The organism is Streptomyces poonensis (genome assembly GCF_014650915.1).
Classification (GTDB): Bacteria; Actinomycetota; Actinomycetes; order Streptomycetales; family Streptomycetaceae; genus Streptomyces; species Streptomyces poonensis.
In genome coordinates, this window is the sequence record NZ_BMVW01000012.1 from 57,672 (window position 1) to 173,014 (window position 115,343).

General features: G+C 70.4%; 90 protein-coding genes and 2 pseudogenes (2 of these 92 cut by a window edge). 43 read left to right on the forward strand and 49 right to left on the reverse strand.

The features are described 5' to 3' along the window. The 5 genes from IE242_RS25515 to IE242_RS25535 all read left to right on the forward strand — a co-directional run. A protein-coding gene (locus IE242_RS25515; protein WP_189863147.1) for a non-ribosomal peptide synthetase crosses the window boundary here: on the forward strand, nt 1-9,644 show its 3' portion. 4,627 nt of this gene lie to the left of the window's left edge; the window shows 9,644 of its 14,271 coding nt (coding positions 4,628-14,271); its start codon lies off the left edge, out of view; the stop codon is at nt 9,642-9,644. 5 nt (nt 9,645-9,649) lie between these two features. Further along, a complete protein-coding gene (locus IE242_RS25520; protein WP_229859437.1) occupies nt 9,650-10,273 on the forward strand; it encodes a hypothetical protein in 624 nt (207 codons plus the stop codon). Between the two features lie 55 nt (nt 10,274-10,328). Beyond that, a complete protein-coding gene (locus IE242_RS25525) occupies nt 10,329-11,402 on the forward strand; it encodes a MupA/Atu3671 family FMN-dependent luciferase-like monooxygenase (protein WP_189863149.1) in 1,074 nt (357 codons plus the stop codon). A 10-nt stretch (nt 11,403-11,412) separates the two neighbouring features. Beyond that, a complete protein-coding gene (locus IE242_RS25530) occupies nt 11,413-11,949 on the forward strand; it encodes a flavin reductase family protein (protein ID WP_189863151.1) in 537 nt (178 codons plus the stop codon). A gap of 195 nt (nt 11,950-12,144) precedes the next feature. Then, nucleotides 12,145-13,173 (forward strand): polyprenyl synthetase family protein, encoded by a 1,029-nt coding sequence (locus IE242_RS25535; protein ID WP_189863153.1) that lies wholly within the window; start codon nt 12,145-12,147, stop codon nt 13,171-13,173. Nucleotides 13,174-13,201: 28 nt separating this feature from the next. Here the strand turns inward: IE242_RS25535 and IE242_RS25540 are convergent, their stop codons facing one another. Beyond that, nucleotides 13,202-13,873 (reverse strand): FMN-dependent NADH-azoreductase, encoded by a 672-nt coding sequence (locus IE242_RS25540; RefSeq protein WP_189863155.1) that lies wholly within the window; start codon nt 13,871-13,873, stop codon nt 13,202-13,204. A gap of 129 nt (nt 13,874-14,002) precedes the next feature. Between IE242_RS25540 and IE242_RS25545 the strand changes: the two genes are divergently transcribed. After that, a complete protein-coding gene (locus tag IE242_RS25545) occupies nt 14,003-14,932 on the forward strand; it encodes a LysR family transcriptional regulator (protein WP_229859439.1) in 930 nt (309 codons plus the stop codon). Between the two features lie 25 nt (nt 14,933-14,957). Here the strand turns inward: IE242_RS25545 and IE242_RS25550 are convergent, their stop codons facing one another. Genes IE242_RS25550 through IE242_RS25560 form a run of 3 tightly spaced genes read right to left on the reverse strand, consistent with a single transcriptional unit; the run spans nt 14,958 to nt 19,175 of the window. Then, on the reverse strand, nt 14,958-15,440 hold the full coding sequence (locus tag IE242_RS25550) for a nuclear transport factor 2 family protein (RefSeq protein ID WP_189863157.1): 483 nt from the start codon (nt 15,438-15,440) through the stop codon (nt 14,958-14,960). Between the two features lie 10 nt (nt 15,441-15,450). Continuing rightward, nucleotides 15,451-16,389, reverse strand: a complete 939-nt coding sequence (locus IE242_RS25555; RefSeq protein WP_189863159.1) for an NAD-dependent epimerase/dehydratase family protein — start codon at nt 16,387-16,389, stop codon at nt 15,451-15,453. Then, nucleotides 16,383-19,175 carry an AMP-binding protein gene (locus IE242_RS25560; RefSeq protein WP_229859441.1) on the reverse strand — a complete coding sequence of 931 codons (2,793 nt, stop codon included), beginning with the start codon at nt 19,173-19,175 and terminating at the stop codon, nt 16,383-16,385. The genes IE242_RS25555 and IE242_RS25560 overlap by 7 nt, the downstream gene beginning before the upstream one ends. Nucleotides 19,176-19,829: 654 nt before the next feature. Here IE242_RS25560 and IE242_RS25565 point away from each other — a divergent pair. From IE242_RS25565 to IE242_RS25595, 7 genes are all read left to right on the forward strand, one after another. Further along, entirely contained in the window at nt 19,830-20,681 is an 852-nt protein-coding gene (locus IE242_RS25565; RefSeq protein ID WP_229859442.1) for a helix-turn-helix domain-containing protein, read from the forward strand. A gap of 104 nt (nt 20,682-20,785) precedes the next feature. Then, entirely contained in the window at nt 20,786-21,577 is a 792-nt protein-coding gene (locus IE242_RS25570; RefSeq protein ID WP_189863163.1) for a LuxR family transcriptional regulator, read from the forward strand. 189 nt (nt 21,578-21,766) lie between these two features. Next, nucleotides 21,767-22,711 (forward strand): ACP S-malonyltransferase, encoded by a 945-nt coding sequence (locus IE242_RS25575; protein WP_189863165.1) that lies wholly within the window; start codon nt 21,767-21,769, stop codon nt 22,709-22,711. 5 nt (nt 22,712-22,716) lie between these two features. Further along, entirely contained in the window at nt 22,717-23,475 is a 759-nt protein-coding gene (locus IE242_RS25580; protein ID WP_373299585.1) for an IclR family transcriptional regulator, read from the forward strand. Between the two features lie 73 nt (nt 23,476-23,548). Beyond that, entirely contained in the window at nt 23,549-24,667 is a 1,119-nt protein-coding gene (locus tag IE242_RS25585) for a beta-ketoacyl synthase N-terminal-like domain-containing protein (RefSeq protein ID WP_308436787.1), read from the forward strand. Further along, nucleotides 24,664-25,491: an alpha/beta fold hydrolase gene (locus IE242_RS25590; RefSeq protein ID WP_189863169.1), complete on the forward strand. Its 828-nt coding sequence runs from the start codon at nt 24,664-24,666 to the stop codon at nt 25,489-25,491. The genes IE242_RS25585 and IE242_RS25590 overlap by 4 nt, the downstream gene beginning before the upstream one ends. 107 nt (nt 25,492-25,598) lie before the next feature. Continuing rightward, nucleotides 25,599-25,841 carry a hypothetical protein gene (locus IE242_RS25595; protein ID WP_189863171.1) on the forward strand — a complete coding sequence of 81 codons (243 nt, stop codon included), beginning with the start codon at nt 25,599-25,601 and terminating at the stop codon, nt 25,839-25,841. A 24-nt stretch (nt 25,842-25,865) separates the two neighbouring features. Here the strand turns inward: IE242_RS25595 and IE242_RS25600 are convergent, their stop codons facing one another. Continuing rightward, entirely contained in the window at nt 25,866-26,387 is a 522-nt protein-coding gene (locus tag IE242_RS25600) for a hypothetical protein (protein ID WP_229859443.1), read from the reverse strand. Nucleotides 26,388-26,714: 327 nt separating this feature from the next. On the opposite strand from IE242_RS25600, the gene IE242_RS25605 reads away from it, so the two are divergent. The 4 genes from IE242_RS25605 (at nt 26,715) to IE242_RS25620 (ending at nt 32,620) form a co-directional block, all read left to right on the forward strand. Next, a complete protein-coding gene (locus tag IE242_RS25605) occupies nt 26,715-27,713 on the forward strand; it encodes a polyprenyl synthetase family protein (RefSeq protein ID WP_189863175.1) in 999 nt (332 codons plus the stop codon). Between the two features lie 10 nt (nt 27,714-27,723). After that, the gene (locus IE242_RS25610) at nt 27,724-29,271 is read left to right on the forward strand and encodes an acyl-CoA carboxylase subunit beta (protein WP_189863178.1); all 1,548 of its coding nucleotides are present in this window, start codon (nt 27,724-27,726) and stop codon (nt 29,269-29,271) included. A gap of 11 nt (nt 29,272-29,282) precedes the next feature. Further along, the gene (locus IE242_RS25615; RefSeq protein ID WP_189863180.1) at nt 29,283-29,525 is read left to right on the forward strand and encodes an acyl-CoA carboxylase epsilon subunit; all 243 of its coding nucleotides are present in this window, start codon (nt 29,283-29,285) and stop codon (nt 29,523-29,525) included. A 134-nt stretch (nt 29,526-29,659) separates the two neighbouring features. Continuing rightward, nucleotides 29,660-32,620, forward strand: a complete 2,961-nt coding sequence (locus IE242_RS25620; protein WP_229859444.1) for an AfsR/SARP family transcriptional regulator — start codon at nt 29,660-29,662, stop codon at nt 32,618-32,620. 14 nt (nt 32,621-32,634) lie between these two features. Here IE242_RS25620 and IE242_RS25625 read toward each other — a convergent pair whose 3' ends face one another. Continuing rightward, nucleotides 32,635-32,787 carry a hypothetical protein gene (locus IE242_RS25625; protein WP_189863182.1) on the reverse strand — a complete coding sequence of 51 codons (153 nt, stop codon included), beginning with the start codon at nt 32,785-32,787 and terminating at the stop codon, nt 32,635-32,637. A 218-nt stretch (nt 32,788-33,005) separates the two neighbouring features. On the opposite strand from IE242_RS25625, the gene IE242_RS25630 reads away from it, so the two are divergent. Next, nucleotides 33,006-34,925 carry an AfsR/SARP family transcriptional regulator gene (locus tag IE242_RS25630; protein ID WP_189863184.1) on the forward strand — a complete coding sequence of 640 codons (1,920 nt, stop codon included), beginning with the start codon at nt 33,006-33,008 and terminating at the stop codon, nt 34,923-34,925. Between the two features lie 67 nt (nt 34,926-34,992). Here IE242_RS25630 and IE242_RS25635 read toward each other — a convergent pair whose 3' ends face one another. Next, a complete protein-coding gene (locus IE242_RS25635; RefSeq protein WP_189863186.1) occupies nt 34,993-35,235 on the reverse strand; it encodes a DUF6269 family protein in 243 nt (80 codons plus the stop codon). Nucleotides 35,236-35,809: 574 nt separating this feature from the next. Between IE242_RS25635 and IE242_RS25640 the strand changes: the two genes are divergently transcribed. Then, entirely contained in the window at nt 35,810-37,888 is a 2,079-nt protein-coding gene (locus tag IE242_RS25640) for an ABC1 kinase family protein (protein ID WP_189863188.1), read from the forward strand. A gap of 28 nt (nt 37,889-37,916) precedes the next feature. Here IE242_RS25640 and IE242_RS25645 read toward each other — a convergent pair whose 3' ends face one another. The 18 genes from IE242_RS25645 to IE242_RS25730 form a co-directional block, all read right to left on the reverse strand. Then, nucleotides 37,917-38,699, reverse strand: coding sequence for a thioesterase II family protein (locus IE242_RS25645; protein ID WP_189863190.1), 783 nt, complete (start codon nt 38,697-38,699; stop codon nt 37,917-37,919). Nucleotides 38,700-38,703: 4 nt separating this feature from the next. Then, nucleotides 38,704-39,213, reverse strand: a complete 510-nt coding sequence (locus IE242_RS25650; RefSeq protein WP_189863482.1) for a YbaK/EbsC family protein — start codon at nt 39,211-39,213, stop codon at nt 38,704-38,706. A gap of 140 nt (nt 39,214-39,353) precedes the next feature. Then, on the reverse strand, nt 39,354-40,055 hold the full coding sequence (locus IE242_RS25655) for a 2-hydroxychromene-2-carboxylate isomerase (RefSeq protein WP_189863199.1): 702 nt from the start codon (nt 40,053-40,055) through the stop codon (nt 39,354-39,356). Further along, complete coding sequence (gene fabG, locus IE242_RS25660) at nt 40,052-40,795, reverse strand: 3-oxoacyl-[acyl-carrier-protein] reductase (RefSeq protein WP_189863201.1); 744 nt, start codon at nt 40,793-40,795, stop codon at nt 40,052-40,054. The genes IE242_RS25655 and fabG overlap by 4 nt, the downstream gene beginning before the upstream one ends. After that, entirely contained in the window at nt 40,792-41,310 is a 519-nt protein-coding gene (locus tag IE242_RS25665; protein ID WP_189863203.1) for a 3-hydroxyacyl-ACP dehydratase FabZ family protein, read from the reverse strand. The genes fabG and IE242_RS25665 overlap by 4 nt, the downstream gene beginning before the upstream one ends. Then, nucleotides 41,307-41,711, reverse strand: a complete 405-nt coding sequence (locus tag IE242_RS25670) for a 3-hydroxyacyl-ACP dehydratase FabZ family protein (protein ID WP_189863205.1) — start codon at nt 41,709-41,711, stop codon at nt 41,307-41,309. The genes IE242_RS25665 and IE242_RS25670 overlap by 4 nt, the downstream gene beginning before the upstream one ends. Then, nucleotides 41,708-42,814, reverse strand: a complete 1,107-nt coding sequence (locus tag IE242_RS25675; RefSeq protein WP_189863207.1) for a beta-ketoacyl synthase N-terminal-like domain-containing protein — start codon at nt 42,812-42,814, stop codon at nt 41,708-41,710. Before IE242_RS25675 ends, IE242_RS25670 begins: the two co-directional genes overlap by 4 nt. Further along, nucleotides 42,811-43,818: a hotdog family protein gene (locus IE242_RS25680; protein WP_189863208.1), complete on the reverse strand. Its 1,008-nt coding sequence runs from the start codon at nt 43,816-43,818 to the stop codon at nt 42,811-42,813. Before IE242_RS25680 ends, IE242_RS25675 begins: the two co-directional genes overlap by 4 nt. Before the next feature lie 55 nt (nt 43,819-43,873). Continuing rightward, nucleotides 43,874-44,632: an alpha/beta fold hydrolase gene (locus IE242_RS25685; RefSeq protein WP_189863210.1), complete on the reverse strand. Its 759-nt coding sequence runs from the start codon at nt 44,630-44,632 to the stop codon at nt 43,874-43,876. Further along, entirely contained in the window at nt 44,629-45,534 is a 906-nt protein-coding gene (locus IE242_RS25690; protein ID WP_189863212.1) for a beta-ketoacyl synthase N-terminal-like domain-containing protein, read from the reverse strand. The genes IE242_RS25685 and IE242_RS25690 overlap by 4 nt, the downstream gene beginning before the upstream one ends. After that, the gene (locus IE242_RS25695) at nt 45,531-46,661 is read right to left on the reverse strand and encodes a beta-ketoacyl-[acyl-carrier-protein] synthase family protein (RefSeq protein WP_189863214.1); all 1,131 of its coding nucleotides are present in this window, start codon (nt 46,659-46,661) and stop codon (nt 45,531-45,533) included. Before IE242_RS25695 ends, IE242_RS25690 begins: the two co-directional genes overlap by 4 nt. Further along, the gene (locus IE242_RS25700; protein WP_189863215.1) at nt 46,658-47,914 is read right to left on the reverse strand and encodes a beta-ketoacyl-[acyl-carrier-protein] synthase family protein; all 1,257 of its coding nucleotides are present in this window, start codon (nt 47,912-47,914) and stop codon (nt 46,658-46,660) included. The genes IE242_RS25695 and IE242_RS25700 overlap by 4 nt, the downstream gene beginning before the upstream one ends. Before the next feature lie 62 nt (nt 47,915-47,976). Further along, nucleotides 47,977-48,228 (reverse strand): acyl carrier protein, encoded by a 252-nt coding sequence (locus IE242_RS25705; protein ID WP_189863217.1) that lies wholly within the window; start codon nt 48,226-48,228, stop codon nt 47,977-47,979. Between the two features lie 58 nt (nt 48,229-48,286). Further along, a complete protein-coding gene (locus tag IE242_RS25710; RefSeq protein WP_189863219.1) occupies nt 48,287-48,505 on the reverse strand; it encodes an MbtH family protein in 219 nt (72 codons plus the stop codon). 607 nt (nt 48,506-49,112) lie between these two features. Then, nucleotides 49,113-49,676 carry a hypothetical protein gene (locus tag IE242_RS25715; RefSeq protein ID WP_189863221.1) on the reverse strand — a complete coding sequence of 188 codons (564 nt, stop codon included), beginning with the start codon at nt 49,674-49,676 and terminating at the stop codon, nt 49,113-49,115. A 298-nt stretch (nt 49,677-49,974) separates the two neighbouring features. Beyond that, nucleotides 49,975-50,232, reverse strand: coding sequence for a LysR family transcriptional regulator (locus tag IE242_RS25720; protein WP_189863222.1), 258 nt, complete (start codon nt 50,230-50,232; stop codon nt 49,975-49,977). A 278-nt stretch (nt 50,233-50,510) separates the two neighbouring features. Then, the gene (locus IE242_RS25725; RefSeq protein ID WP_189863224.1) at nt 50,511-53,054 is read right to left on the reverse strand and encodes an ABC transporter permease; all 2,544 of its coding nucleotides are present in this window, start codon (nt 53,052-53,054) and stop codon (nt 50,511-50,513) included. Further along, the gene (locus tag IE242_RS25730) at nt 53,054-53,824 is read right to left on the reverse strand and encodes an ABC transporter ATP-binding protein (RefSeq protein WP_189863226.1); all 771 of its coding nucleotides are present in this window, start codon (nt 53,822-53,824) and stop codon (nt 53,054-53,056) included. The genes IE242_RS25725 and IE242_RS25730 overlap by 1 nt, the downstream gene beginning before the upstream one ends. A gap of 222 nt (nt 53,825-54,046) precedes the next feature. Here IE242_RS25730 and IE242_RS37980 point away from each other — a divergent pair. After that, a pseudogene (locus IE242_RS37980) lies at nt 54,047-54,166 on the forward strand (muramidase); the annotation flags it as partial. A gap of 40 nt (nt 54,167-54,206) precedes the next feature. On the opposite strand, the pseudogene IE242_RS38930 reads toward IE242_RS37980, so the two are convergent. The 10 genes and pseudogenes from IE242_RS38930 to IE242_RS25785 form a co-directional block, all read right to left on the reverse strand. Next, nucleotides 54,207-54,602: pseudogene (locus IE242_RS38930) on the reverse strand (transposase); the annotation flags it as partial. Beyond that, nucleotides 54,502-54,885, reverse strand: a complete 384-nt coding sequence (locus tag IE242_RS25740; RefSeq protein WP_189863230.1) for a hypothetical protein — start codon at nt 54,883-54,885, stop codon at nt 54,502-54,504. The gene IE242_RS25740 and the pseudogene IE242_RS38930, both read right to left, overlap by 101 nt. A 123-nt stretch (nt 54,886-55,008) precedes the next feature. Further along, complete coding sequence (locus IE242_RS25745; protein ID WP_189863232.1) at nt 55,009-56,538, reverse strand: helix-turn-helix domain-containing protein; 1,530 nt, start codon at nt 56,536-56,538, stop codon at nt 55,009-55,011. Between the two features lie 99 nt (nt 56,539-56,637). Beyond that, entirely contained in the window at nt 56,638-56,835 is a 198-nt protein-coding gene (locus IE242_RS25750; protein WP_189863234.1) for a DUF4236 domain-containing protein, read from the reverse strand. A gap of 39 nt (nt 56,836-56,874) precedes the next feature. Next, entirely contained in the window at nt 56,875-57,498 is a 624-nt protein-coding gene (locus IE242_RS25755; RefSeq protein ID WP_189863236.1) for a hypothetical protein, read from the reverse strand. 121 nt (nt 57,499-57,619) lie between these two features. After that, the gene (locus tag IE242_RS25760; RefSeq protein ID WP_189863238.1) at nt 57,620-58,213 is read right to left on the reverse strand and encodes a hypothetical protein; all 594 of its coding nucleotides are present in this window, start codon (nt 58,211-58,213) and stop codon (nt 57,620-57,622) included. 912 nt (nt 58,214-59,125) lie between these two features. Continuing rightward, nucleotides 59,126-59,743: a hypothetical protein gene (locus IE242_RS25770; protein ID WP_189863242.1), complete on the reverse strand. Its 618-nt coding sequence runs from the start codon at nt 59,741-59,743 to the stop codon at nt 59,126-59,128. Then, the gene (locus tag IE242_RS25775; RefSeq protein ID WP_229859445.1) at nt 59,740-60,867 is read right to left on the reverse strand and encodes an ATP-binding protein; all 1,128 of its coding nucleotides are present in this window, start codon (nt 60,865-60,867) and stop codon (nt 59,740-59,742) included. Before IE242_RS25775 ends, IE242_RS25770 begins: the two co-directional genes overlap by 4 nt. A gap of 76 nt (nt 60,868-60,943) precedes the next feature. Then, on the reverse strand, nt 60,944-62,161 hold the full coding sequence (locus tag IE242_RS25780; protein WP_229859446.1) for an integrase: 1,218 nt from the start codon (nt 62,159-62,161) through the stop codon (nt 60,944-60,946). A 427-nt stretch (nt 62,162-62,588) separates the two neighbouring features. Further along, nucleotides 62,589-63,341: a TnsA-like heteromeric transposase endonuclease subunit gene (locus tag IE242_RS25785; RefSeq protein ID WP_189863243.1), complete on the reverse strand. Its 753-nt coding sequence runs from the start codon at nt 63,339-63,341 to the stop codon at nt 62,589-62,591. A 299-nt stretch (nt 63,342-63,640) separates the two neighbouring features. Between IE242_RS25785 and acnA the strand changes: the two genes are divergently transcribed. Further along, nucleotides 63,641-66,364, forward strand: coding sequence for an aconitate hydratase AcnA (gene acnA, locus IE242_RS25790; protein WP_189863245.1), 2,724 nt, complete (start codon nt 63,641-63,643; stop codon nt 66,362-66,364). A gap of 73 nt (nt 66,365-66,437) precedes the next feature. Here acnA and IE242_RS25795 read toward each other — a convergent pair whose 3' ends face one another. From IE242_RS25795 to IE242_RS25805, 3 genes are all read right to left on the reverse strand, one after another. Beyond that, nucleotides 66,438-66,629, reverse strand: coding sequence for a hypothetical protein (locus IE242_RS25795; RefSeq protein WP_189863246.1), 192 nt, complete (start codon nt 66,627-66,629; stop codon nt 66,438-66,440). Between the two features lie 76 nt (nt 66,630-66,705). Continuing rightward, on the reverse strand, nt 66,706-67,101 hold the full coding sequence (locus IE242_RS25800; protein WP_189863248.1) for a VOC family protein: 396 nt from the start codon (nt 67,099-67,101) through the stop codon (nt 66,706-66,708). A gap of 201 nt (nt 67,102-67,302) precedes the next feature. Next, the gene (locus IE242_RS25805; protein WP_189863250.1) at nt 67,303-71,103 is read right to left on the reverse strand and encodes a GH92 family glycosyl hydrolase; all 3,801 of its coding nucleotides are present in this window, start codon (nt 71,101-71,103) and stop codon (nt 67,303-67,305) included. A gap of 527 nt (nt 71,104-71,630) precedes the next feature. Between IE242_RS25805 and ngcE the strand changes: the two genes are divergently transcribed. The 9 genes from ngcE to IE242_RS25850 all read left to right on the forward strand — a co-directional run bounded on the left by ngcE (nt 71,631) and on the right by IE242_RS25850 (nt 84,090). Then, nucleotides 71,631-73,100, forward strand: a complete 1,470-nt coding sequence (gene ngcE, locus IE242_RS25810) for an N-acetylglucosamine/diacetylchitobiose ABC transporter substrate-binding protein (protein ID WP_189863252.1) — start codon at nt 71,631-71,633, stop codon at nt 73,098-73,100. 166 nt (nt 73,101-73,266) lie between these two features. After that, nucleotides 73,267-74,193, forward strand: coding sequence for a carbohydrate ABC transporter permease (locus IE242_RS25815; RefSeq protein ID WP_189863254.1), 927 nt, complete (start codon nt 73,267-73,269; stop codon nt 74,191-74,193). Nucleotides 74,194-74,196: 3 nt separating this feature from the next. Then, on the forward strand, nt 74,197-75,120 hold the full coding sequence (locus IE242_RS25820; RefSeq protein ID WP_189863256.1) for a carbohydrate ABC transporter permease: 924 nt from the start codon (nt 74,197-74,199) through the stop codon (nt 75,118-75,120). Between the two features lie 233 nt (nt 75,121-75,353). After that, nucleotides 75,354-76,553: an ROK family transcriptional regulator gene (locus tag IE242_RS25825; protein WP_189863258.1), complete on the forward strand. Its 1,200-nt coding sequence runs from the start codon at nt 75,354-75,356 to the stop codon at nt 76,551-76,553. 133 nt (nt 76,554-76,686) lie between these two features. Continuing rightward, nucleotides 76,687-77,790, forward strand: coding sequence for a substrate-binding domain-containing protein (locus tag IE242_RS25830; protein WP_189863486.1), 1,104 nt, complete (start codon nt 76,687-76,689; stop codon nt 77,788-77,790). A 266-nt stretch (nt 77,791-78,056) separates the two neighbouring features. Beyond that, nucleotides 78,057-78,848 (forward strand): ATP-binding cassette domain-containing protein, encoded by a 792-nt coding sequence (locus tag IE242_RS25835; RefSeq protein WP_189863260.1) that lies wholly within the window; start codon nt 78,057-78,059, stop codon nt 78,846-78,848. A gap of 38 nt (nt 78,849-78,886) precedes the next feature. Continuing rightward, on the forward strand, nt 78,887-80,176 hold the full coding sequence (locus IE242_RS25840) for a sugar ABC transporter permease (RefSeq protein WP_189863488.1): 1,290 nt from the start codon (nt 78,887-78,889) through the stop codon (nt 80,174-80,176). A 263-nt stretch (nt 80,177-80,439) separates the two neighbouring features. Next, nucleotides 80,440-82,404 (forward strand): 1-deoxy-D-xylulose-5-phosphate synthase, encoded by a 1,965-nt coding sequence (dxs, locus tag IE242_RS25845; protein WP_189863262.1) that lies wholly within the window; start codon nt 80,440-80,442, stop codon nt 82,402-82,404. A 165-nt stretch (nt 82,405-82,569) separates the two neighbouring features. Next, nucleotides 82,570-84,090 carry an amino acid permease gene (locus IE242_RS25850; RefSeq protein ID WP_189863264.1) on the forward strand — a complete coding sequence of 507 codons (1,521 nt, stop codon included), beginning with the start codon at nt 82,570-82,572 and terminating at the stop codon, nt 84,088-84,090. A gap of 15 nt (nt 84,091-84,105) precedes the next feature. Here IE242_RS25850 and IE242_RS25855 read toward each other — a convergent pair whose 3' ends face one another. Both IE242_RS25855 and IE242_RS25860 read right to left on the reverse strand, forming a co-directional pair. Further along, nucleotides 84,106-84,471 (reverse strand): PIN domain-containing protein, encoded by a 366-nt coding sequence (locus tag IE242_RS25855; protein ID WP_189863265.1) that lies wholly within the window; start codon nt 84,469-84,471, stop codon nt 84,106-84,108. Between the two features lie 29 nt (nt 84,472-84,500). Beyond that, on the reverse strand, nt 84,501-85,610 hold the full coding sequence (locus IE242_RS25860) for an LCP family protein (RefSeq protein ID WP_189863267.1): 1,110 nt from the start codon (nt 85,608-85,610) through the stop codon (nt 84,501-84,503). A gap of 185 nt (nt 85,611-85,795) precedes the next feature. On the opposite strand from IE242_RS25860, the gene galE reads away from it, so the two are divergent. From galE to IE242_RS25900, 8 genes are all read left to right on the forward strand, one after another. Next, entirely contained in the window at nt 85,796-86,782 is a 987-nt protein-coding gene (gene galE, locus IE242_RS25865; protein ID WP_189863269.1) for a UDP-glucose 4-epimerase GalE, read from the forward strand. Nucleotides 86,783-86,862: 80 nt separating this feature from the next. Next, the gene (locus IE242_RS25870; RefSeq protein ID WP_189863271.1) at nt 86,863-87,978 is read left to right on the forward strand and encodes a hypothetical protein; all 1,116 of its coding nucleotides are present in this window, start codon (nt 86,863-86,865) and stop codon (nt 87,976-87,978) included. Between the two features lie 40 nt (nt 87,979-88,018). Next, nucleotides 88,019-89,611, forward strand: coding sequence for a PLL family lectin (locus IE242_RS25875; RefSeq protein ID WP_189863273.1), 1,593 nt, complete (start codon nt 88,019-88,021; stop codon nt 89,609-89,611). 235 nt (nt 89,612-89,846) lie between these two features. Next, a complete protein-coding gene (locus tag IE242_RS25880) occupies nt 89,847-91,070 on the forward strand; it encodes a CDP-alcohol phosphatidyltransferase family protein (RefSeq protein ID WP_189863274.1) in 1,224 nt (407 codons plus the stop codon). After that, a complete protein-coding gene (locus IE242_RS25885) occupies nt 91,067-95,563 on the forward strand; it encodes a bifunctional glycosyltransferase/CDP-glycerol:glycerophosphate glycerophosphotransferase (protein WP_189863276.1) in 4,497 nt (1,498 codons plus the stop codon). The genes IE242_RS25880 and IE242_RS25885 overlap by 4 nt, the downstream gene beginning before the upstream one ends. Beyond that, the gene (locus IE242_RS25890; protein WP_189863278.1) at nt 95,553-96,353 is read left to right on the forward strand and encodes a rhamnogalacturonan acetylesterase; all 801 of its coding nucleotides are present in this window, start codon (nt 95,553-95,555) and stop codon (nt 96,351-96,353) included. Before IE242_RS25885 ends, IE242_RS25890 begins: the two co-directional genes overlap by 11 nt. Next, complete coding sequence (locus IE242_RS25895) at nt 96,350-97,096, forward strand: hypothetical protein (RefSeq protein ID WP_189863280.1); 747 nt, start codon at nt 96,350-96,352, stop codon at nt 97,094-97,096. Before IE242_RS25890 ends, IE242_RS25895 begins: the two co-directional genes overlap by 4 nt. Further along, entirely contained in the window at nt 97,089-98,393 is a 1,305-nt protein-coding gene (locus IE242_RS25900; protein ID WP_229859449.1) for a phosphodiester glycosidase family protein, read from the forward strand. Before IE242_RS25895 ends, IE242_RS25900 begins: the two co-directional genes overlap by 8 nt. Before the next feature lie 141 nt (nt 98,394-98,534). Here IE242_RS25900 and IE242_RS25905 read toward each other — a convergent pair whose 3' ends face one another. The 4 genes from IE242_RS25905 to IE242_RS25920 form a co-directional block, all read right to left on the reverse strand. Beyond that, a complete protein-coding gene (locus IE242_RS25905; RefSeq protein ID WP_189863282.1) occupies nt 98,535-100,664 on the reverse strand; it encodes a 3-hydroxyacyl-CoA dehydrogenase NAD-binding domain-containing protein in 2,130 nt (709 codons plus the stop codon). After that, nucleotides 100,661-101,878 carry a thiolase family protein gene (locus IE242_RS25910; RefSeq protein ID WP_189863284.1) on the reverse strand — a complete coding sequence of 406 codons (1,218 nt, stop codon included), beginning with the start codon at nt 101,876-101,878 and terminating at the stop codon, nt 100,661-100,663. Before IE242_RS25910 ends, IE242_RS25905 begins: the two co-directional genes overlap by 4 nt. Before the next feature lie 151 nt (nt 101,879-102,029). Continuing rightward, a complete protein-coding gene (locus tag IE242_RS25915) occupies nt 102,030-103,082 on the reverse strand; it encodes a LacI family DNA-binding transcriptional regulator (RefSeq protein WP_189863286.1) in 1,053 nt (350 codons plus the stop codon). After that, nucleotides 103,079-105,466 carry a glycoside hydrolase family 2 protein gene (locus IE242_RS25920; protein ID WP_189863288.1) on the reverse strand — a complete coding sequence of 796 codons (2,388 nt, stop codon included), beginning with the start codon at nt 105,464-105,466 and terminating at the stop codon, nt 103,079-103,081. The genes IE242_RS25915 and IE242_RS25920 overlap by 4 nt, the downstream gene beginning before the upstream one ends. A gap of 163 nt (nt 105,467-105,629) precedes the next feature. Here IE242_RS25920 and IE242_RS25925 point away from each other — a divergent pair, with 163 nt between their 5' ends. The 3 genes from IE242_RS25925 to IE242_RS25935 are packed head-to-tail and all read left to right on the forward strand — an operon-like array spanning nt 105,630 to nt 108,822. Next, nucleotides 105,630-106,955 carry an ABC transporter substrate-binding protein gene (locus IE242_RS25925; protein ID WP_189863290.1) on the forward strand — a complete coding sequence of 442 codons (1,326 nt, stop codon included), beginning with the start codon at nt 105,630-105,632 and terminating at the stop codon, nt 106,953-106,955. After that, nucleotides 106,955-107,917, forward strand: coding sequence for a carbohydrate ABC transporter permease (locus IE242_RS25930; protein ID WP_189863292.1), 963 nt, complete (start codon nt 106,955-106,957; stop codon nt 107,915-107,917). Before IE242_RS25925 ends, IE242_RS25930 begins: the two co-directional genes overlap by 1 nt. Before the next feature lie 23 nt (nt 107,918-107,940). After that, complete coding sequence (locus IE242_RS25935; RefSeq protein ID WP_229859462.1) at nt 107,941-108,822, forward strand: carbohydrate ABC transporter permease; 882 nt, start codon at nt 107,941-107,943, stop codon at nt 108,820-108,822. 49 nt (nt 108,823-108,871) lie between these two features. Here the strand turns inward: IE242_RS25935 and IE242_RS25940 are convergent, their stop codons facing one another. From IE242_RS25940 to IE242_RS25950, 3 genes are all read right to left on the reverse strand, one after another. Beyond that, nucleotides 108,872-110,152: a ribonuclease D gene (locus tag IE242_RS25940; protein ID WP_189863296.1), complete on the reverse strand. Its 1,281-nt coding sequence runs from the start codon at nt 110,150-110,152 to the stop codon at nt 108,872-108,874. Nucleotides 110,153-110,424: 272 nt separating this feature from the next. Beyond that, a complete protein-coding gene (locus tag IE242_RS25945; RefSeq protein WP_189863298.1) occupies nt 110,425-111,087 on the reverse strand; it encodes a response regulator transcription factor in 663 nt (220 codons plus the stop codon). 460 nt (nt 111,088-111,547) lie between these two features. Then, nucleotides 111,548-112,174, reverse strand: coding sequence for a DUF3000 domain-containing protein (locus IE242_RS25950; protein ID WP_189863300.1), 627 nt, complete (start codon nt 112,172-112,174; stop codon nt 111,548-111,550). A 212-nt stretch (nt 112,175-112,386) separates the two neighbouring features. Between IE242_RS25950 and hemE the strand changes: the two genes are divergently transcribed. Then, the gene (gene hemE / locus IE242_RS25955) at nt 112,387-113,454 is read left to right on the forward strand and encodes a uroporphyrinogen decarboxylase (protein ID WP_189863302.1); all 1,068 of its coding nucleotides are present in this window, start codon (nt 112,387-112,389) and stop codon (nt 113,452-113,454) included. Between the two features lie 16 nt (nt 113,455-113,470). Here the strand turns inward: hemE and IE242_RS25960 are convergent, their stop codons facing one another. After that, nucleotides 113,471-114,289 (reverse strand): rhomboid family intramembrane serine protease, encoded by an 819-nt coding sequence (locus IE242_RS25960; RefSeq protein WP_189863304.1) that lies wholly within the window; start codon nt 114,287-114,289, stop codon nt 113,471-113,473. A gap of 115 nt (nt 114,290-114,404) precedes the next feature. Between IE242_RS25960 and IE242_RS25965 the strand changes: the two genes are divergently transcribed. Continuing rightward, nucleotides 114,405-114,752, forward strand: coding sequence for a hypothetical protein (locus tag IE242_RS25965; RefSeq protein ID WP_189863306.1), 348 nt, complete (start codon nt 114,405-114,407; stop codon nt 114,750-114,752). A gap of 35 nt (nt 114,753-114,787) precedes the next feature. Here IE242_RS25965 and IE242_RS25970 read toward each other — a convergent pair whose 3' ends face one another. Further along, nucleotides 114,788-115,343, reverse strand: partial view of an FAD-dependent oxidoreductase gene (locus tag IE242_RS25970; RefSeq protein WP_189863308.1) — the end only. It continues 836 nt past the right edge of the window; 556 of the gene's 1,392 nt are visible here — the last part of the coding sequence; its start codon lies beyond the right edge, outside the window — the gene reads right to left on this strand; it ends in the stop codon at nt 114,788-114,790.

Genomic DNA, 115,343 nt, shown 5'->3' on the forward strand with positions numbered 1-115,343 from the left:
TCGCCGCCCAGGTCACGGCCACCCCCGACGCGGCCGCCCTGGTCACCGACGACGGCGCCGTCGTCACCTACCAGGAACTCGACGAGCGGGCCAACCGGCTCGCCCACCGGCTTCTCGCCGCCGGCACCGGGCCCGAGGCACGGGTCGCCGTCCTCCAGCAGCGCTCCGTCGACCTCGTCGTCTCGTTGCTCGCCGTCCTCAAGGCGGGTGGCACCTACGTGCCGTTGGACGCGCGCGCCCCACAGGCCCGTTGGGAGCTGGTCCTCGCCGAGACCGAGGCGTCGGTGCTGCTCGTCGACGACACCCAGCCCGTCCTCGAGTTCGACCACACCGCGACGGTGATCCACGTGGAGGACGAGCGGGAGTCCGACACCCACCCGCCGACCGCCCCCGCCGTCAGCGGTCACCCCGAGCGGCTCGTGTACGTGATGTTCACCTCCGGCTCGACCGGCCGCCCCAAGGGAGTGGCCGTCACCCACCGGGACCTGGTCGCGTTCGCCCTCGACGGCTGCTTCGCCGCCGACGCGCACCGCCGCGTCCTGTGGCACGCCCCGCACGCCTTCGACGCCGTCAACTACGAGCTGTGGGTGCCGCTGCTCACCGGCGGGACCGTCGTCGTCGCCCCGCCCCACGACATGGACGTCGCCACCCTGCGTCGCCTCGTCGCCGAGCACGCCATCACCGGACTGCACCTGACCGCGGGGTTGTTCCGTGTGGTCGCGGAGAACGACCTCGACTGTCTCAAGGGTGTGCGCGAACTCCTCGCGGGCGGCGACGTGGTGCCCGGGACCGCCGTGCGCGACCTGCTCGCCCACCACCCGGACATCGTCTTCCGGGACACCTACGGCCCCACCGAGACGACCTCGTTCGCGACGAACCTCCGCGTGACCAGCGCCGACGACGTCCCGGACGTCGTACCGATCGGGCGGCCCCTCGACAACATGCGCGCCTACGTACTCGACTCGGGTCTGCGCCCGGTGCCGTCCGGCGTCGTCGGCGAGCTCTACCTCGCGGGCGAGGGTCTGGCGCGCGGCTACTGGCGGGCCCCCGGGCTCACCGCGGAGCGCTTCGTGGCCGACCCGTTCGGCCTGGCGGGCAGCCGCATGTACCGGGTCGGTGACCTCGCCCGCTGGAACGCCGACGGCGCGCTGGTCTTCGCGGGCCGCGCCGACGACCAGGTCAAGATCCGCGGCTTCCGGATCGAGCCGGGAGAGGTCGAGGCCGCCGTGGCCCGCCATCCCGGCGTCGGCTCAGCCGCGGTCGTCGTCCGCGAGGACCGGCCCGGTGACAAACGGCTCGTCGCCTACGTGGTGCCGGCTGCCGGTCACCAGCTGGATCTCGCCGCGCTGCGCGAGCAGTTGTCCGACGCGCTGCCCGACTACATGGTTCCCGGGGCCGTCATGGCCCTCGAGACCTTGCCGCTGACCCCGAACGGCAAGCTCGACCGCAGGGCACTGCCCGCCCCGGACCTCGCGGGCGGAGCGGGCGGACGGCAGCCGCGCACCCCCCAGGAGCAGGTGCTGTGCGGCCTGTTCGCCGAGGTCCTCGAACCGTCGTCGGCGTCCGTGAGCATCGACGACAACTTCTTCGAACTGGGCGGGCACTCCCTGCTGGCCACCCGGCTCGTGCTGCGCATCCAGGCCGTCCTCGGCGTCGACATCGCCGTACGCGATCTGTTCGACGCGCCGACAGTGGCCCAACTGGCCCACCTCGTCGACCGGGCGGCGGGAAGCCACGTCCCGCTCCGGGCCGTGGACCGCCCCGAGCTGGTGCCGCTGGCGCTCCCGCAGCGCGGACTGTGGTTCCTCAACCAGATGGAGGGGCCCAGCCCCACGTACAACCTGGGCGTGTCCCTGCGCTTCACCGGACAACTCGACCGCGAGGCGCTGTACGAGGCGTTCTACGACGTCATCGCCCGCCACGAGAGTGTGCGCACGGTCTTTCCCGACCAGGGCGGAGTGCCGCACCAGCGTGTCGTGCCCCCGGCCGGGGCCCGGCCGCCGATCGCGGTGACCGAGGTCGTCGAGGCCGACCTGGACGACACGCTCACCGAGATCGCCCGGCGTGGCTTCGACCTCGCGGCCGACCTGCCGATCCGGGCCGAGCTGCTGGTGCTCAGCCCTGTCGAGCACGTCTTCCTGATCGTGATCCACCACATCGTCTCCGACGGCTGGTCCCTGACCCCGCTCGTCGCCGACCTCGCCGCCGCCTACACGGCGCGGCGCGTCGGCAGCGCACCCGACTGGGAGCCGCTGCCCGTGCAGTACGGGGACTTCACGCTGTGGCAGTCCGAGCACCTGGGCAGCGAGAGCGACCCGGAGAGCCGCCTCAGCGAGCAGATCGAGTACTGGGAGGAGGCCCTGGCCGGTCTCCCCGAGCAGCTCGGCCTGCCCACCGACCGGCCGCGGCCCGCGGTCCTCGGCAACGAGGGCGACCTGGTTCCGCTGGAGCTCGGCGCCGAGCAGCAGCAGGCGCTCAACGAGATCGCCCGCACCAGCGGCGCCAGCCTGTTCATGGTCGTCCAGGCCGCGCTCGCCGCGCTGCTGTCCCGGCTCGGCGGCGACACCGACATCCCGCTCGGCACCGCCGTCGCGGGCCGCAACGACGAGGCGCTCACCGACAGCGTCGGCTTCTTCGTCAACACCCTGGTGCTGCGCAACGACGTGTCCGGCGACCCGACATTCCGGCAGCTGGTGGAGCGGGTCCGAGAGACAGACCTGGCCGCCTACGCCCACCAGGAGGTGCCGCTCGACCTGCTGGTGGAGCGGCTCAGCCCCAACCGGTCGCTCTCCCGGCACCCGCTGTTCCAGACCATGCTGACCTTCGAGAACATCCCGCAGCTGACCCTGCGCTTCCCCGGTCTGGAGACCCGGCTGCACCCGGCCAACGTCAAGTCCGCCAAGTTCGACCTCGACGTCTCCATCGGCGAGGTCTTCGACGCCGCGGGCGCGCCCGCGGGCATGGCGGGTACCCTGTCGTACAACTCCCAGCTCTTCGACAGGACTACCGCCGAGACGCTGGTCGAGCGGTTCGTACGGCTCCTCGACGAGGTCGCGGCCAACCCTGCCGTGCGCCTGTCGGAGATCGACCTGCTCGCCCCCGGCGAGCGCGAGCTGCTGCTGGAGGTGTGGCAGGGCACTGAAGCGGTCGCGGAGAGCGCGCGGGTCACCCTGCCCGCGTTGTTCGAGGCGCGTGTGCGGGCCGTCCCCGAGGCCCGAGCTCTCACACTCGGTGCCGAGAGCCTGACGTATGCCGAGCTCAACGCACGCGCCAACGCGATGGCTCGCTACCTGATCGAGGGCGGCGCGGGCCCCGGCCGGTTCGTGGGCCTCGTGCTGCCGCGTTCGATCGATCTGGTGGTGGCGCTGCTGGCGGTGGTGAAGACCGGCGCCGCCTATGTGCCGATCGATCCGGCGTACCCGGCCGACCGCATCGCGTACACCATCGCCGACGTCGACCTCGCGCTCGCCGTCACCGACCGGCAGTCGCAGTCCGTGCTTCCCGACGGAGCGCGGCGCGTGGTTCTCGACGACGCGGAGACCGCGGGGCGTATCGCCGCTCTCCCGGGTACCGATCTCACCGACGCCGACCGGCTCTGCCCTCTGTTGCCCGTCGCACCCGCGTACGTCATCTACACGTCGGGTTCCACCGGCCGTCCCAAGGGCGTCGTGGTCTCCCACCAGAACGTCGTCCGGCTGTTCACCGCCACCGACCACTGGTTCCACTTCGGTGCGGACGACGTGTGGACGCTCTTCCACTCCACCGCGTTCGACTTCTCCGTCTGGGAGCTGTGGGGACCGCTGCTGCACGGCGGCCGGCTCGTCGTCGTCCCCTACGACACGTCCCGCTCGCCCGAGAGCTTCCTGCGGCTGCTCGCCGACGAGGGCGTCACCGTCCTCAACCAGACGCCCTCGGCGTTCTACCAGCTCTCCCACGCCGACAGCGAGGACCGGGAGGCCAGCGGCAGGCTTGCGCTGCGTTTGATCGTCTTCGGCGGCGAGGCTCTGGACCTGGGCCGCCTCACCGACTGGTACGACCGGCACCCCGAGGACAGCCCGGTACTGGTCAACATGTACGGCATCACCGAGACCACGGTGCACGTCAGCTATCTGCCGCTCGATCGCGATACCGCGGTCGCCGGCGTGGGCAGCCTCATCGGCCGGGGCATCCCCGACCTGCGCGTCTATCTCCTCGACAGTGCGCTGCGTCCGGTGCCGACCGGTGTCGCGGGTGAGCTGTACGTGGCGGGCGGTGGTGTCGCCCAGGGGTACCTCAAGCGGCCGGGGCTGAGCGCCGAGCGGTTCGTCGCCGATCCGTTCGCGGGCGACGGCACCCGCATGTACCGCACCGGCGACCTCGCGCGGTGGCGCGAGGGTGGCGTCCTGGAGTACCTCACCCGCGCCGATGATCAGGTCCAGATCCGGGGCTTCCGTATCGAGACCGGTGAGATCGCGGCCGTGCTTTCCGCTTGTCGGGGTGTCGCCAACTGCGCCGTGGTGGCCCGGGACGACCGGCAGGGGGAGCGCATGCTCGTCGCGTACTTCGTGCCGAAGGACGCTGGGGATGTGCCGGATGCGGGGCAGTTGCGTGAGGCGCTTGCGGTGTCCTTGCCCGACTACATGCTGCCGGCCGTGTTCGTCCCGCTGGACACCCTGCCCCTCACCCCCTCCGGCAAGCTCGACGAACGCGCCTTGCCCGCACCCGAGTACACTGCGGCCCGGAACGCGAAGAAGCCGCGCACCCCCCGCGAGGAACTTCTCGCCGGGCTCTTCGCCGAGGTGCTCGGCATCCCCGAGGTCGGCATCGACGACAACTTCTTCGACCTCGGCGGCCACTCGCTGATGGCGGCCCGCCTCGTCAACCGCGTCCGCACCGTCCTGGAGGCCGAGCTCACCGTACGGACCCTCTTCGAGGCCCCGACCGTGGCTGCCCTCGCGGGCAGGCTCGACTCGGCCGCGGGCGCCCGGCAGCCGCTGCGCGCCCAGGAGCGCCCCGACCCGCTCCCGCTCTCCTTCGCCCAGCGCAGGCTGTGGTTCCTCAACCGGATGGAGGGCCCGAGCGCCACGTACAACGTGCCGAGTGTGCTCCGGCTCTCCGGGGACCTCGACCGCGCGGCGCTGGAGGAGGCGCTCGCCGACCTCGTCGCCCGGCACGAGAGCCTGCGTACGGTCTTCCCCGAGGCCGACGGGGCGCCCCGCCAGCACATCCGTGGCCCGGAGACCACCATCCCGCTGACCGTGGTGGACACCGACGAGGACGCGCTGCCCGGGCTGCTCGCGGCGACCGCCGCCCGCGGCTTCGACCTCACTGTCCAACTGCCCTTGCGCGTCACGCTGTTCCGGCTCGGTGCCACCGAGCACGTACTGGCCCTGGTGGTGCACCACATCGCCACCGACGGCTGGTCCGGGGCGCCCCTGCTGCGGGACTTCGCCGCCGCCTACGCCGCGCGCCGCGCCGACCGGGCACCCGACTGGGCGCCCCTGCCGCTGCAGTACGCCGACTACGCCCTCTGGCAGCGCGACCACCTCGGCGACCAGGACGACCCCGACAGCCTGCTCTCGCGTCAGCTCGCCCACTGGCGCACCGCGCTCGCCGGGCTCCCCGACGAACTGGCGCTCCCCACCGACCGGCCGCGTCCCGCCGTCAGCAGCTACCGCGGCCGCACCCTGGAGTGCACGCTCAGCCCCGAGCTGCACCGCAAGGTGGCGGAGCTGGCCCGCTCCCACGACGTCAGCCTCTTCATGGTCCTGCAGTCGGCGCTCGCCGTGCTGCTGACCAAGCTGGGCGCGGGCGAGGACATCCCGCTCGGCAGCCCCATCGCCGGGCGCGGCGACGAGGCTTTGGAGGACCTCGTCGGACTGTTCCTCAACACCCTCGTGCTGCGCACCGACACCTCGGGCGACCCGGCCTTCTGCGAGCTGCTGGCCCGGGTCCGCCGCACCACCCTGGACGCCTACGCCAACCAGGACGTGCCCTTCGAGCGCCTTGTCGAGGTGGTCGACCCGGAGCGCTCCCGGGCCAGGCATCCCCTCTTCCAGGTCATGCTGACCGTCCAGAACATGCCCTCGGCCGGCAGCGCGTTCGGCGGGCTGACCGCCCGCCCCGAACTCGTCGACCTCGGCGCCGCCAAGTTCGACCTCGGCTTCGCCTTCGGCGAGCGGCCGGAGGGACAGGGCGAGCCGGGATCCCTGCTCGGCATCGTCGAGTACAGCACCGATCTGTTCGACGAGAGCACCGTCGAGGCCATAGCCCAGCGGTTCGTCCGGGTCCTGGAAGCCGTGTCGGCCGACCCGCGACTGCGCGTCGGCGACATCGACGTCCTGTCGGCGCCGGAACGCGAGCGCGTCCTGACCGAGTGGAACGACACCGCCCTGCCGGTGTCCGAGCAGCCTGTCCACGAGCTGTTCGCACGGCAGGCGGCCCGTACCCCGGACGCCACCGCCGTGGTGTCGGGCGACGTCGAGCTGACCTACGCCCAGCTCGACGAGCGGGCCAACCGGCTCGCCGCGCTGCTCACCGCCCGGGGCGCGGCCCCCGAGCGCCTGGTCGCCGTGGCCCTGCCGCGCTCCGCCGACCTGCTCGTGGCCCTGCTCGCCGTACTGAAGACCGGGGCGGCCTATCTGCCGCTGGACCCGGAGCACCCGCTGGACCGCATCGGCTACACCCTCGACGACGCACGCCCGGCCCTGGCCCTGGTCACCTCCGGGACAGAGGCGCTGCTCGCCGGGGGAGACGTGCCGCGGTTGGTCATCGACGCCGAGAACACCGCCGCCGAACTCGCCGCGGCGGCCACGGCCGCGCCCGATGCGGCATGCGCCCCGGACAACCCGGCGTACGTCATCTACACCTCGGGTTCCACGGGCCGCCCCAAGGGCGTGGTGGTCCCGCACGGCAGCCTGACCAACTTCCTGGACGACATGGGCCGTCGGTTCGGCCTCACTCCCGCCGACCGTCTCCTGGCCGTCACCACGGTGTCGTTCGACATCGCGGGTCTGGAGCTCTATCTGCCGCTGCTCTCCGGCGCCGCCGTGGTGATCGCGGACCGCGAGACCGTACGGGACCCCGCGGCCCTGCTCCGGCTGGCCGGGGAGACCGGGGCGGACATCGTCCAGGCGACCCCGTCGCTCTGGCAGGCCCTGGTCACAGCGGCCCCCGACCGGCTACGCGGCCTGCGCGTGCTGACCGGTGGCGAGGCGCTCCCGGAAAGCCTCGCGGGCCGGCTGCGCGAGCTGGCGGCCCAGGTGACGAACCTGTACGGCCCCACGGAGACCACCATCTGGTCCACCGTCGCGGACCTGACGCACGCTCAGGGAGCGCCCTCCATCGGCGGACCCATCGGCAACACCCAGGTGTACGTGCTCGACGACCGGCTCAACCCGGTCCCGCCCGGCGTGCCGGGCGAGCTGTACATCGCCGGTAAGGGTGTCGTCCGCGGCTACCACAACCGGTCGGGCCTCACGGCGGAGCGGTTCGTCGCCTGCCCGTTCGGCGCTCCCGGCGAGCGGATGTACCGCACCGGCGATGTCGTCCGCCAGACCGCGGAGGGCCGGATCCACTTCTTCGGCCGCACCGACCACCAGGTGAAGGTACGCGGCTTCCGCATCGAGCTCGGCGAGATCGAGACCGCCCTGACCACGCACGGCGCGGTCGGCCGGGTCGTGGTGCTCGCCCGCACCGACCAGGGCACCGGCGCCCGCCTCGTGGCGTACGTCGTGCCCCTGGCGGGCGCCGCGGCCCCCGACTCCGCCGAACTCGCCGCGCACCTGGCCGGATCGCTGCCCGAGTACATGATCCCGTCGGCCTTCGTCGTCCTGGACGAGCTGCCGCTCAGCCCGAACGGCAAGCTCGACCGCAAGGCGCTGCCCGCACCGGATTTCCGGGCCGCCCCTTCCTCGCGGGCGCCGCGCACCCCGCTGGAGAAGGACCTGTGCTCGGTCTTCGCCGAGGTGCTGCGCCTGCCGTCGGTCGGCATCGACGACAGCTTCTTCGAACTGGGCGGTGACAGCATCGTCTCCACCCAGCTGGTCGCCCGGGCCCGCGCCGCGGGGCTGGTGTTCGGCGTCAACCACGTCTTCGAGCACAAGACGGTCGCCGGGCTCGCGCAGGTCGCCGAGGTCCTCGACGACAGCGCGGAGCGCCGGCCCGACATCGCCGAGGGCGAGTTCGCGCCCACCCCGGTCATGCACTGGCTGCGCGAGCGAGGCGGCGCGATCGACCGCTTCAGCCAGCACATGCTGGTACGGACCCCCGCGGGGCTCCGGCTGCCGACCCTGAACACGGTCCTCCAGACTGTCCACGACCGGCACGGCGCGCTGCGGGCCCGGCTCGGCGAGGACAACCGGGGAGACTGGCTACTGGACGTGGCACCCGCCGGGACGGTCACATCGGCGGGCCGACTGCTCCGTGTCGACACCGCCGGGACCGAGGACTCAGACTCCGCCCTCGTACCGCTGATCGAGCGGCACCTGGACGAGGCCCGCGGCCAACTCGCCCCGCGTAACGGCGAAATGCTCCGCGCCGTCTGGTTCGACGCCGGGCCCGACCGTCCCGGGCGGCTGCTGCTCGTCGCCCATCACCTGGTGATCGACGGCGTGTCCTGGCGCATCCTGCTGCGGGATCTCGCCGAGGTCTGGGCGGCCACCGAGGCCGGACGCGACCCCAAGCCCGTCTTCGACGGCACCTCCGTACGCCGCTGGAGCGAGCACCTGGCCGCCGAGGTCCGCAGGCCGGAGCGGAGGGCCGAACTCACGCAGTGGACGGAACTCCTGAGCGCCCCGGACCTGGCCCTCGCCGACCGCCCCCTCGACCCGCAGCGCGATCTGGCCGGGCCGGTCGCCACGGTCACCGCGACGTTTCCCGCCGACCGCACCGAGGCGCTGCTGACCCGGGTGCCCGCCGCATTCCACTGCGACGTCCAGGACATCCTGCTCAGCGGGCTTGCCATCGCCCTCGCAGACCGTTCCCGCAAGGCGGGCGGCACGGGCACGTCGGCGCTGATCACCGTCGAGCAGCACGGGCGCGACGAAAGCGTGGGGGGCGCCGACCTCAGCGGCACCGTCGGCTGGTTCACCAGCCTGCACCCGGTGCGACTGGACCCCGGCCCGGCGGACTGGGCGGAACTGTGGGCCGGCGGGCCGATCCTGGGCCGCGTGGTGAAGCGGGTCAAGGAGCAGGTGCGGGCGGTCCCCGGCAGCGGCATCGGGTACGGGCTGCTGCGCTACCTCGACGAGGAGACGAGCGGTGTACTGGCCCGGCTGGCGACACCGCGGATCAGCTTCAACTACCTGGGCCGCGTCGCGGTTCCCGACCCCTCGCACGCGGGTGCCGACTGGGACATCGCCCCGGAGGCCGCGGGACTCGAGGCCGGTGCACCGGACGGCGTCGGCATGCCCCATGTCCTGGAACTCGACGCCGTCACCCTCGACCGGCCCGGTGGCCCTGAGCTGCGCGTGACGTGGTCGTACCCGTCGCAGGGCCTGCTGTCCGAGGCGGAGACCAGGGAGATCGGCGAGGCGTGGTTCCGTGCCCTGGGCGCGCTGATCACCCATGTCGACCGGCCGGAGGCGGGCGGCCACACCCCGTCCGACCTCGCGCTGGCCGAGCTGGACCAGGCCGAGATCGACCTGCTCGAGGGAGAGTGGTAGCCGACATGCGGCCGTCCGCGTCCCGCGCGGGCGGTCGCCGCCACTCGCTGCGGGGCCTGTGGTACGGCGCGCACGGGACGATCGCCGAGGGGGTGCCCGCCTGGGCGCGGCAAGTGGCCCTGCTGATTCCGCTCACGGTGCTGCCTTCCGGTCTGTGGCGGATCGCCGAGGTGACGTTCGGGCTCCCGCTCACCCGGGGCGTGGACTCCGGGGAGGGTGACTTGCCGGCCTGGCTGCCCGCCGAGTTCTACGTGGTGGTGCTGTCGCTCGTCACCGAGGGCCTCGCCTTTCTCGCGGTCGGCATGGTGGCCACCTGGGGCGAGGTGTGGCCGCGCTGGGTGCCGTTCGTGCGCGGCAGGCCCGTGCCGCCGATGGCGGCGATCGTTCCGGCGACACTCGGTGCCCTGGCCCTCACCTACCTCTGGCCGTCCGTCGTCATCCGGTCCCTCGCCGGAGACGGCTGGCGTGCCACGCTTCTTCACTACGTCGGCACCCTCGACTGGCGGGCCGCCGTGTTCGCCGCCGCCTATCTGCCGCTGGTCGCCTGGGGACCGATGCTCGCCGCGGTCACCTACGCGTACGCGGTGCGCCGGGGGGCCGTCCCCGGGGCGAGAGCACGCGTTCCCTGAACCGCGGGGCCCCACGCCCCAGATCCCGGACACAGACTCGGACTCGGAGACCACGATGGACTTCAGCCTCTTCTACTTCGCCAACAACGACACGGAGGAACAGGACCGCTACCGCCTGCTGCTGGAGGGCGCCCGGTTCGCCGACGCCCAGGGCTTCACCGCCGTGTGGACTCCGGAGCGGCACTTCCATCCCTTCGGCGGCAACTACCCCAACCCGGCCCTTACCAGCGCGGCGGTCGCCGCGGTGACCGAACGGGTCGCGGTGCGCGCGGGCAGTGTGGTGGCGCCCCTGCACCATCCGATGCGCATCGCCGAGGAGTGGTCGGTCGTCGACAACCTGTCGAACGGAAGGGCCGGAGTCGCGTTCGCCTCGGGCTGGCACGCCGCCGACTTCGCGCTGCGCCCGGAGAACTACGCGACGCGCAAGAGCGGGCTGATGGACACCGTGGCCGCCATCCGCCGCCTGTGGAACCGGGAGCCGATGACCCTGGTCGACGGCGCGGGCGAGTCCATCGAGCTGTCCATGTTTCCCCCGCCGGTCCAGCGCGAGCTGCCGATGTGGCTGACGAGCGGCGGCACCCCGGAGACGTTCAAGCTGGCCGGTGAGCACGGGATGGGGATGCTCACCCACATGCTGGGCCAGGACGTCACCGTTCTCGCGCAGCGCATCGGGGAGTACCGCCGTTCCTACCGTGAGCACCATCCGGACACGGCGGAGCAGGGCCATGTCGCCCTGATGCTGCACACCTTCGTCGGGACCGACAGGGAAGTGGTCAGGGAGACCGTGCGCGAGCCCTTCTCGCGCTACCTGGCCAGCTCGTTCGACCTGCTGGTGAAGGCCGCGGAGGCGGCGGGCGCCGAGGCAGAGGCGGTTGCCCGGGAACTGAAGAGCATGGGCCCCGAGGACCGGCGGTTCCTGGTGGCGCAGGCGTTCGACCGGTACTTCGAGACGAGCGGGATGTTCGGCACGGTCGACGAGTGCCTGGCGATCCTCAAGGTGCTGAAGGACGCGGGCGTGGACGAGGTCGCCTGCCTCGTCGACTTCGGCGTGGCGACCGAGCAGGTCATCGACGCCTTTGACCACCTCGCCGCCCTCCACGGCGCCTGGCGCGCCCAGACAGAGAGCTGAGCTGTCCGGTATGAGTTCTGTACAGGTCGAGGAAACCGTCGACCGCGCCCCGATGACGCCGGCCTCGCTGCGTGAGGCCATGGCCCGCTTTGCCACTGGCGTCATCGTCCTGAGCGTGGGCGGCGAGAACATCCACGGGATGACGGCGAACGCCTTCAGTTCCGTCTCGCTCGATCCGCCCACCGTGCTGTGCTGTGTCTCGCGCAGTGCGGTGATGCACGGCGCCGTCACCGCACAGCGCTGCTTCGGGGTGTCGGTGCTGGGCGCGCAGCAGGAAGAGCTGGCGCGTCATTTCGCCGACCGCAAACGGCCCTTGGGCGTCGAACAGTTCAGGGCGATCGACTGGACGCCGGGACCCCTCACGCAGGCACCCCTGCTGCGCGGTGCGTTGGCCTGGCTGGAGTGCGAGCTCACCGAGGTCCACGCATCGGGCGACCATTCCATATTCCTGGGGAAAGTGGTGTCGTCCAGCAGCGGTCGGGGCCGCTCCGGCCTCCTGTTCTTCGATGGGAGGTTCCAGCGGGTCGATACGACGGCCGCGGCGTGAATGTCGTCCGGAAGCACACATACGGCAGGTTGCTGCCAGTAACACGAGGGCTTTTCGGAACTGCTGTCCGGTTCCTCTCCCTGGGTGTCCGATGACGGACAGGCTCCTCGGAATGCCTGCCGCGGCGCGCCGGAACGTTTCTACGCTCCGTGTGGGAATCCATCGGCCAAGGTTCATCACTCGGAAGGGACGCACATGTCCGCGCTGACTGCGAGGGGGCGAGGGCGGTTGCTCATCACCCGGCTCACCATGCGGGAGAAGGCCCTGGAGCGCCGCGTACTCAGAAGCCTGGAACAGGTGGAGGAACGGCTCAAGGAGTGCGCGCGTGAGGCGGACGACCCACGCCTGGCCGACATCGTCGGCCATCTGATCGCCGCCGGCGGCAAGCGACTGCGTCCGCTGCTCACCCTGCTCGGCGCCGAGTTCGGCGATCCGCGGGCCGCCGGCGTCATCGAGGCGGCCGTGGTTTCCGAACTCGTCCACACGGCCTCGCTCCATCACGACGACGTCATGGACGAGGGCCTCGTCCGCCACGGCGTCTCAAGCGTCAACGCTCGCTGGGGCAACACCGTCGCCGTCAGGTCGGGCAACTGGCTGCTCGCCAAGGCCGCCCAGCTGTCGGCCGGACTGACGTCAGAGGCGACCCCGCTCCAGGCCGAGGCCTCGGAACGCCTCGTCCGGGGACAGCTGCGGGAACTGGTCGGCCCGGACCTCCCCGAGGAGCGCCTGTCCCACTACTTCGGCGTGATCTCCGACAAGTCGGCCTCGCTGATCTCCCTCTCGCTGCGGCTCGGCGCGGTCCAGGCGGGCGCGCCCGCCCACGTGGGTGAGGTGCTCGCAGAGTACGGCGAGCACCTCGGGGTGGCCTTCCAGATATCCGATGACCTGATCGACATCACCTCGCCGTCCGCCGACCTCGGAAAGGAGCAGGGCAAGGACCTCGCGGTCGGAGTGGCCGGCCTGCCCGTTCTGCTGGTGCTCGACGACGTGCGGCCCGAGAACGGTGAACTGCGCGCCCTGTTGTCCGATCCCGGAGGGCTGCGGGGTGAGCGGCACCTCAGGGCGCTCGCGCTGCTCCAGCGGTCCGACGCCATGGACCGGGCCCGAACGCTCATGGACGAGCGGCTCGCCAGGGCACGTTCGGCACTGGCCGCGCTGCCGTCAGAACCAGCGCGGCGGGCCCTCGACGCGCTCTGCGACTTCGTGGCCACCCGCACGGCATAGACCGAGCAACGGCCGACGGCGCCGCGGGTCAGCCGCGCGCGATCTCCCGGGCGCGTTCCACCGCCTGCCGGAGTGAGTCGATGGCGGTCCTCCGGTACGAGGCCAGCTGGGGAACGTAGCCGGACTTCGTCATCTCGGCATGCAGGAACAGCAGATCGTCGGCGAGACCCACCATGCCGAACGCGGCCCGCAGATAGGGCTCCTGGAAATCGTCCCCGTGGCGCGGCGAGCCAGGTCCGTAACTGCCGCCGCGCGCCGTCGCCACCACGGTCCGCAGCCCGGACAGCGGGCCCTTGCCGGTCCGCGAGTCCACGATCAGCGGCGGAATGGCGACCCGGTCGAACCATGCCTTGAAAGTGGAGGGGACGGAGAAGTTGTACATCGGCAGACCGATCAGCAGAACGTCACAGGCGAGGAGTTCGTCGATCAGCTCCCAGCTGTACCGCCAGCTCGCGCGCTCCTCAGGGTTCAGTGCCGCCCGGCGCGCCTCGCCCAGGTCGGCCGTCCCCGCCGTCTCGAGCCGGGTGACCACCTCGATATGGGCCGCGTCGACATGGCGGGCGGGCGTGGCCGCCAGGTCACGGTGGACGACTCTGCCGTCCGGGTGGGCCGAGCGCCAGGCCGCGGCGAACTCCGCGGAGATCTGCCGGGAAACGGACTCCGGCCGGGCACTACAGTCGAGATGGAGCAAAATAGGCATGCCGGACGACCTCTCTGCGATCTCTGTGATCCCTGCCAACTCGTTATTCAATCGGTCAACTCGCCTTGCAGTCTCCTTACTTCGCGTAAAAGTCGGCGACGGTCGGCGTTAGGGGAATAGACGGTACGAATGGTGCTCGACATAAGGAAACTGGTCCTGCTGCGGGAGGTGCAGGCGCGCGGTTCGATAGCCGCGGCGGCCGAGGCCCTCAACTACACGCGCTCGGCGGTGTCGCAGCAGCTGTCCGCCCTGGAGGCGGAGACCGGCGCGCAGTTGCTGGACCGGCGCCACAAGCGAGCCGGCCTGACGGCGGCCGGGCGGCTCCTCGTCGAGCACACCGAGCACATCCTCGTCGGTCTGGAGACGGCGGAGTCCGACCTGCTGGCCGCGACCGGCCGGGTCTGCGGAGAGCTGCGGGTGGGCATGCCGTTCCATGAGGGCCCCGCACTTCTCGTGCCGGCGCTGACCCGGGTCCGCCAGGCGCATCCCGACCTCCGGATCACTCTGGAGGGCATGGCCGCGGGCAGTTGCCGGGAGGCGGTCCGGCTCGGACAGGTCGACCTGGCCCTCGCGGTGCGCTACGACGGCGTCCCCGAGCCGCTGACGCCGGGGCTGTACGAGGAGCTTGTAGCCGCCGACCGGATCCGCCTGGCCATCGCCCCGGAGCAGGGGCCCGGCGGCGACCGGGGCCACGGCACGCCCCCGGACAGGCTCACCGACTACGCCGACCGCTCCTGGGTCCTCGACTCGGACTCCGGGCTCGGCAGACTCACCCTGCACGCCTGCGCCGGGGCGGGCTTCGTCCCCGACGTCGTGGCCCGCACCTCCGACCTGCAGGCCACCCTCGGCCTGGTCTCCCTCGGCTGGGGGGTCTCCCTGGTGCCGGATCTGGCGCCCGACAGGCCCGGCTTCCCGGTCCGCAGGGTCGCCCTCGACGGCCCCGCGCTGGTCCGCCACGTGTCGCTCGTCGTGCGCCGGGGCGCCCTGTCGAGCCCCGCCGTCGCGGTGATCCTCTCGGAGGTCCGCAGACAGTCGGGGGACTCGCTCAGGGCGCGGTGACACGATGCCGGTTATCGGCGGCCGGTCAGCTCTCGATGAGCTGGTGGAAGAGAACGGTGTCGAAGATGTCCTCCATGACGGTGGCCTTTCCGTCGCGCAGCGTCCACGAGTGGACGAACTTCAACCGTTCGGTGCGGCCGCGCACGGATGTCACGTTGCGGACGCCGAACACCACGACGCGATCGCCGGCCTCCACGAACTCCTGGGGTTCGAGCCGCATTCCACCGAGCACGGTGGGCACCTGGGACAGGAAGCTCCTGACGCCGGCGTGGCCGTGCTTGGTTCCGCCCAGGTCGTATGCGGACATGCCGTCGGGGTGGACCCAGCGCACGTCGGGTGCCAGGACGTCGAGGAGGGCCTCCGCGTCACGGCGGTGGAAGGCCTGGTAGGCGGCACGGATCAGTTCGAGGTTGGGTGAGGTGGGCGCGTCGGGCGCGGTGTCGGCGGAAGGCACCGGCTCCTGGACCGGGGCGGGGCGTGCCTGCAAGAGGTCTTCGGATGTGGGCATCGGAGTCTCCTCAGTGGTGGGCCGGCCGGCGAACGTGCTGCGGGAAGTGGGCTTCGAGGGTGCGGCGGATGCCGTCCCGCCAGGAGACCGTGCAGGGGCCGGTCAGCGAGCGGCGTCGTGTCGGGTCGAACCGGTAGGTCTCCCGGGTGACCTCGCTGGGCGTCAACCGGGCTTCGACGCCCGTCAGTTCGGACATGTACTCGACGCACTCGGTGATCCCGACCGGTTCGTCGCCACCCCAGTTGACCAGCGTCGCCGGGGTCGCAGCGGCCCGCCACAGGTGGGGGACCTGGGCCACGAGGTCGTCGGTGTGCAGCAGGGAGCACCAGTTCTGCCCGGTCACCGGCACGGGGATCGCCTCACCCGCGAGCATCCGCTTGAAGTAGAGCATCGGCACTCCGCCGTAACCGCCGGGGCCGTAGGCGATGTTGAGCCGGGCGATCGTCGTGGGCAGGCCCAGAACCTGGCTGAAGGCGCGTACGGCGCCCTCGGTGGCGATCTTTCCGACGGGATAGGCGGGCAGCCAGTCGGCGACTCCGTCGACCGGGTCGTCCTCGGTGTAGGCGTGGTCGAGGGTCTGCCGCGCGTACAGGGCGCCGGTGGAGACGTACAGGAACGCCTCGGCGGTTCGGCAGTGAGCCATGAGACGGCCGGTCGCCACCGCGTTGACCTCGGCCGTCGCGTTGAAGTCTCCGTCGTCGCCCCGGCGCACGGCGGAGTGGATGACGTGGGTGAAGTCCTCGGGCAGGCCCTTGAGCGTGTCCGGCGAGGGATCGTCCATGTCCCAGTGCCAGGTGGTGATGGACTTCTCGCTGAGTTCCCGTTCCACGCCCGGGGTGCCGAACCTGCCCAGGCACCAGACGTCGTTGTGCTCGGCGAGTGCTTCCGCCACCGGCCGGGCGACCTGTCCGGTGCCGCCGGTGACCAGGATCCTCTGTCCCTTCAGCATGATTGCTCCGTCTCGGTGGTGATGGCGACGTGGGCGTCGGCGTCGGCGAGGGCCCGGTCCAGTTCCCGGCGCAGGATCGCCTGGAAGGACGCCACGTGCTGTGGGCTCATCAGCGTGTAGTGCTCGCCGGGGACCTCGATGTAGCGGTTGGGCCCGGTGGTGTGCTCGTCCCAGCGGCGCAGCTCGTTGTCGAGCCAGTCCTGCTTGGTGCCGCGCAGGGGGATCGCGTAGAAGACGCTCATGGACGGCACCGCGCCGGTCGGCCGGTAGGAGCGGCCCAGGTCGGTGAGGGCGTTGGCGAGCTCCGCCCAGTCACCGAACTTCTGGCTGTCCAGATCGAGTTCGGCCAGCCGGTCGGGCGGGGCGAGATCCATGAGGCGTATGACCTGCTCCTCCACGGGCAGACCGCGGAGTCGGCCGGGCAGTTCCCGGGCCTGCTTCTTGTCGATCAGGGACAGGAAGAAGGCCAGGTTGACCGCGGTCTCGGTGAAGTCGAGTTCGTCCATTCGGTACTTGATGTGCGGCGGCAGGTTGAAACTGCCGACGAAGTCGACGCGCTCGCCCTGGTCACGCAGGACCTTGGCGATCTCGAAGGCGACCACGCCGCCGTAGGAGTAGCCGGCGATCGCGTACGGACCGTGCGGCTGCCGTGCGCGGATGGCGTCCACATAGCAGTCGATCATCTGCTCGAAGGTGGCGAAGGGCTTCTCGTCCTTGTCGAAGCCGCGGGCGCGCAGGGCGTAGAAGGGCCGGTCGCCGACGAAGTACTTGGCCAGGTTGACGAAGACCAGGACCTCGCCGACCCCGGGGTGGACGCAGAACAGAGGGGTCTTGGTGCCGCTGGTCTGCATCGGCACGATCGGGTCGTAGGCGGGTGTGCCGGAGGTCGCCTGCTCGGTGAGCCGTGCGGCGAGCGCCCGGACAGTGGGGGCCCGCAGCACGGTGATGATCTCCAGGCCGGTGACGCCGAGGCGTTGGGCGATCCTGCTGCGCAGGCGGAGGATGTCGAGCGAGGTGCCGCCGAGGTCGAAGAAGTTGGCGCCCGCGCTGACCGAGTCGGGATCGACGTCGAGGATCTCGGCGTAGATCTCGCACAGGGCCCGCTCGGTGTCGCTCGCGGGCGCGGTGTAGCCGCCCAGCATGCGCCAGGTGAGGTCGGCTACGGCGCGCTGGTGGCTGTCGTAGTCGCCGGCCTCCAGGCGGCGGCGCATCAGGGAGCGCTGGATCTTGCCGAGGCTGGTCTTGGGGAAGGCGTCCTTGGGCAGCGGCAGGAGGACGGAGGGCCTGAAGCCCCAGTGCATCACGACGCTGCTGCGTACGGCGGTGAGCACTTGGTACAGCGCCGCCTCGTCGCCCTCGGTGACATCCGGGTGGAAGGCGATCACCAGTTGCTCGGTGTCGGCGCCCGGCGCGCGGGTCGGGAACGCCGCCACGTAGGAGCCGGCCACACCGGACAATTGTTCGAGGGAGGTCTCGATCTCGTGGCTGAAGTAGTTGACGCCATTGACGATGACGCTGTCCTTGCTGCGGCCGACCAGGCAGAGGCGTCCGGCATCGATCCGGCCGAGGTCGCCGCTACGGAACCAGCCGTCGGCGGTGAACGCCTCCGCGGTGGCCCGCGGGTTGTTGTAGTAGCCGCGGGTGACCATGGGGCCGGCGAGCTGGAGTTCGCCGACCTCGCCCTCGGGCAGCTCACGGTCGTCGGCGTCGGCGATCCGCATGCGCAGACCGTGCACCGGGGTGCCGAGGGAGGCGAACTCGCTGTCCAGGTCCACCTCGGGGAAGGTCTTGCGGGAGTAGACGCTGCCGGCGCAGGTCTCGGTCATGCCGAAGGCCGGCCACAAAGCGTCGGGGGCCATTCCGTACGGCGCGAAGTGGTCGAGGAAGGCCTCGCCGGTGGTGCGTACCACGGCCTCGCCGCCGCTGACGATGTGCCGCAGCCGGGTCAGGTCGAGCCGTTCTCCGCTGTCGCGCAGCCGCTCCGCGGCGGAATTGAGCTGCCCCAGCAGGAAGTTGGGCGTAAAGGTCATGGTCACGTCATGCCGAGAGATGAGTCGCAGGAACTCCAGGGGTTCCGCGAGGACCACCGAGGGCTCCACGTGCAGTTGGCGGCTGCCGGTGGAGAGCGGCAGCAGATGGCATTCGAGGAGAGCGGCCACGTGGTCGAAGGAGATCCAGTTCAGGCTCGTGTCCGCGGCGGTGAGCCGGTGGTGGCCGTTCTTCGCCGCCATGGACGCCAGCAGATTGGCGTGAGTGAGCATGACGGCCTTGGAGTTGCCGGTCGAGCCGGAGGTCAGCACGAGCAGTGCGGTGTCCTCGGGGGCGGCGCTGTGCGGCTCGGCCGGCTCCGCGGTGTACAGCCGGTCGAGGATGCCGACCGAGAGTCCGTCCACCGGGGGCAGTTCGGCGCCCAGGGATGCGCTGGTGATGACCAGGGGCCGGTCGAGCAGTGCGTCGACGTGGGCCAGCTGGGCGGCCCACCGCTCGGAGTCGCCACGTACCGGCGCCATGGGGCACGGGACGAAGCCGCCGAGCACCGCGGCCCAGAACGCGGTGAGGAACTCCCGGGGCCGCTCCAGGATCAGGACGACCTTGTCCTGGGGGCGCAGACCCTGGGCGCGCAGTCCGCCGAGCACCCGCAGGGCGTCGTCGAGGAGCTCCGGGTGGCTCTGATCCTGGAAGGCGGCTTCCACGCCACCGAGGCAGTAGCGGATGCCTGAGTCGGAGTGGTGGCGTGCGGCGTGCACAAGAAGATCCGTGATGCTCTGCCGAGGTGTGGTGTTCACGTTTGTCTCCATTGCCTGATGACGTGTCGGGCACGGAGGCCCTGTGCGTCGAGGTGGTGGGAACTGGACGTGCCGCGAGGGGGAGGCCGCGTTTCGGCGACAACGACTCCCAGGAAGATGCAGGGGAGCCGCGAGAAAATCGATCGGTCACCCTGCGCGGGTTCTGCGCCTGTGCATTTCCGCCTCCGAGAAGCGGAATATTTCGATCACGGGTGGCTGATTCGAAGTGGGCGTTCCATTCGGCTCTCGCACAGCCGACCTGGGGGCATTGCGCAGTTAGTCCGAAATTCTCCGATACCGGCCGGGCTTCCGTGGAGGTCCGTCGAGACGAGAGGTGTGAATGCGCTCAGTGGGGTGTGTGTGCGAGGCGTGGTCACGTCATGAACCTAGGCGGGAACCTGCTCACGCTACGGGACGGATGGCCGCTAGCGGACAGTGGCGCCACGCTCAGTGTGTATTACTTCACAGTATTATACAAAAAAGGAAATGCGAGCCTCCGCTTCCGGGGTTTCTGTGCAGTTTGCTGTCAGGGTCTCCGAAGTGATGTCAGTTCGAGACGCCCCGTAGACTGATTCCAGTTGTTCGAATTATCGTCGGGAAGAATCCGGTCCGCTCCGTGTGGCCGGAAGTTAGTTCACTCATGAACTGTTGCGGTTGGCGAATTTTTCGGGTGAGCAGGTGATGCCCGCGATCGGCGAAGCCGTGCGGAAGCGGGGATCGGCGAGTTGGAGGGGGAGCCTTATGCCGGACGCATTAACCAAAAAAGGGGACAGGGTGGATGATTCAGCGAAAGCCGATCATTCCGCCGGTCTGGAACAGGCGCTGCTGCAGGCCAGCGCCTTGATCGATTCAACTGTCCTGCTGCACCGACAACGCCTGGTGTTACCGACTCCGGTGGCGCGCACGGGCGGTGTGCCGATCGGTGACGCCCTCGAGTCGCTCATCGGCCGGGCCCGCCACACGGTGTGCGTCGCGCTGACCGAGACCGGCGAGTTCGCCGACGCCGTTCTGCGGTCGCTGGCCGGCATCCCGGAGCGGGCGGCCATACGCGTCCTGTGCACCGCGGAGTCGACGGACTCGGCCCTCTCCCGACTGGTCGACAGCCGGCTCGAGGCGCGGGTGTCGGAGAGCGCACTGCGTGAGACCTTGGTGGTCGACGGCGTTGCGGCACTCGTGCGCGGGGCCGAGGGAGTCGGCGGCCAGGCCGCCATCGTGAACGACGCCGCCGCGGTACGCGCCCTCGAACTGCTCTTCGCCGGCGCATGGTCCCGCGGCCGCAAGCTCACCGATCACCTGCAGTTGAGCCCTCGGCTCCGCACCGAGCTCGCCAGGAACATCCTGGAGCGGCTGCGTGCGGGCGACACCGACGAGACGGCGGCGCGTGAACTCAAGGTGTCCTTGCGCACCTATCGGCGTTACGTCGCGGAGATCATGCGTGAACTCGAGGCGAGCTCTCGCTTCCAGGCCGGAGTCCGCGCCGTGGAGTTCGGACTGTTGTCGGAGTAGCGCGCGGTGCCGAGCAGCAGAGCCGTACGAGCAGAGCCACCCCGGACGCGAGTGTTCACCCGGCGGGGGCCCGAACGCCAGAAGCCAAGGTGGGGGAAGACGACGTGTCCAACGGGGGAGACGACGAGCTGGAGCACTCCCTGCTCCAGATCCGGACGCTGATCGAGTCGACGGTCGCCCTGCACAGGAACCGCAATCTCCAGCAGAGCCTGATCACCAACCTCGACAACGACTACAACTTCGTACTCGACGAGGCGCAACGGCTCATTCTGAGCGCCTCCCGCAGCATCGACATCGTGCACGCACGCCGGCTCGGTTCCGACGAGCGGTCCGAACGCTCCGAGCGGGATCTGATCTACGGAGCGCGTGAGCAGGTGGGCGTGCGGTTGCTGACCAGCCCGGCCCTGCTCGACGAGGACTACGTGCGCGAACAGCTCGGCAAGGAACGCCCGGTGTCCGTCCGGATCGCCAGGGTCCCCCCACTGCAAGCGATGATCGTGGACGGCAGTACCGCGCTGGTGGTGGCGGATTCGGCGGTCGGCCGCCGGGCGTCGTTGATCCGCGTGCCGGAGGTCCTGAACACCCTGCAGACCCTCTTCGAGAACGTGTGGGTCCGTGCGGTGCCCGCGGGGGAGCGCACGATGTTCGGGGACCGCTACCGGGCCTCGCTCGCCCGGCAGATCCTCGGTGCGCTCCAGGCCGGTGTCACGGACGAGGTGGCGGCCCGTGACCTGGCCATCTCCGTGCGCACCTACCGCCGTCATGTCGCGGAGATCATGAGCCTGCTCGGTGCCAACTCCCGTTTCCAGGCCGGGGTGCGCGCCGCGGAGCTGGGATTGCTGCCACCTGCGGCGGGGCCCGGCACGGAGCGCGGGGGCCCGGTGGCAATTTCCTGAAAGGTCTGTTGCCGCCCGATCACGGGGCCCAGTTGGATGAGGTGGCAGGAACGGGAGCCGCCCGGACGGCGGCCCCCTTCCCCGGCGGCTGATCCCCCCCCGTTGAGCCGTCGGCGCACGAGGCCGGTCACCCGAGCCGGGTGACCGGCCCTGCGTGCCCCCGATGAGCGTTGTGCGGAAGGCGGGTTCATGAATCAGGTACCGGTCGGCCTGGTGTTCCCCGGACAGGGAACACAGAAGCAGGGAATGGGCGAGCCCTGGCGTGACACCCCGTCCTGGGAACTCACCGCGGAAGTCTCCGCCGTCACCGGCGAAGACCTGCCCGAACTGCTCCTGCACACTCCCGACGAACACCTTAGACGCACCGACCTCGCCCAACTCGCCGTGTTCACCGTTGCGTTGGTTGCACACGCCGAGGCCGTGCGCGGTGGCGCACTCGGCGGGCCCGTCGTCGCCTGCGCGGGACACAGCCTCGGTGAGTACACGGCTCTCGTCGCGGCCGGTGCCCTCACCGTCGGCCAGGCCGCGGCCCTGGTGGCCACCAGAGGACGCGCCATGCGCGAGGCGGCGTTGGTCCGCGAGGGCACGATGGGCGCCGTGGTTGCGGCGCCCTACCCCGATGTGGCGACGCTGGTGGGCGAAATCCGTGCGGAGGGCGGTGACGTGTGGATCGCCAACGTCAACGCCCCCGGCCAGACCGTGATCTCCGGCTCCCCGGAGGCGATCGCGGAGGTCGGGTCGCGTGCCCCCTCGATCGGCGGCAAGACGATCAGTCTCCGGGTGGGCGGAGCCTTCCACAGCCCGTACATGGCCCCCGCCGCCGAGAAGCTCGGCGGCGCGCTGCGCGACACGCCCTTCGCCCCCACGCATCTGCCGGTGGTGGCCAACGTCGACGCCGTGGCGTACGCGGGCGACGGCGACTGGGCGGATCTCTGCGTCCGGCAGCTCACCTCCCCGGTGCTGTGGGAGCAGAGCGTACGGGCCCTCACCGGCCCGCTCGGCTGCCGCCGGCTCGTCGAACTGGGCCCAGGGCGAACCCTGACCGGGATGATCCGGCGCATCGACCCGGAGGTGGAGGTCGTCTCCCCGGAGGGTCCCGAAACCGTCCTCGCCCGACCGGTGAGCGAACGATGAGCGTCGTGGCACAACGGCCGGGGACGATCAGCGGGATCGGGGTGCTCGACAAGGCATCGGTCCTGCTCGACCTGGTGGAGAAGGGCCCGATGTCCCTGTCCGAGTTGGTCGCCCGCAGCGGATTCCCGCGTCCGACCGTGCACCGGATCGCACGCGGGATGGAGAGCCTCGGTCTATTCACCCGGGACGTCAGGGGCCGTTTCGTCCTCGGGCCGCGGCTCGGGAGCATGGCCGTCGAGGTACAGAGCGACCAACTGATCAAAGCGGCACCGCCGATACTCACGGACCTGCACGCACTGACCGGGCTCGACGCTCGGCTCTTCCGCCGTCGCGGCGCCGTGCAGATCTGCGTAGGCACCTCCGCCGAGGCCGCCGAAAGGCGGGAGGGCGAGGGCCTGCCGGTCGGAACGGCACGTTCGGCCAAGGCGGGCCCGGTCGCGCAGGCCCTGCTCGCCTGGGAGGAACCCGAGGAACTCTACGAGGGGCTCCGCAACGCCCGCTTCACCGCCATGCAGCTCTCCCTGGTGCGGCACCGTGGCTGGGCGTACGGCCCGGACGTGATGGTGCCCCAGGCCGTCTCCATCGCGGTGCCGGTTCGCGCCATGGGCAAGCGGGTGGTGGCCGCGCTGTCCCTCACCGGCCACTACCCCCGCATGCCCGCCGCGCCGAGCCGCCTGCTGCTCGGCGCGATGGTCGACGCCGCGGGCGAACTCGGGGACCTTCTGGTGGAAACCGCCTCGGTTTCGCGGGCGCGTGCCCGGTAGGTCCCCGCGACAGCATGAAGTCCTGAAGCCGTCCAACGGGCCTTGGAGGCCTGAGCCGCAAAGGAGCAACGGCGTGTCCACTGCTGTGCGAGCCGAGCCTGCGAGCCGCCCGATCGTCGGGATGGGCGCCGTGGCGGCCACCGGAGCCGGCGTCGACGAACTGTTCGAGAGCCTCTGCACGGGTCGCGCCCAGCGGCCGGAGTGGCGAGGGGCGGAACGGTCCTCCTGTTCAGCCCCGCGGGCCGGCCAGGCGCACGACCGGCCGGTGCCGGGCACGGACGTCCCCGGCCGTGCCGCCCGGCTGCTCCTCGACGCGGTTGGCCAGGCCGCGGCGGACGCCGGTCTGGGGGAGGACCTGAGCGGCATTCCGGTGCTGGTCGGCACCGGAATGCGCGACCTGCGGCCCCTGGAACTGTGGTGGCGGGACGGATCCCCGTTCGCCGACTCCGGCCTCGGGTTCGGATCCGCGCTGCGCGAGCGTTTCAACGTCGAGGTCACCCACACCTTCTCCCATGCCTGCTCGGCGTCGCTGTACGCGCTGGCACTCGCCTCCGACCTGCTGGGGCAGGAGGGCGAGGACGCACTGGACACGGTGATCGTCGCCGGTGTCGACGTACTGGCCGAGCGGCCCCTCCCGTCCGGCGGGGACAGCGCGGCCGCGATCGTTCTGCGCCGGGCCGACTGCCGGTCGAAGCGGGTCATCGGCCACCTGCGGGGCGTGGCCGTCACTCACGGCGGCCCCGGGTACACCGCCCCTTCACCGGACGGAATCGCCGACGTCATGCGCTCGGCCCACCAGCTCGCCGGTGTCAAGGCGTCCGACGTCGACCTGGTGATGCTGCACGGCGGCGGGGCCCTCGGCGACGACGAGGCGGAGGCCGCCGCGCTGGCCGCGGTGCTCGGTGAGGCCTCGTCGGGCCCGCTGATGACCGCGGTGCGGTCCATGAACGGACAGCATTCCGGAGTCTCCGGGCTGCTCAGCCTGATCGTGGGGATACGCGCCCTGAACCAGGGACGGGTGCCGCCGTCGGCCGCCCCCGGGGTCCGGGCCGACGAGGCCGCCTCGTCGCCGTTCCGATTCGTCACCGGCCGGCCGGCCGACGGGCAGCGGCTGAGCGTGGCCCAGCTCAACGCCTTCGGACTCGGCGGCATCAACGCCGTCGCCATCGTGGAAGGAACCGAGCACCCGTGAACGCTCAGGCGCCGGCACAGCCCGTGCCGGACCGCCGGCGCACCGAGGGCCCAGGCCCAAGGGTGCTGCTGCACGGCCTGGCCACCGACGAGCGCGTCCGGGAGCGCACTCTCGCCCTGCTCCCGGACCGGTACGAGGTCCGGACCGCCCGGCTTCCCGGGCGGGCCGAGGTCATCACCGGCTGGACCGAGCTGCCCAACCTCAAGGGCCGGCTGGCCAGGGCACTTGAGGCGGTGCCGGGCCGCGCGAAGGTCGTGGTCGCCCACTCCGCCGCCCCACTCGTTCTCCTCGACCTGCTCCACCAGGGGAACCGCGGCGGCGTCGACGCACTGCGCCGGCTCGGCATCCGCGCCTTGGCGCTGTTCTCACCGTTCTACCGGCGTCGTGCCGCGGAGTTCGACTGGGACGCCCTCGGCTTCTATCTCCACGACTTCGAGCGGCTCACCGGGGACGCCGTCGGCATCCACGCGGGTGGACGGCTCAGCACCGCGGCCGAGCAGGCCCTGGCCCGGCGGGTCAGAGACCAGGTGGGCCCGTACGGCTGGCTCGGGTTCGCCGAGCTCTACCTGCGCACGCCCGTGCTGCGGACCGGCTGGATCACCGCGCCGGCCCTGGTGATCGGCGGTGCGGACGACCCCGTCGCACGGCCCGCCGACAACCTGGTGCTCGCAGCCGCGCTGCCGGACGCCGTCTCCCGGCTGCTGCCCGGCTGCGGGCACTTCCCGCTGACCGAGGCAGCGGACCGGTTCGCAGCGGAGATCGGCGACTTCGTCGACCTGGCGCTGGGCGTGCCCCTCACCGGAGGCAAGGCCGTGGCGACGTGACGAGGGAACGGGAGCCGTTCCTTGGAAGCGGCCCGTGGCTTCTGCTCGTCGAGAGCCGGGGACACGAAGGGGGACGCGACGGCTTCCGACAGGACGCGGTCACACACGTGACCACGGGCAGATCGGTGGTGTTCTTCCTGGTCGACGAGGGCGTGGTCCTAGCCGTTCCGGGCAGCGACGCCGCTCTCGACCGCTTCCAGGAGGCGGGCGGGACGCTGGCCGCCGACCGTTTCTCGCTCGCGCAGCGGGGCCTGGACAAGGCCCCGCTGCGCGCGGGCACGCGGGTCACCGGCATGGACGAGGTGGCGGGCTGGATCCTCGACCCGTCCGTGCGTGTTGTCTGGCACTGACCCTCTCGGCCGCCTGTGGCTCGGTCACTCGCAACCGCGCTGCCAGTTCCAGCCGATGAAGGTGTTCCTGAGCTCGACGTCGAAGGTGCAGACCGCGGTCGCGTCGGGGTTGAGTCCCACGGACGAGTGGTGCGTGTTCGCATACCACTCGCCGGTGATGTCGAAGACGCCCTTGTACGTGAAGTCCGCGTCGGCCTCGTGGTTGACGACGGGACAGTCGGTGGCGCAGTCCTTCTTGTCGGTGGCGGCCTTCAGCGACCAGCCGGCGTCCCACGGTTCACGGTTCCACTCCTGCGTCGCGGTGGTGGTCGCCGAGCTGATCCTGCCGTCGGCGACGGTCCAGGTGGCCGTCGAGTACAGCCCGGTCATCCGGATGTTGCAGCAGTCGTACATCTCGTTCCAGCTGCGGAGCTGACGCGTCACCGAGGCGGCCGCTGCGCTGGCCCGCGCCGGGGACGAGGCCGCGGTGGAGGTCGGTTCGTAGCGCACGGGTCCCAGTTCCGGCCGGCAGTCCTCGCCGATGGTGACCGTCTGCTGCACGGACATGCCGGCCGGTGGCGCCGGGAGCGCCCCGGACAGCTTGACCGGGCCACAGGACTGCGCGGTGTCCTGGCCGGCCGCCGGCGCGGCGGTCGCGGTACTACCGAGGACGGTAACAAGACCGACGGCGGTAAGCACGGCAGCGGCACAGCGCACGTATCGCATATTCAATTCCTTGTCCTTCGCCCCAAGTTCTTCGATTCGGGATCGTAATCGCTTTTCCCTCCGGGCAAGTTGGGGGCGGTAATGGTGGCACCTTCATGTCACCTCTATGGGAGGGAATCGAGCGTGCTGCCAGTGTTAGGCCATCGGCAAGGCAAAGGAGTTTCCCCCGTGGGTCTCATTCACATGCGCGCGCCCGGGGCGACGGAGGCGACGCATCAATGGCCGGGCCTTCTGGGAGTGCTCGGCCTGACGTCACCCGAGTTCGAGTCACGTATGTCCGAGGCGCTGGACGTGGTGGAGGACCGGCTTCGGGACTGTCTGCGCAACGCTCCGGAGCCCGGCTTCGCCGCACTGTCCGACCGTCTCGCCAGGGCCGACGACGGACGTCTGCGTCCCCTCCTCGTGCTGTTCGGCGCCGAGTTCGGCAAGTCGTGGGGGGACGGCGTGATCCAGGCGGCCGTCATGGTGGAACTGCTGCACATCTCGTCGGTCGCCGGCGCGCACCCCAGCACGGCGCCCGGCACCGACTGGCTGCTGGCCCGCTCCGCCCAGCTCGCCGCGGGCCTCGGCCCGCACGCCCTGCGGCTCAACGCGCAAACCGCGGGACGGCTCGTGGGGGGACAGCTGCGCCAACTCGCCGGGCCCGCGCCCGGGGAGGACCCCGTCGCGCACTACTTCGAGGTCACCGCGGGCGCCACCGCCGCGGTGCTCTCGCTCTCCCTGGGCGTCGGAGCGTTGCAGGCCGCCACTCCCGACCGATGGGTGCAGGACCTGATCGGCTACGGCGAACACCTCGGTGCTGCCCTTCACATCGCCGACGACCTGCTCGTCGCGACCGCACCGGCCGCAGACACCGGTGACGCGTCCGCAAGGGACCCGTTCGCACCGTCTCCCGGTCTGCCCGCGCTCCTCGCCCGGACCGACACCACCGCGCGCGGCGCGGAACTTCGCCGTCTGCTCACGACCGGCGCGATGACCGGGGCGACCCGGCAGCGGGCCCTGGAGCTGCTGCGCACGGCCCCTGCCACACGGCGCGCCGAGACGGCCCTGCACCAGCGGCTGACCGCCGCCGTCGCCGCGGTCGGCGGCCTGCCGTCGGTGCCCGCACGCCGCGCTCTGTACGCGCTGGTCGACTTCGTCGCCCTGCGAACCAGCCGGATTGGATGAGGGGTTCTCCATGACCATGCGCGACCGGGTGGGCGAGCTGGCGCTGATTCGCGCCGAGGTCCTCGAAGGCGTCCCCCGGGCCACCGAGGCCCAGCACGCCAAGGGGAAACTGACCGCACGCGAACGCCTCTCGCTCCTCTTCGACGAAGGGTCCTTCACCGAGATCGAGCAGCTGCGCAGACACCGGGCCACCGGTTTCGGCCTGGAGGCGAAGAGACCATACACCGACGGTGTGGTGACCGGCTGGGGCACGGTGGAGGGCCGTACGGTTTTCGTCTTCGCCCATGACTTCCGGATCTTCGGCGGCGCGCTGGGCGAGGCCCACGCCGCCAAGATCCACAAAATCATGGACATGGCCATCGCGGCGGGCGCCCCGCTGGTCTCCCTCAACGACGGGGCCGGCGCCCGGATCCAGGAAGGTGTCTCGGCCCTCGCGGGCTACGGCGGCATCTTCCAGCGCAACACCAAGGCATCGGGAGTCATCCCGCAGATCAGCGTGATGCTCGGCCCGTGCGCGGGCGGCGCGGCCTACAGTCCCGCCCTCACCGACTTCGTCTTCATGGTCCGCGAGACCTCGCAGATGTTCATCACCGGCCCCGACGTGGTCAAGGCGGTGACCGGCGAGGAGATCACCCAGAACGGCCTCGGCGGGGCCGACGTCCACGCCGGGACCTCCGGCGTCGCGCACTTCGTGTACGACGACGAGGAGACCTGCCTCGCGGAGGTCCGCTATCTGCTGTCGATGTTGCCGGCCAACAACCGCGAGATGCCGCCGGCCGCGCACTCCGCGGACCCCGCCGACCGGCGGTGCGAGCAGCTGCTGGAACTGGTGCCGCTGGACGGCGGACGCCCGTACGACATGCACGAGGTGATCGCCGAACTCGTCGACGACGGCGAGTACATGGAGGTGCACGAGACCTGGGCCACCAGCGTCATCACGGCCCTCGCCCGGCTCGACGGCCAGGTAGTCGGTGTCGTGGCCAACCAACCGCGGTCCTTCGCGGGTGTGCTCGACATCCACTCCTCGGAGAAGGCCGCGCGCTTCGTCCAGATGTGCGACGCGTTCAACATTCCACTGGTCACCCTGGTCGACGTGCCCGGCTTCCTGCCCGGGGTCGACCAGGAGCACGGCGGCATCATCCGCCACGGCGCGAAGCTCCTGTACGCGTACTGCAACGCCACCGTCCCCCGGGTGCAGGTGATCCTGCGCAAGGCGTACGGCGGCGCGTACATCGTGATGGACTCCCGCTCCATCGGAACGGACGTATCGCTGGCCTGGCCGACCAACGAGATCGCCGTGATGGGCGCCGAGGGCGCCGCCAACGTGGTCTTCCGACGGCAGATCCAGGCGGCCGACGACCCTGAGGCGGTGCGGGCGCAACTGGTCAAGGACTACAAGTCCGAGCTGATGCACCCCTACTACGCGGTCGAGCGCGGCCTGGTCGACGATGTGATCGACCCTGCCGACACCCGCTCCGCGCTGATCCGTGCCCTGTCCATGCTCCGCGGCAAACATGCCTCCCTTCCTTCCCGCAAGCACGGCAACCCCCCGATGTAGAGGAGACCGCCATGCCGGCTTCAGCGTTCGACGGACCGCTCGGCCCCAGCCTGTTCAAGGTCATCAGCGGCGCCCCCTCGGCCGAGGAACTCGCCGCCGTCACCGCGCTGCTCACCGCCGCGGCCGATAACGCCGAGGGCGGGACCGATGCCGCCGGCGACTCGGACCGAGCCGCGAGGACGGCGGACTGGAACCGGCCCGAGCGCTTCTCGCCGGTCTCCTGGATGGCGGCCGGGCGCTCGGTTGGCAGCTAGCTGCCAACCTCGTTTTCGATCCCTCAACCACCCTGTTAGCCAGTACAGAGGCGGCGTCAACGGGGCACGCAGAAGTCAGCCGCGATATCGGGAGGCAGCTCGTGCTTCAGGTGATGTTCCGGATCCTGGGGCCGTTGGACATCAGTGTCGGCGGGCAGCCGATCGTTCTCACCGGCGCCCGTCAGCGCACCATCATGTCGATGCTGCTGCTCGCTCCAGACCGGGTCGTCTCGGTCGACACACTCGCCGACGCCGTCTGGCACGGCGCTCCGCCGCAGACCGCCCGCAACCAGATCGCGATCTGTGTCTCGGCCCTGCGCAAGACGTTCAAGGCGACGGCCGGGGCCGACGACCTGCTCGTCACCAGCCACCCCGGTTACATGCTGTTCACCGGGGAACACCGCATCGACGCCATGGAGTTCGAAAAGCGAGCGGCCTTGGGCCGCGAAGCCGCGCGCAGCGGACGGCCGGAGGAAGCCTGTACCCGCTTCGACGAGGCTTTCGCCATGTGGCGTGGCCCCGCCCTCGACGGCATCGCGGCCGAGCGCGTCGAAACCGAGGCGGCCCGGCTGACCGCGATGCGGCTCGACGTGTACGAGGAGTACATGGGCCTGCGTCTGGAACTCGGCCAGCATCGTGAGGTGATCGGCGAACTGGCCGCTTTCGTGCGGGAACACCCGCTGCGGGAGCAGGCCACGGCCCATCTGATGCTCGCCCAGTACCGGTCTGGACACCGTGCCGCCGCCCTGGAGACCTACCGCGAGGGCCGCCGCCGGCTCGCCGACGAACTGGGCATCGATCCCGGGCCCGCCCTCCAGCACCTGCACGAGGAGATCCTCGCCGACTCCCCGCGGCTCACGCCCGCCACCGACACGGTGGCGCCCGCCCCCTCACCGACCGTACCCGCTCATCTGCCCTCCAGCGTGGCCTCGTTCACCGGACGCAACGGCGAACTCGCCACCCTGGACCGGTTGCTGGACCACCTGGACGGGCCTGGGCTACCGGTCGGTTCGATCACCGGGATCGGTGGCGTCGGCAAGACCGCCCTCGCCGTCCGCTGGGCGCACCAGGTCGCCGGCCGTTTCCCCGACGGCCAACTCTTCGCCGACATGCGCGGTTACGACGAGGAGGCGCCGCGCCACCCCAGTGCGGTACTCGACCGCTTCCTGCGTGCCCTCGGGGTACCCGGCCCGGAGGTCCCCAGCGACCCCAATGAACGGACCGCGCTCTTCCGCAGCGTCCTCGACGGCCAGCGCGTCTTGATCGTCCTAGACAACGCCCGTTCGTTCGGGCAGATTCGCCCCCTGCTGCCCGGCTCCGGCCGGTGCTGCGTCCTGGTCACCAGCCGTGACCCCATGGGTGGCGCGCTCGCCGGTGACTACGCCTTCGTACCACTGCACCTCGACCCGCTGGGACAGGACGAGTCGATCGCGCTGCTCACCAAGGTCGCCGCGGACGGCAGGCTGAGCGCCGATCCGGTGGCCGCCGCCCGGCTGAGCGCCCTGTGCGACCGGCTGCCGCTCGCACTGCGCATCGCCGCAGCCCGGCTCGCCGCCAAGCCCCACTGGTCGGTCCGGACCCTGGTCTCGCGCCTGGAGGACCAGCACCGCAGGCTCGACGAGCTCAGCCCTGACGAGCGGGGGGTCCGGGCCGGCCTACGGCTGAGCTACCGTGACCTGCCGGCGGCCACCGCGCGCATGTTCCGGCTGCTCGGCTCCCTGAACGTGCCCGACTTCGCCTCCTGGGCCGGGGCTGCGCTCCTCGACATCGACCCGCTCGACGCGGAGGACCTCATCGAGGAACTCGTCGACGCGCAGATGTTGGTGCCGCTCTCGTCCGCCAGTGGCGATGTGCGCTACCGCTTCCAGGACCTTCCCCGGCTGTTCGCCCGGGAGCAGGCGCTCGCGGAGGACTCGGAGGACGACCGGCGGGCGGCGCTGCGGCGGGCCGCCGGGGCGTGGCTCGCACTTGCCTCGGAGGCTCATCGCAGGGTGTACGGCGGTGATTACACGATCACCCACGGTCCGGCCCACCCCCACCCGCTGCCCGGTCATCTGACGCAGAGCCTGCTGGAGGACCCGATGGAGTGGTTCGAGAGCGAGCGTGCCTCGGTCACCAGCCTGGTGGAACAGACCGCCGCCGAGGGCGAGGCCGCGTACGCCTGGGATCTGGCGATCACGAGCGTCACCCTCTTCCAGAACCGTAACTACCTCGAGGACTGGCGCTTCTGCAGCGAGCTGGCGCTGTCCGCCGCGCGGCGGGTCGGTGACCGGCTCGGCGAGGCCGTGATGCTGCACTCGCTCGGCACGCTCGAGATCGTGTCCTGGGCCTACGAGGCCGCCTTCGGCCACCTGGAGCCGGCCCTGCGGCTGTTCGAAGAGGTGGGCGAGGAGGAGGGAGAGAAGGGACGGGCCCTCGTGCTTCGCAACCTGGCGCTGTGCGAACGCCACCGCGGTGACCTGGACACGGCTCGGGATCTGGGGCACCGTTCGCTGGAGCTGTTCCGCGCGGTCGGAGATCGCTACGCGGAGGCCCATGTGCTGGGCCTGCTGTCCCAGATCGAACTGGAGCGGGGGTTTCCGCAGGCCAGTCTGGTGCTGTCCGCGGAGGCGGTCGCCAGAAGCCGCGGGCTCGGGACCGTGCGCGGTGAGGCGCAGAGTACGGTCCGTCTCGCAGAGGCCCTGATTCACCAGGGCGACGGCGTACGCGCGGAGGAAGCCTGCCACCGGGCGCTGGAGCTGGTGCGCGACAGCGGTGACCGTCGTGGTGAGGCACACACCCTGCGCGCGCTGGGCGAGGCGCTGTGGCGTCAGGGCAAGATCGAGAAGGCCGAGGCGGTGCTCGAACAGGCGTTGGTGACGGCGGGCATGGTCCCGGACCGCTTTCTGGAGGCGCGAGCCGAAATCACGCTCGGTTGTGTGCGTGCGCTGCTCGGGGACCGGGCCGCTGCCGCCTCCTGCTTCAAGACGGCGGGCGATCTCTTCGCCGAGGTCGGCACTCAGGTCTGGCGGGACCGGACCGCTCGGCTACTGACACTGGTCGAGCAGGAGGACCGGATCGAGTCGGCGGACCTCTACGAGCTGGTGCTGCCCTGACGGCCGTGTGCCGGTCAGGTCCACGGGTCGTCGCTCGTCGCTCCCGCGACCGTGCGGGTCGTCGTGGTGTCCGCGGCCTGAGCGGCACCGGCGCCGGCCGTCAGAAGCAGCAGAACGGTCCCCAGCGTGGCGACGGCTGTGGCAGAGGTGGCGATGAAGCGTTGCATGACACTCCCCCTGGAGGTTGCTTCCCGGTACGGAACCGCTGTGGGTCGGTGTGCCCCGCGGCATACCCAGAAGGTTACGAGGATGGCTTTTCCCGGCGGTTTCGTCTCGCTTTCGTAGGGGCGAAAGTGCTCTGAAACCAGTGAAAAAGGCCAGCTCAGTAGCTTTTGCGGCAGGTATCGCAGTGATCGGAGCGAGCTGTTCGCAGGGGGAGGGAGCCATGGACTTCAGGGTTCTGGGATCCGTGTCGGCCCAGTGGGACGGACGGGCGATCGCGCTCGACGGCAGCAAACAGCGCACCATGCTCGCCGCCCTGCTGCTGGCCCGCGGAGGGCTCATGACGGACGAGCGGCTCACCACGCTGCTGTGGGGCTGGGACCCGCCGGCCACCAGCACCAACCAGCTGTACACGTACGCGTCGAGGCTGCGCACCCGCCTCGGTCCCGGGGTCAGCCTGGAGCGTACGGGAGCCGGCTACCGGATGGACGTCGGCGACGCCGAGTTCGACTGGGAGGTCTTCAGGGGACTGGCGGAGGCGGGCGGTGCCGACCTGCGGGCCGGCCGGTACGCCCACGCCGAGCGTCGACTGGCGGCGGCCCTCGCGCTGTGGACGGGCCCCGCCCTCACGGGTGTCACCGCGCAGCTCGCCGAGGCCGAGGGGCCTCGACTGGAGGAGGCCCGGCTGTCCGCCGTGGAGCGGCGTGCCGAGGCCGCGCTCGCCTTGGGTCGCCACACCGAGACGGTCCCCGGGCTGACCCGCCAGGTGGCCTTGCACCCGGGGCGTGAGGGGCTGAGAGGCCTGCTGATGACCGCGCTGTACCATTGCGGCCGGCAGGCCGACGCGCTCGCGGTGTACGCACAGGGGCGACGGTTCCTCGCCGAGGAGTTGGGCATCGACCCGGGCCCCGCGCTGCGCGCGCTGCACGAGGAAATTCTCCGGGGCCGGCTCACTGGGGTGTCCGCGCCGGGGGCCGATGCCGGTCCGCAACCCGAGCCCGGTCCCGCGCCCGCCGCGGCGTCGGCCTCGGTCCCGGGCCCGGCTGAACCGCCCTGCCCGAGCGGGGCCCTGAACCCGCAGTCGGCGGAGGCCGCGCCGCACCCGTCGCTCGCCGCGCTGTTCGACGACGGTCGGCCCGGCCTGGTGCCGGCGCTGCTGCCCGCTGCCCCGTACGACTTCGTCGGGCGTGCCGAGGCAGTGCGGGAGCTGCTCGACGCCCTGCGGGGGAACCAGGACGTGGTGGTCACCGGTGCGCCGGGAATCGGGAAGTCGGCACTGGCGCTGCACGCCGCCGAACGGACGCGCGACGCATTCCCCCAGGGCCAGCTCTACGCCGATCTGCGCACCGAGGGCGGCGCGCGTGAGCCCGGCGAGGTTCTCGGCTGGTTCCTGCGCGCCCTGGGCGTGCCGCCCGAGAAGCTGCCCGTGGGCACCGACGAACGCGTTCAGCTCTACCGGACGATGATGAGCGGGCGGCGGACTCTGATCGTCCTCGACAACGCGGCCGACGACGCCCAGGTGCGCCCTCTGCTCCCCGGCGGCGGGGCGAGCCGCACCATCGTGACGGGTGTGCGCGCCCCGCTGGCCTCGCTCGAGGGCACCCGCCTGCTGCGCCTTGACCCGCTCGATCCGGGGGACGCCGTGCGACTGCTCGCCACGGTCGCGGGGCCGGCACGGATCGGGGAGGACGCCGAAGCCGTCGTGCGCATCGCGGAGTTCTGCGACCGGCTGCCGCTCGCGCTGCGGATCGCCGCCGCCCGGCTCGCCGCACGTCCGGGGTGGTCCGCCACCCGTCTCGCCGCCCGACTGGGGTCCGAGGAACGCCGGCTGGACGAACTGCGTCTCGGCAGCCTCGACGTCGGGTCGCGGCTGAGCCGCGCACTGCGCGAGCTGCCTCCCGCTCTCGGCAGCGCCTTCGTCGTCCTGGCCGCGGCCGGTCCGCCGCTGTTGACCGCCCCCGACGCGGCGGCCGTACTCGGGACCGGGACCGGCGACGCCGAGGACCTGCTGGAGCAACTGGTCGATGCCCGGCTGCTGGACGGGGACGGCATGGACGGCGGCGGCCGGCCGCGCTACCGCTTCCCCTCCCTCGTCCGCATCTTCGCCCGGCAGCAGAGCGAGGCCGTCCTCGCCGTCGTCTGACGCCCACCGCTCCCGTGGGGCCGGCCGCCAACGCCGCGGCCGGCCCCACGCACGTCCGGGTCCGGGCTCAACCGCAGCCGCCTGCGTGGCCTTCGTCGAAGGACTGCGTCTCCTGAAGCGGCATGTCGAACCGGTACCCCTGCGCGACGAGCTCGTTCAGTGCGTCGGCGTATTCCACGAGGAGTCGCGCCCACGGGGTGGCGCTGCCGCGCAGCAGTTCCTCCTGCTCCATCGACGCCTGCTTCTCGAGTTCCTCAAGGAATTCGAGTGGGTGCGGAGCGCTGGTCTTGCTTCCCGCGTCTTCGCGCATAATTCCTCCTCGGTTCGGGCGGGTCTTCTCAAGTCCCCGCCCTCACAGAGTCGGCCACACGCATATACGCGATCCCGCCTCGTTCTCTCCATTCCCGTACAGGATTTTCGGGGCTCCGTACAGGTCCGTACAGATTCCGTACAGACTCACCCCGGTCCACACCGATCACTCGGGAGAAATGGCTATTGACCTGCCCGTTCGTGCAACTTCAACGATGGTGGACAACAGGCGTCGGCGAACGCTTCCCAGGAAAGAGAGAAAATACCTTCGATCGTTGGGGTGCATCGCACGCCAGAAGCACGAAAAGATTCCGGATCCCTCGCCGAGTGTGCATTGAACGGGGGGGCGGCCATTCCCGGCCCATGCGGCCGGGAATTCCAGGCGCGGCACCACGCACGGCTCCGCCGCAAATCCGGAATACGCCGGATACGCCGCCTCAGCCCCGTCGGCCCCACGCGGACCGCTGTGCACATCCGACGCGGCCACGGGGGGCATTGCATGAAGCTGCCACATCCCGCTGACCTCCGCCGAGTTCCGCCTAAGGTGGCCAGCGACCTACCGAGGGAGCGGTTTCATGACATCAGCCACCACCGTCATCGATGACGTACCGCTCGCTCTTCTCATCGCCCTGACGGCCGTGATCGTGCTCGGCCCCATCGCCTTCGGCGTCTCGGCGGCCTCTCGGCGCCTCCTGGGCATCAGGGTGGGCCCCCTGCGGACTCTCGGCGCGGGACTGGCGGGGGTGGCAGCCGTGGCCGTGTACGGGCAGGTGATGAACGACAGCGACAAGGACCTCGGGGCGCTCTCCACGATGCAGATCCCCCTCGCGCTGTTCGTCGCGATGACCGCCCTGGTGCTCCTGGAGGTCTTTCTGCCCTCCGGCAGCTGGGCCAGGCCGCTGCAGGCGGCGCGAGGTCTGGGCGACCGGTTGCGCCGGGCTCGCCGCTACTCCCAGATCAGCCGAATCTTCGTACGGCACGGCTTGGGCCGGGTGCTCCGGGGACGGGGCGGCTGGCAGCGCGCGATGCGACCCGGGGCATACGGCGAGCAGTGCGCGAGGTCCACGCGGCTGGCCCTGGAGGAGTGCGGCGGCGTGTTCGTCAAGCTCGGCCAGGTGCTCTCCACCCGGCGCGATCTGCTGCCGCCGCACTTCATCGAGGAACTGAGCCGGTTGCAGAGCGACGCTCTGCCGGCACCCTGGCCGGAGGTGGAGGCAGTGCTCCACAAGGAACTGGGCAAGCCGGTGCCCGAGGTCTTCGAGTGGATCGAGCACGTGCCGCTGGCCGCCGCCTCCATCGCCCAGGTGCACCGGGCCCGCCTGAAGGGCGGCCCCACGGTCGCCGTGAAGGTGCAGCGCCCCGGCATCCGCGAAGGGGTCGAGCGGGACCTGGGCATCGTGCTCGCCGTCAGCCGCAGCCTGCAGAGCAGGCTGCGCTCCGCGGGTGCCCTCGGGCTACGCGAACTGGGCGACGGCTTCGTGGAGTCCGTACGGGAGGAACTCGACTTTCGTATCGAGGCGCGCAATTCGGATGCCGTGGCGAAGGCCACCGACGGGCTGGAGCAGGACGCGCCGGTCCGGATCCCGCAGGTGTACTACAAGTTCACCTCGGCACGTGTCCTGGTGCAGGAGTGGCTCGACGGGGTCACCCTCGACCGGGCCGGGGCGACGGCCGACCGGGCCGGTCTCGATCGGGAGGAACTGGCCCGCACCGCCTTCGGCTCGATGCTCCACCAGATCCTGCGGGTGGGGGTCTTCCACGCCGATCCCCACCCCGGCAACATGCTCCTCCTGGAGGACGGGCGGATCGGGCTGATCGATTTCGGTTCAGTCGGCCGCATCGACCCGTCGGTGCAGGTGGCCATCCAGGAACTGCTGGTGGCGGTGGACCGCGGTGATCCGGCCGGACTGCACGACGCACTGCTGAGCCTCCTCGGCACCCGGGCCACCACGCACGAGGAGCTGATGCCCGATCCCCTGTTACTGGAGAGGGAACTGGGCCGGTTCATGGCGCGGCATCTGGGGGTGGCCGCTCAGGCGGACTCGGAGATGTTCACCGCGCTCTTCCGGATGTTCGCCCAGTTCGGGCTCGCGGTGCCGCCCGAGGTGGCGGCGGTGTTCCGGGCCCTGGCCACCATCGAGGGCACCCTCACCCAGCTCGCTCCGGGATTCAACCTCGTCGAGGAGGCACGGGGGTACGCCATCGGGGTGCGTGCCGACCGGCTGACGCACCGATTGCTGCAAGGGCGCGGGGGACGGGCCGCAGGGGGCTTCGCTCCGCCGACCGTCTCGTCCCTGCTGCACAGGGTGGCTCAGGAGGTGCTGTCGGTCCTGCCGATGCTGCGCAGGCTGCCGCGGCGGGCCGAGCGCATCAGCGCGTCACTGGAGGAGGGCAGGCTGGGCGTACGGGTCAGAGTGCTCGCGGACGAACGGGAGCGGCGGTTCGTCTCCGGCCTGATCCACCAGATGACGGTCACCCTGCTGGCCACCTGCACCGGCCTGATGGGCGTGATGTTGATGGTGTTCGGCACGGGCAAGGGCCCCCGGGTGTCGCAGCAGCTGGAGCTGTATCCGCTGATCGGCTACCACATGCTCGCGGTGAGCGCGATCCTCGCCCTGCGGGTCCTCTACACGGCGCTGCGCGGGACCGCCTGAACCGGTCCCGCGCGCCGATCACCGCCGTTCAGTCGTCGGCCGCCAGGCGGCGCGAGACCATCCGGACCAGGCTGTCGTGCCGGTCGACCAGGTAGAAGTGGCCGCCGGGCAGGACATCCAGGTGGAACGCTTGGGAGGTGACGTCGGACCAGTCCGACATGTCCGTCACCGAGACGCCCGAGTCCTCATTCCCGACGTACGCGTACACCGGGCAGTCGACCGGATCGGCGGGCCGTGGGCCGTAGGTGCCGACGATCGTGAAGTCGGCGCGGATCGCGGGCAGGAGGATCTCCCTGAGATCCGGATCGGTCAGGAGCGTCTCGTCGGTGCCGCCGAGCCGGCGGACCTCCTCGATCAGTGCCTCGTCGCCCTTCTCGTACACCCTCTGCGGTGCCAGCCGGTGCGGGGGCTTGCGGCTCGACACGTGGAGCGCGGCGGGGCGCACGCCGTGCCGGTCCCGCAACCGCAGCGCCATCTCGTAGGCGAGCGACGCGCCCATGCTGTGTCCGAAGAACGTCACCGGCACGTCGAGGAACGGCAGAAGCGCCGCGGTCACCTGGTCGGCGAGTTCCTCCATGTTTTCGATACACGGGTCGGTCAGTCGATCGTGCCGTCCGGGGTAGCGCGCGACCAGCACCTCCGTACCGCGGTCGAAGGCGGTGCCCCAGGTGTGGAAGAAGCTCGCCGAACCACCCGCGTGCGGGAGAACGAGCAGTCTGCGACGAGGAGGTTCCGTCACCCGGTAGCGACGGAACCACCGGTCGGTATCGACGAGTGCTGGGGGTACGGTGCGGTGGGCGCCGACGCTCATCCTGTCATCCTCCGTGCTGTCTTCCGCTGAGAACGGGCTGTTGGGCGATGGGCTCCACCCGCGGCCGGGCCATCACCAGGTAGTCGTCGGTGGCAAGAGCCACCGATCGGTCGAGCCTGGCCGCGTTGAAGAAGATCTCGTCGTGGACGAGCAGCTCGGGGTCGACGACCAGGTCGAGCTCGGGGTGCCGGGAGAACGGCATCACCGAACCGCTGACACTGCCCGCGAGCTGCTCGGCCACGTCACGCGCCGCGAACGAGGCCTCCCGGCCGACGTACATGGTTCTGAGCACGTCCAGGTCCACCTTGCGATCCCCGGGCACGACCGCGAGGACGTACCGCCTGGAGCGCCGGCCCGTCGCGACGCGCACCACCAGGCACTTGGCGGCCTGGGCGAGGGCGTGCCGCCGCAGGATGCTCGCGGACTCCGTGTGGCCCTCCGCGGCATGCTCGATGAGTCTGAAGCGCGCCTGGTGCTGCTCGAGTTGCTCCATCAACCAGTCGTAGGCGCTCATCCGGTCGACTCCGGTATCCACTCGGGGACCGTACGGCCGGCGTGCGGGCCGCGGCGGGGCGAACCCCGGCGCGAGCCCGACGGTGCCCGGCGCAGGACGGTCGGACGGGGTGCTCGGGTGATCGTCATCGCGCCTTCTTGTCAGGCCGTGTGACGGTCGTCCGGCGCCGCCGTGAACGGAGGCGCGTGGAAGGGCGCGTCACTCAGTCCGTCCCACGCCTCGCCGCGCACGGCGGCCACGAACGCGCCGACCCGCTCGGCACCCCAGAACGCCTCTCGTCCGCGCAGGAAGAAAGGCACGCCGAAGGCGTCGTCGTGATACGCCGCGACCAGACATTCCATCCCGCGCTTCCGGATGACCGGATCGTCGACCGCGTCGGCGATGGACGGGTCGAGGCCGAGTTCGCTCGCGATGCCGGCGATGGTCCCGCGTTCTGCGAGGTCCAGGCCCCGGCTCCAGCGCGCCCGGTAGGCGAGGTCGACGAACTCGGGCCCCAGCCCCTGCTCCTCGGCGGCGAGGTAGGCGAGGTGGGAGACCTCCCAGTGCGGGGCACGGTCGACGGGCCAGGTCACCTGCCAGCCGCGGGCGTACGCCCAGCGGCGTGCGTCCCGCAGGATGTAGAAGTTCTTCGAGCGGTGCATGGGCATCACCGGCAGGGTGACGCCGGCCTCGGCGAGCAACCGGGTGTACTCCTCGTCCGGCTCCCAGTAGGGGATCCACTCGATCTGCTCGAGGACGTCCGGGTACTTCTCGGTAAGGTCGCGGTAGGCGAACCACGAGTAGGGGCTGCGCAGCGAGAAGTACCACCTTGCGTGCTTCTTCCTGCGGTGGTCGGTGGTCACAGGGTGATCCCCCCGTCTATCTGGAGCACGGAACCCGTGATGTAACCGGCGCGCTCGGAGGCAAGGAAGGAGACGAGTTCCGCCACCTCGTCAGCGGTGCCCATCCGGCCGAGCGCGACGTTCGCGAGTGCCTCCTCGCGGACGCGCTCGGCGACGGCGGCCACCATGTCGGTGTCGATGAAGCCGGGTGCCACCGTGTTGACGCGGATGCCGTAGCGGCCGACCTCCTTGGCGAGGGATCGGGAGAAACCGATGATCCCGGCCTTGGAGGCGGCGTAGTTCGTCTGGGTGGCGTTGCCGTAGACACCGGCCACCGAAGAGATGTTGGTGATGCTGCCGCGGCGGCGCTTCATCATGGAGAAGGCGACCGCGCGGCAGACGTGGAAGACGCCGTCGAGGTTGGTGGCGAGGACCGACGTCCACTCCTCGTCGGACATCATCACCAGGGCCTTGTCGCGGGTGATGCCGGCCGAGGTGACGGCGGTCTCGACGGGGCCGAGGTCCTGCTCGGTCTCGGTGACCCAGGCGCGCACCGCGGCCCCGTCGCTCACGTCCACGCGGCGGTGCAGCACCCGCGCGCCGAGCGCCTCGGCCTCCTTGGCGAGGACCTCGGCCGCTTCCGCCTGGGAGTGGAAGCAGAAGCTGACGTCGTAGCCGTCGGCGGCCAGCTTCAGCACGGCGGCCCGGCCGATGCCCCGGGAGCCCCCGCTGATCAGGGCCACGGGCCTGGTGTCGGTCATTGGATGGCCTCTCTTCCGGGACGTACGGACGGTCGGGGTGCGGTCGGTTCGGCGGGGCGGAGCTGGTCCGCCGGGCGGAAGGCCATCACCATCCGCGTCACGGTCATCACGGTCTCGTCGCCGCGATGGCTGCTCCCCTCGAAGATCACCGAGTCGCTGAGAGCGCGGGAGACACGGACCCGGTGCTCGATCACGTCGCCCGGGAGTACGGGCAGGTGGAACTCCGCGTCGGCCACTGAGCCGAACAGCATGACCTGCCCGGTCGGGGCCTCGGTGACCGCCGAGGCGAGGAGTCCGGCCGACTGGCCCCAGGACTCGACGAGCAGGGACTGCGGATAGTCGTGCGCGGCCGCGGGTGAGAGGGCCGCGTACCAGGGCTCGTTGAGGGTGACCGCCTTGACCGTGCGGATCCGCTCACCGGGGACGAGTTCGGTCACCCGGTCCACGAGCAGCATCGGATAGCGGTGCGGGAGCAGGTCGGTGACCCTGGGCAGGGCCGGTACGGGTGCGGTCATCGTGCACCTGCCGCGGGCTCGTAGCGCAGCCGTATGGTGGCGGCCTTGCCCCGGTCGGTGGAGACGGCGGCGTCGCAGCGCAGACCGGCCTCGGTGCGGCGCCACTTGAGGGTGAGGTGGAGGGTGTCCCCGGGGTAGACGGCTCCAGCGAAGCGCGCCGACTCCACGGCGGCGAGTTGGGAGGGGGCCGGAGCGGCGTCCCCGTCGGTGGCCGCACGCTGTACGCACTCCAGCACGCAGACCCCGGGGAAGATCGGGAAGTCGGGGTAGTGGCCGGCGAACACCGGCTCGCTTCCACGGATGTCGGCACGGGCGGCGGCCGTCAGGCCCTCGTCCGTGCGCGCCTGAACCCGTACCTCGGCGGCGACGGGACTCACGCGGTCGCGCGTGGCGCCGGTCATCGGGCCTCCAGGAGCTTCAGCACCGCGCAGGCGAGGGAGCCGTCGCGGTCGGCGGAGGTGACCACCGCGATCCGCCCGGCGGACGAGGGGGTGTGGGCGGCGGTGGCGAGGATCATGGCGATCTGGAACGAGCCGGTGGCGGCGGAGACGTCACCGAGCCGGCCGACGGCCGGGACCCGCTCCAGCGCCTCGGCCCCGCAGACCTGGCCGAGGATCTCGCGCTCCAGGTCGCCCAGGAGGCCCGGCGCGTCCGACGGGCTCGCGGCCCACACGTCGTCGCCGCTCACCCCGGCGGCATCAAGGGCGGAGCGCACGCAGGCCTCCATGGCCGGGCGGGCCTGGTCGCCGGTGGCCACCCGGGTGCGTACCGCGAGGACATCGGCGAGCGCGGGGCGCTCGGGGGTGGCGGAGGAGGCCGGCTGGACCAGGAGCACGGCCGCGCCCTCGCCCAGCGCGACGTCGGGGGCCTCGGCTCCCCGGCTGTGCCGCTCCAGCCAGTAGCGGGCGGCCGAGTACTCCTCGGCGGCGGCGCAGAGCACGGTGTCCGCGCGGCCGGAGGACAGCAGCCGGGTGGCGTAGTTGAGGGCGAGCAGTCCGGCCGCACGGCCGCCGGCGAGCGTGGTGTTGGGGCCCCTGATGCCGTACCAGATGGCGCACTGGCCGGCCGCGCAGTTCATCACGGCGTTGGGCATCACGGCCGGGTCCACGTCGTAGGGCCGGGCGCCTTCGAACGAGCTGCGGGTGAAGTCCATCATGCTGGCGGCGCTGCCGGTGGTGGTGGCGAGCACCAGTGCCGCCCGTTCCCCGGTCTCCGACTCGCCTACCGAGCCGGGCTGGTCGAGCAGGGAGCCGACGGCGGCCACGGCGAGGCCGGTGACCCGGTCCATGGAGCGGGTGCCCTTCTTGCCGAGCACCTCGCGGGTCTCGAAGCCGGGGACCAGGTGGGCCCGGGACGTGGGCACCTTCCAGCGTGCGGTGTCGATGGGCGCGCCCGTGGGCCGCTGGGCGCGCAGGCCCTCGGCGAGGGCCTCGGCACCGATGCCGTGAGGGGAGACCGCCGACCAGCCGGTGATCACCGGCCGTTCGGTCACCGGGGCGCTCATGACGCCGCCTTGCGGGGGGTGGTGAGGGCGGTGACGGTGGACTCGTCGAACTCGGCCATCTCCCACTGGTTGGGCGCCACCTCGTGGAGGTAGCCGTGGGTGATGGTGCCGGTGGCGGTCTTCACCAGCTGCCCGTCGCGCAGCACGTAGCAGTCCATGCGCGTGGTGTAGAGCAGCGTCTTGAAGACGTTCTCGACCGTGTAGACGGTGTAGAGCTCCTCCTCCATGATCGTCTCGTCGAGGAGTTCGATACGGGACTGGGTGACCACGGGGATCCAGCCGCGGGTGTCGAGGACCTCCTTGATGGCCAGGCCCCGGTCGGCGAGGAAGAGATCCTCCACCTCCTCCATCACCCGCAGGAAGCCGGACATCTGTACGCGCTCGTTGAAGTGGCAGTAGAAGTAGCCCATCCGCCAGCGCCAGCCGAACGCGTTGGTCTCGCCGATGAGTTCGCACAGAACGGGGTCGGCGCTGGTGCCGCGGCCCGCGGTGAACTCGCCGTACGGCAGCGGGGTGGCCGCGATCTCCAGGCGGTCACCAGTGCCCAGGCGGGCGGTGGTGAAGCGGTCCAGGCCGGCCGGCCAGGGCTCCTCGGCCTTGATGTGGTCGTCAACGCGCAGCGCCACCAGGATGGTGGAGCCCGCGCACTTGACGCGCTTGCTGTCGCGCTCGACGAACAGGTCGACCTTGAAACGGAGCCGGTCGGCGCCGTCCTTGGTGGCGGGGGTGACGACCGCCTCGACCTCGTCGTCGACGGCGAGCAGGGCGCCGAGCCGGGAGTGGATGTCGACCACGTCGAAGCCGAGCCCGTAGCGCCGGTAGAGGTCGCCGACGGGCAGCCCTGCCTCCCTGAAGTGGTTCAGGACCGCTGCCTCGGCAACGTAGTTGATGTGCTTGAAGCCGATGGCGAAGCTGATGTTGTTGCCTTCGAAGAGGGGGCGCAGCCGCCCCGTCGTCGGGGTATCCAGCAGCGCCGTGACAGCGGGATGGGGCGTCGGGCCCATCACGGACTCCTTCGTGTCGGGGCGTATCGGGGCGGACGGGATCCGGCCTGGCGGGTCAGGTACTGCTTGCCAGGGGCCGGGCGGGATCCTGGATCTGATCGAGGAAGGCGTGCACGGTCTCGGTGAACCGGTCGGGCCGTTCGAGCATCGGGAAGTGACCGCAACCGGGCACGGTCAGCGACCGGCCGACCGGCAGCCGGGCGGCGAGGTGACGCGCCTCCTCGGCGGGCGCGGACCGGTCGGCCGCGCCGCCGATCACCAGGGCGGGGGTCTGGATCAGGTCCACCCGGAACAGCGGGGTGCGCAGATAGGTGTCGAAGAACCGGAGCCAGCCGTAGGGGCCGATCCACTCGGTCATCCGCCGGGCCATGTCGGCGAGGAGTTCCGCGTCGATGGTGTGGCCGGACGTGCGCAACCTGATGGACTCGGCCATGGTGCGCGGGAAGTCGTCCAGGGTCGGAGCGATCATGTTCCAGTGGAACGTTTCCGCGTCACTCCGGTAGAAGGGGTTGACCAGGACGACGGCCGGCAGGTCCAGCGGGTCGGCGGCGGCCGCCCGGCGGCTGAGCAGTTCGAGGAGCACAATCGAGCTGAACGAGTGGGCGACCACCACGCCCGGTCCGCCGGGTACGGCGTCGAGCACGTCCTGGAGCCGGGAAGCCGAGTCGGTCTCGTGGCGCCAGTCGGCGATTCCGCCGCCGTGCCAGGGCAGCCGGGGCGCGTGGACGTCCAGTCCGGCCCGCCAGTGTCCGGCGAGCGGCGCCCAGATCGCCTCGTTGTTGGCGAGCCCGTGGAGCAGCACCACGTTTGTCATGGGGTGCCCTCTGGGGCGAGCAGGACCGCTCCGGCCGCACCGGCCAGGGCGTACGCCGGGCTCTTGTTCCCCTCGGCGAACCAGCCGGCCGCGGCGGCGCACTGCACCACGCCGAGGGCGCCGGAGAGCTCGCCCCAGCTGTTGAGCGCGTTCCGGAGGGCGGACCTGGGCACGGGATGGTCCTCGGCGCTGAGCCAGAGCCCGCCGCCGGGCACCTGCCGCACCAGCTGGTGGGCGGTGTCGGCGGGTTGGGCGGTGCGGAGCACCGGGCCGAGCAGTGCCCTGGCCCGGGTGCCGGCGGGGCGGCTGAGGACCACGGCCGCGCCGCCGTCGGCCATCGGTCCGTCGACGAGCCGGCGGGTCACCTCGTTGTCCGGTTCGACCCCGGTCACCAGGATGTGGTCGGCGCGGCCGGTACGGAGCATCAGGGCCGCCCAGCGGATCGCGTCCAGGCCGGAGGCGCGCCCGTTGCACACCGTCAGGTTGGGCCCGCGCAGTCCGTAACGGATCGCGGTCTCCGAGGCGATGATGTTGCTGGAGGCGTTGGGGGTGTCCATCGGGCTGAGCGCGCTGGTGGACTCCTTGGAGATGGTCTCCACGGCCCGGCACACGGTGTCCACGTTGCCGAGGTTGGAGCTGACGACCGCACCCAACCGGTCCTTGCGAACGGTCAGTTCGCCGTTCTGGAGGAGTCCGGCATCGGAGAGCGCCGCGTACGCGAGGTGCAGGCCCAGCTGGGTGGCCCGGTCCTTGAAGCGCAGTCCCTTCCTGCCGATCAGGGCGGCGGGGTCGACCGGGCCGGCTCCGGGGCGGGCGGGGTGGAGCAGGGCGCGTGCGTCGGCCGCGCCGGGCAGGGCCACGGCGACGCCGGTGACGGCCACACCGGTGACGGCGGGTGTCATGCGGCACCTCCCACGATGGCGACGGCGTTGACGCCGCCGAAGCCGAAGCTGTTGACCTGGGCCAGGCGCAGTGGTGCCGCCAGGGGCCCGCCGGCCACCAGCCGCAGCTCCGCGGCCTCGGGCAGGGGGTCGGCCAGGCCTGCGATGGGTGGCACCAGGCCTCGCTCCAGGGAGCGCAAGGCCACGATCAGGCTGAGCAGCCCGGCCGAGCCGGAGGTGTGCCCGGTCAGTGACTTGATACCGGTGAGGGCCGGCCCGGGGCTGTCGAAGACCCGCGCGGTCACGGCGGCCTCCGTGCGGTCGTTGAGGGGGGTGCCGGTGCCGTGGAGCACCACCAGGTCGATGTCCGCGGGCGTGACCTCGGCCTGTGCCTGTGCCTGGCGGACGGCGTCCTCGACACCGGCCGCGTCGGGGGCGGTCTGGTGGTGGGCGTCGCAGTTGACGGCCACCGAGTGCAGCCGGCCGCGGACCGGGCGGCCGGCGGGTGCGGACCGGCTCAGGACGATGGCCGCCGCGCCCTCGCCGAGGATGGTGCCCTGGCGGTTCTCGTCGAAGGGGCGTACCGAGGGCGGCGGATCGAACTGCACCCGGTCGGCCTGGCCGAACATGCTCTCCGTGACCACGTCGCAGCCGGCCACGACGACCGTCTCCGCCTCACCGAGTTCCAGCAGATCCCAGGCGAGCGCGAGGGCGTACAGGGAGGCCGAGCAGGCGCCCGCGAAGGTGTGGGTGTCGACGGCGCCGAAGTGGCGCCGCAGGGCGTCCTCGAAGTGCAGTCCGTCGGCGTCGAGCGGAACGCCGTCGCGCCACCACAGCTCCAGGGTGCGCAGTTCGCGCAGGCCGGTGCCGACGAGCACCGGGATGCCTGCGAGGTCCTCGGGCAGTCCGGCGTCCTCGGCGGCCTGCCGGATCGCCTCGACGAGGAAGCGGGTAGCACGGCCTGGTTCGTCGATGCCCTCGGTCTGCCGGTCGTCGATCTCGAAGAGCTGCTGGGCGTTGAAGCGGGACGGGTCGAAGGCGCGCAGCGGCGCGAGTCCGCTGCGGCCGGCGCACAGGCTGTCGAAGATGGCGTCGGCATCGGCGCCGATGCTGGCGACCGCCCCGGTGCCGAGGATCGGGTACGTCATCGGTCGCCACCGTCCCGCTCGTACTTGCCGAGGATCACGATGGCGTTGTTGCCGCCGAAGGCGAGCCCGTTGTTCTGGACGATTCTGAGGTCGGCGTCGACAGCGTGGTTGGGCACGCAGTCGATCTCGCACTCCGGGTCCGTGGCGGTGTGGTTGATGGTCGGCGGGATGAAGCCGTGGGTGATGGCGAGACCGCAGGCGATCGCGCCGAGCGCGCTCGCGGCACCCATGGTGTGGCCGAGCATCGACTTCAGGGAGATGGTGCGCGGGGTAGCGGCGCCGAACACCTTGCGGATGGCGCCGGCCTCGGTGATGTCGTTGGCCTTGGTGCCGGTGCCGTGGGCGGAGATCAGGTCGACCTCCTCGGGCTTGACCCCGGCGTTGGCCAGGGCGATGCTCATGCACTGCGCGACGCTGTCGCCGTTGGGCGCGACCTGGTGGTAGGCATCGCAGTTGAGGCCGTAGCCGAGCACCTCGGCGTAGATCGTGGCACCACGGGCCAGGGCGGAGTCCAGGCTCTCCAGGACCAGCACGCCGGCGCCCTCGCCGGTGAGGATGCCCTTGCGGTTGACGTCGAAGGGCTGGCAGTGCTCGGGGGCGATGGTGCCCAGGCGGTAGAAGCCGGTGAAGGTCTTGCGGCACATCGCGTCGGCACCGCCGCACAACGCGAACTCCACCTCGCCCGAGCTCACCGCGTCGAAGCCGTACCCGATCGCGTAGTTGCCCGCGGAACAGGCCGTCGCGATGGTGGGGGCCTCGACGTCGGTGAGTTGCAGTTCCTGCGCGATGGCCGTGGAAAGTCTGGCCGCCGAGACTCGCCGTACGACCTCGGGGTCCATGTTCTCCGGACCGTCGGCGAGTTCGGCGGCCACCAGCTGGTCCAGCTCGTAGGACTCGCCGTCCGTGGTGCCGACGGAGATCAGTCCCCGTCGGCCGGCGAGTTCCACGGGATCCAGGCCAGCGTCCCGCACCGCCATCCGCGCCGCCGCGACGGCGAAGCGGCTGGCGCGTCCCAGCTCTTGCACGGGGGTGCGGGAGATCCACTGCTCGGGGGCGAACCCCTTGACCTCGCACCCGTTGACATGCGCGAAGCCCTCGACGTCGAACACCGAGATCGGGCTGACGCCGCTACGGCCCGCTCGCAGACTGCCGGTGAATTCCTCGGCCCCGATACCGATACTGGAGATCACTCCGAAGCCGGTGAGAACCACCCGGCGTTTCCCGGTTCCGGCGCCGGGGCGTGCTGAGGACATGCTGTTTCCCCTTCAGACCTTGGGATGCAGACCCTGCGATCAACGGAGCTACTGGGCGCAGGTCAGCGGACGGGCGCCTCGGCGACCACCTTGTAGACCGCCTCCAGGTTGATCATCTGAGCCAGCTCGGACTGGTCGATGGTAATTCCGAATTCCTTCTCCAAGGAGGCCAGAATTTCGATGGCGCGCAGCGAGTCGGCACCGTGGTCGTCGATGAAGAGGCTGGTCTCCGTCACCTCGTCCTCTTCGAGTTCGAGGATGTCGCAGACGATTTCCTTGATGGCCGAGCGGCGGTCGCTGGTCATGGTCGACATGGTTCTTTTCTCCTCGGTGGTTCGGTCGTCATCTGGCCGGCGCAGGAGTTGCTGGTTCTCAGGAGTCCTGGACAGCCATGGCGTCGGCGAGACTGCGCGGACGCATATCGGTCCAGTGGTCGTTCACGTAGTCGATGCACTCCTGACGGGCGGCTGCGCCGTGCACCGTCCGCCAGCCCGCCGGAACCTCGGCGAAAACCGGCCAGAGCGAATGCTGACCCTCGTCGTTCACGAGCACGTAGTACTCGGCGTTGTCGTCCTCGAATGGATTGGCCATCGAAGCTGTCCCCTTCCCGGAACTGTCACCGAATTCGGGTCAACCCTAAGCATCACCGATCGACGCCAACAAGAGATTCCGGAGACCGATTCGACGCAGCGTTCGAGAGTTTCCAATGAGAAAAATCGAATAATGCGTTGCGCAGCTTTCGGTCACCGTCCCGCAGAGCCTCCCCGGGGGTCTTGCCGGAACGTTCCGGTCCTGGGCGGGCGCCACGGCGATCGAGTCGCCCGGAACGAGCCGACATCGGCCCTTCGCCGGTCGGACGCCCCTGTCGTACGTCCGGAACACCGCGGCGAGGACGGGCGGGTGGAGCTCCGGAGCACCCGGATCACCACCTCGATCACGCTGCCGGTGCCGGTGGCCGCCTACGGCGCGACCCGAAGGTCATCGAAGATTTCTTGGCCCGACGGCACGGTCCAGGGTCGGCCGACGCCCCGATCCTTCCGGTGCCACGACCAGCGTCGCGCCCGCTGGTCGGCGCGCACGCACCGCCGCGGCGGACGACGACGCGGAAGCCGGCCGGACGCCAAAGCGCCGTGCCCCACGGCAAGTTCCCGTGGGGCACGGCGAGTCGGAGCTGGAGCGGCGCGGATTCGGCCGTCCGTCAGGCCGCGGCCCGCGCGGCGGCCGTCCGGCGGCGGTAGTAGGAGTAGGTGACCGCCCCGAGCAGCGGCGCCCACGCGAGCAGCGGACCGTAGGACAGGCCCAGGACCCACCCGGTGCTCATCACGCCCGCGGGATCCTGCCCGTCCGAGCCGATCACCGGCTCGGGGTGGTAGTGGAAGAGGAAGTTGTTCAGCAGGACGTAGGCCAAGAGCGAGGTGATGGCGAGCACCCCCAGCGCGGCCGGAACGACCGCGGCGGCCACCGGTACCGGCCGGCCGCCCACGAGTGGGATCCATTGCGGCAGAATCTCGCCCCATGGCCGGACGAGGCCGAGGGTGAGCAGCGCGAGTAACTCGGAAACCACGGTCAGCAAGAGCATGTACGCCTCTTCGGCGATGCTCGCCTCGCCTTCCAGCCATCCGAAGAGCATGCCGACGACGACGGCCACCCGCCACAGCCCCGAGGGCAGAACGCACCACGGTACGGCTTTGGCCGACCACTCAGCCCAGCGCGGGACGGGTGGTGACAGGGGGATGGGGGTACGAGCGGCGGTCGCGGTCATGGCGCTTCCTTCTGCGGTCGCGGGGAGGATCCTCACCGATTATGGGCCGCGGTGCGCTGCCGAAGAATCATACGCAGGTATTGCGTGCCTCCCCCACGGGGTGGAGGCGGGACGCTCGGAAAGTACTGCGTAGGGAGCCGATTCATCGGAAGAGCCTGGCAGGAAGCTGCATTTCCGCCACTGTCGGCACTGCAGCGGACCTACGACGAGTTCCGGTCAGGGCCCAGTATCAGCCAGTGCCTCGATCCCGGAGTGACTCGGCTCCAGGGGGGCGAGGCCCGTCCCGGAGCCGGTCGGATCACACCGGTGCACAGACGCCTTTGATGCTGTCGATCAGGGCGAGTACGGCCCGGGCGGACGGCAGTATCATGCGGCCCTCCCGAGTGAGTCTCGCCCCGGTGGAATCTCGGATGAAAAGTTTGGTGCCCAATATCTGCTCAAGGCACTTGATCTGGTAGCTGATGGCAGGTTGCGAATAACCGAGTACTTTTGCGGCCTGATCCATGCGTCCGGTCTCGGCCACGGAGACAAAAGCCCGGAATTCACGCTCGTGCATCACTCCCCCTGTCTCTCGGTGAACACAAGCGATTTCGAGCGATTCCCGTGCCGAAGCGACGGAATCACTGAGCTCCTCTCCATGTCAGCTCACTTGCGGTATGAGGGCAATGGGAGGTGCAGGAAGCTGCACATGCGGCCGAACCGTCGGCCGCGCATGCCGAAGGCGCCCTCGGGGGGTGCCCCCTAAGGCGCCTTCGGTCATCACCAGACCAGGTCGCACAGTAGACGCACGATCAGCACGGCCTCCCGGCGGCCCGGCCGGCGCCCTCCACTCAGTCAGCCATGGCTGATGGCCGTGAGGACGTTGAGGCGGGCACCGCGCCGCGCGGGGGCGAGAGAAGCGATGACTCCCACGACCCCCGCACCGATCAGATAGGCGAGCAACTGGCCCCAGGGCAGCGCGAGCGCGCTGACTCCCTGGTCCTCCAAGGCACGGGCCGCCGCGAGACCGAGCAAGCCGCCGACCATGATGCCGAGGACCGCGCCGAAGAGCGAGATCACCACCGACTCGGTCATGATCATGCGCACGGTCTGGCCACGGGTGAGGCCGATCGCCCGCAGCATGCCCATCTCCTTGGTCCGCTCCAGAATCGACAGGGCGAGGGTGTTCACGATGCCCAGCACCGCGATGAGCATCGCCACACCGAGGAGCCCCTGCACGACGGTGAGCACCGTGTCGAACGCTCCGCCGAACATCTCGATCACGTCGGCGCGGGTCCGCACGGTGACCTCGGGGCTGTCCTTGAGCAACGCGGCGATCTGCGCGCGGGCCTTGGACTCGTCCGCCCCGGCCGCCAGCTGGAAGTACGCCTGCGAAGGCTGCTTGGACCGGAAGTCGGCCTCGGCGTCGGCCCAGGGCACGACGATGCCGCTGGACAGCGTGGTGTCCTGAAAGACGCCGGCCACCCGGTAGGCGCGCGCGTCACCTCGCTGGAACTGAAGGGTGACCCGGTCACCGGTTTTCAGGCCCCGTCTCTCGGCGGTGTTCTCGTTCATGACCACGGTGCCTGGAGCCAGGGTGTCGAGGTTCCCCTCGGCCTTCTTGAGGCCCAGCACCTCCCGAGCCTTCGACCAGTCCTGCCAGGCGGCGACCGGCTGGTTCTCCTTGCCGACCGTGGCCATGTCCAGCGTCGCGGCCGCGACGTTCTGCACCCCTGGCGCCTCGGCGATCCGATTCAGCGCGGCCGGGTCGATGGTGGCGGAGGCCGCCGAACCCGCGTCTCCCATGGCCACCAGGTCGGCCTTCAGGTCCCGGTTGATGCCCCGGTTGACGCTGTCCTCGGCGGAGGCGGCCACAGTGCTGATCGCCGTGACCAAGGCCACCCCGATCATCATCGCCGAGGCGGTGATGGCCGTACGGCGGGGATTGCGGGCCGAGTTCCGGCGACCGAGTGCTCCGGGCGTCGCACGGGCGAACAGCGCCCCGAGCACCTCCACCGACGGCTTGCTGATCAGCGGGGTGAGCAGGGAGATACCGACGAAGGCCAGGAGGATGCCGGTGATGAGGGGAGCGGCGCCACCGGAGCCGAAGAGTCCGAGGGCCAGGAGCACGAGACCGATCCCGAGCAGGGCCGTCCCGGCCCAGGTCTGCTTGCGGTGCCTGTCCTGCGGTGTCGCGGCCGCGCGGATCACCGCGATGGGGGCTACCTTCGAGGCCCGCAGGGCGGGGACGAGCGCGGCCAGCATCGTCACGACGATGCCCACCGTGAACGAGACGACCACGGCGCTGGTAGGCACTGACAGCCCGGCCACCTCGAGGCCGTCGGTCGACGAGGCCAGCAGGTCGGCGCCGAGCGCCCCGATGCCGATGCCGGCGGCCAGGCCCAGCGTCGAGGAGACCAGGCCGACTGCGAACGACTCCAGGAGCACGGAGCCGATCACCTGCTTGCGGCTGGCGCCCAGGGCCCGCAGCAGGGCGAGTTCACGCATCCGTTGGGCGATGATGATCGAGAACGTGTTGATGATCAGGAAGATGCCGACGAACACCGCGACGCCCGCGAAGCCCAGGAGCACCATGCCCATCATGTCCAGGATGTCGCGCGCCTCGTCGGACTCCCGCTCGGCCAGTTGGCTGCCCGTCAGCACGTCGTACCGGGCGCCGAGTTCCCTGGCGAGTGCGGACTGTACGGCGGCTGCCGAGGCATCGGCGGCAAGCGTGACCTTGACCCCGGAGTAACCACCGGTCGTGCCGAGCATCAGGCGCTGGGCGACCGGTTCGGTGAAGGCCACCGTCTGCTCGCCGCTGATGGAGTCACGGTCGCCGGAGAAACCGAAGACACCGGCCACGACGAATGTCCGCCGGGGCTCGTTCGTCAGCACACCGACCTTGTCGCCGACCTCGAGCCCCGCCTTCTCGGCGAGACCGGCGTTGACGGCCACCTCGGTGTCCGATGTCGGCTCATGGCCCGACCGCAGCGAGATCAGCTCGCTCTCCCCGCGCCAGCTCTCGCCGTACCGGGGTCCCCCGGTCCCCGGCACCACCTTGCCGTCCTTGCCGATGACGCGGGCGCCCTCGGCCCGTACCAGTCCGCTCGTCCCGGCGACACCGGGGAGTTTCGCCACCCGGTCGACCGTCGCCCGGTCCAGCGGCGGTACCACCGTAATGTCGTCGGAGGCAGTGGACTTCACCTTGGGCTTGAGCGCCACGTGCAGGTCGATGTCCTCGTAGGCGCCGGTGAACTGGGCGTCGATGGACCGGTTGAGGGTGTCCTTGATGACCATCGAACCGGACACGAACATCACCGCGAGCACGACCGCGAGGCCCGACAGGACCAGCCGGAGCTTGCGGGACAGCAAGCTCTTGAGGGTGAGCTTCAGCATCACGCCACCCGTGCCCTGCTGTCGAGCGAGCGCATGGTGTCGATGACGGCGTCGGCGGTCGGATCCCGCAGCTCGTCCACGATCCGGCCGTCGGTCAGGAAGATGACGCGGTCGGCGTAGGAGGCGGCGCGGGGGTCGTGCGTGACCATGACAATGGTCTGGCCGAGGCTGCGGACGGAGTCCCGCAGGAACTCGAGGACTTCGGCGCCGGACACGGAGTCGAGATTGCCGGTGGGCTCGTCGGCGAAGATGACCTCCGGCTGGGAGACCAGCGCGCGGGCGCACGCCACCCGCTGCTGCTGACCACCGGAGAGCTGGGCGGGCAGGTGGTGCAGCCGCTGCGCCAGACCCACGGTGTCGACCACCCGGTCGAACCAGTCCTTCGACGGCTTGCGCCCCGCGATCGACAGCGGCAACAGAATGTTCTCCTCAGCCGTCAGCGACGGCAGCAGGTTGAACTGCTGGAAGATGAAGCCGATCCGGCTTCGGCGGAGCAAGGTGAGTTGCTTGTCGGACATGTCACTCACTCGGATGTCCCCGATGAACACTTCACCGGCCGTCACGGTGTCGAGGCCGGCCAGTATGTGCATGAGCGTTGATTTCCCTGAGCCCGACGGGCCCATGATGGCGGTGAACTCGCCAGCCGTGAACTCGACATCCACGCCACGCAGCGCCGCCACTTGCGCCTCGCCTTCGCCGTGCAGCTTTGTCACGCCGACAGCCCGGGCGACACTCTGCCGTGTTGCGGACGTCGAAACGGTCACGGTCATCACTCACACTCCCCACACGGGTTGATTCGGACGGTCCATGACCGGAGCACTGTGCACCGTGTCCGGTGGATCCACAGGAGCCGAGGAGTGACCGGAAGCGGCCACAGCACCCGAACGTCATCGATGCTCCTCCGGGAGCGTCCGCTTTCCGAGTCCGCATAGAACTCTTGAAACCAGCCCCTCGCCCCATGGCACTTCGAGGATCCCCCCGTGCCGTGAGGCATCGATGTCAGCTCGTACCAGTCCGCTTCCTACGACACGGACGGCCTCTCCTTCGTTTCCATCGAGTCGACGGAGGGCCCTTCGTACGTCGACCCGGAACTCGCCGCCCGTACCTGGAGATGTGTCCGTAGCGCACGGTGCGGTCCGAGCCGCGCACCGTGGGGGTGAGCCCGGCCCAGGAGGCGAGCTTGCGGGCCGAGGAGAACCGGCGAATGTCTCCGATCTCCGTGAGGACGACCAGCGCGGTGAGCGGGCCGATACCGGGCAGCGCGGTCAGGGCCTTGACCCGCGGATCCTGGGCGAGCGCGGCGTCGAGCCGGTCGATGACCAGCTGCAGTGCGTCTATGACCTCCAGCCGGTCGGCCACCGCCTGCCGGGCGCTGTCCGGCAGCGGCAGGGCCTCCAGCCATTCACGGCCCGGGGCACTCCAGCAGTTGCCGGCACGGCCTGTCCGGTCACAGCCGTAGTCGGCGAGGACCGCGTGGATCCGGTTGCGCAACAGGAGTCCGTAGCCGCACGAGCTGGGCCCGGTGGCGCAGCACGGCACGTTGCTCACGTATTGCTGCGGGGGCGATCCACGCCTCGGGCAGCAGATCCGTGCGCAGCAGGTGGGCCAGGTGCGGCTCGAAGCCGTAGTCCTGGAGCAGCTCGATCAGCCAGCCCCAGCCGAACGCCGCATCGAACGCCACTGGCGTACCCACCGGAAGATCGCCGATTACGCCCAGCACCGTCTCGCGCCCGTTGGGCACATTCCGGTTCACCGCCGTCCGGCCGCTCTCGTCCAGCACAGCGATCTGCGACCGGCGGCGATGCACATCGATCCCGACGTAAGCCTCCATCGCGGGCCTCCTGGCCCGGACTCGGCTCCCCCTCAGAAGGGTGCTCCGGACGCGACCGGAGGGAAGCCCCGGCCCTCATAGGGTCCGGTCAGGTGGGGATGGCGCTGTTCTTTCTTAGAGCCTTCAAATGTCCCGGAAGATCTCGATCTGCGCCCCGATCGAGTTCAGCCGCTCCGCCAGGTCCTCGTACCCGCGGTTGATGACGTACACGTTGCGGAGCACGGACGTGCCCTCCGCCGCCATCATCGCCAGCAGCACCACCACAGCCGGACGGAGCGCCGGCGGGCACATCATCTCGGCGGCGCGCCAGCGCGTCGGGCCTTCCACCAGGACCCGGTGGGGGTCCAGGAGCTGCAGCCGGCCGCCCAGACGATTCAGGTCGGTCAGATAGATCGCCCGGTTGTCGTAGACCCAGTCGTGGATGAGGGTCTTGCCCTGCGCCACGGCCGCGATCGCCGCGAAGAACGGCACGTTGTCGATGTTCAGGCCGGGGAACGGCATCGGGTGGATCTTGTCGATCGGGGCCTCCAGCTTGGAGGGCCGGACCGTCAGGTCCACCAGGCGGGTGCGGCCGTTGTCGGCGAAGTACTCCGGTGAGCGGTCGTGGTCGAGGCCCATCTCCTCCAGGACCGCGAGCTCGATCTCCAGGAACTCGATCGGCACCCGGCGGACCGTCAGCTCCGACTCGGTGACGACCGCCGCCGCGACCAGGCTCATCGCCTCGACCGGGTCCTCGGAGGGCGAGTAGTCGACGTCCACGTCGATGTCCGGCACTCCGTGCACGGTGAGCGTGGTGGTGCCGATGCCGTCCACCCGTACACCGAGGGACTCCAGGAAGAAGCACAGGTCCTGGACCATGTAGTTGGAGGAGGCGTTGCGGATGACCGTGGTGCCGTGGTGGCGGGCGGCCGCGAGGAGGGCGTTCTCCGTCACCGTGTCGCCGCGTTCCGTCAGGACGATGGGGCGGCCGGGGGTGACCGAGCGGTCGACCGCCGCATGGTAGTGGCCCTCCGTCGCCGCGATGTCCAGGCCGAACCGGCGCAGCGCGATCATGTGCGGCTCGATGGTGCGCGTGCCGAGGTCGCAGCCGCCCGCGTACGGCAGCTTGAAGCGGTCCATGCGGTGCAGCAGCGGGCCGAGGAACATGATGATCGAGCGGGTGCGGACCGCCGCCTCGGCGTCTATGGCGTCCATGTCGAGGGCGGCCGGGGGGATGATCTCGAGGTCGACGCCGTCGTTGATCCAGCGGGTGCGGACGCCGATCGAGTTCAGTACCTCGAGGAGGCGGTAGACCTCCTCGATGCGCGCGACCCGGCGCAGTACTGTGCGCCCCTTGTTGAGCAGCGAGGCGCACAGCAGTGCCACGCACGCGTTCTTGCTCGTCTTGACGTCGATGGCGCCCGACAGGCGGCGTCCGCCGACCACGCGCAGATGCATCGGACCGGCGTAGCCCAGAGAGACGATCTCGCTGTCCAGGGCCTCACCGATGCGGGCGATCATCTCAAGACTGATGTTCTGGTTGCCGCGCTCGATGCGGTTGACAGCGCTCTGGCTGGTGCCGAGAGCCTCCGCGAGCTGCGACTGTGTCCAGCCCCGGTGTTGCCGGGCATCACGGATGAGCTTGCCGATGCGTACGAGGTAGTCGTCTGCCATGAGCCGAGGCTATCTCACATATGAGATTACGCATCCCGGGGGGAGGTGTTCGGGTGACAAGCCGTCAGGGTCGCCGCCGCGGTCGTCCCGGTGTCGTCGTCAGCGGCGCCTGGCCGTGTGCGTGCGGCGCCAGCCGAAGGGGCCGGGCAGATCCATCGACGTCGTGCGGCGTCCCGTGCTGCTGTGCGTGTGGCGCGGGCCGTTCCTGCCGCCCGTGGTGATGGACCACGAACGCCTGTTGATGTTCAGTCGCACTCCGGGCAGGATGCGGAAACTCTTGCGGAACGTCAGGGGCATGAGCACCTCCCGTACGGGGCTGTGTCGCTTGCCTTACGGCTACCCCCACTTGCCGTACTGATAGCTGTACGCGACCGGCTCCTCGAACGTGACCGACATCACCGGTTCGGCCGAATGCACCGGTACGGCGGGCCCGACGACGTACCGGTGCCGTATCACGTCCCCCTCCGGCGACCGCAGTTCCAGTACTCCCGGCTCCGGGCATCCCCAGGTCAGCCGGTCGACGTCCTCCGTGAAGGCGTTCGACACACTGCTCCAGCCCGTGCCGTCCGCCCGCAGTTCGAGGTCGGAGCACTCCAGCACGCCGTAGTCGAACGGGTCGCTGCTCCAGTGCCCGATCAGTGCCTCGTCCAGCCCGGTTCGCGGGTCCGCGGCGTCCCGCTCGGCGATCCCCGCCTCGGCCGCGACCTCGGCGCCGCCCAGGTGGACGACCCGGTTGCCGTGCATGATGGCGCCGACGCCGCGCTCGGGGTCCCGCAGGCAGTCGAACGCGATGCCGACGTAGGGGAAGCCGTCGCGGGTGACGGGGTGCTGGTACACCGCCCGTACGGTGGCCAGGTGCTCCGGCTGCTCCTTCTCCTCGGGGTCGAGGGTCACGTAGTGCGCCCGCAGCGAGGGCCACAGTCCTCGGTGTGCGCGGTCGAGGCCGTCGGTGCTGTCCATAGGCGCGCAAGCACACCACGCCGGGTGTCCTTTGTCATCCAAGTTAGTCGTTGAAGCCTGCCTGACCTGGGTGGACTAGGTTGGATGGCGATATGTCCGAGCCTGACATCCCGGCGTCCGCTCAGTTCTCGAAATGGAGCTCCGGGCGGGTCCAGAGGGTGAGGTCGCTGCTGGTGGCGACTGCCAAGGTGAGACCGGACGGGGAAAAACCGGCAGCGCGCAGCTCCGAGTACTCGGAGTGGAAGACGTGCCACCAGGTGCCTCCCGCCGGTCCTTTGTTTGCTCCGCCGTCGGCGGAGAGGATGACGCGGTCGTGGGGCCATTCAGGGCTGACGATGTCCAGCGTCCAACCGTCCGGGGTGGTGCTGTGCAGACCGCCGCCGAAGAGGCCGGCGATGCGGACCGGGGTCCCTGCGAGGGGACCGAGGCCGGGGCAGGTGAGGTCCGGGTGTGCGTCGGGGGTGCTGGTGGCGGGATCGGGATCCCGGTCGCGTGCGATCTTCTCGCCGGTGACCGCATCGAAGAGTCCGTGGCCGCCGCCGGATACGACCATGACGAGGTCGTGTCCGGTGTCCGGGTGGACTGCGAAGCCGATGCCGAGCAGGCCGCCGATGGGGGTCCTGTAGTCCAGGACGGGCTGCCATGGCGTCGGGGCTGACATGACGGCGGCGGCAAGGTAACGCTCCCGTAGCCGCTGCTGGTACTCCGTGATCAACTTGTCTCCTCGGTGTGGTCCGTGTCGAGGATCTCTCGCGCAGCGTCGCAAGTCGATTCGAATTCACATGCTCGCTGGCAAGGAAGCCGCCTCACGGACTGTGGATTGAGGGAGACTGCTGCGCCGGTCTGTTCTCGACGTCGACCGGAGCCTGTTTGCGCAGGCGGAGTGCTTTCTGGCGGCAGGTCGTGGAACACGTCCGGCGTCGAGGTCCGCTGCCCTTGTGCTTGAGGGGAGTCGAGCAGACGGTGCAGTTCGTCGGCTGCTTCAGCCTCGGTGGAGGGGGTGAAGGGGATAATCCTTCGGGTCGTTTGCGCTGGGTGTATGCCCAGTTCCTGCAGCTTCTTGAGCATCAGCGTCGAGTTGGATTTCGCTGCTGTGCTTTGGTGAGCGGGGTGCCGTATGCGGCGCATGCGGATTTTCGGGCGACTTCCGTTTCGCTCTGCCTGCGTGTGCGGCGAGCTGCCTGGGAGCAGAGTGGTGAACACCACATGGGCGTCGGGCCGCGTGCCGCGAGGGTCATCTTCTTGCCGCACGTTTCGCAGACGGCCACCCGGTCCTCCTGGTAGTTCCATCTGTGATGGCTCTTCTGCCGACAGGCTGACGAGTACCACCGTCTCTTTTGCCCTGTTCGGGTGGCCGGGAGGGGGCGCCCGCACTCCGGGCACTGGGCGGCGTCAAGGATCTCTCGCAGGTCGGCGGGTTCGCGGCCGCTTGCGGCAGCCAAGCGCTCCCATGTGGGACGTCCCCGGTGGAAGGGAGGTTCGCAGAGGTAAGTGCGTAAATGTCTGGGCTTGAGGTGATTGGCTGCGGCGAGGCGTTCGATGAACGACTTGGGTCCCTCGCCGGCAATGGGCCGGATCTGGATGGGCAGCGTGTTCAAACGGCCGGGGGCATGGGGTGCTTGCTCTCTCATGGCTGCCGTCCGCGTTTCATGTGACGGCCGCGGTGAACGTAGTAGAGCAGGGACGAGTAGGACACGGAGTAGTCGTGTTCGTCCATCAGCTCGGCCCAGATGGCTCTGCCGCGAACCCCTCGGGCGAGCATGTCGTCGACCAGGCGGATGACGGGGACCATAACCGGATCCTTGCGGAACTTCACATCGCGAGCGGCTGGCCGTGCTGTGTCCAGCACGAGCCGGACTGTCCACCGGGGGATCTGGTAGCGCTCGGCGAGCGCGCGGATGGTCATGGTGCCGTCGCGGGCGTCATCGGCGATGAGGAAGCAGAGTTCGCCGCGGTCCGGGAACGGATTCTTGCCGGGGTATCGGGGGTTGGGCTTGACATGGCCTCGGGGCGAGCTGGCGTCCGAGAGGGCCCGCTCCAGCGCATGGGGAGACCGGCCGGTGGCATCGGCGAGCCGGTCCAGTTGGGGCTTACCGAACCAGAACGGCGGGCCGCAGAGGTATCCGTGCAGGTAGCTGGGCTTGAGGTGGTTGGCGCGGGCGAGACGTCGGATGAAGGAGTCGGTTTCCTCTCCGAGCCGCGGTGCGACCTGGACGGGCAGCCGGGCCAGCCGTCCTTCGGTCATCGCACGGCCGTCTTCTTCAGCGGCTTCCGGGTGGTCTCCGCAGCGTGGTCCAGGGGAATCGCGTCGATCGCTTCCTTGGTCATGCGTTCGGTGCCGCTCAGGATCGCGTCGATCGCGGCCCCCCGGATGGCATGGGACAACGCTCCGATCATGCCGTCGGCCCGGTTGTGGAGGTAGCGGTCCAGCTTGATCAGGCTTCCCGGCGGGTGATCGTGCAGCAGCAGGGTCTTCTCCAGGGTCGCGACCAAGGCCTTCCACTCCTCGCCGTAGGGAAACGGCCGCGTGGGGACCAGGGTGAAGCGGCCCGCGATCTGGGCGCCCCTGGTGCCGGCCAGAAGCTCACTGGTTTCGAGGTTGATGCCCGCATAGACGAACGTCGCGGGGATGCGCTCGGAAAAGTACTTCAGGGTGTCGGAGACCTCGGCGCCGGTCCGTGTGACTTGCGAAATGTTGTGGATCTCGTCGACGAGGACCAGGCCGGTGCGGGTGTCCGTGCAGACACCGACCACGGCCTCGATGATGTCGGTCATGTTCGACCTGCCTCGGACCGGCAACCCCAGGAAGCGTGCGAACTCGGACGCGACCATGCGGGCGGTCGCCGCAGGCGGGACGGTGATGTAGAGCACCGGAATACGGTCGGTGACGTTCGGGTGGCGGGCCCGGTCGAGGAGTTCGTGAGCGAGCCCGAGCTGGGTGATGGCACTGGTCTTTCCCGTGCCGGGCAGCCCGGAGACCATCAGGCCGCGGCGGGCGCTGATCGCGTGCCGGTTGAGCAGGACCAGCCGTCGGCCGCAGACCACCGTCTTCTCGACGAACGAGGTGGCGACCACCAACATGCGGGCGTGATGGTCGAGCCGGTCCTCGTCCAGGCCCAGCGGGATGACCTTCGCCGTCTCCGTGTCCGCCGGGTCCTCCTGATCGGGTTGGGGGGCCGGCGGATCGGGAGCCGGCCGGTCAGGGGTAGTGGCCCGGGTCCGTGCGGCGACGCGCCGGGACCGCTTCGACGCACGGCCCTTCCGCTGAGCCGGTCCGTCGTGTGCCCGCCGGAGCAGGGCCGCGGCGGCATCGGCGATCTGCTCTTCTGTCCCGTCCGGGACCTGATCGCGGGCGTGATCCCAGGCCATCTCGCCGAACGGGACGCCAACGCGGTGCAGATGCTTCCAGAACACCGTGATCCACCGGACCGGCTCACTGCGGCGGTCACGTACCCAGACACGGGAGACGTCGTAGGGGTCGTAGTGGATCTCCCACAGCCCCCCTTTTCTCCGCCACCCCGGAGTGCTGTCGGCGCAACGGGGTCAGCTCGGCGTCGTCGTAGGTGCGGTCGTTGATCCGGATGCCGTAGGAGTTGATCGCCTGCCAGCGTTCGGGCAGCAGCTCGACGTAGTCATCGCCGCTGAACGGGGCCGGAACGTAGCCGCATGACTCCAGTGGCATCGCGTACTTCTCGTTCGGCGTGCACGCGCGATTCGGTGAGTCCGGGTCCCGCAGTGCGTCGTGTGGGCGGTTCTGCCAGATGACGATCCACTCGTCCAGCAGGCCCTGGAGTTCGGGCAGGGACCACAGTGGTCCGTGCTCCAGGCCGCGGCCCCGGCGGCCCACCGACCTGCCGGTGTGACCCGCGACGAACTGCGCGAACAGCGTCGCCACCGAACCCAGCGTTTTCTCGATCGCGCCCTTCTCGAAGGGCGACGCCTTGTGAGTCGGCTGGAGGCTGATGCCCAAGTAGCGGCAGGACGCGCGGAAGTTGTTCGAGATGAAGATCTTGCCGTGGTCGCAGACGATCGTGTCCGGCACGATCACGGGCCTTCCAGCCGCGTGCTCCAGCCGCTCGTCCAGGGCCATCAGCCGCCGGTGCGGCAGCACCGATCTCGACATGCGAAGAGCTTCCGGCCAGCCAGGACGCATCGTCTCAGGGGTGATGCTTCGGGCCAGGAGAGCGGAGGCGTCGGCCGCCTTCGTGGTCGGCCGCAGGACCGCGGCAGCCAGTGACCTGGTCGCCAAGTCGATCATGGCGGTCAGCTCGACCTTCTCGGCAATGCCGTCGTCCAGCCGTACCAGGACATCCAGCGGTGTGGAGTCGATCTGCATCCACTCGCCCGGCGCGCAGGCCGGCACCTCCCCGAACGGCCCGGCTGGACGGGCGTTAACCGAACGGCGCGTGATCGCCGAGCCTGTCGCGTGGGTGCCGGTAGCCAGCCTGTCGAACAGCCGGTAGAGCGTGCGCTGCGAGGGAACCTCGACGTTCTCCGCGTCCTCGCGGGAGGCCAGGATCTGTGTCGCCCGCCAGACCACGAAGCCGATCGTCTTCGACGACGCCTCGGCTGTCTCGTCGATCGCCTGCTGCATAGCCTCGACCACCGCCGGGGCAGCCCGGCCGAATGATGGCATCTGCTTGGCCGACCGGCCGTCGGCCAAGCCGACGAGTCCGTCGCGCTGGTAGCGCTGGCGCCGCTGCTTGATCCCGCTGGCCGTCATCGCGTGCCCAGCCGCCGTCAGCTCGGCAGCCTTGGCCCGCTCCCGTTGAGCCAGCGAGGTCTGTTCCGGGTCGAACTCCGGCCGTGGCACTGTCCCCGCGGAAGCATCCGGCGGCAAGCCGTCCAGTACCTCCAGAATGGGCCTCTCCCACCAGCGGGCCTGTTCGGCAGGATGGTGTCCCACCGAGTGGTGTAACAGCGATCACCTCTGCTGCCCCGACCTCACCACGGTGCTGGTGGGCGGGGTGCCCGCAGGCGGCAAGATCGGCCCGTTACACCACCGTGCGGGGCACGACCTTCGGCAGCGGTCCGCGGGAACTCCGCGAGCCTTGCCGTCGGAGGCACCCGCCGCCCGTTCCCGAGCCCCGTCACCGGCCACCTCCCTCTGCCAGGCGCACGATGCTGGACGGCCCCAGCAACTCGACCGCCAGCCCTTCGACGGCCATCTCATGCAGCCAGAGCAGATGGAACAAGGCGGGGAGCGTCTCAAGCCGGTCACCAGCCGCATCCGCGCCGGCCATCAACGGAACCGGGGCCGCGAAAGCTTCCCGGAGCCCGTCCCGAACCGACCCGCGCAGACACCGGGGATGCCGGTAGCGCGACAGCCACCGGACATTCGCCAGCAGCACCGCCTCCGGCACCCCGACCCGCTCAAAACCCCATCCCGCCTGGCCGCAGGCCAGGCGGGTCACCTCGAACGCCTCCGCGTCCTTCGGCCCGACTCGTTCATCGGCGCGGACATCGACGACCTCCGCTGAGCCGTCCACGCGGCGCACGAAGTAGTCCGGAGCGTGCCGACGCTCACGCTCGCCGTCGTGCCAGTGCAGCCAGAACGGCTGCGAGGCGATCCCCACCACCTCGGGATCGAAGTCCATCAGCAGGAGCCGGTCCCGCTCCAGCCACGATTCGAAACCGACGTGTCGGCCGGTCGTCGCCGCCCAGTACCAGCCGGAGAAGTGACGCTCACCACGTGACCAGCGAAACGGCCGTACTGCGGCCACGCCCTCGAACTGGGCCGTCACGCAGTCCAGTAGCGGACGCCGCCGACGCTCTCGTACAGCGTCCACGTACGACAGCTCGATGTACGGCTCGGCGCACTCTGCCCCGACCGGTACGGCCACCAGTGCCCCCAGCGCGTCACCTCTTACGACTAGGTTCGCTGGCAAGGAAGCCGAAACGACTGCGTTCGCTGTCAAACGCCTCGACTGGATGACAGGGCACACCGGGGCGGGGCATGACCAGTCCGCCCCCATGTACTAGAGTTATCTCGACATCGAGATATCTGCCGAGGCGCACCGCAGCCGCAGGCCGTCGTCGAGTCGGCGGTAAGGGTTACCTAACTTAGCCTTACCTTAGCGGATCGTCGAGACAGCGTGGCGGCAGGATGCGGTGGAACGCGCACAAAAAGAAGGAGACTGTCGTGTCGGCGAACAGCTTCGACGCCCGCAGCACGCTGCAGGTGGGCGACGAGTCGTACGAGATCTTCCGGCTGGACAAGGTGGAGGGCTCGGCCCGCCTTCCGTACAGCCTCAAGGTCCTGCTGGAGAACCTGCTCCGTACCGAGGACGGCGCGAACATCACCGCCGACCACATCCGTGCCCTCGGCAACTGGGACTCCCAGGCCCAGCCGTCGCAGGAGATCCAGTTCACGCCGGCCCGCGTGATCATGCAGGACTTCACCGGTGTGCCCTGTGTCGTGGACCTCGCCACCATGCGTGAGGCCGTGAAGGAGCTGGGCGGCGACCCGAACAAGATCAACCCGCTCTCCCCGGCCGAGATGGTCATCGACCACTCCGTCATCGCCGACAAGTTCGGCACCAACGACGCCTTCAAGCAGAACGTCGACCTGGAGTACGGCCGCAACAAGGAGCGCTACCAGTTCCTGCGCTGGGGTCAGACCGCCTTCGACGACTTCAAGGTCGTCCCGCCGGGCACCGGCATCGTCCACCAGGTGAACATCGAGCACCTGGCCCGTACGGTCATGGTCCGCAACGGCCAGGCGTACCCCGACACCCTCGTCGGCACCGACTCGCACACCACCATGGTCAACGGCCTCGGCGTCCTCGGCTGGGGCGTCGGCGGCATCGAGGCCGAGGCCGCGATGCTCGGCCAGCCGGTCTCCATGCTCATCCCGCGCGTCGTCGGCTTCAAGCTGACTGGTGAGCTCAAGCCGGGCACGACCGCCACCGACCTGGTGCTGACCATCACCGAGATGCTCCGCAAGCACGGTGTCGTCGGCAAGTTCGTCGAGTTCTACGGTGAGGGCGTCGCCGCCACCTCCCTCGCCAACCGCGCCACCATCGGCAACATGTCGCCGGAGTTCGGCTCCACCGCCGCGATCTTCCCGATCGACGGCGAGACCCTGAACTACCTCAAGCTCACCGGCCGCTCCGAGCAGCAGGTCGCGCTGGTCGAGGCGTACGCCAAGGAGCAGGGCCTCTGGCTCGACCCGGCCGCCGAGCCCGACTTCTCCGAGAAGCTCGAGCTGGACCTGTCCACGGTCGTCCCGTCGATCGCCGGCCCGAAGCGCCCGCAGGACCGCATCGTCCTCGCGAACGCCGCCGAGCAGTTCGCCGAGGACGTCCGCAACTACGTCACCCTCGACGAGTACGAGGCCAGCAAGGAGTCCTTCCCCGGCTCCGACGCCCCGTCGACGATCCCGAACGGCAGCGTCCCGTCCAACCCGGTCACCGTCACCGCCCCCGACGGCTCGACCTACACGCTGGACCACGGCGCGGTCACCGTCGCGGCGATCACCTCCTGCACCAACACCTCCAACCCGTACGTCATGGTCGCCGCCGCGCTGGTGGCCAAGAAGGCGGTCGAGAAGGGCCTGACCCGCAAGCCGTGGGTCAAGACCACCCTCGCCCCGGGTTCGAAGGTCGTCACCGACTACTTCGACAAGGCGGGCCTGACCCCGTACCTGGACAAGGTCGGCTTCAACCTCGTCGGCTACGGCTGCACCACCTGCATCGGCAACTCCGGCCCGCTGCCGGACGAGGTCTCCAAGGCCGTCAACGACCACGACCTCGCGGTCACCTCGGTCCTCTCCGGCAACCGGAACTTCGAGGGCCGTATCAACCCCGACGTCAAGATGAACTACCTGGCGTCCCCGCCTCTGGTCGTCGCGTACGCCATCGCGGGCTCCATGAAGGTGGACATCACCAAGGACGCCCTGGGCACCGACCAGGACGGCAACCCGGTCTTCCTGAAGGACATCTGGCCGTCCGAGGCCGAGGTCAACGACGTCGTGGCGAACGCCATCGGCGAGGACATGTTCTCCAAGTCCTACTCCGACGTCTTCGCCGGTGACGCCCAGTGGCAGTCCCTCTCCATCCCGACCGGCAACACCTTCGAGTGGGACGCCGAGTCGACCTACGTCCGCAAGCCCCCGTACTTCGAGGGCATGCAGATGGAGCCGGCCCCGGTCGAGGACATCGCGGGCGCCCGCGTGCTCGCCAAGCTGGGCGACTCGGTGACGACGGACCACATCTCGCCCGCCGGTGCGATCAAGGCCGACACCCCGGCCGGCAAGTACCTCACCGAGCACGGTGTCGAGCGCCGCGACTTCAACAGCTACGGCTCGCGCCGCGGCAACCACGAGGTCATGATCCGCGGTACGTTCGCCAACATCCGCCTGCGCAACCAGATCGCGCCGGGCACCGAGGGCGGCTACACGCGTGACTTCACGCAGGCCGACGCGCCGGTCTCGTTCATCTACGACGCCTCGCGCAACTACATCGAGCAGGGCATCCCGCTGGTCATCCTGGGCGGCAAGGAGTACGGCTCGGGTTCGTCCCGTGACTGGGCGGCCAAGGGCACCGCGCTGCTCGGCGTCAAGGCCGTCATCACCGAGTCGTACGAGCGCATCCACCGCTCGAACCTCATCGGCATGGGCGTCCTGCCGCTGCAGTTCCCGGAGGGCCAGTCGGCCGACTCGCTCGGCCTGACCGGCGAGGAGACCTTCTCGATCACGGGCGTGACCGAGCTGAACAACGGCACGACCCCGAGCACGGTCAAGGTCACCACCGACACGGGCGTCGAGTTCGACGCGATCGTCCGCATCGACACCCCCGGTGAGGCCGACTACTACCGCAACGGCGGCATCATGCAGTACGTGCTGCGCTCGCTGATCCGTAAGTAAGCGGTAGCAGTAGCGGTAAGCGGCTGAGGGCCGCGTCCCGGCGGGTTCCCGCCGGGACGCGGCCCTCACGCTGTCAGCGGGTCAAGAACCTCGGCAGTGTGGTGAGGTCGATCTCGACGGGGAACGGGAGCTCGGTGCTCAGCTTGTCGTGGTGCACGGGGTGCATGGGAGCAGGGATGTACGTCCGGGTCTCCGCGTGCTGCCAGTACTCGTGCACCGCGAGGCGGTTGTCCCGGTCGAGCTCGACGCGCCAGTAGCAGGGCACCTCTGCCTCGGCGAAGAGAGCCGGCTTGCGGGGAGCATCCAGGTCTTCTCGGTGGCCCGCCCCTTCGGCTCTGTCGTCATCGCTCCTCCGGAAACCCGCCGTACGGCACAGTGATCAGCTCCATGGCGTGCCCCGCCGGATCCAGGAAGTACACACCCTTGCCGCCGTCGTTGCGGTTGATCTCACCGGGCTGCTTCTGGTGCGGGTCGGCCCAGTGGTCGAGGCCGCGCTGCCGGATCTTCTCGTACGCCGCGTCGAACTCCGCCTCCGAGACCAGGAACGCGTAGTGCTGTGGTGTGATCCTGTCCTCGGGAATGGCGGCGAAGTCCAGGGTGACGCCGCCCGCGAGGTCGACGGGGATGAACGGGCCCCACTCAGGGCCGACTCCGAGTCCCAGCAGGTCCGCGAAGAACTCGGCGGACTCCCGGTTGTCCCGGGCGTGGACGATCGTGTGATTGAGCTGTACTGACAAGGAATGCCTCCACGGGCATGTCCCGCACCTCCATGCCTCACCCGGTCGGTGACCGGCACGCGGTGCTGCCGTGGATTCTAGGCACGCCGACGCCGTGCTGTCGCCACTGTCACGAACCGCTGCCGTGGACGTCGACGGCAGCGCCCCGGCTCCTCGGCGACGGTGAGCCGAAGAACCGGGGCGCGGCACCCAGAGATGCGATCAGCTCAGCAGCTCCACCTCCGCCAGCGTCCCCTCACCCGACAGCACCAGCCGGTAGTACTGGTACGCGCCCGGCTTGGCGACCGAGAACGCACGCGTCTGCCGGTCCCAGGTGAAGGACTCGCCCGAGCGTTCGTCCAGCGTCTTCCAGGACGCGCCGTCCTTCGAGCCCTGGAGCGCCCACCCGGCCGGAGCCTTCGTCCTGTCCGCCGACGACGTCAGCGTGTACTGGACCGCCTCGGTCCGCTCGGAGACCGGGAGGTCGACGGACGACGTGACGGTCGCGTCGGTCGCCGAGGTGTTGTCGAACAGGGCGCCCTCGGCCCTCAGCGCGTCCGAGCGGGGCGTCGGCACCTCGTCGTCCCGCGTGATCGAGACGGGCGCCGCCTTCTTGCCCGTGCCCCACGACGACGGCTTCGGGCCCATGTCGAACTCCAGGACCCCGCCGCGCGCGACCACCGCGTGCGGCAGCGCGGTCGACGTCCACTTCTTGCCGTTGACCTTCAAGCCCTGAACATAGATGTTCTTCGCGCTGTTCTTCGGGGCCTTGACCACCAGGTCCCGGCCGTTCTCCAGGTGGACCGTCGCCTTCTTGAAGAGCGGGGAGCCGATCGCGTACTCGCCGCTGCCCATCACCAGCGGGTAGAAGCCGAGCGCGGAGAACAGGTACCAGGCCGACTGCTCGCCGTTGTCCTCGTCGCCGTGGTAGCCCTGGCCGATCTCGCTGCCGGTGTAGAGGCGGGAGAGCACCTCGCGGACCTTCTCCTGCGCCTTCCACGGCTGCCCGGCCGCGTCGTACATGTAGAGCGCGTGGTGGGCGACCTGGTTGGAGTGGCCGTACATGCCCATCCGTACGTCGCGGGCCTCGGTCATCTCGTGGATGACACCGCCGTAGGAGCCCTTGAACTCGGGAGACGCGGTCTCGGGCGTGGCGAAGTACTCGTCCAGCTTCTCGGCGAGGCCGTCGCGGCCGCCGTACAGGTTGGCCAGGCCCCGGCTGTCCTGCGGGGCGGTGAAGGCGTAGCCCCAGCCGTTGGTCTCCGTGTAGTCGTAGCCCCACACGCGCGGGTCGTACTGCGAGGACTCGACCCGCCAGTCGCCCTTGGCGTTCCGGCCCTGGAAGAAGCCCGCCTCCTTGTCGAAGAGGTTCACGTAGTCCTGGGCGCGGTCGAGGAAGTAGTCGGACTCCTCCTTGTAGCGCTTCTCGCCGGTCTTCTCGTACAGGGCCCGGCCCATGCGCGCGATGCCGTAGTCGTTGAGGAAGCCCTCCAGCGCCCACGACAGGCCCTCGTGGGTCTCGGTGCTCGTGTAGCCGAGGAAGGGCGAGGTGGTCATGCCCTTGCGGCCCACGCCGGAGGACGGCGGGACCACCGTCGCGTTCTTCAGGGCCGCCTCGTACGCGGCCTTCGCGTCGAAGCCGACCCCCTTCACGTACGCGTCCGCGAACGCCACGTCCGAGGAGGTGCCCGTCATCAGGTCGGCGTAGCCGGGGGAGGACCAGCGGGAGGTCCAGCCGCCGTCCTTGTACTGCTGCACGAACCCGTCGACCAGTTCACCGGCCTTCTTCGGGGTCAGGAAGGAGTACGCCGGCCAGGTGGTGCGGTACGTGTCCCAGAAGCCGTTGTTCACGTACACCTTGCCGTCGACGATCTTCGCGCCGGTGTGCGTCGGGGTGTCCTGGGTCTCCATCCGCGAGAACGGGGACGCGTACTTGTACTGACCGTCGACCTTCTCGAAGCCGGAGTTCGGGTACAGATACAGCCGGTACAGGCCCGAGTAGAGGGTCGTCAGCTGGTCCGGGGTCGCGCCCTCCACCTCGACCTTGCCGAGGAGCTCGTCCCACTGGCGCTGCGCCCGCTGCTTCACCGACTCGAACGACGTGCCGTCCGGGACCTCCTGGCGCAGGTTGTCCTTCGCCTGGTCCACGCTGATGAGGGAGGTGGCGAGGCGCAGGGTGACCGTGCGGTCGTCGCCCGCGTCGAAGCGCAGGTGGCCCTTGACGCCCGACGAGGCCCCGTCCGTGACCGGTGCGTCGAACTCGCCGTACACGAACAGCCGGGTCGCGCCCGTCGACAGGCCGGACTTCACGTCCGAGTAGCCGGTGAAGGTGCCGTTCTCCTCATCCAGCGTCAGGCCCGCCTGGTCCGTGACGTTGTCGAAGAGGACGCTCGCGTCGTCGCCGGGGTAGGTGAAGCGGAGCACCGCCGCGTGGTCGGTCGGCGTCATCTCGGCCTTGACGCCGTTCTCGAAGCGCACCCCGTAGTAGTACGGGCGCGCCGTCTCGTTCTCGTGGCGGAAGGCGAGTGCCCGGGCGGTGCGGCCGGTGGCCGGGGTGCCGGACGCGGCCGACGGCATCACCTGGAAGGTCTGCCGGTCGCCCATCCAGGGACTCGGCTCGTGGCTGGCGCTGAAGGCCTGGATGGTGGGGAGGTTGTCCGTGTTGTTGGCGCGGGCGTAGTCGTACAGCCAGCTGAGGGAGCCGGCGTTGGTGACCGGCGTCCAGAAGTTGAAGCCGTGGGGTACGGCGGTGGCCGGTATGTTGTTGCCGCGCGAGAAGCCGCCGGTGGAGTTGGTGCCGCGGGTCGTGAGCGCGTAGTCCGACAGGTGGGCCTTCGGTTTCTCGGGCGCCGCCACGCGCAGCGCCACGTCGTCGATCCAGCCGCGGAACTTCGCCGGTCCCTTCGGTGAGTCGTACGCCACCAGGACGCGGTCGACCGTCTTGCCGGCCGCGACCGAGCCGATCCGGGACTCGACGTTGTTCCACTGGTTGACGTACAGCACCTTGGCCGCGCCCTGCCCCTGCGGTGTCAGCGCGAAACCGTGCTGGTCGGTGGCGCGGAGGTCGCTCAGGTACGTGCCGTCCGTGAAGGCCAGGTCCACCGACACGTTGGTGGCGTCGTAGTCCAGGTCGCCGTCAGCCATCTGCGGGAAGATCCGGTAGGAGAGCTCGGTGTTCCGGTCCACGGCGACGTTCACGTCGAAGACCTTGTTGTACGAGTACGCCCGGTCGTCCGCCGTGTGGCGGCCCGCGTAGCGCAGCGCCCGCTTGCCGGTGAAGCCCGCGCCCGCCTTGGCCGTGGGCGAGCCGGCCGGTCCGCGGTCGACGAGCGAGAGCATGTCCTGGGGGACCGGTTCGTTTCCGTCGCCACCCGTGGAGAACTGCACGTCGGCGAGCTGGGTGGCGTCGGACGCGCCGTTGTTCCTCGTCACCTCCAGGCGGAAGTGCCGGTATCCGGCGGGCGCGGCCAGGTCGTACGTCTTCGTCTGGAAACGCTCGGGGAACGTCTCGCCGGTGCGGGTGTCGAGGGCCGTCCAGGTCTCGCCGTCCGTCGAGCCCTTGAGTACCCAGTCCCTCGGGTCGCGCTCGGCGTGGTCGTTGGCCGAGGTCAGCGCGTACGTCACCACCTCGGCCGGTGCGTCGAGGTCGAACTCCGCCCAGCCGGTGGGCGCGAACGTCAGCCACTTGCTGCTCGGCTCGCCGTCGACGAGGTTCTCCTTCACCTCGCCCGCGCCCGAGTTCTCGCCGCTGGCCCGGACGTCCGTGACGTGGTCGGTCACATTGCCGGGGATGCCGCTGCTGTAGCCGCCGTCGACGCCGGAGGCCCGCTCGGAGCCGTCGGGTGCGGTGTCGACGGTGTTGAGCCAGTCCGGTGCGGGATCGTCCGCCTCGAAGGAGGAGCCGAACTCCCGGTCCGCCGCCGGTGCCCGGGCCGGCAGCGCCACCGCCGCTCCCTGCGAGGCCAGCACCAGTGCGAACGCGGCCGCGCCGAGCGCCGCCGTGGAACCCCATCTGTGCCGCATGCGCGAGCACCCTCCCTGCTTCTGATCGTCGGCGATCAGAAATGGACAACGTTGTCAAGTTGCTGCGCAAGCACCAGTAGGGGTTGAAGTGGCAGGTGCTGTCAAGGGTGTTGAGTGAGGCATCCGGGGCCTTCGTGGCGTGATCCGTACCGTAGAACCCACGCCGAACAGGGACGGAGCGGCGTCGATCTTCGTTCGTACGGGGTGTGCCCCGCTCATATTTCCGCGAGGTCTCAACTCGGAAAAGACCCACGGTCAACCTTGCATTCGATGTTGATCCGCTGGCGGGAAGTGGACTATACCTGTCGCGTCCGCCTAGTCGTCCGACGGCTGTGGACAGGCACGGTCCGGGGAAGAAAATCCCGGGCGGCTGCGGACGTGTCACGTACACCGTCCGTCCCTCCGCCCCGGTTGAATCCCTCCAGCACGCTCACGCACGCTCACCGCACGACCCAGCTAGAACCGACCGCGGTGCCGGCAAGGATCCGGTTCACCGCCTGAGTCCTGGAGAAGGCGAGGACTTGAGCATGGGATCCTCTACCGCAGCACACGACGGCGCCGACCGCCACGGCGCCCTGGGTGTCGGCCGCCGTGATCTGATCAAGCGCTCCGCGGCGCTGGGCCTGATCTCCGTCCCCACCATGGGCTTCCTGTCCGCCTGCGCCAGCGGCGGGGGCGGTGACGACGAGGGGAAGGCGAAGGCGGGCAAGAAGACCGCGAAGAACCCCCTCGCCGTCAACGACAGCGCCCAGCTGGAGTTCGTCCTGTTCGACGGCGGCTTCGGCAAGGAGTACGCCGAGGACGCCGTGAAGGTCTACGAGAAGAACTTCCCCGACGCGACGGTGAAGTTCTCCGCCACCCAGAAGATCCAGTCCACCCTGCAGCCGCGCTTCAACCAGGGCACCCCGCCCGACCTGATCGACAACTCCGGCGCCGAGCAGATGGACATGGGCGTCCTGGTCGGCAAGGACCAGCTCGCCGACCTCACCCCGCTGCTGGACGCGCCCTCGTACGACGATCCGAACAAGAAGGTCCGCGACACGCTGCGCCCCGGCATCGTGGAGATGGGCCAGTTCGACGGCGACAAGGTCTGGATCCTGTACTACGCCTACACGGTCTACGGCGTCTGGTACTCGCAGAAGGCCCTGGACTCGCTCGACGAGCAGTACCCCGAGACCTGGGACCAGATGCTCGCGGTCTGTGCGAAGGCGAAGAAGAAGGGCATGGCGGGCTGGACGTACGCGGGCAAGTACCCGTACTACATCCCCTTCTCGCTCTACCCGATGATCGCCAAGGTCGGTGGCCGGGAGGTCCTCGACGCCATCGACAACCTGGAGCCGAACGCCTGGAAGCACCCGGCGGTCAAGGCATGCTTCGAGGCCTACTACGAGCTCCAGCAGAAGGGCTACGTCCTCCAGGGGACCCCGGGCCTGGACCACATCCAGTCGCAGACCGCCTGGGCCGAGGGCAAGGCGCTGTTCCTCCCCAACGGCTCCTGGGTGGAGAACGAGTCGGCGAAGGTCATCCCGGACGACTTCGCCCTCGCCGTCTCCGCGCCCTCCGGCCTGGACGGCTCCGACAAGCTGCCCTTCGGCACCATCTGGGCCTCCGGCGGCGAGCCCTTCATCGTCCCGGCCAAGGCGAAGAACGGCGCGGGCGGCATGGAGCAGCTGCGCATCATGCTGAGCGAGGCGTCCTCGAAGAACTTCACCGGCAAGGTCAAGTCACTGACCGCGTACAACGGCGGCACCGACGGCATCACGCTCACCCCGGGCCTGGAGTCCGGTGTCGCGGCGCTGGACAAGGCCGGGGACAACGTGGTGAACCCGCGCATCCAGGACTGGTACGTCGCGCTCCAGAAGGAGAAGATCGGGGTGGCCGGACTCGGCGAGATGATGGCCGGCCGCATCACCCCCGCCGAGGCCATCAAGAAGATCCAGGGCTTCGCGGACGAGGCCGCCAAGGACGATTCGATCAAGCACTACAAGCACCAGTGAGCATGCACGTGAGCAAGCACGTGAGCACCGCACGCGTGAGCACGTACGCGTGAGCACGCACCACTGAGGCCGTGCCTTCAGGGCCTGCCCGGCGCACCCCCGTACTTCCCCTCCCGCCGGACAGGCCCTGGCGGCGCCGCCCGCGCGCAGATCGGGGTCGGTAGCAATGCAGCACGGCAAGTACCGGTTCATCGTGGGGTTCCTGGCGGTTCCCCTGGGGCTGTACGCGCTCTTCGTCATCTGGCCGTTCATCCAGTCGATCTACTACTCGTTCACCGACTGGACCGGCCTGAGTCCCGAGTTCTCGATGATCGGCTTCAGCAACTACGAGCGGTTGCTCGATGACGACGTCTTCTGGAAGTCGCTGCAGCACAGCGTGCTGTTCGCGGTGCTGGTGCCGCTGGTGACGCTCGGTCTGGCGCTGTTCTTCGCCTTCATGCTCAATGTCGGCGGCAGGCGCCGCCGGGGCGGTCCCGTGATCAGCGGTGTCCGCGGCTCCTCCTTCTACAAGATCGTCTACTTCTTCCCGCAGGTGCTGTCCATCGCGATCGTCGCCCTGCTGTTCGCCTTCGCGTACAACCCGGACAGCGGAGCGATCAACTCCCTGCTGCGCGCCGTCGGCCTCGACGGCGTGCAGCCGCTGTGGCTGGGCGACCCGAACCTGGCGCTGTGGTGCGTGATGGCGGTGATCGTCTGGTCGACGGTCGGCTTCTTCGTGGTCCTCTTCTCCGCCGGTATGGCCTCCATCCCGGCGGATCTGTACGAGGCCGCGCTGCTGGACGGCGCGGGCCGCGCCACCACGTTCTTCAAGGTCACCCTGCCGCTGCTGTGGGACACCGTGCAGTCGGGCTGGGTCTACATGGGCATCCTCGCCCTGGGCGCCGAGTCGTTCGCAGTCGTGCAGATCATGACGACCGGGCCCGGCGGCCCCGACTACTCGACCACCGTGATGGTCCTGTACGTGTACCAGAAGGCCTTCCGCGACGGTCAGGCCGCCTACGCCACCACCATCGGCGTCGCCCTGCTCGTCGTCACGCTGGCCTTCGCGGCCCTCGTGATGAAGCTGGGCCGGCGCGAGCGGCTGGAGTACTGAACGATGACGACGACCGAAACCCCCGCGCCCATGCCGGCCGAGTCCGGTGCGACCATCAGCAAGGTGGACGCCCCCGCCGGCCCGCCGCCGAAGGAGAAGAAGGAGGGCGCCGTCCTCAACGTCTTCTCGCACGGCGTCCTGGTCATCTGGGCGATCATGGTGGTCATGCCGCTGCTGTGGGCGGTGATGACGTCCTTCAAGGACGACCGCTCCATCTTCAGCTCGCCGTGGTCGCTGCCCGACAGGCTGCACTTCGAGAACTGGTCGCGGGCCTGGACCCAGGCCCACATGGGCGACTACTTCTTCAACACTGTCCTCGTGGTGGGCGGCTCGCTCGTCGGCACGCTGGTGCTCGGCTCGATGGCGGCGTACGTGCTGGCCCGGTTCGACTTCCCGGGCAACCGCTTCATCTACTTCCTGTTCATCGGCGGCATGAGCTTCCCGATCATGCTCGCGCTGGTCCCGCTGTTCTTCGTCGTCAACAACATGGGCCTGCTGAACACCATCCACGGCCTGATCCTGGTCTACATCGCCTATTCGCTGCCGTTCACGGTGTTCTTCCTCACGGCCTTCTTCCGGACCCTGCCGACCTCGATCGCGGAGGCGGCGTTCGTGGACGGTGCCTCGCACACCCGGACGTTCTTCCAGATCATGCTGCCGATGGCCAAGCCGGGCCTGATCAGCGTGGGCATCTTCAACTTCCTGGGCCAGTGGAACCAGTACATGCTGCCCACGGTGCTCAACACCGACCCGGACAAGAAGGTCCTCACGCAGGGGCTGGTCCAGCTGGCGGTCAGCCAGGGCTACAAGGGTGACTGGTCCGGCCTGTTCGCGGGCCTGGTGATGGCGATGCTGCCGGTGCTGGCCGCGTACATCGTCTTCCAGCGGCAGGTGGTGGCGGGGCTGACGGCGGGGGCGCTGAAGTAGGGGCCGCCGGGAGGCCGCCTTCCCTACCCGTCGGTCCGCCCCCTTCTCACGCAGCCCCGGCAGGCGCCGGGGCTGCGTACGTATGCCGTCCCACCGTGCGCCGTCCCCCCGTGCGCCCACTTGGATGCGGTTCAACCTCTTGACGGGAGGCAACCCGAACGGCTCAGCTTAGAGTTCACTAGTTGGACATACACGGGGCCTCGTCGATGCGGCCTCGGGCGCGGGAGGTCGTCGTGGAGACTCCGGGGTCGCAGTCGTCGCTGCACCGAGCCAACCTGGAGCGGGTCGTACGAGCCGTACGCCTGGCCGGTTCGCTCACGCAGGCGGAGATCGCGAGGACGACGGGCCTGTCCGCGGCGACGGTCTCCAACATCGTGCGCGAGCTGAAGGACGGCGGAACGGTCGAGGTCACGCCCACCTCGGCGGGCGGCCGCCGGGCCCGCGCCGTCTCGCTGAGCGGGGACGCCGGCATCGTGATCGGCGTCGACTTCGGCCACACGCATTTGCGCGTCGCGGTCGGGAATCTCGCCCACCAGGTGCTGGCCGAGGAGTCCGAGCCGCTGGACGTGGACGCCTCCTCGGCGCAGGGCTTCGACCGGGCCGAACAGCTGGTCAACCGGCTTCTCGCGGCCACCGGCGTGGACCGAGCCAAGATCGCGGGCGTGGGTCTCGGCGTGCCCGGCCCGATCGACGTGGAGTCCGGCACCCTGGGATCGACCTCGATCCTGCCGGGCTGGACCGGCGCCAAGCCCGCCGAGGAGCTGCGGGAGCGGCTCGGCGTGCCGGTGCACGTGGACAACGACGCCAACCTCGGCGCCCTCGGCGAGCTGGTCTGGGGGAGCGGCCGTGGGGTCAAGGACCTCGCGTACATCAAGGTCGCGAGCGGTGTCGGCGCCGGACTGGTGATCGCCGGGAAGATCTACCGGGGGCCCGGCGGCACGGCGGGAGAGATCGGTCACATCACCCTGGACGAGTCGGGTCCGGTCTGCCGCTGCGGAAACCGCGGCTGCCTGGAGACGTTCACGGCCGCGCGGTACGTCCTGCCGCTCCTCCAGCCGAGTCACGGCACCGAGCTGACCATGGAGGGCGTCGTCAGGCTGGGGCGGGAGGGCGACCCCGGCTGCCGTCGGGTGATCGCCGACGTCGGCCGCCACATCGGCAGCGGTGTGGCCAACCTCTGCAACCTGCTGAACCCCAGCCGGGTGGTGCTCGGCGGCGATCTCGCCGAGGCCGGTGAGCTGGTCCTCGGGCCCATCAGGGAGTCCGTGAGCAGGTACGCCATCCCCAGCGCCGCCCGCCATCTGTCGGTGCTCCCGGGGGCGCTCGGGGGCCGTGCCGAGGTGCTCGGAGCCCTTGCGCTGGCGCTCAGCGAGATGGGGGATTCGACCCTTTTGGACGGCACGCTGCCCGCAGCCACCCCTGCCTTCACTTAGAGAACGGATGGCACCGTTGCCATCTCGTTAAGGATTTACTTCTTGACGTCGCACGTACGGCCGAGTTGACTTCCAGCCACCTCGGCCGCAACGACGCGGCCTCGTCAGGGAGGTTTCTCAAGTGAACGCACGTATGCGTCGTGCCGCCGTTGCCGTTGCCACCGCCGCGATGGCCGTCTCGCTCGCCGCCTGTGGCAGCGCCGAAGAGGCGGACGGCGGCAAGAGCGAGAGCGCCGGCGCCTCGGCCAAGGGCGACAACATCAAGGTCGGCCTGCTGCTGCCGGAGAACAAGACCGCGCGGTACGAGAAGTTCGACAAGCCCCTCTTCGAAGCGAAGATCAAGGAGCTGACGAACAACAAGGCCGAAGTCCTGTACAACAACGCCCGGCAGGACGCCAACCTGCAGAGCCAGCAGGTCGACACGATGATCACCAACAAGGTGGACGTGCTCGTCGTGGACGCGGTGGACGCCAAGGCCATCAAGAACTCGGTCCAGAAGGCCAAGGACCAGGGCATTCCGGTCGTCGCCTACGACCGCCTCGCGGAGGGCCCGATCAGCGCCTACACCTCGTTCGACAACGAGGAGGTCGGCCGCACCCAGGGTGAGGCCCTGCTGAAGGCCCTGGGCGGCAAGGCCGAGGACAGCCAGATCGTCATGATGAACGGCTCGATCACCGACCCGAACGCCAAGCAGTTCAAGGACGGCGCCCACTCCGTCCTCGACGGCAAGGTGAAGATCGGCAAGGAGTTCGACACCAAGGAGTGGTCGCCGGACAACGCCAACGCCAACATGGAGGCGGCGATCTCGGCGCTCGGCAAGGGCAAGATCGCCGGTGTCTACTCCGCCAACGACGGCATGGCGGGCGGCATCATCACCGCCCTGAAGGCCGCCGGCATCGACGACATCCCGGTCACCGGCCAGGACGCCGAACTCGCGGGTGTGCAGCGCATCATCACCGGTGAGCAGTACATGAGCGTCTACAAGTCCTACCCGCAGGAGGCGGCGGTGGCCGCCGAGATGGCCGTCGCGCTCGCCAAGGGTGAGGACCTCGGCTCCATCGCCAAGGACAAGGTCTCCAGCGACAGCGCCAAGGACGTCCCGTCGGTGCTCGTCCCGGTCGTCTCGCTGACCCAGGAGAACATCAACGACACCGTCATCAAGGACGGCATCTACACGGCCGCCGAGATCTGCACCGACAAGTACAAGTCGGCCTGCGACAAGCTCGGCATCAAGTAGTAGGCAGCGAGCAGTAAGCGGCATCAAGTCGCCCCGGTAGTACGGGACTTCGCGTTCACCGGTCTCACCCGTTCCCCCGGGGAACGGTGAACCCCCGTACACGATCCGGCCCCCGCGGACCGGCCCCATGACCCGGGCCCCCCGTCCGCCACCACGCTCCTCCGGCGCTCCGCGTTCACCAGCCCCGCAAGCTCGTGCGGGGCGCCGGACGGAACTACCCCCCAATCTTTCTGCACAACCTCCCGCCGGGTCAGGCGGCGAAGGAGATGGTTCACGTGTCCGCTACGCCCGTGCTGGCGTTGCGCGGGGTCTCCAAGCGGTTCGGTGCCGTTCAGGCGCTCACCGATGTCACGCTTGAGGTCCACGCCGGTGAGGTGGTCGCCCTGGTCGGCGACAACGGCGCCGGAAAGTCCACGCTGGTCAAGACGATCGCCGGCGTGCACCCCATCGATGAGGGCGTCATCGAGTGGGAAGGCAAGGCCGTTTCGGTCGGCAAGCCGCAGGACGCCCAGAACCTGGGCATCGCGACGGTCTACCAGGACCTCGCGCTCTGCGACAACATCGACGTCGTCGGCAACCTCTTCCTCGGCCGCGAGCTGAAGAAGTTCGGCGTCCTCGACGAGGTCGAGATGGAGCGGCGCGCCCGCGACCTGCTCACCACGCTGTCGATCCGCATCCCGAGCGTCCGCATCCCGATCGCCTCGCTCTCCGGCGGCCAGCGCCAGACCGTGGCCATCGCCCGCTCCATGCTCGGCGAGCCCAAGCTGGTCATCCTCGACGAGCCCACCGCGGCCCTCGGCGTGGAGCAGACCGCCCAGGTCCTCGACCTGGTCGAGCGGCTGCGCGAGCGCGGCCACGCGGTCATCCTCATCAGCCACAACATGGCCGACGTCAAGGCCGTCGCCGACAAGGTGGCGGTGCTGCGCCTCGGCCGCAACAACGGCGTCTTCGAGGTCAAGACGACCTCGCAGGAGGAGATCATCTCCGCCATCACCGGCGCCACCGACAACGCCGTGACCCGGCGTGCGGCGCGCACGAACGCGGAGGTCAAGAAGTGAGCACCGACAAGACCTCTGCAAACGTGCAGAAGACGAAGGTGGAGAAGACGAGCGCGGCGAAGCAGGACGCGCCCGCCGTCGAGAACCCCGAGGCCGCGGCCGCCGCGGTCACCGCCGTCGACCCCCGCCTCCTCGTCCGCGAGCAGGGCCTCGCGGGCTACATCGGGGAGTTCAAGCGCAAGATGCGCGCCGGTGAACTGGGCTCCCTCCCGGTCATCGTCGGCCTGATCATCATCTGTGTCGTCTTCCAGAGCCTGAACTCGGCGTTCCTCTCCGCGGAGAACCTGAGCAACATCACCATCACGATGGTCGGCACGGGCATGATCTCCGTCGGCATCGTCTTCGTGCTGCTGCTCGGCGAGATCGACCTGTCGGTCGGCTCGGTCAGCGGCGCGTCCAGCGCCATCGCCGCCGTCCTCGCGGTCAACCAGGGCATGCCCGAGTGGCTCGCCGTCCTCATGGCGATCGCGGCCGGTGCCGTCATCGGCGCCCTGCACGGCTTCTTCTTCGCGGTGCTCGGCGCCCCGGCCTTCGCCGTCACCCTGGCCGGTCTGCTCTTCTGGCTGGGCTTCATGCTCCAGATGCTGGGTGAGAACGGCACGATCAACCTGGACAGCGACGGCCTGATCGGCCAGCTGACCACGTACCACTTCTCGGACATCGCCGCCGCCTACGGTCTCGCCGCCGTGGTGACCGCCGTGTTCTTCCTCACGGGCTTCCTCGGCAACCGGCGCCGCGAGGCCGCGGGTGTCCCGTCGCGCCCGATGAGCGACCTGATCCTGCGCACGGCGCTGCTCGCGGTGGTCTCCTTCGCCGCGGCGTTCATGTACAACCAGTACAAGGGCCTGCCGCTGGCCACGGTGATCTTCCTGGTGTTCCTGGTGGCCACCGACTTCCTGCTCCGCCGCACCGCGTACGGCCGCAAGGTCTTCGCGCTCGGCGGCAGCGTCGAGGCCTCCCGGCGAGCGGGCATCAACGTCACCGCGATCCGCATCTCGGTCTTCGCCATCTCCGGCGGCTTCGCGGCCATGGGCGGTCTGTTCCTGGCCTCCAAGATCGCCTCGGCGAACCAGAGCGCCGGCGCCGGTGACCTGCTGATGAACGCGATCGCCGCGGCCGTCATCGGCGGTACCAGCCTCTTCGGCGGCCGGGGCCGCACCTGGAACGCGCTCCTCGGTGTCATGGTGATCGTCTCGATCCAGTACGGTCTCCAGCTGGAGTCCATCGCCGAGCCGGTCAAGTACATGATCACCGCGGGTGTGCTGCTCACCACGGTGGTGATCGACTCCATCACCCGCAAGACCCAGAAGACGGCCGGCCGGGCCTAGCGGCTCGACAGCCCCTTCCGGGAAGTGCCCGGCACCCACCGCGGTGCCGGGCACTTCCGCGCCCGGAGAGGTCCGGGCACTTCCGGACCCCCGGGGACGTTTCGTACGGGACGCGGGTGCAGGATGTCCTACGGCCGTACGCGTGAGGTACGGGGCGTGAGGGACCGGGTACGACGGGAACCCGGCCATCGCCCTCCCCGGCGGAACATTAGACTCGACAGACCCGTCATAGCTCGATCAGCTCTTACTGCAAGGAGGCACGGGTGCCGCTGCTGACCCGCATCACGGGACCGCGCGATCTGGACCGGCTCAGCCTGGAGCAGCTGAACCAGCTGGCAGAGGAGATCCGGACCTTCCTGGTCGACGCGGTGTCCAAGACCGGCGGCCACCTCGGCCCCAACCTCGGTGTGGTCGAGCTCACCATCGCCCTGCACCGCGTCTTCGAGTCCCCCAAGGACAAGGTCCTGTGGGACACGGGCCACCAGTCCTACGTCCACAAGCTGCTCACCGGCCGCCAGGACTTCTCGAAGCTGAAGATGAAGGGCGGCCTGTCGGGCTACCCGTCGCAGGCCGAGTCCGAGCACGACGTCATCGAGAACTCCCACGCCTCCACGGTCCTCGGCTGGGCCGACGGCCTGGCGAAAGCCAGCCAGCTGCTGAAACGCGACGACCACGTGGTCGCCGTCATCGGCGACGGCGCCCTCACCGGCGGCATGGCCTGGGAGGCGCTGAACAACATCGCCGAGGCCAAGGACCGCCCCCTGGTCATCGTGGTCAACGACAACGAGCGCTCCTACGCGCCGACGATCGGCGGCCTCGCCAACCACCTCGCCACCCTGCGCACCACCGACGGCTACGAGCGCTTCCTGGCCCGTACCAAGGACATCCTCGACCGCACCCCGGTCGTCGGGAAGCCGCTGTACGAGACCCTGCACGGCGCCAAGAAGGGCCTGAAGGACTTCATCGCCCCGCAGGGCATGTTCGAGGACCTGGGCCTGAAGTACGTCGGCCCCATCGACGGCCACGACATCGAGGCCCTGGAGTCGGCGCTCGCCCGCGCCAAGCGCTTCGGCGGCCCGGTCATCGTGCACTGCCTCACCGAGAAGGGCCGCGGCTACCAGCCCGCCCTCCAGGACGAGGCGGACCGTTTCCACGCCGTCGGCAAGATCCACCCGGACACGGGCCTGCCGATCAGCACCTCCGGCGCCGACTGGACCTCCGTCTTCGGCGACGAGATGGTGAAGCTCGGCGAGGAGCGCGAGGACGTCGTCGCCATCACGGCCGCCATGCTCCAGCCGGTCGGCCTCGACCGGTTCGCCAAGAGGTTCCCCGAGCGGGTGTTCGACGTCGGCATCGCCGAGCAGCACGGCGCGGTCTCGGCCGCCGGACTCGCCACGGGCGGCCTCCACCCCGTCTTCGCCGTGTACGCCACCTTCCTCAACCGCGCCTTCGACCAGGTGCTGATGGACGTGGCCCTGCACAAGTGCGGCGTGACGTTCGTCCTGGACCGCGCGGGCATCACCGGTACCGACGGCGCCTCCCACAACGGCATGTGGGACATGTCCATCCTCCAGGTCGTCCCCGGCCTCAGGCTCGCCGCCCCGCGCGACGCCGACCAGGTCCGCGCCCAGCTGCGCGAGGCCGTCCAGGTGAAGGACGCCCCGACCGTGGTCCGCTTCTCCAAGGGCGCCGTCGGCCCCGCCGTACCCGCCGTGGGCCGCGTCGGCGGCATGGACGTGCTGCGCGAGCCGGGCACGGACACCCCGGACGTGCTGCTCGTCTCCGTGGGCGCCCTCGCCCCGATGTGCCTGGAGATCGCGAACCTCCTCGACCAGCAGGGCATCACCACCACCGTCGTCGACCCGCGCTGGGTCAAGCCGGTCGACGAGGCGATGGCCCCCCTCGCGGAGAAGCACCGGGTGGTCGTCACCGTCGAGGACAACAGCCGCGTCGGCGGTGTCGGCTCAGCGGTCGCGCAGGCCCTGCGCGACGCGGGCGTCGACGTACCCCTGCGTGACTTCGGCATCCCGCCGCGCTTCCTGGACCACGCCTCGCGCGCCGAGGTCATGGCCGAGATCGGCCTGACCGCGCCGGACATCGCCCGCCAGGTCACCGGACTGGTCTCCCAGCTCGACGGCCTGCCCCACGCCCGGCTGCGCGGGACGACCCCCGCCGCACGCTCCGCCGCCGAGACGGCGGTCGACTCGGTGGAGCCGGCCCGCGACTGACCGGCGGCCCACCCGCCGCCGCGGCCTCTGCTCCGGATGGGCCGGTCCCCCTACTCGTTACGGTAGTGGGACCGGCCTTTCCGCGTGATACCTCCCGTACCGGGGCATACGTGACTACGCCCCCTCCGGATCATGTCGAGGACGACGCAGCGCGGGAGGTACGCCGTGAGCAGCACCCTCTTCCGGACGAAGAAGGTCGAGCAGTCCATCCTGGACACCGAGGAGCCGGAACACGCGCTCAAGAAATCCCTGTCCGCCCTCGACCTGACGGTCTTCGGCGTCGGTGTCGTCATCGGCACCGGCATCTTCGTCCTGACCGGCACCGTCGCCAAGAACAACGCGGGCCCCGCCGTCGCCCTGTCCTTCGTCGTGGCCGGGGTGGTCTGCGCGCTCGCCGCGCTCTGCTACGCCGAGTTCGCCTCGACCCTCCCGGTGGCCGGTTCCGCGTACACCTTCTCGTACGCCTCACTGGGCGAGCTGCCCGCCTGGATCATCGGCTGGGACCTCGTCCTGGAGTTCGCGCTCGGCACGGCGGTGGTGGCCGTCGGCTGGTCCGGCTACATCCAGTCGCTGCTGGCGAACGCGGGCTGGGAGATGCCGGACGCGCTCGCCGGCCGGGACGCCGCCGACGGCTTCGGCTTCGACATCCTCGCCGCCGCCCTGGTCCTCGTCCTCACCGGCATCCTCGTCCTCGGCATGAAGCTGTCGGCCCGGGTCACCCAGGTGGTCGTGGCCATCAAGGTCGCCGTGGTCCTCGTCGTGATCATCGCGGGCGCCTTCTTCGTCAAGAGCGCCAACTACGACCCGTTCATCCCGCCGTCCCAGCCCCAGGAAGCGGGCGGCGAACTCCACGCACCCCTCATCCAGCTGATCTTCGGCTGGGCGCCCGCCAACTTCGGCGTGATGGGCATCTTCACCGCCGCCTCGATCGTCTTCTTCGCCTTCATCGGCTTCGACATCGTCGCCACGGCCGCCGAGGAGACCAGGAACCCGCAGCGGGACATGCCGCGCGGCATCCTCGGCTCGCTGTTCATCTGCACGGCGCTGTACGTGGGCGTGTCGATCGTGGTGACCGGCATGCAGCACTACTCGAAGCTCTCCGTCGACGCCCCGCTCGCCGACGCCTTCAAGGCCACCGGGCACCCGTTCTTCGCGGGCCTGATCAGCTTCGGCGCCGCGGTGGGCCTCACCACGGTCTGCATGATCCTGCTCCTCGGCCAGACCCGCGTCTTCTTCGCCATGAGCCGCGACGGCCTGCTCCCGCGCTTCTTCTCCCGCGTCCACCCGCGCTTCAAGACGCCGTACCGGCCGACCATCCTGCTCGGTGTGCTCATCGCGATCGTGGCGGGCTTCACCAGCCTCAGCGAACTCGCGGAGCTGGTGAACATCGGCACGCTGTTCGCCTTCGTCATCGTCGCGATCAGCGTGATCATCCTCCGCCGGACCCGCCCCGACCTGCACCGCGCCTTCCGCACCCCGTGGGTGCCGGTCCTGCCGGTGGTGTCGGTGTGCGCCTCGCTGTGGCTGATGCTGAACCTGCCGACGGAGACCTGGCTGCGGTTCGCGATCTGGATGGCGCTGGGCGTCGTCGTGTACTTCCTGTACGGGCGGGGGCACAGCCGGCTGGGGCGGCACGAGGAGACGTCGGTGGGGGAGGTCATGAAGCCAAGGCGGGACGCCGAGTAGGACCGGGCGGACCGCTCAGGCGTTCCCGCGCACCGAGCGCGGGCCCCGCACGTCCGCGCCCAGCTCCTGGACCCTGCGCCGCAGTTCGCGGTCGGCGGTGACGACGACGCGGGGGCGGTCACCCGCCTCGGCGACGAGCTCGACGATCCGGTCGTCGCCGCTGCCGGGCGCCGCGTCGACCCGTACACCGGGGACGGACTCCACCCCGCGGGCCGCTCCCTCGACGACGAGCACGAGGTCGGGGGAGTCGCCGATCTCCGGGACGCCGTCCCGGGCGAGCCGGTCCCGCAACCGCTCCGCCGCACCGCGCCGGTCGCGCCACCAGCCGTCGGGGACGGAGCCGACGACGTTGGCGGCGTCGATGATCACTAGTGTCGTCACGGTACGACGGTATGCCGTGCGGACCGGGCTCAGGAGGACGAGCCGCCGGTCGCCGGGGACTTCTTCGCGGACTCCGGGATGTCCGAGTCGGTGCGGATCGCCTTCCACAGCTCCGTCGCCTGGGGTTCGGCGGCCACGACGCGGTTCGGGTCCGTCTTGTCGTACGCGACCGGGAGCATGATCGTCTCCATGGTGGAGGGATCGACACCGTTCAGGCTGCTGGCGAAGTCCGCGAGGGAGGTGAGGGAGGCCAGCTCGGAGTCGGTGGTGAGGGCCTCGGTGAGGGAGTCGGCGATCTTGTACGTCTTCGTCGGGCTGCCCAGCAGGTCCTGCTTCTTGATCTCGGAGAGCAGGGCGAGCATGAACTCCTGCTGGAGCCCGATACGGCCGAGGTCGCTGCCGTCGCCGACGCCGTGCCGGGTACGGACGAACGCGAGGGACTCGGTGCCGTTCAGCTTGTGCGTGCCCGCCTCGAGGTCGAGCCCGCTGGACTTGTCGTGGATGGCCTCCTCGACGGTGACGGTCACGCCGCCTATCGCGTCGACGAGCCCCTTGAAGCCGGCGAAGTCGATCTCCATGAAGTGGTCCATGCGGACCCCGGACATCTGCTCCACCGTCTTCACGACACACGCCGGACCGGCCGCCGAGTAGACGGAGTTGAACATCACACGCTGCGCGGACGGGAGCGTCGACCCGTCCGCCTTGGTGCACTCGGGGCGGGTGACGAGGGTGTCGCGGGGGATGCTGACGGCGACGGCCTCCGTGCGGCCCTCGGGTATGTGCATCACCAGCGCGGTGTCGGAACGGGCGCCCGCGACGTCGCCCGTGCCGAGCGAGGCGTTGTCCCCGGAGCGCGAGTCGGAGCCCAGGACCAGGATGTTCTGCCCGGACGTCGGCTGCTTCTCGGGACGGTCGTCGCCGAGCGCCCGGTCGATGTCGACGCCGTCGATGTTGCCGTCCAGGTCCTTGTAGAGCCAGTAACCGCCGCCGGCCGCGGCGAGGACGACGACCAGCAGGCCGAGCAGGATCCATCGGCCCGTGCGGCGGCGTCCCGTACGCCCTCGCTTGCGTCCGCGGCCGCCACGGCCCCCGGAGGGTGCGTCGGCGCTCCTGTGCTCAGGCGTCGAGACATGGCTCATGCTGCGCGAGTCCTCGCTGGTCGTGCCCGGGGAGAGGGCTGTGCTGAATGGCGCGGGACTCGGGTGGGGGGAAGTGCCGGTCCGTGTACTGCCGGGTTGACCCTGCACTATAGACAGGAATTCCACTGTTCGCGCTCAGAAGGTGATCTATTCGTGAACAGGAACGAAAGAATTAGTATGCGGCCATGACATGGTTGATCACGGGTGGTGCAGGGTTCATCGGGGCGCACGTCGTCCGCACGATGCTGGAGGCGGGCGAGCGGGTCGCGGTGTACGACGACCTGTCCACGGGCGACCCGGCGCGGGTTCCCGCGGAGGTGCCCTTCGTGAAGGGGAGCACGCTCGACGGCGAGCTGCTCCGGCGCACCCTCACCGATCTCGGGATCACGGGAGTCGTCCACCTGGCGGCCAAGAAGCAGGTCGCGGAATCGGTGGAGCGGCCGCTGTACTACTACCGCGAGAACGTCCACGGCCTGCAGACCCTGCTGGAGGCGGCCGCCGACACCGGTGTGCGGCACTTCCTGTTCTCCTCCTCGGCGGCCGTGTACGGCATGCCCGACGTGAAGCTGGTGACCGAGGACACCCCCTGCGCGCCCATCAACCCCTACGGCGAGACCAAGCTGGTGGGCGAGTGGATGGTGCGTGCCGCGGGCCGGGCGCACGGCATGACGACCGCCTCCCTGCGCTACTTCAACGTGGCGGGTGCCGCCGACGAACAGCTCGCGGACACCGGGGTCTTCAACCTGATCCCGATGGTCTTCGAGAAGCTCACCGAGGGCGCCGCCCCGGTGGTCTTCGGTGACGACTACGACACCGAGGACGGCACCTGCGTACGGGACTTCATCCACGTCGAGGACATCGCCTCCGCCCACCTGGCCGCGGCGCGCGCCCTGACCGGCCGGGAGCCGGGCAGTGACCTGACGGTCAACATCGGCCGCGGCGAGGGCGTCTCCGTACGCCGGATGATCGAGCTCATCGGCGAGGTGACCGGATACGGTGCCGACGCGGCGCCCGTGTCCGCGCCCCGCCGGGCCGGCGACCCGGCCCGGGTGGTCGCCTCGGCGGACCGTATCCGTACGGAACTGGACTGGTCGGCGCGGTACGACGTGCGCGCGATGGTGACCTCGGCGTGGGCGGGCTGGTGCGCGCGCCACCCGGAGGCCCGGCGCTGACGAAGGCGCCGCGGATCTACGATGCGGTGTCCGGGCCCGGGAGAGCCGGGCCGGTGCTCCGGAAAGGACGATGACAGACCATGCGCGCCACCACCGTGCGTGCGGACGGGCGACGGCCGCAGCCGGCCGGCGAGCCGGCCCGGGACTCCGCCGACCGGCCCGCCGCCGTGCGGTCCGGGCCATGGCTGCTGCGCGGACACGACGGCCGGCTCATCCTGTACGCACTCGCCGGCCGGGCGGTGCTGCGCTGGACCGAGCGCCGCAGCGGCGGACCGGAGTGGGACGGGCCGGACGTCCTGCCCGCCGAGGACCTGTCGCACCTCACGGTCGTCCAGGGCCGCAACCGGTACGCGCATCTGCTGGGCCGCCGGGTGCGGCCCGCGCAGGACGGTTCGCTCACCGTGGACCTGATGTACGCGATCCAGTACCAGGCGGGCCGGCCGCTCAGCGAGTGGCGGTCCATCGGCAATCCGCACGCCAAGCGGGAACGCACCGCGCTGATGGGCGCCCCGGCCGCCACCGTGGCCGACGACGGCACCCTGTACGTCTTCGCGCCCACGGCCGAGGGCCGCATCTCCCTGCGGCGCGAGGACGAGCGCGGCCGCTGGGCGCCCTGGCGCGATCTGCAGGTGACCGCCGCCCTGGACACCCCCGCGGCGGCCGCGACGTCCACCGGACACGTGGAACTCCTCGCCCCCGCCCGCGGCGGCGCCCTCACCTGGTTCCAGCCGGAACCGGGCAAGGCCCTGGAGCGGGGGCCCGACCTCGGGGTCGTCCCGCTGCCGGGTTCCGCCACGGCGGTGGAGACGTCCGGGGGCCGTCTCACGTACTACCTGACCGATGTGCGCGGCGACATGGTGGCCGTGCGCGCGGGGGAGTGGCCCGTACCGCTCGGGGCGAAGCCCGGCGACGGGCGGCACGCGGCGCTGACCACGACCCTCGACGGGTACGCCTGCACCGTGCTCGCGCACCGCGGCGCCGAGGGCCGGGTCATGCTCGGGGTCTGCGGCGCGGAGGACGAACGCAGCGGCGTGTGGTGGACGGACACCGGCACGGACTGCCTCGGTGATCCCGTTCTGGCCCTGGACGGACACGGCCGCGTGGTCGTGCTGGCCGTCGCCGCGGACGGATCGCTGACCCTGGCACGCCAGGAGGAGGGCCCGGGACTGACGCTCAGTGCCTGGAGCCGGATATGACCCGGGTGGTCGCGGCCCCCGTGGAGAGGGGCGTGAGGTGATGACCCGCAGGACCGATCGCAGGGCGGGCGGAGCCGTCGCGGATCCGCAACGGCACGCCTCCCATGTGGTGGCCGTCGTCGTGCCGGAACCCGCGGACGCGGTGCCGCTCGTCGCCCTGGAGCCGCCCGGCGCCGAGCTGGCCGTCGTCTGTCTGGGCCCCGGCACCAAGGAGGGCCGGGCCGCCCTCGACCGCGCGCTCGCGCAGGCCGCCGAGCGCGGCTGCCGGGTCGCGGACGGGCCCCGCGTGCTGCGGACGGAGGGAGGGGACACGGTCGCCGCCCTGCTCGACGCGCTGCGGGAGATCGGCCCCGAGCGGCTGCGCACCCTGGACCCCGACCCCGTGCACGTCTCGTTCGACAAGGTGAGCGGAACACCCGTCCACGACGGGCCGGCCGGGCACGCCCGGGCCGCCGCGGACGCGCTCGCCGCGGCGCGGGCGCTGCAACTCGAGACCGGCGAGCCCGTGTACGTCGAGTGCCACCGGGCGAAGGCGGACGTACGGCTCGGAGCCGCGTCCTGTCTGCGGTACCCCCTCCCCGTGAACTGGCTGTCGGCGGGCTTCGACGGCAGGCTCACCGCCTTCCTGCCCACGGCCGCGGGCGTGGTCCGCCGGTTCCAGGACGCGCCGGACGGCCGGTCCTGGAGCGGTCCCGAGCTGATCGAGGGGCCCGGCCTGCTGCCCGGCCTCACGGTGGTGCGCGATCCGCACGGGTTCCCGCACCTGTTCGGACTGCGCCGGACCCCGCGCCCCGACGGGGGTGTCGACGTCGCGGTCGTCCATGCCGCGCAGTACCGCACCGGGCAGCCGCCGACACCTTGGCAGCCGCTCGGCGGGCCGAACGCCGGCGACTGGCGCAAGGGACGCGAGGTCGGGTTCCCGACGGCGGCGTTCGACGCGGCCGGGAACCTCTTCGTCTTCGCCCGGAACTTCGGGCACAGCATCAGCTGCCGCCGCCAGTCGGCGGACGGGTCCTGGAGCCCCTGGCAGCATCTGGGCGGTACCCGGGTCGCCGACGAACTCGTGGCCGTGACCACCCCGTACGGCGGCGTCGAGGTGCTCGCCCGGGCCCGGGACACGGCCGGCGTGGTCCGCTGGTACGCGGACCGGGACGGTGCCTGGACGGAGGACCGCACACAGCCCCTCGCCGTCCGGCCCGGCACCATGGCGCCCGCGCCGGAGCCGGGCGGCATCCTCTTCCGCGACCTGGAGAGCAACAGGCCGTACGCCTGGCAGCCGGGCGCGCAGGCCCCCAGTCCGCTCGGTGACGCCGAGGGCTCCGGTCCGCCGGCCGCGGTCCGGGGTGTGGAGACGGACGGCTGGACGTACTCGCTGCTGGTCGGTGCGGGCCCCCGGGGAACGTGCGCGCTCGGCGTCTATCCCGAGGGGCGGCCGGGCCCGGACGCATGGTGGCGGGATCTCGGCGCGCCGTCGTACGGCGTCCCCGCCGCCGAGGTGAGCCGTACCGGGAGACTGACCGTCGCGACCAGGGCGCCCGGGGGGCGGCTGCTGGTCGCGCACCGGGACGAACGGGCGGCGTCCCTCGCCTTCGACGACTGGCGGACGGCCGGGGACCGGCGTCTCACGATGTGAACGCGTATGGGGACTATGACGCCCGGGAGCAGGAATGGTTGTACTGGGCGGCTTGTGATGAACGTCGCGATCATGCCATGACACGAGGACGTCGATTTCCGGTCATTCATTGTTAAAGTTCTGACCTCTCATGTGATCCTCCTGTGAAACCCGGGGTTCATCTGTGAGGACTCCCTGGGTCGCGACGAGGCAGCCGCAGGGCTCTGCGTCCTGTCGTGTTCGTGGCTGAGGGGTTATGACCAAGCTGTCCCTGCGGGCTGTCCAGAAGCTGACCTGCAAGAAGCGGGACGCCTGGTGGACGGTCTTCCTCGTCGACCCCCTGGCCACCCGGCTGCTGCTCGTCGTGGCGCGTTTCCGGTTCATCACACCCAACCGGGTCACCTGGGCCGCGCTCTTCATCGGCCTGGCGTCGGCCGGCTTCTTCCTGCGGGGCGACACCGGGTCGCTGATCGTCGGCGCGGTGCTCTACCACCTGAGCTTCGTCCTCGACTGCATCGACGGCAAACTGGCGCGGCTCAAGGGCAACGGCACGGTCTTCGGCGGCTGGCTCGACTACGTCTTCGACCGGATCCGTGTGCTGTTCTGCGCCCTCGCGCTGATGGGCGGCCAGTTCCTCCGCACGGACGACGAGCGCTACCTCCTCGCCGCGCTGGCCGTGGTCTTCCTCGACATGCTGCGGTACGTCGACGCCCTGCAGATCTACAAGATGCGCATGTCGATGCGTACGAAGATCGAGAAGGTCACCAAGGAGCGCGAGGAGGCCGAACGCGCGGTCCGGGGCCTGCCCGAGGAAGCCGAGGAGCCCGAGCAGCTCGTCTTCATGGAGGACCTGCTGCGCGACCACCCCGGTGCGGCGGCGGAGACCCTCCGCGAGCAGGCCGGCGCGGCGAACGTGGTGGACCTGCACGAGCAGTTCCGCGGCCAGTTCCCCTGGTACACCAGGATCCGCCGGGCACTTCTGCGCACCCGGATCCGGCCCCACCTCGTCAGCGGCATCGAGTTCCAGATGTTCGTCTTCATCGTGGGCCCGCTGATCGGGCAGATCCTGTGGACCACCGTGGTCTCCGCGGCGCTGCTGATGCTGTTCGAGCTCGTGATCATGTACAAGTTCTGGCTCTCCACCCGCGACTACACCCGCGTCATGGAGCAGCTGAGCCAGGAGACCCCCCGCGCCGGAGCGATCGCCCCCCAGCTGCACCGCGGCCGGCACCGCCGGGCCGCGCAGGAGGACGAGCTCCGCGCCGAGGAGCACCACCGGGCGCCGGAGCCCGAGGGGCACCCCGGCCTCCCGCACCGCCCCCACCCGCACGCCACCCCCCACGTGCCCGGCTTCCCGCAACAGACCGCACAGCCCGGAACCCCTCCGCAGCACAGTGACACCGTGCCGTTCCCGCACCTCGGGACCGCGCGGTCGTCCTGGCCGCACGGAACCCCCGGGACCTGGGAGAACTCCAGATGAGACAGGTGCCCGACGGCGACAACTACTGGGTGACGGTGGTCATCCCCGCCTACAACGCGGCGACCACGATCGGCAAGGCGCTCCAGTCCGCCGTGAACCAGACCTACGAGCTGGTCGAGGTGATCGTCGTCGACGACGCGTCGACCGACGGCACCATCGAGGTGGTCGGCAACTTCGCCGGCGGCAACGACCGGGTGCGGGTGCTGCGCAGGAAGCAGAACAGCGGCGGCGTCGGCGCCCCGCGCAACTGGGGCATCGCACAGGCGGCCGGCCGCTGGGTGATGTTCCTCGACGCGGACGACGAGCTGCCGCCCCGGGCCTGCGAGCTGCTCGTCGCCAGTGCCCTGGAGACCGGCAGCGACATCACCGCGGGCAGGGCGCTGCGCGTCAACCGGGCCACGGGGGAGTCCGAGCCGTGGGCCCCGGAGGTCTACGCGATGAACCGCACCGTGACGGGCCTGGAGGACTTCCCGCTGCTGCTGTCCGACCCCATCGCCGCGGCGAAGCTCTACAGCGTGGAGTTCCTGCGCTCGGGCGGGGTCTGGTTCCCCGAGGGCGTCTTCTACGAGGACACCTACTTCTCCACGGTCGCCGGCTGCACGGCCAGGGGCGTCACGATCATCACCGACCCCGTCTACCGCTGGATGTGGGAGCCGGAAGGCGCCTCCATCACCGGCCGCACCGGTGAGCTGCGCAGCATCCGCGACCGCATCGCGGTGCACCGCGCCACCGACCGGTTCCTGCTCGACCGCGGCCTGTGGTCGCTGAAGGTCCGCAAGGACTCCAAGTTCCTCTCGCACGACCTGCGCCTGTACATGCGGGCCCTGGCGGAGGGCGACGCGGCCTTCCAGCAGGGCTTCGTCGAGACGGTCAGCTCCTATCTGTTCACCGTCGACGCCGAGGCGTTCGACCTGTGCGGCCCCGTCGACCGGGTGCGCGCCTACCTCCTGATGTACCAGGAGACCGAGGCCGCCCTGACGACCCTGGACTACACCCAGCGCAGGAGCGTGTTCTCCTCCCACCTGGTGGAGGAGGACGGCCGCGTCTACTGGTCGGCGGACCATCTGCACCTGCCGGACGCCCGCCGCTTCCTGGACGTCACCGAACTGGGCCTCGCCGCCGCCCCGGTCTCCCAGGTGCCGCTCTTCGCCCAGCTCAACGGCTGGCAGGTGGACGGCACGAAACTGACGTACGACGGCGAACTCGTCAACCGCTTCGGGCGCATCTCCCCCGGTGACTCGGTCGCCCTGACCCTCGCGGTGCGCAACCGCCACACCAAGCGCGACGTGACCGTGCCCGTTCCCGACGTCCGGGTCGACGAGCGGCACGTGATCTTCGCGGGGAGCACCGACCTCACCCGGCTGCTCGGCGACGACTTCTCCGACAGCACGGTGTGGAACGTCTCGGTCATCGTCGAGTGGAACCGCAGCCGGTCCCGCTCCGCGCTGAACGTCCGCGACATCGAGCTGGACGGACTGCTCTTCCACCGCGAGGGCGAGGAGTTCGAGGGCTACCGCACCGTCAGCGGGAACCTCGCGTTCCGGTCCGCCGCGGCCGGCCGGCGCACCTTCGAGTCGGAGCAGAACGACCCGAACGCCCCCTGGATGTGGTGGCGCGACCGCATCCACCCGCCCATCCGGCAGCTGACCCACCGCTTCGAGCTGGCCGTGGTCGTGCCCTGCTACAACGTGGCCAAGTACCTGGACGACTGCCTCGGCTCCATCGCGGCCCAGCGCGGCTTCGCCGCCACCCAGGTCGTCCTGGTCGACGACGGCGCCACCGACGAGACACCGCGCATGCTGGACGAGTTCGCCCGCCACTACGCCAACGTCACCGTGGTGCACCAGCGCAACGGCGGCCTGGGCAACGCGCGCAACACGGGACTCGACCAGGTCGTCGCCCCCTACGTGACCTTCCTGGACTCGGACGACATCCTCGGCGAGGACGCCCTGGCCGCGATGCTGACGGCCGCGCGGCGGGACGGCTCCGAAGTGGTGATGGGCGACCTGGTCAACTTCCCGGACCGCCCGTACGGCCCGTGGAAGGACTACTTCGGCGGCGGCGACCGCGTCTTCCGGGACTTCGCCGAGGTCCCCGACATGATCTTCAGCGGTTCGGCCTGCAACAAGCTGTTCAGCACCCGGCTGCTGCGCCGGCTGGGCCTGCGGTTCGGCGAGGGCGTGCACTTCGAGGACGCCTGGCTCACCCTGCCCGCGATGCTCCGCGCGAACTCCCTCAGCCTCGTCGACCGCCCGGTCTACTGGTACCGCGGACGCCCCGACGGGTCCTCCATCATGGACTCGCTGTGGAGCAAGCCGGCCAACTACATCGACCACCTGCGGCTGAACCACTTCCTCCTGAACTACAGCAGCCAGGAACGCCCCGAGATCCGCCGGATGTTCCACCGGTACGTCACCCGGACGTACAAGGGCTTCCTCTGCAACGCCCGCAACGTCATGGGCCGTGCGCAGCTGGCCGAGATGTTCCCCGACCTCCACCGGCACTACGCGGAGGTCCCCGACGACGTCATCGTCGAGTTCGTCACCAACCCGGCCCAGCAGCTGGACCACTACGCCGCCAAGACCGGCAACTTCGAGCTGTTCTGCGACCCCGAGCCGGCCCTGGCCGCCGCCCCGCTGACCCTGGAGGTCGACGACGAGGGCTTCTACCGGAACTTCGCGGGCGGCATCCGTCCCAGCAGCACCGCACGGGTCGCGGACCCCAACGTCGTCGTGGAGAGCGTCCGCACCCGGGACGACGTCCTGGTCCTCGAAGGCTGCATGGCCTTCCCCGGTGTCGATCTGAGCGGCCCGATGGGCAACCGCCTGGAGCTCGTCTACCAGACCCGCCACGCCAAGACCGCGGTCCCCGTCACCCAGGTGTACCGGCGCGACGTGTGGAACACGCGGGGCGGCCGGGACCTGTACGCCGGCTGGTACGCGGAGCTGCCCGCCCGCGCGCTGGCCGGGAGCGGCTTCGGCGTCGGCGACTTCCGCCTGCGCGTGCACCGCGCCGACGGCACGCGGCACCGCAACGTCGTGATGAAGGCCCGGCTCGCCCTGCACCGGCTCAAGGGGCCCGGCCAGGTCGGCCCGTACCGCTACATGCTGACCATCGCCGCCCAGGACGCCCTGCACCTGCGGCTCGTCGACTCCGGCCGGATCGCCCGCCTGAGACACACGCTGTGGCGCGCCGCGCGGGAGATCCGCATCCTCAAGACCCGCAACCCCGGCTGGCGCATGCGCCTCGCCTACTGGCTGACCTATCCCTTCCTCAACGGCAAGGAGATCTGGCTGATCGGCGAGCGCTCCGACACGGCGCAGGACAACTCGTACCACTTCTTCAAGTGGATGCGGGAGAACCGCAGGCGCCGCAAGGCGTACTACGTGATCGACGGCGCGTCCCCCGACCACGCCAAGGTCGCCCCGTACGGCCGGGTCCTGAAGATCGGCTCGTTCAGGCACCGCGTGCACCTGCTGCACGCGACCAAGCTCATCGGCTCCTACGACTCCGAGTCGTACCTCGTCCCGGAGGGCTACAAGAAGGCCCTCTTCCTGCACCGGTTCGGCGAGCTGATCAAGTACCAGCGGGTGTTCCTCCAGCACGGGGTCACCTACAACGACGTGACGACCGGTGCCGACCAGCGGGTCGCCAGTTACGACCTGATCGTGACGGCGGGCCGTCAGGAGCGTGACTTCATGGCGCTGGAGGCCGGCTACGGCGACCGGGCGAAGCCCGTGGGCTTCCCGCGGTTCGACGCCCTGAAGCGGGAGCCGAGGGACAGACCGCGCATCCTGCTGATGCCGACCTGGCGGCAGTGGATCGTCACCGCCTCCTACAAGAAGTCGGCCGGCCCGGCCCGCACCAACTTCACCCAGTCCGAGTACTACCGCTTCTACCGGACGCTCCTCTCCGACCCCCGCCTGGGCGCGGCGCTCGACCACTTCGGCGTCGACCTGGAGTTCTTCCCGCACTACGAGATCCGCCCCTACCTGCACCACTTCAAGCTCGCGTCGCCGTCCATCCAGGTCGCCGACCCGCACACCCGCAATGTGCAGCAGGCCATGAAGGAATGCTCGCTGATGGTCACCGACTACTCCTCCGTGTTCTTCGACGTCGCCTACATGGGCATCCCGCTGGTCCACGTCCCCTTCGACGAGGAGGACTTCTACGGGCGGCACTACAAGCGCGGCTACTTCAACCTCTCCGAGCACGGCTTCGGCCCGGTCTGCCGGACCGTCGACCAGGCCGTCGACGAGATCATCGCCGCGATGCGCCGGGGCTTCACCGTGGAGCCGGTCCACCAGGCGCGCGTCGAGGGCTTCTTCGCGCAGCGCGGAGGGGGCAACTGCGAGCGGGTCCACGACGCCATCGACGCCCTGGGGGACGCGAGCGCCGCCGAGCTGGCGCCGCCGGCACCCGTGGGGGCGCTCCGGCCGAGCCCGGCGCGCACCGCGGGGAACACGCGCGAGGGGTGGATCGATGCTGCCTGAGACCGCCCACGGCCCGGCCCGCCTCTTCATCGCCGGCGACTCCAGCGCGTGCACCCGTGAGTTCAGCCGCGCGCCCATGACGGGCTGGGGCCAGGTGCTGCCGCTCTTCTTCACCCCGGACGTGGAGATCGTCAACTGTGCGCGGGCCGGGGCCAGTTCCCGCACCTTCGCGGAGCGCGGGCGGCTCGCCTGGATCCTGGACCAGCTGCGCCCCGGCGACCACCTCCTCGTCTCCTTCGGGCTCATCGACCACAAGCCGGAGAAGGAGCTGCACACCGAGCCCTTCGCCGACTACCAGCGCTACCTGCGGCTGTTCGTCGACGGTGCCCGCGACCGGGGCGCCCACCCCGTGCTGATCAGCCCGCACGAGCGGTGCACCTGGGACGACCACGGCAATCTGCGGCATGTCATCCGCCCCTACCCGATGGCGATGGCGGAACTGGCCGAGCAGACCGCGACGCCGTACGTCGACCTGTACACGCAGAGCCTGCAGTGGTGGGAGCAGCTGGGCCCGCAGGGCACCCGCGCCCTGTTCACGTATCTCGCGCCGGGCCAGTACCCCAACTACCCGGACGGCCTGGAGGACAGCACCCATCTGCTGCCCGACGGCGCCGTCGCCTGCGCCAGGTTCATCGCCCACTCGCTGGCCGGCCGGGGCATCGTCCCGCCGCACTGGGTGACGCGACTCGACGTGGAGCACTTCCCGCCGGAGGCGCTCGGCTGGCTCGACGACGCCACCCACGCCGCCCTCACCCGAGCCCGCACCATGGGAACAGGAGCCACCCTGTGAGCGGCGCGCCGCAGCCCGAGCCCTACCTCCTCACCCGGGTCCACGGGGTCCAGCCGGACGCGCCGCACATCCGGCTCACCGTGGAGCTGACGGCCAACGCCGACCCGCGCGTGCCCCTCCGGCCCGGCCAGGAGGTCGACTTCGCGCTGACCCTGCTGCCCGAGGGCTCCGGCCACCGCTACTACGGCTACGTCATGGCCCAGCCCTTCGCCGGCGTCGCGGACGTGGACCGGCTCGGCGGCCTGAGCCTGCTCGCCGTGGGGGACCGGTACGCCAGCTCGGTGGAGGCGGGCAGCACCCGGACCGCCCGGTTCACCGCGGTGGTCCGGCACGAGGTGGGCGCCGCGGCCTTCCTGATGCCGGAGGTGCGCGCGGGCATCATCGCGCACGGCGGCTCCAGCCTCACCAGCAGCACCCACTCCGTACGGCAGCAGGGCTACCGGATCGCACCGCTGCCGCCGCAGAGCCGCGTCCTGCACATCGCCCCCGGCTACCGCGGAGCGGTCAAGGACCTCACCGCGGGCCTCGGCGAGCGGGTCCGCCTGGTCGGCGTGGGCCCCGCGCGCTTCGGAGCCACCGGCGTCGAGCCGGACGGGGCCGTCCTCTACACCCCGTTCCCCCACCACCTGGGGTACGACCACTTCCCGTACGTCCTCGACGACGGCGACGGGCGTCTGATCCGCGGTCAGGTCACGGTCTACGTGGGCGACGCGGTACCGGCACCCGGCATCCTCGGTGGCTGACGCGGGACGCCGTGGCGGTTCCCGCTCCCGCTCCCGGTGCGGCGCCCTCGCCGCGCTCGCCCTCGCCGTCACCGCCTGCGCCCCCGCCGCCCCGGCCGGGAGCCCGGCTCCGGCGGAGCCGGGCGCGGCGGCGCGGGCCGGTGCCGGCCTGCCCGCGGGCGTGAGCTTCCACCGGCTCACCCGTACCTGGTCCGACGGCCGCGAGGCGCGGATCAGCCTGCTCCGGATCGCTCCCGACGCCGACGCGCGCGTGGTGGGCGTCCACGGCGAGCACCTCGCGACGCCGGACACGGTCCGGGCCATGGCGGCACGGGCGGGGGCCGTGGCCGCGGTGAACGGCGGCTTCTTCGACGTGGCGACCGGGCCGGACTTCAGCGGATACGCCGGTGATCCGCTGGGCGTCTACGCAAGTGACGGCGTCCTGCTCAGCGAGGCGGCTCAGGGGCGCACCGCCCTGGTGCTCGGTCCGCGCGGCAGCGCACCCCGCGTCACCCGGCTCCGCACCGCCCAGTCCGTGGCGGCGGCCGACGGTGCCGTGCGGGAGCTCGACGGCGTCGACCGCGTCCCGGGCAGGATCCTGGGCTGCGGGGGAGTGGGCGGGGACGTGCTGCCCGCCACCGGCGAGGTCCGCACCGCCCCCCTGCACAACCACCTCTGCACCGACCCCGATGAGATCGTCCGGTTCACCCCGGAGTGGGGCGTGAGCTCGCCGCCCGGCGCGCCCGGCAGCGTTGAGGCGCTCCTGGGCGGGAACGGGCGGGTCACGGAGGTGCGGAGCCCCGCGGGCGGACCGATCCCGCGCGGGGCCGGCTCTCTGTACGGGGTGGGCGACGGGGCGGCCTGGCTGCGGGCGCACGCGCGGCCGGGAGGAGCGGTCACCGTCGCGTCGCGGATCACGGACATGGAGGGGCGCTCGGTTCTGGCGGAGGGCGTCTCGGTGCTCGGCGGTGGTCCCGGCCTGGTGTATGACGGCCGCCCGGCCGTCGATCTCGCGGAGAACGGGTATCCCGCGAGCGCTCTGGCGCACCGCGCGCCGAGGACGCTGGCCGGTGTGCGGGCGGACGGAACCCTGTTGCTCGCCGTGGTCGACGGCCGTACCCCGACGAGCGCCGGCGCCACCTTCCAGGAGGCGGCTTCCCTGATGGCCGGACTGGGAGCGGTGTCCGCCCTGAATCTCGACGGCGGGGGGTCCAGCACGATGGCGGTCGACGGGTCCGTCGAGAACACGCCGATGGACGGGGACGGGCGGGGACAGGTCCAGCGACCGGTGGCCACCGCTGTGGCGGTCCTGCCCTGAGCGATTTGGTTGGCCTCCTCGCACTTGTCCGAGGCGTTCGGGTTGTTTGTGCTGCTCGCGTCCGGTGAACCCGGGGTAGCGCAAGAGGAGGACCGCACGGATCTTCACCGTGCGGTCCAACCCCTCGTCGGTGTCGGCCGGTTACGCCGGGACGCTCGCCACTCCCGGCTCCAGGAACCGCTTCCCGTTCACCCGCTCGGAGACGCCCTCACGGTCCAGGTACGGCGTGATGCCGCCCAGGTGGAAGGGCCATCCGGCACCGGTGATCAGGCACAGGTCGATGTCCTGGGCCTCGGCGACGACACCTTCGTCGAGCATGAGCCCGATCTCCTGCGCCACCGCGTCCAGCACCCGCGCCCGCACCTGCTCCTCGGTGAGGACGACATCGCCCTGCTTCAGCAGCGCGGCGACCTCGGGGTCCAGCTCCGGCTTGCCGGAGTCGTAGACGTAGAAGCCGCGCTTGCCCGCCTTGACGACGGCACGCAGGTTCTCGGAGACCGTGAACCGGTCCGGGAAGGCGCCGTGCAGGGTCTCGGACACGTGCAGACCGATCGCGGGGCCGACCAGCTCCAGCAGGACCAGCGGGGACATCGGCAGGCCGAGCGGCTCGACCGCCTTCTCCGCCACGGCCACCGGGGTGCCCTCGTCGATGACGTTCTGGACCTCGCCCATGAAGCGGGTCAGGATGCGGTTGACGACGAACGCCGGGGCGTCCTTCACCAGTACCGCGGTCTTCTTCAGCTTCTTGGCGACGGCGAACGCCGTGGCCAGCGAGGCGTCGTCCGTCTTCTCACCGCGGACGATCTCCAGCAGCGGGAGGACCGCGACCGGGTTGAAGAAGTGGAAGCCGACGACCCGCTCGGGGTGCTTCAGCTTCGACGCCATCTCCGACACCGAGAGCGAGGAGGTGTTGGTGGCGAGGATCGCGTGCGCCGGGGCGACCGCTTCCACCTCCGCGAACACCTGCTGCTTGACGCCGATCTCCTCGAAGACGGCCTCGATGACGAAGTCCGCGTCGGCGAAGCCCTCGGCCTTGTCCAGGACACCGCTGACCAGCGCCTTCAGGCGGTTGGCCTTGTCCTGGTTGATGCGGCCCTTGCCGAGCAGCTTGTCGATCTCGGCGTGGACGTAGCCCACACCCTTGTCGACGCGCTCCTGGTCGATGTCCGTGAGGACGACCGGGACCTCCAGGCGGCGGAGGAAGAGGAGGGCGAGCTGCGAGGCCATCAGACCGGCGCCCACGACACCGACCTTGGTGACCGGGCGGGCCAGGTTCTTGTCCGGCGCGCCCGCCGGGCGCTTGCCGCGCTTCTGCACCAGGTTGAACGCGTACAGACCCGCGCGCAATTCGCCGCCCATGATCAGGTCCGCGAGGGCCTGGTCCTCGGCGTCGTAGCCGGCCTGGAGGTCGCCGTCCTTGGCGGCGGCGATGATGTCCAGGGCGCGGTACGCGGCCGGGGCGGCGCCGTGCACCTTGCCGTCGGCGATGAAGCGGCCGCGGGCGACCGCCTGGTCCCAGGCCTCGCCGCGGTCGATCACCGGGCGCTCGACGACGATCTCGCCCTTGAGGACGGACGCCGTCCAGATGAGGGACTGCTCCAGGAAGTCCGCGCCCTCGAAGATCGCGTCCGCGATGCCGAGCTCGTAGACCTGCACGCCCTTGAGCTGCCGGTTCTGGTTGAGGGAGTTCTCGATGATCACCGAGACGGCCTTGTCGGCGCCGATCAGGTTCGGCAGCAGCGCGCAGCCGCCCCAGCCGGGGACCAGGCCGAGGAAGACCTCGGGGAGGGAGAACGCCGGGACGGCCGCGGAGACCGTGCGGTACGAGCAGTGCAGGCCGACCTCGACGCCGCCGCCCATGGCCGCGCCGTTGTAGTACGCGAAGGTCGGGACGGCGAGGGCCGACAGGCGCTTGAAGACCTCGTGGCCGCCCTTGCCGATCGCGAGCGCGTCCTCGTGCCGCTTCAGCAGCTCGACGCCCTTGAGGTCGGCGCCGACCGCGAAGATGAACGGCTTGCCGGTGATGCCGACGCCGACGATGTCGCCGTTCGCGGCCTCCGCCTCGACCTGGTCGATCGCGGTGTTGAGGTTCGCCAGCGACTGCGGGCCGAAGGTGGTCGGCTTCTTGTGGTCGTGACCGTTGTCCAGGGTGATCAGGGCGAAGCGCCCGGCGCCCAGGGGGAGGTCGAAGTGGCGTACGTGCGCCGTGGTGACGACCTCGTCCGGGAACAGCTCGGCCGCACCCTTCAGAAGCTCTGCGGTGGTGCTCACTTGTCCCCCTCGAAGTGCGGGTTCTCCCAGATGACCGTCGCGCCCATGCCGAAGCCGACGCACATGGTGGTCAGGCCGTAGCGGACGTTCGGCTGGTCCTCGAACTGGCGGGCCAGCTGCGTCATCAGCCGGACGCCGGAGGAGGCCAGCGGGTGACCGAAGGCGATGGCGCCGCCGTACTGGTTGACGCGCGCGTCGTCGTCGGCGATGCCGTAGTGCTCCAGGAAGGCGAGGACCTGGACGGCGAACGCCTCGTTGATCTCGAAGAGACCGATGTCCTCGATCGACAGGCCCGCCTGGGCCAGGGCCTTCTCCGTCGCCGGGATCGGGCCGTAGCCCATGACCTCCGGCTCGACGCCCGCGAAGGAGTAGGAGACCAGGCGCATCTTGACCGGGAGGTTGTTCTCCCGGGCGAAGTCCTCGCTCGCGATGAGCGAGGCGGTGGCGCCGTCGTTCAGACCGGCCGCGTTACCGGCGGTGACCCGGCCGTGGACGCGGAACGGCGTCTTCAGGTTCGCCAGGTTCTCCAGCGTGGTGCCCGGGCGCATCGGCTCGTCGGCGGTGACCAGGCCCCAGCCCGTCTCGCCGCCCTCGGGGTTGGTGCGGCGCACCGAGACCGGCACCAGGTCGGCCTGGATCTTGCCGTCGGCGTACGCCTTGGCGGCCTTCTCCTGGGAGCGCACGGCGTACTCGTCGGCGCGCTGCTTGGTGATCGTCGGGTAGCGGTCGTGCAGGTTCTCGGCGGTCATGCCCATGAACAGGGCGGACTCGTCGACGAGCTTCTCCGACACGAAGCGCGGGTTCGGGTCCACGCCCTCGCCCATCGGGTGGCGGCCCATGTGCTCGACACCGCCCGCGATGGCGACGTCGTACGCGCCGAAGGCGACCGAGCCGGCCACCGTGGTGACGGCGGTCAGCGCGCCCGCGCACATGCGGTCGATGGAGTAACCGGGCACGGAGGTCGGCAGACCGGCCAGGATGCCGGCGGTGCGGCCGATGGTCAGGCCCTGGTCGCCGATCTGGGTGGTGGCGGCGACGGCGACCTCGTCGACCTTCTTGGGGTCGAGGCCGGGGTTGCGGCGCAGCAGCTCCCGGATCGCCTTCACGACGAGGTCGTCGGCGCGGGTCTCGTGGTAGATGCCCTTCGGGCCCGCCTTGCCGAACGGGGTGCGGACGCCGTCGACGAAGACGACGTCCCTGACGGTACGAGGCACGATGGCTCTCCTCCAGGGTGCGGGGTGGCACTGCTGCGGCACACTGAGCGTGCGCTCAGCCCCATGCTACTTGTGGGTAACGTAGCTGCCCAGTCCCCCTGGCCGCAGCGGTGAAGGTCACACGTGATCCGTCCGGCCGGTGCAGGTGACGTCACCCGTGACCGGCCCGCCGGGGCGGCGCCGTCGACCCCCTCGGCGTCAGCACCGGAGTGGGCACCGGATGCGAGCCGCCGCCCTCGCCGCCTGTGATCACCTCGAACAGCGTCCGCGCCACCTCGGCCCCGAACCCGTGCACGTCATGGCTCATCGCGGACAGCGTGGGATGCGTCAGCCGGCAGAGCTGGGAGTCGTCCCACGCCAGCAGCGAGACGTCGTCCGGGACCCGCAGCCCCATCTCCGCCGCCACCGAAAGACCGGCCACCGCCATGATGTCGTTGTCGTACACGATCGCCGTCGGCCGGTCCTCGCCCAGGGCGCTGAGCAGCGACCTTGTCGCCCGCGCCCCCGACTCGCCCGAGAAGTCGGTCGCCACCTGCCACGCCCCGGCGAGCTCCAGCGCCCGCGCGGCCTCGTCGAACGCGGCCGTACGGATGGACGTGTGCCCGAAGGCCGCCGCGCCGCCCACCCGCGCGATCCGCCGGTGCCCGAGCGCGGCGAGATAGCGCACGGCCTCCGTGACGGCGGTGGCGTCGTCGGTCCACACGGAGGGGAGGCTGCCGGTCAGGGAAGGGTGCCCGACGGCCACGACCGGGAGGCCGAGCCGTTCGACGGCCGCCGGCCGGGGGTCGTCCGCGTGGAAGTCGACCAGGATCGAACCGCCGACCTGCTTCCCCCTCCACCAGGTGTCGAGCAGCCCGGCCTCCTCCTCCAGGTTCCGTACCAGCCGCAGCAGCAGCGAGCACGAGCGCTCGGTCAGCACGCTCTCCACGCCCGAGACGAACTCCATGTAGAAGGGCTCGAGCCCGAGCAGCCGGGCCGGCCGGCAGATCGCCAGCCCGACCGCGTCCACCCGCCGGCTCGACAGCGACCGCGCGGACGAGTTGGGCGCCCAGCCCAGCTCGCGCGCGGCCGCGAAGATCCGGTCCCGGGTGGCCTCGGACAGCCCCGGCCGCTGGTTGAAGGCGAGCGACACGGCCCCCTTGGACACCCCGGCACGGGCGGCGACGTCCTTGATGGTGACGCGGGGGGTCGGAGGGGTCGTCACAGGGTCGGCTCCACGCAGTACAGGGCGGCTCGGGCGGCAGTCGCGTCGGGGTCCGTCCAGCCGTCCACGCCGATGGTGACGTGCTCGCCGGGGAGCAGCGTGACGAGCCCGGTGTCGGCCCGCGCCCCGGGTGCCAGCCGGTCGGCCTGGAGCAGCAGGTCGCGCACCAGGGTACGGGCGGTCACCGTCACCGTCCCCGGTGCCACCGAGACCTCGAACTCCGGCTTCGGGTAAGGGATCTCGCGGTCCGGCACCGGGAAGTGCACCGCACGCAGCCCGTCGACATCCGCGACCAGGAACTCCTTCGCCCCCACGGGCTCCAGCTCGCGCGGTACGCGGATGTCGGCGACCGCCCGCGGGAAGGCCGTGACCTGCACGGTCGCCCCGCCCAGCACGGTCCCGTCCACGGACATCCGCCGCAGCCGCAGCCCGGCCCGCCACACCTCGGCCGCCTGGTTGACCGCGGCGAGGACCAGCCCGTCGTCCCCGGCCCGCAGGGTCAGCAGCCGGTCCGCGTACAGCCGGCGCAGCTCGTGGTACAGCGGCTTCGGCCGGCCGTCACCGTCGATCGCCGCCCAGGAGGTCACCGGCCAGCAGTCGTTGAGCTGCCACATGATCGTGCCCGCGCACACCGGCCAGTGGGACCGCCAGTGCTCGATCCCGGCGGCGACGGCCCGCGCCTGGTTGACCTGCATGAGGTAGTGCCAGCGGTCGAAGTCCGCGCCCGGCTTCCCCTCCGGCACGGCGAAGTGGCGGGCGAGCCCCCGCTCCAGCTTGCCGTTGCCGTCCTCCGCCTTCTGGTGGTGCAGCATCCCGGGGGAGTCCGCGGCGGGCTCCTCGCCGGGCAGCGCCCGCCGCAGCGTGGCGTACGCGGGCGGGGCCTGCCAGCCGAACTCGGCCACGAAACGCGGCACGTTCGCCCGGTACTCCGCGTAGTCCCGCCGGTTCCACACCTCCCACGAGTGGTGCGTGCCGTGCGCGGGGTCGTTGGGGTGGTGGTCCCAGGAGCCCGACCAGGGGCTGCCCGCCGTGTACGGCCGCGTCGGGTCGAGCTCGGCGACGACGCGCGGCAGCAGCCCCAGGTAGTAGCCCTCGCCCCACGACTCCCCGGCGAGCCGCCCCTCCCAGTCCCAGTCGCGGAAGCCCCACAGGTTCTCGTTGTTGCCGTTCCACAGCACGAGCGAGGGGTGCGGCATCAGCCGTACGACGTTCTCGCGGGCCTCGGCCTCCACCTCGCCCCGCAGCGGCTGCTCCTCGGGGTAGGCCGCGCACGCGAACGGGAAGTCCTGCCAGACCAGCAGCCCCAGCTCGTCGCACGCGTCGTAGAAGTCCTCGCTCTCGTAGATCCCGCCACCCCAGACGCGCACGAGATCCACACCCGCCTCGGCCGCCTGCGTGAGCCGCTCGCGGTAGCGCTCGCGCGTGATCCGGGACGGGAACACGTCGTCCGGGATCCAGTTGACCCCGCGCGCGAACAGCCGCGTCCCGTTGACGACGAAGGTGAACCCGGTGCCGTACGCGTCCGTGCTCCGGTCCAGCTCCAAGGTCCGGAAGCCGATGCGGCGGTGCCAGGCGTCGAGCGGGGTGCCGTTGTGCGTGAGCGTCAGCTCGACGTCGTACAGCGGCTGTTCCCCGTACCCCCGCGGCCACCACAGCTCCACGTCCGGCACGTCGAGCCGTACGGTCCCGCTCGTGCCGTCGACGGCCGCGACCGCCCGTACGTCACCGATCCGCGCCTCCAGGGTGAGGTCGGCCTCGATCCGCGTGCGCTCGACGTCAACGTGCAGCTCGACCCGCCCCCGGCCCCCGTCGGCGACGGTGACCAGCGGGCGCACCCGGGCCAGCCGCGCCGTCGACCAGCGCTCCAGCCGCACCGGACGCCAGATCCCGGCCGTGACCAGCGTCGGGCCCCAGTCCCAGCCGAAGGAGCAGGCCATCTTACGGAGGTACTGGAAGGGCTCGGGGTAGGCGTTCGGACGGTCGCCGAGCCGCTCCCGTACCGCCTCCGCCTCGGTGTACGCGGAGGCGAAGCGCACCGTCAGCCGGCCGGAGAGGCCCGTCACGTGGAAGCGGTACGAGCGGTGCATGTTGCGCACCCGGCCCAGCGGCCGGTCGTCCAGCAGGATCTCGGCAGCCGTGTCGAGTCCGTCGAAGACGAGGTCGGTCTGCTCGTGCCCGGTGGGGGAGGGGGCGAGGTCGGTCTCGTACGTCCACTCCCGGCGCCCCACCCACGCCACGTCCGTCTCGTTCGGTCCGAGGAAGGGGTCCGGGATCACCCCGGCCGCCAGCAGATCGGTGTGCACACAGCCCGGGACCGCGGCGGGCAGCTCCGCGCCGTCGTGCCGCAGGGTCCATCCGTCGGTGAGCGGTGTGGCGTCCAGCATGCGCACTCCCTAAACCGGTCGAGCCGGTTGGTCGAAAGGCCTGCCTGAAACATTTCGAATCCCTTGGCGCGATTGGGACTTTACCGGTTCAGTGACGGTCTGTCAGAGTGCCGAACCAGCCAACCCACCCGTGCTCGTCCGTCACAGAACGGAGCTGGTGCACATGAACCACCGCAGGAGTCACAGAGGTCTCATCGGAGCACTGCTGGCCGCCGGGCTCATGGCCGCGGGCTGCACGGGCACCGGCGGCTCGGCGAAGGGCGCCGACGCCGAGGCGCCCGACGATCCGTCCAAGGTGTCCGGAACCATCACGGTCCTCACCCACCGCACCGACATCGTGCAGGACGGCACGATGGACAAGTACGCCGAGGAGTTCAACCGGACGTATCCGAAGGTGAAGGTCGAGTTCGAGGCCATCACGGACTACGAGGCCGAAGTCAAGATCCGGATGAACACGGAGAACTACGGCGACGTCCTGATGATCCCGGCCGTCATCAAGAAGAACGACTACCCGAAGTTCTTCGCCTCGCTGGGCAGTGAGGACGAGCGGAGCAAGAAGTACCGCTTCACCGACTACACCACCGTCGACGGCAAGGTCTACGGCCAGAGCCCGATCGGCGTGACCCCCGGCTTCATCTACAACAAGAAGGTGTGGCAGGAAGCCGGGATCACCGACTGGCCCACCACCCCGGACGAGTTCCTCACGGCGCTGAAGGCCATCGAGGCGAAGACGGACGCGGTGCCGTACTACACCAACTTCAAGGCGGGGTGGCCGCTGGCCCAGTGGACCTCCGTCAACGGCTCGGTCGGCTGCGACACGAAGGCCACCACGAAGCTGGCCGAGGGCGACCCCTGGGCGAAGGGCGCCGATCTCCGCGTCGCCGACGAGCTGCTGTACGACATCGTGCACGAAGGGCTGATCGAGAAGGATCCGACGACCACCAACTGGGAGGCGTCGAAGCCGGGCACCGCGAAGGGCGACATCGCCACGCAGTGGCTGGGCAGCTGGGCGATCATCCAGTTCCGGCAGGCCGCCGAGCAGGCCGGCACCGACCCCGACGACATCGGCTTCATGCCCTTCCCGGCCCGGACCGACGGGAAATTCTGCGCCGTCGTCGCCCCCGACTACAACCAGGCCGTCAACGTCCACTCCGACAACAAGCCGGCCGCCCGCGCCTGGATCGACTGGTTCACCGACAAGTCCGGCTACGCCGACGACAACCTCGCCCTCTCCCCGCTGAAGGACGCGCCGCTGCCCGACGTGCTGAAGGACTACGAGGACGAGGGCGTGAAGTTTCTCGAGACCGAGGACAGCGAGGGCGCGACGGTCAAGGAGATCGACAACGCCTCCGAGGTCGGCATCTACCAGCCCGACTACCGCCAGGAGCTGGTCGACATGGCCCGCGGCGCCAAGGACGGCGACCTCGACGACTACCTCGCCGGCCTGGGCAAGCGCTGGACCGGGGCGGCCGGGTCCCTGGGGTCCTGATGGCGCACACGACGCACAGGACCCACGCGAAGGAGAAGGTGGCGCGCCCGGCGGTGACCGCGCCACCGTCCCCGGGGCCGGCGGCGCCGCGCGGGGTGCGGGCCCGGAAGCTGCTCACCCCGTGGCTCTTCCTGATCGCCCCCCTCGCGCTGCTGATCGTCTTCACCTACGCGCCGGTCGCCAACATGGTCGCGTACAGCTTCACCGACTGGGACGGCGTCAGCCCGGAACTGAGCTGGACGGGCGTCGGGAACTACGTCGACATCTTCACGCGTGCGGAGCTCTTCCAGGTCTTCCTGGTCAGCGGCTACTACCTCGCCGCCTCGGCGGTGCAGATCGGCCTCGCGCTGTACTTCGCGACGGTCCTGAGCTTCAACCTCCGCTTCCGCAACTTCTTCAAGGGCGTCATCTTCTTCCCGTACCTGATCAACGGGGTCGCGATCGGCTTCGTCTTCCTCTACTTTTTCCAGGACGGCGGCACGCTCGACTCGGTGCTCGGGCTCCTCGGGTACGAGTCCGACCGGGCCTGGCTCGGCACGTCGGCCTCCGCGAACGTCTCGCTGGCGGGCGTGTCGATCTGGCGCCATCTCGGCCTGAACTTCGTGCTGTTCCTGGGCGCGATCCAGTCGATCCCGGGGGAGCTGTACGAGGCGGCCGAGCTGGACGGGGCCGGTCGCTGGCAGCAGTTCCGGTACATCATCGCGCCCGGCATCCGCCCGGTGCTGAGCCTGACCGTGATCCTGTCGATCTCCGGTTCGCTGGCGGTCTTCGAGATCCCGTACATCATGACCGGCGGCGCGACCGGCACCGAGACCTTTGTGATCCAGACGGTGAAGCTGGCGTTCCAGTTCAACAAGACCGGGCTCGCGTCGGCCGCCGCGGTCGTCCTGCTGCTGATCATCCTCGCGGTGACCTGGGTGCAGCGCCGACTGGTCCCCGACGACAAGGTGGATCTCGTATGACGACCACGACGACCACGACGCGCATGAGGAGCACGACGGTCACGAGGCCCCCGGCACGCTCGGCTCCGGCTTCCGTCCTCCGCGGGAGGATCGCCCGCGCGCTCACCTACCTGTCCCTGGTCGCCGCCACCGTCGTCGTCCTGCTGCCGCTCGCCGTGGTCTTCCTGACCTCGCTGAAGAGCGAGCGCGAGATGGCGGACGACAGCGGCGCGCTGTCGCTCCCCGGTGACCTGCTGAACGTCTCCAACTACGTGACGGCGTTCCAGGACGGCCGGATGCTCATGGCGTTCGGCAACACGGCCTTCATCCTGCTCTTCGCCATCGCGGGCACGGTGGTCATCGGCTCGATGGCCGCGTACGCGATCGACCGCTTCACGTTCCGCTTCCGGAAGTTGGTCGTGGCGCTCTTCCTGGTGGCGACCCTGGTCCCCGGGGTCACCACACAGGTGGCGACCTTCCAGATCGTCAACAGCCTGGGCATGTTCGACACCCGCTGGGCGCCGATCCTGCTCTACATGGGGACCGACATCGTCTCGATCTACATCTTCCTGCAGTTCATCCGGTCGATCCCGGTCTCGCTCGACGAGGCGGCGCGGCTGGACGGCGCGAACTCCCTCACCATCTACCGCAGGATCATCCTTCCGCTGCTGAAGCCGGCGATCGCGACGGTCGTGATCGTGAAGGGCATCACCGTCTACAACGACTTCTACATCCCCTTCCTCTACATGCCCTCCGAGGATCTCGGCGTGATCTCGACGTCGCTGTTCCGCTTCAAGGGCCCGTTCGGGGCGCACTGGGAGGTGATCTCGGCGGGCGTGGTCCTCGTCATCCTGCCGACGCTGCTCGCGTTCCTGTTCCTCCAGCGCTACATCTACAACGGGTTCATGCGGGGGGCGACGAAGTGAACCGCCCGCCAGGGCGCCCGGGCCGCGCCACGCCGCCCGGGCTCCCTCCCTAGCGCGCCAGCGCCTCCACCAGCACGGGCGCCACCTGCTCGATCTGCCAGGGCCGCGCCCCGTACGCCGCCAGCGCCGCGCCGACCGACCCGGCGTCGGGGGAGACCGGCGGCTCCCAGCACACCCGCCGCACCGTGTCGGGGGCGATCAGGTTCTCCTGGGGCATGTTCAGCCGCTCGGCCAGCGCGGTCACGGCGGCCCTGGCCGCGGACAGCCGCGCCGCGGCCGCCGGGTCCTTGTCGGCCCAGGCCCGCGGCGGCGGGGGCCCGGTCACCGGCTGCCCGGGCTGCGGCAGCCCGGACTCGGACAGCGCCCTGGCGCGATCGACGGCGGCCTGCCACTGCTCCAGCTGCCGGCGGCCCATCCGGTGCCCGAAGCCGTTCAGCGCGGCCAGCGCGTGCACGTTCGGCGGTACGGCGAGCGCGGCCTCGACGATCGCCGCGTCACTGAGCACCTTCCCCGGCGAGACGTCCCGGCGCCGCGCGATACGGTCCCGGGTCTCCCACAGCTCCTTCACGACGGCCATCTGCCGGCGCCGTCGCACCTTGTGCATCCCGGACGTACGGCGCCAGGGGTCCTTGCGCGGCTCCGCGGGCGGCGCCGAGGCGATCGCGTCGAACTCCTGACGGGCCCATTCCAGCTTGCCCTGCCGGTCGAGCTCCTTCTCCAGCGCGTCGCGCAGGTCGACGAGGAGCTCCACGTCGAGGGCGGCGTAGCGCAGCCACGGCTCGGGCAGCGGGCGCGTGGACCAGTCGACCGCGGAGTGCCCCTTCTCCAGGACGTAGCCGAGGACGCCCTCGACCATCGCGCCGAGCCCGACGCGGGGGAACCCGGCCAGGCGCCCGGCCAGTTCGGTGTCGAAGACGACCTCCGGCACCATGCCTATCTCACGCAGACAGGGCAGGTCCTGGGTGGCCGCGTGCAGCACCCACTCCGCTCCGGCGAGCGCGTCGCCGAGACCTGACAGGTCGGGGCAGGCGACGGGGTCGATCAGGGCGGTGCCCGCGCCGGCCCGGCGCAGCTGGACGAGGTAGGCGCGCTGGCCGTAGCGGTACCCGGACGCACGCTCGGCGTCGACGGCCACCGGTCCGGTGCCGGCGGCGAAGGCGGCGATCACCCCGGCGAGCGAGGCCTCGTCGGCGATCACGGGCGGGACGCCGTCCTGCGGCTCCAGCAGGGGGATCGGCGCCTCCGTCGCAGAAGATCCGCCGTCGTCCGGAGGAGCGCCTCCGGTGGTGCGCAGGGTGCTGTCTGCTGCGGTCTCTTGGGCGTCGGTCACCTGTCAAGGGTATCTGTGTATGGACTGGACCCGCCGACGGAACGTTCCGTCGACGGGCGCCCGGGGGTCGTAAACCGGTCAGCCGCCCCGCACGCCGGTGCACACCTGCCGTGCACGGACCCGGGACCGACGCGGGGTCGTCGGTCCCGGGCTGATGGACCGGGCCCGGTGGACGGGAGCGGGGAAGCCGGGCCCGGTGGACAGGGGCGCGGGCACCGGACCGGGAAGCCCGCGCCGGATCGGCGCGGCGGTGCCGGGCCGCGGGGCGGCGCTCAGTGGATGATCCCGGTGCGCAGGGCCACCGCCACCATCCCGGCGCGGTCGCCCGTGCCGAGCTTGCGGGCGATGCGGGCGAGGTGGCTCTTCACGGTGAGCGCGGACAGGCCCATCGACACGCCGATCGCTTTGTTGGACTGGCCCTCGGCCACCAGGCGCAGCACCTCCACCTCGCGGCCCGACAGTTCGCGGTAGCCGCCCGGGTGGCTCGGGGCACCCGGGGGGCGGCGGTGCATACGGGCCGCGGCGGCGCCGATGGGGGCGGCGCCGGGACGGGTGGGCAGCCCGATGCTGGTGCGGGTGCCGGTGACGACATAGCCCTTCACTCCGCCCGCGAGGGCGTTGCGGACGGCGCCGATGTCGTCGGCGGCGGACAGGGCGAGGCCGTTGGGCCAGCCCGCGGCACGGGTCTCGGACAGAAGCGTGAGGCCGGAGCCGTCGGGGAGATGGACGTCTGCGACACAGATGTCGCGGGGGTTGCCGATGCGGGGACGAGCCTCCGCGACGGACGAGGCCTCGATGACGTCGCGCACACCGAGCGCCCACAGGTGGCGGGTCACGGTGGAGCGGACGCGGGGATCGGCCACGACCACCATCGCGGTCGGCTTGTTCGGGCGGTAGGCGACCAGGCTTGCGGGCTGCTCGAGGAGAACGGACACCAGGCCTCCTGGGGTTCGGGACGGAACCGGCTCGCGGGGATCAAGCCGGGACGAACCGTGCTTTCAAGGTCACAGACCTCTTCGGCACCCAGCCGGGGGTCCTTTAGAGAATGATCACGATTTGATGAGTCACAATACGTGCAATTCGGACACGCCTTCGATCATTCGAAGATCGAACGGGGTCGCTCCGCGTCAATACGGGTCCGAAAGTGGCCGTATCGACAAAGAGGCAGGGGCAAACGGGTGAGGTGGCGGTAAAGGGGTGTGGACGCGCGGAGGCCCCCGGCGGCGATGCGGCCGGGGGCCTCGGTGGCGGTGGCGATGCGGCTGGGGACGCGTCGCGGGAGGAGCGGAAGCGCCCCGGAGAGGCGCGGGACTGTGTCCGCCGGCGGCTTCGCCGCGTGGATGCGACCGGCCGCGACGGACCCGCGGGTGAAGTGCCGGTCGTGCGGCGAAGCGCTCAGCGGGGGCGCGGGCCCCGGCGCTGGGGCAGGGTGACGACGGAGGCGTCACCCGGGACGGCCGGGGGCAGGCCGGCGACCTGGGCGAGGAGATCGCACCAGGAGGCCAGGTGGGACGCGGTGTCGGGAACGCCGCCCAGGCCCTCGCGCGGGGTCCAGGAGGCGCGGATCTCGATCTGCGAGGCGGCCGGGCGGGAGCTGAGGCCGCCGAAGTAGTGGGAGCTCGCGCGCGTGACGGTGCCGCTCGGCTCGCCGTACGGCAGGCCGCGGGACTGGAGCGCGCCGGTCAGCCACGCCCAGCAGACCTCGGGGAGCAGCGGGTCCGCGGCCATCTCCGGTTCCAGCTCCGCGCGGATCAGGGTGACCAGACGGAAGGAGCCCTGCCACGCCTCGTGCCCGGCCGGATCGTGGAGGAGGATGAGGCGGCCGTCGGCGAGGTCCTCGTCGTCGTCGAGGACCGCGGCCTCCAGGGCGTACGCGTACGGGGCGAGCCGCTGCGGCGGACGCGTGGCCTCGATCTCGATCTCCGGTCGCAGCCGCGCTCCTCTCAGCGCGTCGACGGCCGCGCGGAAGGGCAGCGGCGCCGCCTCCATAGCTCTCCGCTCCCCCTCCTTCGGGTCGTCCATCCCGCCAGCGTCGTCCGACAGTCGTCCCTGAGCCGCAGCCATGCGGGGAAGAGTAAGGGGAACGGGCGCCCCGCGCGGGGAGAGACACCCGTGCGCAAGGTCACGGTCGCATCGCGTTGAGCGAACGCGCGCCGGGGGCACGGGGGAGACCCGGCGGCCCGGCGCGGGGACCCGGGACAAAAGGGCACGCGGGCCGTGCGAGACTCTTCGTCGTGAGTGCCAACGCCAGCCCCTCGGGCTCCCAGCCGACCGCCACGTACGACTCCGCCTTCCTCAGGGCGTGCCGCCGCGAGTCCGTGCCGCACACGCCGGTGTGGTTCATGCGGCAGGCCGGACGGTCCCTGCCGGAGTACCGGAAGGTGCGCGAGGGCATCCCGATGCTGGAGTCCTGCATGCGCCCCGAGCTGGTCACGGAGATCACCCTCCAGCCGGTACGGCGGCACAACGTGGACGCGGCGATCTACTTCAGCGACATCGTGGTGCCGCTGAAGGCCATCGGCATCGACCTCGACATCAAGCCCGGCGTCGGCCCGGTCGTGGAGAACCCGATCCGCACCCGCGCCGACCTCGCCCGGCTGCGCGATCTGACCCCCGAGGACGTCTCCTACGTCACCGAGGCGATCGGGCTGCTCACCGCCGAGCTCGGTGAGACCCCGCTCATCGGCTTCGCGGGCGCCCCCTTCACCCTGGCCAGCTATCTCGTCGAGGGCGGCCCGTCCCGCAACCACGAGCACACCAAGGCGCTCATGTACGGCGACCCGGAGCTGTGGGCCGACCTCCTCGACCGCCTCGCCGAGATCACCTCCGCGTTCCTGAAGGTGCAGATCGAGGCCGGCGCCAGCGCGGTGCAGCTCTTCGACTCGTGGGTGGGCGCCCTCGCGCCCGCCGACTACCGGCGCTCGGTGCTGCCCGCGTCCGCCAAGGTCTTCGAGGCCGTGGCGGGGTACGGCGTCCCCCGCATCCACTTCGGTGTCGGCACCGGTGAGCTGCTGGGCCTCATGGGCGAGGCGGGCGCGGACGTCGTCGGCGTCGACTGGCGCGTCCCGCTGCACGAGGCGGCCCGCCGGGTCGGCCCGGGCAAGGCGCTCCAGGGCAACCTCGACCCGGCCGTCCTCTTCTCCAGCCGGGAGGCGATCGAGGCCAAGACCTGCGAGGTCCTCGACGCGGCCGCGGACCTGGAGGGTCACATCTTCAACCTCGGGCACGGCGTCCTGCCGTCCACGGACCCCGACGCGCTGACCCGGCTCGTCGAGCACGTCCACACGCAGACGGCGCTCTGACCCGGCCGCGAGGCCCTCACCAGCTGTGCCGCGCACGCCTGCCGAACAGCAGGCCGCGCGGCTCGGGCGGCGGCGGGGTGCCGGGGCGCAGCGGCCAGGCGATCAGCATGCCCGCCACGAAGCCGACGACATGGGCCGCGTACGCCACCGTCCCGGCGTTCGCGACGCCCTCGCCCGCCGAGTACACCGCCTGCAGCGCAAACCAGAAGCCCAGCACCAGCCACGCGGGCAGCCGCAGCGGCAGGAAGATCAGGAACGGGACCAGCACCCACACCCGGGCCTTCGGGTAGAGCACGAGATACGCGCCGAGCACCCCGGCGATCGCCCCGGACGCGCCGATGAGCGGGTCGGCGGAGCCGGCGTTGAGGAGCGCGTAGCCGTACGTGGCCGCGTATCCGCAGACCAGGTAGAACAGCGCGAACCGCACATGTCCCAGCCGGTCCTCGATGTTGTTGCCGAAGACCAGCAGGAAGAGCATGTTGCCCAGCAGGTGCAGCCAGCCGCCGTGCAGGAACATCGCCGAGAGCACGGACAGCGGCGGCGACTTGTCGTAGTCCGGCGGCCCCACCACACAGCCGGGCCCCTGCGGACCCACGCCCGTCTCGCCGGTGGGCACCAGCCGCGGCAGCTGCTGGTGGATCAGTTCCTGCGGCACCGCGGCGTACTGGTCGAGGAACGCCTGCAGCCTGCACGCCTGCGCCAGCCCGCTGTCACCCGCCACCGAACCGGCCAGGCCCGGCATGAAGAGGAAGACGGCGACGTTCACGGCGATCAGCGTGTACGTCACGTAGGGCGTGCGGCGCGTCGGGTTCACGTCATGGACGGGGATCACCACGGGGGACGGGTGCCCCCGATCGGGCTTGCGGAACCGGCGCGCTGAACGCGGGGGAGCCCACACGCGTATGACTCCGCGACATCCGGGACGCGAGGAGACACGTGAGGAACAGGCGATGAACGACCGAGTCACTCCACCGATGCACGCCCTGCCCGACGGCGAGGCCGAGATAGCCCTGGTACTGCGTCTGCCCTGGGAGGACGTCGCACGGCTGGGCCAGGAGGCCGGCCGCCTCGCCGCCCAGCTGCAGCGCCCCGTCACCCTCGACGAGGCGGTCAGCCACCGGTTGCGCTCCGCGCGCCCGTCCGCCGCGCACGCGAAACCGCCGGCCGAGCCGTCGGCCACCACCGCGATGCCCGCCGGCGCCTCCCTGTCCGGCGGCGCCTCGGTGTCGTCCCTGCCGCCGAGACCGCCGGCCGAGCAGGCCCGCCAGGCCATCGAGCGGATCAACGGGTCGATATAGCGCGGGACGGGACGGGCGGCCGGAGCGCCGATGCCTCACGCGCCGCCGCGCCGCACCGCCCCCGCCGCCTTCCGCGCCGCCACCAGCACCGGGTCCCACACGGGGGAGAACGGGGGCGCGTACCCCAGGTCCAGGGTCGTCATCCGTTCCACCGTCATGCCCGCGGTCAGCGCCACCGCGGCGATGTCCACACGCTTGCCCGCGCCCTCGCGGCCGACGATCTGCACGCCGAGGAGACGCCCGGTCCGGCGCTCGGCGAGCATCTTCACCGTCATGGGGGTCGCGCCCGGGTAGTAACCGGCGCGGCTCGTGGACTCGATCGTCACCGTCTCGAACCGCAGCCCCGCCCGCAGCGCGTCCTTCTCCCGCAGTCCGGTACGGGCGATCTCCAGCTCGCACACCTTGCTGACCGCCGTACCGACGACGCCCGGGAACGTGGCGTACCCTCCGCCGACGTTCGTCCCGATGATCTGCCCGTGCTTGTTGGCGTGCGTGCCCAGCGGGATGTGCCGTTCACGGCCGGAGACCAGGTCGAGGACCTCCACGCAGTCGCCGCCGGCCCAGATGTTCCCGTGGCCGCGCACCCGCATC

Coding starts and splice junctions, on each gene's coding strand:
- IE242_RS25520 (WP_229859437.1), top strand. CDS start 9,650: ATGCGGCCGTCCGCGTCCCGCGCGGGCGGTCGCCGCCACTCGCTGCGG.
- IE242_RS25525 (WP_189863149.1), top strand. CDS start 10,329: ATGGACTTCAGCCTCTTCTACTTCGCCAACAACGACACGGAGGAACAG.
- IE242_RS25530 (WP_189863151.1), top strand. CDS start 11,413: ATGAGTTCTGTACAGGTCGAGGAAACCGTCGACCGCGCCCCGATGACG.
- IE242_RS25535 (WP_189863153.1), top strand. CDS start 12,145: ATGTCCGCGCTGACTGCGAGGGGGCGAGGGCGGTTGCTCATCACCCGG.
- IE242_RS25540 (WP_189863155.1), bottom strand. CDS start 13,873: ATGCCTATTTTGCTCCATCTCGACTGTAGTGCCCGGCCGGAGTCCGTT.
- IE242_RS25545 (WP_229859439.1), top strand. CDS start 14,003: ATGGTGCTCGACATAAGGAAACTGGTCCTGCTGCGGGAGGTGCAGGCG.
- IE242_RS25550 (WP_189863157.1), bottom strand. CDS start 15,440: ATGCCCACATCCGAAGACCTCTTGCAGGCACGCCCCGCCCCGGTCCAG.
- IE242_RS25555 (WP_189863159.1), bottom strand. CDS start 16,389: ATGCTGAAGGGACAGAGGATCCTGGTCACCGGCGGCACCGGACAGGTC.
- IE242_RS25575 (WP_189863165.1), top strand. CDS start 21,767: ATGAATCAGGTACCGGTCGGCCTGGTGTTCCCCGGACAGGGAACACAG.
- IE242_RS25600 (WP_229859443.1), bottom strand. CDS start 26,387: ATGTCCGTGCAGCAGACGGTCACCATCGGCGAGGACTGCCGGCCGGAA.
- IE242_RS25610 (WP_189863178.1), top strand. CDS start 27,724: ATGACCATGCGCGACCGGGTGGGCGAGCTGGCGCTGATTCGCGCCGAG.
- IE242_RS25615 (WP_189863180.1), top strand. CDS start 29,283: ATGCCGGCTTCAGCGTTCGACGGACCGCTCGGCCCCAGCCTGTTCAAG.
- IE242_RS25625 (WP_189863182.1), bottom strand. CDS start 32,787: ATGCAACGCTTCATCGCCACCTCTGCCACAGCCGTCGCCACGCTGGGG.
- IE242_RS25630 (WP_189863184.1), top strand. CDS start 33,006: ATGGACTTCAGGGTTCTGGGATCCGTGTCGGCCCAGTGGGACGGACGG.
- IE242_RS25635 (WP_189863186.1), bottom strand. CDS start 35,235: ATGCGCGAAGACGCGGGAAGCAAGACCAGCGCTCCGCACCCACTCGAA.
- IE242_RS25640 (WP_189863188.1), top strand. CDS start 35,810: ATGACATCAGCCACCACCGTCATCGATGACGTACCGCTCGCTCTTCTC.
- IE242_RS25645 (WP_189863190.1), bottom strand. CDS start 38,699: ATGAGCGTCGGCGCCCACCGCACCGTACCCCCAGCACTCGTCGATACC.
- IE242_RS25650 (WP_189863482.1), bottom strand. CDS start 39,213: ATGAGCGCCTACGACTGGTTGATGGAGCAACTCGAGCAGCACCAGGCG.
- fabG (WP_189863201.1), bottom strand. CDS start 40,795: ATGACCGACACCAGGCCCGTGGCCCTGATCAGCGGGGGCTCCCGGGGC.
- IE242_RS25665 (WP_189863203.1), bottom strand. CDS start 41,310: ATGACCGCACCCGTACCGGCCCTGCCCAGGGTCACCGACCTGCTCCCG.
- IE242_RS25670 (WP_189863205.1), bottom strand. CDS start 41,711: ATGACCGGCGCCACGCGCGACCGCGTGAGTCCCGTCGCCGCCGAGGTA.
- IE242_RS25675 (WP_189863207.1), bottom strand. CDS start 42,814: ATGAGCGCCCCGGTGACCGAACGGCCGGTGATCACCGGCTGGTCGGCG.
- IE242_RS25680 (WP_189863208.1), bottom strand. CDS start 43,818: ATGGGCCCGACGCCCCATCCCGCTGTCACGGCGCTGCTGGATACCCCG.
- IE242_RS25685 (WP_189863210.1), bottom strand. CDS start 44,632: ATGACAAACGTGGTGCTGCTCCACGGGCTCGCCAACAACGAGGCGATC.
- IE242_RS25690 (WP_189863212.1), bottom strand. CDS start 45,534: ATGACACCCGCCGTCACCGGTGTGGCCGTCACCGGCGTCGCCGTGGCC.
- IE242_RS25695 (WP_189863214.1), bottom strand. CDS start 46,661: ATGACGTACCCGATCCTCGGCACCGGGGCGGTCGCCAGCATCGGCGCC.
- IE242_RS25700 (WP_189863215.1), bottom strand. CDS start 47,914: ATGTCCTCAGCACGCCCCGGCGCCGGAACCGGGAAACGCCGGGTGGTT.
- IE242_RS25705 (WP_189863217.1), bottom strand. CDS start 48,228: ATGTCGACCATGACCAGCGACCGCCGCTCGGCCATCAAGGAAATCGTC.
- IE242_RS25710 (WP_189863219.1), bottom strand. CDS start 48,505: ATGGCCAATCCATTCGAGGACGACAACGCCGAGTACTACGTGCTCGTG.
- IE242_RS25715 (WP_189863221.1), bottom strand. CDS start 49,676: ATGACCGCGACCGCCGCTCGTACCCCCATCCCCCTGTCACCACCCGTC.
- IE242_RS25720 (WP_189863222.1), bottom strand. CDS start 50,232: ATGCACGAGCGTGAATTCCGGGCTTTTGTCTCCGTGGCCGAGACCGGA.
- IE242_RS25725 (WP_189863224.1), bottom strand. CDS start 53,054: ATGCTGAAGCTCACCCTCAAGAGCTTGCTGTCCCGCAAGCTCCGGCTG.
- IE242_RS25730 (WP_189863226.1), bottom strand. CDS start 53,824: ATGACCGTGACCGTTTCGACGTCCGCAACACGGCAGAGTGTCGCCCGG.
- IE242_RS25740 (WP_189863230.1), bottom strand. CDS start 54,885: ATGGAGGCTTACGTCGGGATCGATGTGCATCGCCGCCGGTCGCAGATC.
- IE242_RS25745 (WP_189863232.1), bottom strand. CDS start 56,538: ATGGCAGACGACTACCTCGTACGCATCGGCAAGCTCATCCGTGATGCC.
- IE242_RS25750 (WP_189863234.1), bottom strand. CDS start 56,835: ATGCCCCTGACGTTCCGCAAGAGTTTCCGCATCCTGCCCGGAGTGCGA.
- IE242_RS25755 (WP_189863236.1), bottom strand. CDS start 57,498: ATGGACAGCACCGACGGCCTCGACCGCGCACACCGAGGACTGTGGCCC.
- IE242_RS25770 (WP_189863242.1), bottom strand. CDS start 59,743: ATGACCGAAGGACGGCTGGCCCGGCTGCCCGTCCAGGTCGCACCGCGG.
- IE242_RS25775 (WP_229859445.1), bottom strand. CDS start 60,867: ATGGCCTGGGATCACGCCCGCGATCAGGTCCCGGACGGGACAGAAGAG.
- IE242_RS25805 (WP_189863250.1), bottom strand. CDS start 71,103: ATGCGGCACAGATGGGGTTCCACGGCGGCGCTCGGCGCGGCCGCGTTC.
- ngcE (WP_189863252.1), top strand. CDS start 71,631: ATGGGATCCTCTACCGCAGCACACGACGGCGCCGACCGCCACGGCGCC.
- IE242_RS25815 (WP_189863254.1), top strand. CDS start 73,267: ATGCAGCACGGCAAGTACCGGTTCATCGTGGGGTTCCTGGCGGTTCCC.
- IE242_RS25820 (WP_189863256.1), top strand. CDS start 74,197: ATGACGACGACCGAAACCCCCGCGCCCATGCCGGCCGAGTCCGGTGCG.
- IE242_RS25830 (WP_189863486.1), top strand. CDS start 76,687: ATGCGTCGTGCCGCCGTTGCCGTTGCCACCGCCGCGATGGCCGTCTCG.
- IE242_RS25835 (WP_189863260.1), top strand. CDS start 78,057: ATGGTTCACGTGTCCGCTACGCCCGTGCTGGCGTTGCGCGGGGTCTCC.
- IE242_RS25860 (WP_189863267.1), bottom strand. CDS start 85,610: ATGAGCCATGTCTCGACGCCTGAGCACAGGAGCGCCGACGCACCCTCC.
- galE (WP_189863269.1), top strand. CDS start 85,796: ATGACATGGTTGATCACGGGTGGTGCAGGGTTCATCGGGGCGCACGTC.
- IE242_RS25870 (WP_189863271.1), top strand. CDS start 86,863: ATGCGCGCCACCACCGTGCGTGCGGACGGGCGACGGCCGCAGCCGGCC.
- IE242_RS25875 (WP_189863273.1), top strand. CDS start 88,019: ATGACCCGCAGGACCGATCGCAGGGCGGGCGGAGCCGTCGCGGATCCG.
- IE242_RS25880 (WP_189863274.1), top strand. CDS start 89,847: ATGACCAAGCTGTCCCTGCGGGCTGTCCAGAAGCTGACCTGCAAGAAG.
- IE242_RS25885 (WP_189863276.1), top strand. CDS start 91,067: ATGAGACAGGTGCCCGACGGCGACAACTACTGGGTGACGGTGGTCATC.
- IE242_RS25890 (WP_189863278.1), top strand. CDS start 95,553: ATGCTGCCTGAGACCGCCCACGGCCCGGCCCGCCTCTTCATCGCCGGC.
- IE242_RS25920 (WP_189863288.1), bottom strand. CDS start 105,466: ATGCTGGACGCCACACCGCTCACCGACGGATGGACCCTGCGGCACGAC.
- IE242_RS25925 (WP_189863290.1), top strand. CDS start 105,630: ATGAACCACCGCAGGAGTCACAGAGGTCTCATCGGAGCACTGCTGGCC.
- IE242_RS25930 (WP_189863292.1), top strand. CDS start 106,955: ATGGCGCACACGACGCACAGGACCCACGCGAAGGAGAAGGTGGCGCGC.
- IE242_RS25935 (WP_229859462.1), top strand. CDS start 107,941: ATGAGGAGCACGACGGTCACGAGGCCCCCGGCACGCTCGGCTCCGGCT.
- IE242_RS25950 (WP_189863300.1), bottom strand. CDS start 112,174: ATGGACGACCCGAAGGAGGGGGAGCGGAGAGCTATGGAGGCGGCGCCG.
- IE242_RS25965 (WP_189863306.1), top strand. CDS start 114,405: ATGAACGACCGAGTCACTCCACCGATGCACGCCCTGCCCGACGGCGAG.